Below are 106778 nucleotides of genomic sequence, written 5' to 3'. Positions count from 1 at the left end.
GGCCGCCGTTCCCCGGACTGACCCACACCGTTTCGATCTCTGGGCAGCGCTCAAGGGCCCAGCAGAGGGCCTGCTCCCTTCCGCCGCTGCCCACCACGAGCACCCGCTGGAGAGGTGGCAGGGTCTGGGGACGGGAGGGGGAGATGGCCATGGCAAACAAGCAGACGGGAGGAGCCCCTTAGGTTTGAACGGTTTCGCAGGGGCGTTCGCGCCACAGCGCGAATCCTTTCCATCTTTGTTGACGGCTGTCCCGATGGGGATCTCCTCCCTGCCCCTCACCCTGCTGCTGGCTGCCGCACCGCTCCCGGTGCAGCCTGCGGTCAAGCCCGCTCCCCAGCCGCCTGCAGAGCCGATGTCGGAGCTGGCTTATCAAAGGGCTCTGCTTCAGGGCGGATTGCCTGAACTGACCATCGCTTGTGTGGATGCGGCACGGTTCGGGCTGGATGGTCGCCTGCAGCAGCTCAGGGATCGTCTGATGTTGGTCAGGCCCGCACCGCAACCCTTCCCGGTGGTGATGGCCAATGCCCAGGCCCTGATCTTTTGCAAGGCGCCTGATAGTGCCCAGACGGTGCTCAATCGCTTCGGCCCTGGGCCCGGCCAGCAGCGACGTGAGTGGTTGTTGCTCTCCTGGCGGGCGGCCTCAGCAGCGCTCGATCACGAACGAGCAGCTCTGGCTCTGCGCCGCCTGGCGGCGGGGAATCTCGCCGCTCTTGATGCTGAACAGCTTGTGGTGGCGCAGCCGGAGGGGGGGGAGCCTCTCACCCGTTCCGCCTTGGATCTTCTGGCTGAATACGAGGCGAGCACCGGTCATCTCGACAGGGCCGCGGAGGTGCTTCTTGCCGGCAGGACCCCGGGGGTGGTGGCTGCCCAGCGCTATGGGCAGGTGGCGGTGTGGGTCCAGCGGCTAGGGCAGGAGCGCACCGACAGCCTGTTGGAGGCAGCCCTCGATCAGGCTGCCGCGGAGCAGGCCTGGTCGCTTGCTGAAGATCTGCTCAGGTTGCAGTTGCGCCTCAATCTGGAGGCCGGGGGTGATGGCCAGCGCGCCCGGCAGCGGCTGGAGCGCTTAGCCACCAGGGTCGATGACCGTTTCACCCTCTGGGAGTTGCTCCAGGACGATCCGGATTTGGCGCGGCAGCTCCGCTCTCCCCGTGCTCCAGGGGGGCATGCCGCCCTGGGAGAATCGGGACCGGTTTCACCGTCCGCCTCGCCCATCCGCCCATGAGCGTTATTCCCGGTCCGCTGCTTTACGAAGGCAAGGCCAAGCGTGTCTTCGCCTCAGATCGGGAGGACGTGGTGCTGGTGGAGTTCAAGAATGACGCGACCGCATTCAATGCGCTCAAGCGTGAACAGCTTGAGGACAAAGGACGCCTGAACTGTCAGATCTCTGCTCGTCTGTTTGAACTGCTGGAGCGGGAGGGGATTCCCACCCACTACCTGGGGCTCCTGGATGAAACCTGGATGGCCGTGCAGCGCGTTGAGGTCATCCCCCTGGAGGTGGTGCTGCGCAACGTGGCCACGGGGTCCCTTTGCAAGCAGACACCGATCCCTGCGGGAACCTCGCTGGAACCGGCTCTATTGGATCTCTATTACAAGGACGACAGCCTGGGGGACCCTCTGCTTACTGAGGCCAGGCTTGAGCTGCTGCAGCTGGTTAGTCGGGAGCGGCATCGGGAGATGGAGACACTGGCCAGGCGGGTCAATGCAGCCCTGATTCCTTTTTTCCAGGGGCTTGAGCTGCAGCTGGTGGATTTCAAGCTGGAGCTCGGCTGCAACGGCCAGGGTGAACTGCTGGTGGCGGATGAGATCAGTCCTGATACCTGCAGGCTCTGGGATCTGCGCACCCAGGATCCTCAGGCGAGGATTCTCGATAAGGACCGCTTCCGCCAGGACCTCGGTGGTGTCATCGAGGCCTACGGGGAGGTCGACAAACGGGTCCAAGGGGCCTGCCCGAAACCCCGCAAGTACAGGTAAGGTCTGCGGACGTTTGCGGCTGTATGCAGCCGACCGCTGCTCCTTCCATGGTGAACTTGTCCTCAGGCCGAACCACGGATGCCGTTCGGCGAGGAGCCCTCGGCATTGCGCTGGCCATGCCCCTGATTGCGACTGTGCCTGCCAGGGCTCAGGGAGATGCCCCAGCTGAGCAGTCGGCCCCCGCGCAGCAGCAGCCAGCACAGCAGCCCGAGGGGGCTGTTGAGGTGCAACAGCCCGCTCAGGAGCCGTCTGGTCTTGAGGAGCCTGCCCAGCCCCGAGTGCTGATCAGTGAGGTGGTGATCGAGGGAATTGCTGGCCACCCGGAACAGGAGCGGCTTGAACTTGCCGCCTACGACGCGATGACCGTGCGTCCGGGTAGCCGCGTTACCCGCGATCAACTCAAGACCGATCTCGATGCGATCTATGCCACCGGTTGGTTCTCCGATGTGCGCATTGAGCCGATCAACGGTCCCTTGGGCGTGCAGCTGGTCGTGCAGGTGGTGCCGAATCCTGTGCTGACCAAGGTGGAGCTGGAGCCTGCCGACGACAAGATCAAGCCTGAGGTCATTGAAGAGACCTTCAGCGCTGATTACGGGCGCACGTTGAATCTCAACGAACTGCAGCTGCGCATGAAGGAGCTGCAGGCGTGGTATGCCAAGCAGGGCTACTCCTTGGCCAGGGTCTCTGGCCCCAGTCGCGTCAGCCCAGAAGGGGTGGTGCAGCTGAAGTTAGTGATCGGCACCGTGGCTGGTGTTGAGGTGCAATTCCTGAATAAGGAAGGGGAGACCACCAACGACAAAGGCCAGCCAATTAAAGGCAAGACCAAGCCCTGGGTGGTCAGCCGAGAGATCTCGATCAAGCCTGGTGAGGCCTTTAACCGCAATCAGCTGGAGGGTGACATCAAGCGCCTGTACGGCACCTCTCTCTTCAGTGACGTCAAGGTCACCTTGAAGCCGGTGCCTGCGGAGCCAGGTCAGGTCACCATCATCCTCGGCATCGTCGAACAGTCCACTGGTTCTCTCTCCGGCGGTCTCGGCTACAGCCAGAGCCAGGGTGTGTTCGGCCAGGTGCAGCTGCAAGACAGCAACCTGTTTGGAAGGGCCTGGAACCTTGCGCTCAATCTTACTTATGGCCAGTACGGCGGCCTGGCGAACTTCACGTTCACCGATCCCTGGATTAAGGGCGATAAGTACCGCACATCCTTCCGAACCTCGATCTTCCTGAGTCGGGAAGTCCCCCAGGTGTTCCAGAGTCAGAATGATGGCTCAATTCTTACGGTTGATGATTACGTTAATAATAATTCGACTTATGCCTATGAGATTGGCTCCAGCGATAATCCTGCTGGCCGAAAGTTTGATAGCGTCGCCGATGCAGATAGTCAGTTTCCTGAGTACAGCTGGTTTGACTACGAGGGTGATTCTGTTGCGCTGCAGCGTGTTGGCGGCAATCTGATCTTCGCTCGGCCTTTGAATGGAGGAAATCCTTATAAGTCGGTTCCCTGGAACGTGCTTGTCGGCCTGAACGTCCAGAACGTTCGTCCTATTAACTTTGCTGGTGATACGAGGCCTTACGGCGTTCCCAATAACAATATCGAAAATGGTCGGATTCCAAACGATCAGGTCATCTGTATTGCCTACAGCAGCTCGAGTGAATGTGCGACGGAGAACAACCTGGCAGGTGTCCGCTTTGCTGCTACTTACAACAAGCTGAATGATCCTCGCAATCCCACATCGGGCAATTTCTTCAGCTTTGGTACCGAACAATTCATTTCCGTGGGTGAGAACTCACCCACCTTCAACCGCCTCAGAGCTAGCTACACCCAGTTCTTCCCAGTGAATTGGTTGAAAATCGCTAAGGGTTGCCGTCCAAAGCCTGGTGAGAAGGCTGATTGCCCGCAGGCAATCGGTGTGCAGCTCAAGGCCGGAACGGTGCTCGGCCAGTTGCCTCCCTACGAAGCCTTCTGTCTCGGCGGCTCCAACTCGGTGCGTGGTTGGTACGACTGCGATCTGGCCGTGGGTCGCAGCTTCGGTGAGGCCACGCTTGAGTATCGCTTCCCGATTATCAGCATCTTTGCTGGTGAACTGTTCGTGGATGCAGGAACCGACTTCGGTTCCCAGGCCAGCGTGCCTGGTCAGCCCGGCAATTTGCTCAACAAGGCCGGCTCGGGTTTCTCCGTCGGTACCGGTGTGATCGTCACCACTCCAGTGGGCCCACTACGTCTAGAGGTGGCCAGTCAAGACTTCACCGGCGACTGGCGTTTCAACCTTGGTGTGGGCTGGAAGTTCTGATGGGCCGATGGCCGGCTGATTACGACGGGGCCTGGACCCTCGCTGCTTCTGTTGCCCGCTCCGGGGTGGGTCTGCACAGCGGCGACATGGTGTCTGTGACCCTGTGCCCCTCCGAACAGGCCGGCATCCAGGTGTCCTGGGAGGAGGACGGTGCATCCGGAGAGCGACTCAGCCTCGCGCCCTCTCAGGTGCGAGACAGTCAGCTCTGCACGACCCTGGAGTTGGGGACGCGGCGCCTCGCTACGGTTGAGCACCTATTGGCGGCCCTGGGAGGCACAGGTCTCACCCACGTGCACCTGCGGGTGAGTGGTGCTGAAATCCCCTTGCTGGATGGATCGGCCCAAGGCTGGGTGGAGGCGATCGCCGAAGCGGGCATCGTTCCTGCGGAATCACCCCGTTTGGAGCGCCCCAGCTTGGAGCAGCCGATCGTTCGTCATCGGGGGGCCAGCGTGATCTCAGCCACCCCTGCAGAGGCTTTTCAGTTGGTTGGGGTGATCGATTTCCCCCAGGCCGCGATCGGCCGTCAGCAGCTGGCGCTGACCCTCACTCCGGAGCGGTTTGTGGACGAGATCGCGCCGGCTAGGACCTTCGGCTTCCGTGATCAGGTTGAGCAGCTGCGGGCGGCGGGCCTGATTCAGGGTGGGGCTCTCGACAATGCCCTGGTCTGCGACGGAGATCACTGGCTCAATCCCCCCCTGCGCTTCGCGGATGAACCGGTGCGCCATAAGCTCTTGGACCTGATCGGAGATCTGGCCCTGGTGGGTTTCCCTCGGGCTCAGGTTCTGGTTTACCGGGGCTCCCACGGCCTGCATACCGATCTGGCCGCTGCTCTCGCCAGCCCGTCCTCCACCCGCTGCTGATCTTTTGACCGTCACCCCCGCCACGGCTGCATCGTCTGATCCTGTGCTCACCAGTGAGCAGATCATGGGGCTGCTGCCCCATCGCTACCCCTTCGCTCTCGTGGATCGGGTGCTGGAGCATGAACCGGGAGTGCGGGCCGTTGCGATTAAGAACGTGACCCTCAATGAACCTCAGTTTCAGGGGCATTTCCCCGAGCGGCCGCTGATGCCAGGGGTGTTGATTGTCGAAGCGATGGCCCAGGTGGGTGGCCTGATCGTCACCCAGATGCCCGAGTTGCCCAAGGGGTTGTTTGTCTTTGCCGGGATCGATGGTGTCCGCTTCCGTCGGCCCGTTGTTCCGGGAGACCAGCTACGCATCAGCTGTGAGCTGCTCAGTCTCAAGCGTCAGCGTTTTGGCAAGGTGAAAGCGGAAGCCACGGTGGATGGCCAGCTCGTCTGTTCAGGTGAGCTGATGTTCTCCCTCATGGATTGATCGTGATGCCGGAGACCCCTTCCACTTCCTTGATCAGCGAAGATCGCCCTGTGCAGATCCATCCCCTGGCCGCTGTTGACCCCCGGGCCGAACTGGCCGAGGGCGTGGTGATTGGACCCGGTGCCGTTGTGGGCCCTGAGGTCACGATCGGAGCGCGCACCTGGGTCGGCCCCCATGCCGTGCTGGATGGTCGGCTCACCATCGGCGCTGACAACCGGATCTATCCCGGTGCTTGTCTGGGGCAAGAGCCTCAGGACCTCAAATACCGCGGTGCCCCGACCGAGGTGGTGATCGGTGATCAGAACACGATTCGGGAATGCGTGACGATCAACCGTGCCACCGATGAGGGTGAGATGACCCGGATCGGTGACAGGAACCTGTTGATGGCCTACTGCCATCTCGGCCACAATTGTTTGCTCGGCAATGACATCGTCATGTCGAACGGCATCCAGGTGGCCGGGCATGTGGAGATCGAGGATCGGGCTGTGATCGGCGGCTGTCTTGGCATCCATCAGTTCGTTCACATCGGTGGATTGGCCATGGTTGGCGGCATGACCCGAGTGGATCGCGATGTGCCTCCTTATTGCTTGGTGGAGGGTCACCCCGGTCGTGTGCGTGGATTGAACCGCGTCGGCCTGCGTCGCCGGGGCCTCGATCAGCGGCAGGGAGGGGAGGAGCTGCGGCAGCTCCAGGACATCTGGACGCTGATCTATCGCTCTGATCTTGTGATCGCTGAAAGCCTCAAGCAGGCCCGTGCTCAGAAGCTTCTTCCCGCTGCTGATCACCTCTGCAGCTTCCTGGAAGCGTCGATTCGCCAGGGTCGCCGCGGGCCTATGCCGGCTGCGATCGGTCGCTGATGGTGCGAGTGCTCATCAGCACCGGGGAGGTCTCCGGTGATCTGCAGGGGAGCCTGCTGATCGAAGCCCTGCATCGCCAGGCTCAGGCCCGTGGAATCTCCCTTGAGGTGCTCGCCCTTGGCGGAGAGCGCATGCAGGCGGCGGGCGCTGAGCTGCTGGCGGATACGGCGCCGATGGGGGCCATCGGCCTCTGGGAGGCCCTGCCGCTGGTCGTACCCACCTTGCGGCTGCAAGCTCGCGTCAATGAAGTTCTGGAAGCGCGCCCGCCTGACGCGGTGGTGTTGATCGATTACATGGGGGCCAATGTGCGCCTGGGCCTCAACCTGCGTCGGCGGCTTCCGACGGTGCCGATCAACTACTACATCGCCCCTCAGGAATGGGCCTGGCGACTTGGAGACGGGGGGACGACCCGACTGCTGCGCTTCACCGACCGGATCCTGGCGATCTTTCCAGCTGAGGCCGAGTTCTATGCCGCCCGAGGTGCCCAGGTGACCTGGGTCGGCCATCCACTGCTGGATCTTGCTGTCCGTCGTCCGGAACGTCAGCAGGCTCGTCAGGCTTTGGGGCTGTCCGGTGATGATGGGCGTCTGCTGCTGCTGCTGCCGGCCTCTCGCCCTCAGGAGCTGCGCTACTTGATGCCGGTGCTGGTGGAGGCTGCTGCGCGGCTTCAGGCGATCGATCCAGCCTTGGACGTGATGGTGCCGGCGGGGCTGCGCGCCTTTGAGGAGCCCTTGCGCAAGGCCTTGGCAGAGGCTGGTGTCCGAGGTCGGGTGGTGCCCGCTGCTGAGGCGGATGCCCTGAAGCCGAGCCTCTTTGCTGCGGCTGATCTGGCCCTCGGTAAGTCGGGCACGATCAACCTCGAACTCGCCTTGCAGGACGTTCCCCAGGTGGTCGGCTATCGGGTGAGTCGCCTCACCGCCTGGGTCGCTCAATATGTGCTTCGCTTTCAGGTGGACCACATCTCACCCGTCAATTTGTTGCTCAAAGAGCGGCTGGTTCCCGAGCTGCTGCAAGGTGAGTTCACCGCAGAAGCCTTTGTGGAGCAGGCGCTGCCTCTGCTGCAGCCATCGCCGGCCCGGGAGCGCATGCTCGATGGCTACAAGCGCTTGCGCAATACCCTTGGGGAGCCTGGGGTGACCGACCGGGCGGCGGCGGCGATTCTGGAGCCGCTGTTGAAATGAAGCGGTTGTCGTGGGCTGTTCAACGGAGAGGGTCCGCCTGGGGCAGGGCGGTGCTTCGGAGTGTTGTTCTGGTCTCGCTGTTGCTGGTGACCATCGGTGGCGCCGGTCGCCCTGCCCTGGCGGCGCCGGTTCAGGAGGCCGTCTTTGCCGGAGGTTGCTTCTGGTGCCTGGAGCATGATCTCGAGCACCTTCCCGGTGTGCTTTCCGCTGAGAGTGGTTACAGCGGTGGCCATGTGCAGAAACCGACCTACGAGCAGGTGAGTGGTGAGCGGACGGGCCACCAGGAGTCGGTGCGGGTGCGCTTTGATCCCGGCAAGATCTCCTACGCCACCTTGCTGCGCAGCTACTGGCGCAATGTGGATCCCCTCGATGGGGGTGGGCAGTTTTGCGACCGTGGTGATTCCTATCGGCCTGTGATCTTCACCCGCGGCAAAGAGCAGGAGGAGCAGGCCCGTCAGAGTGCTGCGTCAGCGGCCCGGGAGCTGAAACAACCGGTTGATCGTCTCAAGGTTCAGATTCGCCAGGCCGTGCGTTTCTGGCCAGCTGAGGGGTATCACCAGAACTATGCGGAGCGGAATCCGCTGCGTTACCGCTTTTATCGGACCGCCTGTGGTCGAGACCGACGCCTGGATGCCGTGTGGGGGGCGAGGGCTCGCACCGGCAAGCCGTGGAGTTGACAAGGAAATCGGTGGAAAATCTAAAGGCCGCTGTATCAAAAGGCTCAGCCACTTCTCAGTGAAGGTGCGGGTTTTCCCCCATTCCAACCCCCAGCCACTTTGATTACCATCTGTCAGAGAATTGAGGGAGGAGATGTATGTATCTGCTGACCATCAAGGACGGTCTTTTGACCCGACACATTGGTCCGTATCCGTCACCGAAGCAGGCATCCGATGATCTCGAGCGGGTGATGGCCTCGTTTTCGGAGCGGGCGCGCTGGCAGATCCATGCGCTCGAGTGCCCGACGAGTCTGAGGCTGGTGCACCCATCGCCTCAGGAGGATCGCTCCATGTCTGCGGCTGCTTCTTGAACAGCCTTGCTGCGGGGATACCCCCGCAGCAGACCGCTTTCGATCATTAAGCCCACTCCAGCGTTGATACAGACCAGGCTGAGGGTTCCGTACCAAAACCAGGGCCCACCATCCTTGCCGAGGCTCTGGAGAATGCGTCGGGTGAGCGCTTCTCCGAAGAGGCACAGCCCAGCCGGCAGCAGCAGGATTCCCAGCTGTGCCCTCAAATACCAGCGAAACGGGCGGGAGGCCATGAAGTCGTTGTCGGTCTCGCTGGGAATTTAGGCGTTAGCCCCAGCGCCACCGCCGCAGATCCAGTTCACCAGGGTGCGCACGCCATACCCCGTGGCACCTGCAGGGTCGAGACCCCGACCTTTGTCGCTCCAGACCGTGCCTGCGATATCCATGTGGGCCCAGGGAATCTCCCGGTCAACGAACTCGCGAAGGAACAGGGCCGCTGTGATCGAACCACCCGGACGAGGTCCGGTGTTCTTGAGATCCGCGAGCAGCGATTTCAGCCCCTCCCGGTAGCTGGACTGCATCGGCATCCGCCAGAGCCCCTCACCGGCCTGCTCGGCCGCTTGCCGCAGGCCATCGGCTAAATCGTCGTGGTCGCTCCAGAGGCCGGCGATCTCCTCGCCAAGAGCGATCACACAGGCGCCCGTCAGGGTGGCGAGATCCACGATGGCATCGGGCTTGAGCTCGCTGGCATACACAAGGGCATCGGCGAGGGTGAGGCGCCCCTCCGCATCGGTGTTGTTGATTTCGATCGTGGTGCCGTTGGAGGCGGTCACGATGTCACCGGGATGCACCGCTGAGCCATTGACCATGTTTTCGCAGGAGGCCACCAGCATGTGCACCTCCACCCCCTCGGGGCGCAGTTCGGCAATGGCGCGCATCGCTCCGATCACGGCGGCGCTGCCGCCCATGTCGTACTTCATCATGTCGATCTGGGCGGCGCCCACCTTGAGGTTGTAACCGCCTGAGTCGAAGGTGAGGCCTTTGCCCACCAACACCAGTCGCTTGCGGACCGCACCGTTCGGGCGGTAGGTGAGGTGGATGAATTTCGGATCGAGATCTGAGCCCTGGCTGACGGCCAGATAGGCCCCCATGCCCCGCTTGGCGCAGTCCGCACGTTCAAGCACCTTCAGCTCGAGGCCATGGGCCTGGGCGATGGTCGCGGCACTGTCTGCCAGGGCAGCAGGGGTGACGCTGTTCGGTGGTGCGGCCACAAGCTCACGGGCGAGTTCGACCCCCGCGCAGATCGCACCGACACGCTCCAGGGCACTGGCGGTGTCCGCCGGAAGCGTGCCGAGCAGCTCGAATCGCTCTGGCAGGGTGCGGGGGTCTGGTTTGCTGCGGAAGCGAACGTCGCTGTAAAGCGCAAGGCGGATCGCTTCAGCGACGGATAAGGCCTCGGCTGTTGCCTGGGCCGGTTGCTCGCTCCAGGGCAGTAGAACGCCGACACTGCCGGTTTCTGCGTTGCAGGCCTTGGCGGCGTTGGCGGCCGCCTGACGCAGGGCCGGGAGTTGTGGACTGGCCGCAGCGCCCAGTCCCACGAGGATCAGGCTGCTGATTTCAGGGCGCAGCAGCTGGACTTTGGCCAGTTCGCCTCCCTTGCCCTGAAAGCGCTGTCGCTCAAGCCAGGGAGCGATCGCGAGCCCTAGGCGCGTCTCCAGCTCTCCGATTAGACCCTGGGGATCCTGTTCATGGACGCCGACCACCAGGACGGATCCGCTCCAGGCCGAGAGGTTGGCCGGCGATAGCGAGAACTGCATGGCGTCAAGACGGTTGTCGCGATGCTACGGATCCGGCCTGATCTGCTGCTGCAGCAGCAGGGTTAGCCATCGGCATTGAACGGTGTGGCCCAGCGTTCACGGGTTTCCTTGTTGAACGGCGGTAGCCAGGTTTGGATCAGTTGTTGCTCCAGGCGCCGTCGGCTGCGGGTCTCGCTCGGAACATCCCCCCAGAAGCGGATGCTGGTTTGGCCGCGCAGACCCACGGCGCTGAGCGCCTCGCTGTAGCTCGCGAGATAGCTCTTGCAGTCGTGCTCTCCCTTCCAGCGGCGATCGGCCGCCACGGTTTCGCCGACATAGAGAAGGATTGGGGTGCTCAGATCCTCGGGGCGATCCATCACCAAGTAGATCGCCGGTCCCTGATGGGGGCTCTCCGGCCAGCGCCAGAAGCTGAGGGGAAGGGGCTGCAGGGTCAGGGGTGCGAACCGCTCGAGGGGCTCGGCGCTGGCGAACAACTGGGTTTGCTGCACAGAGCCTGGCCTGGCGGGGGCCGCGAAGAGGGGGGCCTGGTGGCGCTGGATCCGCCTCTGCCAGTCGCGCAGGATCGATGCGCTGAGGGCGAGCTGAGGTTCGTTGGTGACCGTTTCCTCAGGCGGACTCTGGGCGAAGAGATCACCCTGACGGGGTTCTGGTGGCATCGTTCAGCAGCCAGGGGGCAGGCTGGGGCCAGGTCGCCGCTCCCCGAAGCGGACCCGGCCAATCAGTTGCTCCACCACTTCCGGCGGCAGGCAGAGCCGTTCCTGCAGGTCGGCCAGGTTGTCGAAGGGGCGGCGGCGGCGTTCCTGGATCAGTCGCTGAAGGCGATCGGCAGGCCAGAGCAACGCCGCTGTGAGTCGCTCCGGAGCAGCAGCATTGAGATCGAGAGGGGGAGCTGGGGGCTGGGGGGGGGCATCCCCATACCAATGGATGACCAGGTGGGGGCGCCAGCGCTCCGCTAGCTCGGGAGGCAGATCGAGCAACTGAATCAGATCCTCAGCCTGGCTGAACTGCACGCCTCCCCGCTGAAGACGCAGCAGCAGATCCACCATGGCCTCACTGCAGCCAGGCAGTTGTCGCCACTGGGAGGCGCTGGCCCGGTTCACATCCACAACCCAGCTGGGTGGCTCGGGGGGGGCTGCTGGAGTTGGCCGTGCCGATGGTTCGGGCGGCAACTCACCCATGGCCTGCAACACCTTGCGGGCCAGCGGATCGAGCCAGTGGCCGCGGGCCATCGCTGCTGCCTCCCGGTTGCTTCCCGCAGGACCTTACCCAGACTCCCCCGGTCCCTGCCAGCGGGGCGGCCGGGCTGGCAGCTCCACCAGTCCATCGCGGAAGGCCATCACCACCGCATGGGTGCGGTCTTTGGCCGGTAGTTTGCGCAGCACGCTGCCGACGTGGGATTTCACCGTGTCGATGGACACCACAAGGGCATCCGCGATCTCCCGGTTGCTCATGCCCCGGCAGAGCCCCCGCAGCACGTCTTCCTCCCGCAGGCTGAGCTCCGCAAGGGGGCCTTGGTCTGAGCCTTTCCCCAGTCGACCGTGACGAAGAACGCCGCTGATCATCGGATCGATGTATTGCTCGTCGCTTTCGATCGCGTTGAGGGCGGCCAGCACGGTGCCTGAACCGGCGTTTTGGTGGGCGCAGAGCCCATCAGATCCGGCATCAATCGCCTCAAGAATCGTGCGCACGATCGGCCGCTGGATCAGCATCAGGATCTTCAGCTGCGGATACGCCGCCCTGGCTCGGCGCACCAGGCTGACGCCGCTGCCCGCTTCCAGGAGATCCGTGCAGAGCAGTAGGTCTGCCTCGCTGCTGCCGAGGCTTTGCAGGCATTCCTCCTCGCTGGTGGCTGCTGTGACCAGCGGGCCCAGACCTTCAAACAGGCTCACCCAACTGGTAAGCAACACTCGATCGGCGGTGGCGATCGCCGTTCGGCTGCGTCGGAGCAGGCGATGGCCTTCACGCACGCGATCCTGAAGGGTGGGAATCCTTTGGCTGAAATCCACGCAAGGCCGCGGCAATGCGCCGCAGGTGGCATTGCTCCCATGTTCACCCCGTTCAGGGGGCAGGGATCCGCACTGTTAAGAGACGGCGGAATTGTTCAGACTCGCTCTCAGTTGATCAGCGGGCCATGGCGTTCTTCGACTCCGAGATCGTGCAGGAGGAGGCCAAGCGACTGTTCGGCGACTATCAGCAACTGATGCAGCTCGGCTCCGACTACGGAAAGTTTGATCGGGAGGGCAAGAAGAAGTTCATCGACACGATGGAGGAGCTGATGGGGCGCTATCGGGTGTTTATGAAGCGCTTCGAGCTCTCGGAAGACTTCCAGGCCAAGCTCACCGTGGAGCAGCTCCGCACCCAGCTCGGTCAGTTCGGGATCACTCCTGAGCAGATGTTCGAGCAGATGAATCAAACCCTCGAGCGTATGAAGAGCCAGCTGGATCAGTCGCCCTCCTGAAGGAGCAGCGGGGGAAGTGGGCCGGCTGGCCCCGTACGATCCGCACGGATTCAGTGCTCCTCTGCCATGGCTGATGCCTCTTCTTCCCTGCCGCATTGGCTGGCGCGGGGCATGGCCGATCTCTTCCCGGCCGGAGACCCCTCCGACCCGGATCAAGCTCTGGACGCCCGACTTAAGGCAGCCGACAAGGCCGGCCGGCCCCTGCGCATCAAGCTGGGCATCGACCCCACCGGAAGCGACATCCACCTGGGACACAGCATTTTGTTCCGCAAGTTGCGGGCTTTCCAAGATGCGGGCCACACGGCGGTGTTGATCATTGGTGACTTCACAGCTCGCATCGGCGATCCCACCGGCAAGAGCGCCACGCGGGTGCAGCTCAGCAAGGAGCAGGTGGAAGCCAACGCCACCACCTACCTGCGTCAGCTCGGCCAAGGGCAGCCCAAGGAGCGGGCCCTGCTGGATTTCGAGACCCCGGGCCGACTTGAGGTGCGCCGCAACAGTGAGTGGTTGGAGGGCTTGGATCTGCCTCAGGTGATCGGCTTGCTGGGGACTGCCACCGTGGGCCAGATGCTGGCGAAGGACGACTTTTCCAAGCGCTATGGCAGCGGCACCCCCATCGCGTTGCATGAGTTCCTCTATCCACTGCTGCAGGGCTACGACTCGGTGGCGGTGGAGGCTGACGTGGAGCTCGGGGGCACGGATCAGAAATTCAATGTGGCGATGGGCCGTGACCTGCAGCGCCATTTCGGCAAAGGCACCCAGTTCGGGTTGCTGCTGCCGATCTTGGTGGGTCTTGATGGTGTCCAGAAGATGAGCAAGAGCCTGGGCAACACCGTTGGCCTCGAGGACGATCCCCTTTCGATGTATTCCAAGCTCGAGAAGGTGGGCGATGGGGCGATCGACGACTACGTGACCTTGCTCACCGATCTGGATTTGAACGCTTTGCCGGACAATCCCCGCGAGAAGCAGAAGGCGATGGCCCTGGCGGTGACCGCCAGCCGCCATGGGATCGAGGCGGCCACGAAGGCTCAGGCCGACGCGGCCACGTTGGTTGGGGGCGCCGGTGATGCGGCGGCGGAGGTGCCGGAGGCGTCTCTGGCGGAGGTGAACTTCCCTGCTAAGGCCTTTTATCTGCTCAGCGCCGTTGGCATCTGCGCCAGCAGCAGTGAAGCCCGCCGTCAGATCCAGGGTGGCGGCGTGAAGCTCGATGGCGAGAAGCTCAGCGATCCCAATCAGGAATTTGCAGGCCCCGATCAATTGGCCGGCAAAGTGCTGCAGCTGGGCAAGAAGACCTTCCGCCGTTTGGTGGCTTAATCAGAGCGTGCGGAGCACCTCCAGATCCTCCGCATCCAGAGGGGTGGGGATGCCCTTCCGCAGCAGGTCAGCAAAACCCTGATCGCGGCTCAGCACCGTGAGCAGATAGAGACGGTCGGGGCCGGGATTCTCCAGATCGTGCATGGTCTCGGAGGGCACCACCACGAAATCGCCACCGCTGGCGCTGATCCCCCTGTCGCCGAGATGAAAGGTCACCTGGCCGCGCAGGACAAAAAACAGTTCAGCTGCCAGGTGATGGGAGTGGAGAGGCACTCGGTCACAGGGGTCGTGAATCTCCAGGAAGAGTGAGGGTGAGGCGGCAGGGTCACAGCTTGCATCGCTGCCCTCGCAGGGGGCACTGAGCAGGGCCAGGCGGCAGTGGTCCCGATCGCTGAAGCGGTATCCCTGCAGCTGCTCTGGATGGACGATGCGGGGAAGCATGGTGCCGCAACCGGGGCCCCCTCAGGATGGGGGGAGTCTGCTGCTCTGTCTTGGCACCGTTGCTTTCCGCTCATCCGGCTGATCGGATCATCGTGGCCCTCGATGGCATGGCGCCTGATCAGGCCCTGGCGTTGGCTGGCCAGGTGGAGGGCTTGCGCTGGGTGAAGGTGGGCCTGGAGTTGTTTGTGCAGGCCGGGCCTGAGGTGGTGGCCCAGCTGCGCGAGAAGGGGTTGCGGGTGTTCCTCGATCTCAAATTCCACGACATCCCGGCGACGATGGCCGGGGCCTGCCGGCGGGCTGCGGCGTTGGGGGCCGAGCTGATCACCGTGCATGCCTGCGCCGGCAGCGAAGCACTTAAGGCAGCCCAGGCCGCGGCGGTGGAAGGGTCCCAAAGTGCAGGCCAACCCGCCCCAACGTTGCTGGCGGTGACGGTGCTCACCAGCTGGGAGGAGCAGCGTTTGCAACGGGAACTCGCCATTGGCCAGACCATCGCCGAAAGGGTGCCGGCATTGGCGCAGCTCTCGGCGACTGTCGGCATCGGTGGCTGTGTGTGCTCACCTTGGGAGGCCGCGGCATTGCGGGCCCAGCACCCTGAGCCGTTTGCCTTGGTGACGCCGGGGATTCGCCCCAAAGGGGCTGCTGTGGGTGATCAGGCCCGGGTGATGGGGCCGGCTGAGGCGATTGCCGCGGGGGCCAGTCAGCTGGTGATCGGCCGGCCGATCACCAAGGCTGAAGATCCCAGGGCTGCATTTGCGGCCTGCTGCGGGGAGCTCATCGGAAGCCCCCAGCAAAGCGAGTGATCAGAACTTGACGTTGAGACCGCCCCAGGCGGTCCCCAGATCATTGCCGTAGAACACCGTGCCCCCGCGCCAGAACACGCCCTCCGCGGCGCTCACGGCTTCTGTCCCACCTTTGGTTCGCTGCCGTCGATCAGGCGCTGCAGGTTGCTGCGGTGGCGCCAGAGCACCAGCAGCATGGCGATGAGGGCAATCAACACGTAGGGAGGGCTGCCACCGGGGTAGCTCACCATCAGCAGGGGCAGGCTCACGGCGGCGATCACGCTGGCCAGCGACACGATTCGACTCAGGCTGAACACGGCCATGAACACCCCGAAGCAGGCGAGGCCCACCGGCCAGGCCAGGCCGAGAAACATCCCAAAGCCAGTGGCCACGGCCTTGCCGCCTTTGAATCCCAGCCACACGGGCCAGATGTGACCGGCCAGGGCCGCCAGACCGGCCAGCACCTCAAGCCAGGCGCTCCAATCGGATCCATGGCCGAGGGCTCGGGCCAGCAGCACAGCCGCCGCCCCCTTGCTCACATCCACCAGAAACACCACCAGGGCTGGGCCCTTGCCCACGTTGCGCAGCACGTTGGTGGCGCCGGTGGAGCCTGAGCCGATCGTGCGCAGATCGATGCCTTTGCACCAGCGGCCCGCCAGGAAGCCGCTGGGGATGGAGCCGAGCAAATAGCCCAGGAGCAAGGAGAGGAAGCCCATCAGAGCAGGTCGTCGTCGTCGTAGGTCTCGCCTGGCCCGGCCGCGAAGGCCAGCCAGAGAGGGAACTGAAGCACGGGAATGTCGACCACCCGTTCGGCGGCATCAATCAGGATCAGCGGCACCTCGCCCCGCTCCTCCAGGCGGTCAGCTCGCTCCACCAGCGCATCCCCCCGCTCGAACAGCACGATGCCGCTATTGGGGCCGAAATCCTCCCGGCCTAGACCCAGCGCATCCTGGAGGCCGCGTCGCCACTCTCCGAGTCGTTCAGGCTGGCCTGCCAGCACCAGGGTCTGGAACTGGTCGCCATAGAGCTCGCCGATGATGGCGATCAGGGCTGCACTCAGCAACACATTGCGTGGCCGGCTGCCGCGGCTGGGCTGGGCCCCGCGCCCCCCCTGATTGAAGAACCAGTCCTGCAGCAGGGCTGTGTCGGGGGCTTCCAGGCTGCGGCGCAGTTTCCAGGGATCGGCGTAGAAATCGGGTTGCCCGAGGAAGCGCTCGAGGTTGTTGCGGATCAGCGTCTCGTCTGGGCGGAAGGTGTCGGCAACTGCGGCCGGGGCTGGGGCTTCAGTTGCCTCTGTACCGGCGGCAGCGGCCTGCTGATCGAGGGGCGAGGGCTGCACCACCACGGGCTGCACGACCAGTTCGAGGTTTTCCACCGACTGAACCAGGCCCTGGAGTGCGCCGCCCAGGTACTCCTGGAAGCCCTTCACGCGGCGGGCGATCGCATCGGACTGACCGGCAAAGCTGGTGTTGATCTCTTCCTCGAGCTGCTGTTTGCGCGCACTCAGTGTCTGGATCTCCTCTTCCAGCTCCGCGCGGCGCGCTTGCAGATCAGAGAGAGCCAGTTGGATGAACTGTTCTTTGGCTGCGGCGTCTGGTTCGCCCGTGGATGGCGCTGTCCCAGCGTCCTGGGCTTGCGCAGCGTCCTGCGCGTCCTGGGGATGCAGGTCGGTGGGATTCAGGTCGGTGTCGTCAGGCATGGCAGACCGGTCCTGGCTCCATTTCAGCGGATCACGGCAAGCCCGACTGGTGAGACACGTTCCCGTGGCTTTTCCGTTGCGTCTGCGATACGAGAGCGTGCCATTGGCTCAAGGCTTGCCTGTCTCCAGGGCGCCCACCCGCAGCTCCAGCTGGGCGCGCAGCTGTTGCGGATCAAACAGGATCGGCAGGAAATGAATGCTCTTGACTTCGCGGAAATACAGCAGCCCAGGGAGCCATGGGGCGAAGAGACGCCAGGCCTGCCAGTCGCTGTAGGGGAAGCGACGCAGCTCCTGTCCGCCGCGCCACACCACCAGGGTGTCGGGGCAGAACTCCAGGCGCAGGCTGTAGGTCTGCAGCAGTAGAAACAGGCTGAACAGAGCCACCGGCAGGGTCGGCCAGGGGCTGAGGGGCAGCGGCAACAAAGCCAGGCTGAACAGCAGCACCAGCAGCGGCAGGCGAGGGTTGGCGCTGAGGCTCACCGCCTCCAGGTTTGGGTTGGGATGGTCTTGATTCATCACGGTGGAGGGTTTAGCCGAACAGGAGTTCGGTGAGCAGCACATCCATCAGAGCCACGGTCACCAGAATCATGACCACCGAACCGGTGGTGCTGGTTCCTACCTCCTTCGGGCCTCCTTCGGTGGTGAGGCCCCAGCCACAAGAGAGCACGGCGATCTGAAGGCCAAACACCAGAGCCTTGATCAGCATGAACGGCAGGTCATCGGGCTGCAGCCAGGTGCGCACTGAGTTCCAGAACACCGCAGGCGGGATGTTGTAGAAGGCCGTGCTGGTCATCTGGCCTGCCCAGACGGCGACGCCAAAGAAGAGCAGGCATTGCACCGGTGCCATGACCACCATGGCGATCAGTCGAGGCACGACCAGGTATTCCACCGGGTCAGTGCGCAGCATCGTGATCGCATCGATCTGTTCGGTCACCTTCATGGTGCCCAGCTGGGCGGCGTAGGCCGTGGCGACCTTCCCGGTGAGCAGCGTGGCGGTGAGCAGGGGTGCGATCTCCCTGGCCAGGCCGATGGCCAGCACGCCACCCACGGTGGAGCCGGCTCCCATCCCACTCAGTTCGGCGGCCACTTGGATGTTGAACACGGAGCCTGCGGCCACACCGGTGATCAGCACAATCAGGAAGCTGCTTGGTCCCGCCTCCAGCAGCTGATCGAAGAGGTCAATGGTGTTGATCTTGCCGCGGGAGGCGGCGGTCACGGCCTGGCCTCCGATCAGCAGGCTGCTGCCGAGACGTCGTAACCAGCGGGGGGCTTGCATCAAAGGTCTCGTGTGGTCAGGTGTGCTGAAGATGGGCGCCGCGGTCGGGCCAGCGTCGCATTACCAACAGGCCGAATGCCACGAGTGTGGCGGGAATCAGACCCATGCACAGACGGATCGCGAGCAGAGCCGTGGCTGGTTGCTCGATGAAACTGAGGGCCCCGCTGCAGGCTTCGCTCGAGATGTAGCCGGTGAGCGAAAGGAGTGCGCCGAAGACCGACATGCTCAAGCCGATGATCAGCTTCTGCCCGAACACCATCCAGGCCGTGTAAAGGCCAGCGGGCCTGGCCGGATCGGCATCAATGGCGTCAGGCAGCAGCGACCAGGGGATCAGATAAGCGGTTGAGGCCCCGAGTCCTACGAGAAGGATGAGGCCGATCAGCGGGGCGAGCTGGGCAGCATTGGCGCCAGCGGGAAGCACCGGGAAGAGCATCGACAGCAGGCAGGCGGCAATCCAGAGGCCACCACCCCAGTGCAAGGCCTTGATGCGTCCGCGACGGTTGGACAGCAGGCTCCAGAGCTGGAGGCCCACAAGGGCGCTCAGTTGGAAGGGAAGCAGGATCCAGGTGGAGAGGCCTGGTGGCACATGGATCACCTGCACCAGCCAGATCAGAGCCACCACCTGCATCAGCTGCAGGGCGAACCAGAGCAGCAGATACAGGCCGAGAACCATCAGAAAGCGTGAATTGGCTCGAATCCGGCGCAGTTGCTGCAGGGGAGGCTCGGCGTGCCCGCCTGGTCGCTGGGCTTTCTTGGCGTAGGGGGCGAGACCCCAGCAGCAGGCGAGCGTTGCGAGAGCTGCAATCGTTCCGGTAATCCTGCCCATGCGCAGGTAGCCATCGGCGCCGTCGCTCAGCACCAACGAGGCAACGATCAGGCCGCTGAGGCCAGCGATGATCGACCCAGTGAATCGGGCGGCGTTGAGCCGGGTGCGGACGGCTGTGTCGCTGGTGAGCTCGGTGGAAAGGGCCGCATAGGGCAGGTTGACGCTCGTGTAGGCGGTCATCAGCAGGATCGCCATCACCACGTAATAGAGCGTGCGCTGCAGGGTGTCGCCCTCAGGCACCCACCACATCGCCGCCAGGCTGATCCCCAAGGGCAGGGCGGCGCCAAGCATCCAGGGCAAGCGTGGGCCCCAGCGGCTCTGGGTGTGATCGCTCATCCAGCCAATCAAGGGATCGTTGAGCGCATCCCAAACCTTGATCACCGTGAGCAGGGAGCCGGCGATGAAGGCAGGCAGTCCTGCGGCGCAAGTGAAGAAGGGAAAGAGGTAAAAGCCCAGTTGGGTGGCAGCCAGTCCGGTGCCGGCATCGCCGAGTCCGTAGGCCACCATCAGGCGGCGCCGGGAGCCCTCGGATGCAACGTTGGAGGTGGTCAAGCGAGGGGGTGTGGCAGGCGGACCGTCATAATGCTGGGGCACGCATCCAATGACCTCACCCGTTCAGGGTGACTGGTTCGGGTGTATTAGTGCGGGCGTAGTTTAGTGGTAAAACCTCAGCCTTCCAAGCTGATGATGCGGGTTCGATTCCCGCCGCCCGCTTGTCCTTCAGCTCTGATGGATCAGATCTGACCCTCAGGTCTGGTTGCCTCCGAGCATGTCCTCATAGCCCTCATAGGGGTCGTATTCAGCCCAGCCAGGACTGGCCTGATCTAAGAGGCCATATTCGCCATCGATCATTTGCATGCGGGTGTTCCCGTAAGGAACGGTGTTGCAGGTGATGCCTCCACCGGCCACGGGCTGGCAGTCATCGAAGCTCACTTGGGCCAGGGCGGCTCCGGTGCCGGTGGAACCCCAGAGGATGAGAAGGAGCAGCAGTCGTTGGGGGCAGGGGCGTGGCACGGCGGCAGAGCAACGATTGCTTGCCATGGTGGCGGTTTTTTGTCTTAGAGACCCTGGCAGTGGCGTTGAACGTCGCGGAGCGTGTCGAAGGCGTTGTCACCTCGACCGTTCTTGAGCTGCACCATAAGCACGTCGGCCTGGAGACCCAGCGTCATGCTCTGGCAGCTGTTGCGCTCGGCCCTTGCCGCCTTCCTTTGCAGGGATTCAGCCAGCACCAGCGCCTGGTGGCAGCTGGCTTCCCTGGCGGTCTGCAGGCAGTCCTGCGCCGATGGCAGCAGGTTTGTGGTCAGCCCCGCCAGTACGGCCGTTGGCTGCACCAGTCCCAGCCCCAGGAGCAGCCATGGGATTGAAAGGTGCGCTGTTGAACGACAGGGCTGGGTTTTGCCCCTAAACCAGGGAGAGAGCGACTGGCACCAGCGATGAAGGTGTGGATGGCGAGTGCTCGCCACTACGACATTGAGAGTTTTGTGCGTGCCCTGCAGGCGGGCTCCGACCATGTGTTCGTCTACAGCCGCGAGCGACTCACCCCGGAGACCGCGGTGCTTGCCGAGGGCTGTGATGCCGTTTGCAGCTTCGTGAATGACGATCTCTGTGACGCCACCCTGGAGCAATTGACGCAGTTCGGGGTGCGGGTGATCGCCCTGCGCTGCGCCGGTACCGACAGTGTTGATCTGGAGGCCGCCCGTCGGCTGGGGCTGCGCGTCGTCAATGTGCCCTCCTATGCCCCTGAGTCGGTGGCCGAATTCGCCCTGGCTCTGCTGCTCTGTTTGGGGCGTCGTCTGCATCGTTCCTACAACCGGGTTAGGGAGAACAACTTTGATCTCAGCGGTCTGGTGGGACTCCAGCTCCATGGCAAGACCGCAGGCGTGGTGGGTACCGGCAGGATCGGCGCCGCAACCGCGCTTTTGCTTCGGGCCTTTGGTATGAAGGTGATGGCCAGCGATCCTGTCCAGCAGGACCCGCGGCTCTCTGACGTGGGAATCCAATACGTGGGTCTTGAGGAGCTGCTCGCCAACAGTCAGGTGGTCAGCCTCCACTGTCCGCTCCTGCCAGCCACCCATCATCTGATCAACGCTGAGCGTTTGGCCATGATGCCCCGGGGGGCTCTACTGGTGAATACCAGTCGAGGCGGTCTGCTCGATACCAAGGCGGTGATTGCCGCACTCAAGGCCGGCCAGCTCGGAGGTCTCGCTCTGGATGTGTATGAACAGGAGGGAGGCCTGTTCTTTGCCGATCACAGCGGTGAAGTGATCGGGGATGACACCTTTGAACGTTTGCTCACCTTCCCCAATGTGCTGGTGAGCGCCCATCAGGCCTTCCTTACCGATGCGGCCCTGGAAGCGATCGCGACCACCACCCTCAGCAATCTTGATCAGGTGGCCGCAGGATTGCCGTGTGGGAACGATCTCCTGAGATGATGCAGCGGCTTTCTCCTTGACCGGATGTATACCGACTGGACTGCCGTCGCGCTGCTGCTGTTCACCACGGTGCCCCTGGTGGCGGTGGTCGCCACCGCCGCCTTCTTTATTTGGCAGCAGAAGCGGAAACAGCTGCGCTGAACGCTTCGGTCATCCCCAGTTCACCCGGAGGAAAGCGCAGGGACTCCTGGCCGACCTCCAGTCCTTGGCCATCGCCATGGCCTAGGCAGTCGAGACAGGTGCGGAACCGCTGATCGGAGACCCGCTGGATGCCGCTCCCCCCGCAACGCGAACAGATGGCCATGCCTGATCTGAAGTGAATTGACTTCAGTGTGGAGAGATTCCACCTCCGTGATCCCGAAGCCTTTGTGAAGAATTGGCGTTGAGGCGTGCCTTCAGCTTCGTTGGGTCGTGATTCACGTCCTGGAGCAGCTCCTTAGCGGAGAGAGCCGAGCCTGGCGCGATCAGGCCCAGGTCAGCGGCCAGCAGTCCAATCACCTGATCCGGCTGGATGCTGTGGGCCTTCAGCGGCGCAAGCCCTTCGCTGCCATCCCGTTTTGACAGCTTGGCTCCGCTGGCATCGCAAAGCAGCGGCCCGTGCCGGTAGCGCGGCGGTTCCAACGGCGTGAGGGCGGCGATGACCGCCTCTTGGGCTTCCCGCACTGCAGCAAGGTCAGCCCCGCGCACCACCTCGCTGATGCCCAGAGCGAGCTCATCCACGGCGGTGGCCAGGTGATAGGCAATGAAGCCATCAGCCCGGCGCAGCACCAGATCACCGCAGCGCTCCGAGAACGGCGCGGGAACCCTGAGCCTCCAGGCCGGCAGGCGAGCCTGTTGCCAGCCCCAGTCCAGCCTGCGGTTGCGGCAGGTGCCGGGATACAACGGCTGGGCTGCCAGTTGGCGTCGACTGCAGCGGCAGGGGTAGAGGTCTCCGCTTCGCCGCCAATGGGACAGCACAGAGTTGTAAAGCCCCCGGCGCTGGCTTTGCAGGATCGGAGGGCCATCCCAGTGCAATCCCAGCCAACACAGATCTGCACAGGCGCTGTCGATCGCTCCGGTGCGCAGACGCGGCGTATCGAGATCATCGAAGCGCAGCAGCCAGGTGCCGTTCTCATGGCGTGCCGCTAGCCAGGAGAGCAGGGCGGTGGCCAGGTTGCCGCGGTGCAGCGGTCCAGAAGGGGTAGGTGCGAAACGACCCCGATAGCCCTGAGTCCGCAGGCGCTGGCCTTCCGAGATCCATTGCTCTAGATGGTCAGGGGTCGGGCGCATGCCATCGGCCATCAAAAAAGCGGCCCCTTGGGGCCGCTTCGATCCTGAACGATGGATGGGATCAGCCCTGGACGCGATCCTTGAACATCTTGCCGGCGGTGAAGGCGGGAACGCGCTTGGCGGGAATTTTGATCTTTTCGCCGGTCTTGGGGTTCAGACCCTGACGGGCGGAACGCTCGCGGGGCTCGAAGGAGCCGAAACCGAGGATGGAGACCTTCTTGCCTTCAACAACGGAATCGATGATGGTTTCGATGGCGGCGTCGACCACGAGGGAGACGTCGGTCTTGGTCAGCTCGGTGCGAGCGGCAACGAGGTTGACGAGGTCAGCTTTGTTCATGTGAGGAGGCGTGGGATGCGGAAGCGGGTTGGCGATGCGGAAGGCAACATCCGCATGGGCTTGTCCAAGCGCGCCAATCGTATGGAGGCTGCGCCGGTGCGGCAACCGAAAGACCCCGCGCCGCAACGCTTTACGACGGTGGGTCTGCGAAACCTGCCGTCGGGCTTGAGGGCATCCAGCTCTCCCAGGGGCTGAGTCGCTCGCCGCGGAGGGCGCCAAGCCCAGCGCCAGATGCCAGTGCTGGCCTTTGATCTGGAGGAATCCAATCGCGCAGTCGCTCGAGGCTGCGCTGCTGACGCGGCCAGTGAAAGGTGCGGCGATGGCGCAATGGGGCCAGCTGACCCACTGCCACAGGGATGAGCAAACGGCCACAGAAGAGCAGGTCCCAAGGGGGTGGAGCATGCAGCACGCAGCTGCCGGGAGAGGGGCCAGGCGTCCAGAGCAGGCGCAGGCCTGCCGCGGTGGTGTGCGTGTCTGTGAAAGTCTCGAGCGGATCGACGCCTGGCAGCAGATAGGCCTCCTGTTCCTGCACCAGCACCGGCCAGCCCAGGTGTTCCTGCAGGCGTCGCACGCGCCCATGGCCCTCTCGACTGGTGAGAACGATTCGGGGTGTACGGCCTGCCGCCAGCTCGTGCAGGGCCTTGAGGCTGCTTTCGGTCAGGGGCGGGCAGTCGATCAAGACCGGCTCTGGATCGCTGTCAAGCCACCAGGCGGAGCCCCCGCGACAGTCGCGATTGGGGGGAAACAGCCATAGGAAGGGGCGGATCTGCTGCGGCGGACGTCCTGATTCCAGAACCGAGGGAAGGGGCATGGGCTGATGGGAACGGCCGCAAGCATTAGTTTGAGCGCAGTGAGGACCGCGCCCTGCGGTCGGGGATCCTTGAGCACGATCCAGCGCGGCAGACCCTGGCCCCTGGGCAGTTCGCTCACGTCTGGAGGGGTGAACTTTTCCCTGGCGGCACCGGCGGCCAACCGGGTGGAGCTGTTGCTGTTCGCCGATGGCGATGCCCCCCAGCCCGAGCGCATCATTGACCTCGGCCCCGAGCATCGCTCCGGTGATTACTGGCATGTGGAGGTAGAGGGCCTGAGGGCCGGTGCCTGTTATGGCTACCGGGTGTTCGGCCCGCTGGAGCCGGGGGGCCACGGCTTCCGTCCCGCCAAGGTGGTGTTGGACCCGTGCGCGCGGGCGATCAGCGGCTGGGGTGTCTATCGCCGGGCCGCGGCTACTGGCGCTTCCCCCAACACCGACTGCTGCTTGAAGGCGGTGGTGTGCGAGCGGGATGCGTTTGATTTCACTGCCCATCCCAGGCCACGCCACCCCTGGAATCGCACCGTCATCTACGAGCTGCATGTGGGTGGCTTTACCCGCCGCAGTGACAGCGGCGTCGCCCCTGAGCGTCGGGGCACGTTGAGAGGGGTCATCGACAAACTTCCTTATCTCAAGGATCTGGGGGTCACAGCGATCGAACTGCTACCGATCCAGGCCTTTGATCCCCAGGACGCTCCGATCGGTCGCGACAACATTTGGGGATACAGCCCCTTGAGCTGGTTCGCTCCTCACCACGGCTACATCGAAGGAGACGACCCGCTTCAAGCTCGACAGCAGGTGCGAGAGCTCGTGGCCGCTTGCCACGATGCCGGCCTCGAGGTGCTTCTGGATGTGGTCTACAACCACACCACGGAGGGCAATCACCATGGCCCCACGCTCAGCTGGCGGGGCGTGGGTGATCGTCTCTACTACCACCAGAACGCCAAAGGCGATTACCTCGATGTGAGCGGGTGCGGCAACAGCATTGCCGCCAATCGCCCCCTGGCTCGGCAGCTGATCCTCGAGTCGATGCGCTGCTGGGCAATCGAGCTGGGGATTGACGGCTTCCGCTTTGATCTCGGTATCGCTTTGAGTCGTGGGGAGGGGCTCAAGCCCCTCGACCATCCGCCCCTGTTTGAGGCGATCGAAGCCGATCCGCTCCTCAGTGATCTCAAGTTGGTGAGCGAACCCTGGGATTGTGGCGGCCTTTATCGGCTCAGCGACTTCCCGGCGGAGCGGATCGGAGCCTGGAACGGACGCTTCCGCGATGACGTACGCAGCTTCTGGAAGGGGGATGAAAACAGCACCTGGAAGATCGGTCAGCGAATGCGAGGTAGTCCGGATCTGAACGGTGGTCGGCCCCTGACCCTGGGGCGGTCGGTGAATTTCATCACCGCCCATGACGGCTTCACCCTGATGGATCTGGTGAGTTTCAACGGCAAGCACAACCTCGCCAATGGGGAGGACAACCGCGATGGCGAAAACCACAACAGCAGTTGGAATCACGGGGTGGAAGGCCCAAGCAGCGATCGGGCGGTGACCGCCCTGCGCCGCCGTCAACAGCGCAACCTGCTCACGTCTCTGCTGCTCAGTCGGGGTGTGCCGATGCTTCTGATGGGCGATGAAGTGGGGCGTAGTCAGGGGGGCAACAACAACACCTGGTGTCAGGACAGCCCCCTGAGCTGGATGATCTGGGGCGATGACCATTGCGATCGGGATCTGCAGACCTATGTGCGGCGTTTGCTGCGCCTGCGTCAGCAGATGGCGGATTTGATCAACCCAAGCCAGCCGATCGCTGAATCACCGTTGCCGCGGTCCGGTGATCCTGATCAGCTGTGGCGCCAGTGGCATGGGGTGGAACTGGGCAAGCCCGACTGGGCCAGTTGGTCCCATTGCCTGGCCGCCAGCCTGCAGCGCGGTACCCGTGGCGCGGTGCTCTGGATTGGCTTCAACAGTTACTTCAAGGCGATGCATTTCGATCTGCCTGAACCGGCCTCCCCCTGGCATCGCCTCATCGACACCGCCTTGCCAGCAGGCGATGACCTGCCCGAGCAACCGGAGAGCTGGAGTCCCTCCGGGGTGCCCCTGGAGGCGCGCAGCCTGGTGGTGATGGTGGCCAGGGAGATGCTCAGCCCGCTCAGCTGAAGGCGGCAGCGGCCTTGCGTTGGATGCTCAGTTCAAGCTGCCGGCGCTTGTCTTCCACGAGATGGAAGCTGCTGACCACCGTGCAGGCCTCGATTCCGTCCTGCCGCAGGCAGACCCTGATCGCCCCATCGTCGAGCTGTTGTGTTTCCAGTGGCATCACGAACCCTCGGATGATTCAGCCTGCCGCCGTTGGCAGAGAGCAGCCAGTGGTGCGCCCTAAAATCATTCCGATGAATGGCGGGCTGATGAACGGTTGTCTCCGGTTTGGGGCAGCGCTGCTGGTCACCGTTGCAGCTGTTGGAACTGCCAATGCAGCGATCGCTGGTGACTGTGATTTGCCATTGGGTCAGACCTGGGCGCCGTTGTTGCCTGCTCAGGCTTCCTTGCGGCTCGCCAACCATGGCTTGATTCCCTGCCGGGAGCGAGGGGACGCAGTGACCGCCCAGCCTGGTGCGGCCTTGGCCTTTCAGTGCGATCGCTTTCAGATCGATCTGACCGAACAGCCCTCTGGCACGGGGGTGTCCGCCGTGGCACTGAACCAGTTCATGGATCAGCGCTTCGTGTTTCAGAGCCCCAAGGTGCGGATCAAGAAGCAGTGCGATCCCGGTCGAAGCGTGAGACTCACCCGCTTGATCAAGCTCAGAGGTGAGGGGGTGAGAGTGGACTTCTCCCAGACCTGGCAATGGCGTCCCCAGGAGCAGCCATTTCCTTCGGATCTCTGATTCGGTTGCCGTTGCCACGCTCTCCAGAGGCGATGGCTGATTGACTGCGCTCAATCAAGGGAGAGCTTTTATGGAATTGCTAGTCATCGCTGCTCTGGCGATCCCTTTGTCGACCTTGGTGATGCAGGCGCTCTCCAATGAGCATGAGGACGATTACGATTTCCTTTGATGACTCAACACCCCCCTGCTGGAGTCGCATGACAGGGATGGCAGGGTGATGGAGTTCAAGCCCTTGGTGGTTGGAACTCCAGGAACTCCAGGCAGTTATCAAAGGGATCTTTCACAAAGAAGCGTTTGCGGTCCGAGAGCTTTTCTTCGCCAAAGGGCACATGCCCATGGGTTGTTAATAACTGATGAAGAGCCGTCAGGTTATCGATTTGAAAGCAGAGGTGACGGCCTGCGGGGATCGGAGTATGAGCCTCATCGAAAACGATGTGGATCATGGCATCATTAAAAACAAACCAGATGAGCCCTGTCTTCACTTGTCCTTGCAGATTGCCAAGGTGAGCAGGGATTGCCCCTTCTTTCATTTTCAGCAAGCCTGAGTAAAAGCTGCGAGCCTGGTCTTCCTGGCCCGGGGGAGCCGTCATCGCGGAGTGATTGATGCCCTTGATAAAGGGGTGGGTCAACTTGATGGTGACCAGCTCGCCGATGCTCATGGGGCTTCAGGGGAGGCGTGACTCAAAATCTAGCCATGACCCTCCGGACGGTTGCTGAAAAGGCATGGGCTCGACTTCACTGTTCGTCGAACGTCTTTTCGTTTGGCCAATTTCTCAACAGAATTTCTGCTTCAGCGGGGAATGCTTTCAGCAGTTGCACCCGACCAATGGCCTTCGACACTCAGATGATTATTGCGCTGCTGCAGGAACTGCTCCTAGCGCATCGTGCCAATGCCACTGATGACTTCAGGGCTTGGCTGTCTCTAGGAATCGAACGGCTGGGAGAGCCTGCTGTCATTGAGCTGATGCTTGATGGGCTGAACCCAATCCTCACGACAGACGAAGCAGAGAGGCTGGTTGGGTGGCATCTGGGGTCAGCCTCTAACCCAGACGAGGAAGACAAAAGGTTGCTCGCCCCTGAGTGTTTGAGTTGTTGATGCCGCTGCCGAGGATTGCTAAGACCCGGCTGTAGCTCCACATGTTCCAATGTCAGAAGAGCGACTGAAAGCTTTCTGGGAAGCCGTCCAAGCAGATCCGGGGCTTCAGGAGAAGCTGAAGGCAGCTGCAGATACTGATTCCGTAGTTTCGATTGCTAAGGCTGCGGGCTTTGTGATTTCTGTTGAGGAGCTTAAGAAGGCTCAGGTAGAGCTTTCAAGTTGGGAAGGCGTGGCTGGTGGTGTAGGGCTGTTTCAAAAACAGGTGGTGGAGGCTTCGTGGCTTGTCGTGTGTAGGGCCTTAACCCGATCGGGAGACTCCTTTAACCCAAAACTTAATCCCTAATCCCGTCAAGCCCCTGCAATCGCAGGGGCTTTTTATTTCTTCATCCACCCTCAACCAGCCCCAAACGGCTTCCGATACCTGGCACAATTTCTTTCAATTAAGTAACCGCAGTGCGACAACAGTGGCGGGGTTTTTTGTTGCTTGATAACACCTCATCAATCCACAGCGCTATAGCCGCCTTCGATCAGCTGACGGCAGCGACGCTGGGCAATCAGGTTCTCCTCAGGGGAGTGCAGCTTTGCCTTGTCGTTCAGTCCTGGATAGGCCCTGGGGTCTTCCGCTTCAGGTCTTTGCTTGGGTCAGTGCGTGTTCGGCACCGCTGCCCCTTCGCTATCAGCGCAACCTGCTCAGTAGTTGCTTGGCAAGCAGCGCCGCCGTCTGCAGCGGTAGCTCGACAAGGGTCTCTGCAGTAGCTGCCATTTGAAGCTGCCTTGAGGACAATGGCGCCATGTCAGACCTCACCCCTGAATCAGCCAACGCTGCGATTCAACGTCTGCTCCTGAGCAGCATCACTCCTGCCATGGCAGAGGAGACCGAAGACATCAACCGCATCAGCGAGCGGATCAGGTCCTGTGTCGAGCGCGTCAAGGTTGAAGCGTCAGAGGGTGCGGCACTCGTTGCTGAATGCGCCCCGCATGGGCGAACGATGGTGGCTCAGGCGCAGAAGACCTTGGCTGACCTTGAGGCTCTGGCGGTTCTGGAGAGGCTTGTGGGTGAGATATACGGCGCTGACTGCTCAGGGTGACTGCCTGACGGCGTGGCAGCTGCGGGCTGTGACGCGGACTTTGAGACGCCCCCTGTTGGATTCGAACCAACGACCGGCTGCTTAGAAGGCAGCTGCTCTATCCAGCTGAGCTAAGGGAGCACCGGCTCATCTTGGCAGCTGGCACGGACTGCAACGCCTAAGCTGATGAGCTTGCAGTCCATGGCAGATGGCGCCTAGCCGGCTCAGCGACAGGCAGAAACAGGAGCTGGTGGAGCGCTACCGCGCAGGCGAGAGCAGTGCTCAGCTTGCCGAGGCGTTCGGTTGCAGCCCCAACACCGTGAGCCGCACGGTTCGGAGCGCGCTCACTCCGGAGGAGTACGAAGCTCTCAAGAAGGGGCGGGCGGCCCGTCCCGCGGCCCTGGCTAACGGGGGCACCTCCTCGATGGTTTCAACGCCGACGCTGGCTCCACCTGCCGAAGACACGCCAAGTGCTGAGATCTCAGCAGAGGAGGATCCCGCCAGCCTGGCCCTCGATGATGCCGACGATTTCGCCGATGATCCCGATCCTGGCGACGATCTCGAGCCAGGCGACCCTGATTCCGGCAGCGAGCCCGAGCAGGAATTCCATACGGTGGCTGTCCTCACCGATCAGATCCCCGCGGATCCTGGTCTCCCGGCCGAGTGCCGTCCGATCGGCCCTGGCGTGCTTCCAGAGAGCGTCTACATGCTGGTGGACAAGCTGGTGGAGCTGGATCCCAGGCCCCTCAGTGATTTCCCCGAGCTCGGCGCGATCGCCAGTGAAGATCAGGAACGGCAGTCTCTGGCCCTGTTCGCCAGTCCCCGTACTGCCAAGCGGCAGTGCGGTCGCAATCAGCGCGTGATCAAAATTCCCGACAGCCAGGTGTTCGAACGCACCACCTCCTATCTCGTCGCTCGGGGCATCACCAGGCTTGTGCTGGATGGGTCACTGATCGCTCTCGACGCCTGAGTCGTCCGTTCAGGGTTCTCTGGGGGGCATCAGCACCGCCGCCAGGCTGCCGCCACTGAGCACACCGATGACCAGGCTCACGCCTACGAGAAATCCGGAGGGCAGTGGCGCCGTGCGGCCGAAGCCAAGATTCAGCGCATGGCGTTCGTTGAGGTTCTGGGCACCAAGGCAGAGCACCAGCAGCAAGAGTCCGGCAGCCCCGAGGCTCAGCAGTAGCAGGCGCAGCCGTAGCAGCATCAGTCCCGATCGCTCTGCGCACAGTCTGATCGCTCGGGGATGGCTGTCGAGCTTGAGTTGCCTGTCGAGCTTGGGGGCTCCTCTTGGTGCAGCAGGGCATAGAGCTCCCGCTTGGAGCGGTCACCGCCGCTGGCTAGTTGTTTGGCCGCGGCATTGGCGCTGAGACCGCTCTCAATCAACACCTGCAATTGGTCGCGCCAGTACTGGTCATCATGCGTCTCCTTGCGTGGCGCGGGAACGCCTCCCAGCACCAGGGTGAACTCCCCCTGGGGCGCCTGGGCATCAAAGTGCAGACGTGCTGCTTCCACGGTGGGGCCCACCTGCTGTTCATGGCGTTTGGTCAGTTCCCTTGCCACCTGCAGCGGCCGTTGCGGGCCGCAGAGTTCCTCGAGCTCATCCAAGAGCTGCAACAGGCGATGCGGTGCTTCGTAGAGAACGCTGGTGCACGGTTGCTCGCTGATCTGCTGCAGCCGCTCCCGTCGTTCCCGCCCCTTGGCGGGCAGGAAACCCTCAAAGCAGAACCTGGCGCTAGGCAGGCCGCTGCTTACAAGGGCGGTTGTTGCCGCGCAGGGGCCAGGGATGCAAATCACGTCATGCCCGGCGGCGCGGGTGGCGGCGACCAGCTCCTCGCCCGGGTCGCTGATGCCCGGTAAGCCCGCATCGCTGATCACCGCCACGCTTCGGCCCTGCTTCAGTTCTGCCAGCAGCTGGGGCAGGCGAGTGCGGGTGTTGTGTTGATGAAAGCTGCAGCGGCGAGCTGTCGAACCAAGACTGCTCAGCAGTTGGCCGCTGTGGCGGGTGTCTTCGCAGGCAATGGTGTCAACGGCCAGCAGCAGCGCTTTGGCTCGAGGCGAGAGATCCCCAAGATGTCCGATGGGTGTGCCCACCACGTAGAGCACTCCGGCATCCGGTTCGGCCCGCTGCTTCACAATGGCTCCGCCCAGAAATCTCCATGATGCCGAGCCCCCTGACCTTGCCCGCCGGGATCGATCAGGAGGCGCTATTGGAAGCCCTGCGTCGACTGAGTTGGGGCGCCTCCGACATCTTGCGGGCCTATGCCCGCGGCGAGCAGCCCCCGCATGGTTTTCCCAAGGCGTTGAGTGTGGATGACGGCGGGGAGGGCCCGGTGTCTGCGGCTGACCTGGCAGTGAACAAATGGTTGCTGGACGGTCTGTCCACCGCGTTCCCCGATGCCGACTGGACGCTGCTCAGTGAGGAGACCGCCAAAGAGCAGCTCACGGAGGGGCAACCTGTGCCGGCCGAATGGCTGTGGATTCTTGATCCCCTGGATGGCACCAAGGATTTTCTGCAGGGCACAGGCGAATACGCCGTTCATCTGGCTCTGGTGCGTGACAAGCGGCCTGTACTTGGTGTTGTGTTGCTGCCGGAAGCCGATGAGCTTTGGATCGGTCTCGTTGGTGAGGGTGCTTGGTGTGAAGACCGTCAGGGTGAGCGGTCACCGGTTCGTTTCAGCGACAGAACCACGGTTTCGGATCTGATCTTGGTGGCCAGCCGCAGCCACCGCGACGAGCGTCTGGTCAGGTTGATAGATGCCCTCGAGCTCGGCGGTTCCAAAGCAGTGGGCAGCGTTGGCTTCAAGGTGGCCACGATCCTGAGAGGCGAAACCGATCTCTACATCTCCCTCTCCGGTCGGAGTGCCCCCAAGGACTGGGACATGGCGGCTCCGGAAGCGGTGCTGCTCGCGGCTGGTGGTCGCTTCACCCACGCCGATCAGGCCAGCCTCACCTACAACACCGGCGATGTTCGTCAGGCCGGCTGTCTGATCGCCAGCCATGGAAAAGCCCACGCCGAGCTCGGAGAGCGTGCGACGCGGGCCATGGCCGAGATCGATCCCGGTTTTGCGGTCTAGAGATCGCTTGATGCTGCGCGATCAGAAGCGGAACACTTCGGGGGAACCAGTAATTTCAGTCTCGGCGCCAGTATTGACACTGTCGAGGTAAGCATCGAAATCGGTGGTGCCATCGGGAGCGAAGATGCCAAGGAATCCAGCAGGGACAATGATCTTCAGGTCTTTGTCGCCGGCAGCGGAGAAATCATTGCCTTCGATCTTGAACTTGAAGCTGTTGCTGGTGGACTTGCTCAGGCTCTCGTAGTTGAACGCATCGCCGGCTTCAGCGGCGCTGGTCACCGTGTTGTTGGTGATCGTGAAGGTGCCAGTGGTGATGGAGCCTTCCGCCTCCGCCTCCTCGCCGAAGGTGGCCTTGATCAGATCACGCGGATCCTTGTTGTCGGAACCAACAGGATTGTCGTTGGTTTGAACGATGCGGTTGTTGTTGATGGTGATGTCGGCATCGAAGACGACGCCCTCACCAGCTTTCTCATTCACCGCAAACTCGATCCCATCACCAATGCGGGTTTGGATGTCGTTGTTCTCAATCACAGCGGTCACCTTGGTGGTGCCGTTCTTGAGCCCTTCGTTGATGGTGAATTTGATGCCTTCTGCCTTTTCGCCGCTCTCGTTGGTGCCGGCTAGGTTGTCGGTGTCGGCTTCGATCGTGTTGCCGGTGATCGTGAAGTTGTAGACACCCGAGGCTATGAAGTCGGTGTCAGACACATTCTCCTGCAGGGTGATGGCGATGCCATCGGTGGAGCCATCTTCCCCAGGGGCTGCACCCTTGGCACCCGAGGTCTTCAGGGTGTTGTTCGTGATGGAGACGGTGGCCTGGGTGTTGGCACCGAAGGCATCAAGGGTGAAGCCTTCATCGCCGGCACCCGTCACGGTGTTCTGATCAACGGTGAGAATCAATCGACCGTTGTCGCCGATGTTGGCGTCGATGCCGTCAGCACCACCTTGGAGATTGCTCACGGTGTTCTGATCAATCACCGCGGTGAGGGTGGCGTTGCTAGCGCAGGCGCCGGCAACACCGTCGGTGAAGGCATCGGAGCCAAGGTTCTCCCCACCGCGGCAGATGTTCAGCTCGATGCCATCAGTGGCGTTGGTGCCGCGATCAGCAGGGAAGCCCACCCCGGAGGTGAGGTTGTTGTCTTTCACGGTGTTGCCGGTGATGGCGATGTAACCGTCTTTGTTGTTGCGAACGAAGATGCCGGCTTCCAGGTTGGAGTCTTCACTGGCCTTCATTCCCGACACGGTGTTGCCGGTGATGATGTTGTCGGTGCTTGTGCCGATGTTTTCGATGTAGATGCCTTCGCCTGTGGCACCAGTGATTACGTTATCTTCGATCGTTACCTTGTTGCTATTCCGCACATCGATGCCGCGACCGATGTAGCTCTCCACTGAAGAACCTTCGAGCAGGCTCAGCTCAGGGTTGGTGATGGTGTTGTCTTTGATGACCAGGTTGGTGACAGTATCGGCAAGAATCTGGTCGTTCACACGTGTGATCTTGACCTTTGAATCCTGAACCTGATTCTTGACAGTCACCTTGATTTCGGCGTTGGCATCGACACCATCGTTTTTGATGTCAACGGCGTCGCCGAGGGCGCCATTACCTTCCTTCTGAATGATCGTGTTGTTGTCGATCAGGATTGAGCCTGAGGTTTTCGCCGTTGATGCGGCAACGCCATCTTTATTGAATTCAAACTTGATGGCGTCATTGGCGTCGCCTGTATCAGCGACACCTGCTTGGAGTGCATCATTGGTTTGGGTGATGGTGTTGTTGGAGACTGTTGCATCCAGCTCAACTTGGATTCCATCAGCTTTCTCATTGATGGCAAATTCAATGCCATCACCGGAGCGTGTGGTGATGGTGTTGTTATCGATCACCGCCTTGAGCTTCATTTTGCCCTTCAGCTGCTCTTCAGCCACGGTGAACTTGATGCCTTCCGCTTTTTCGGGCTTTTCGTTGGTTCCTGCCAGGTTGTCGGTATCCACCACGATGGTGTTGCCGGTGATGGTGAAGTCGTAGTTACCATCAGGGGTGTAGTCGGTCGCTGGCAATTCCGTCAGAGTGATGGCGATGCCGTCGGTGGAACCGTCCTCGTCATAGGCGCCGTTCGCATCCGTACGAGCCCCCTTCGCGCCTGACGTCTTGAAGACGTTGTCGCTGATGACGGCGGTGACAGCGGTCTTGGCTCCAAACACATCAAGGGTGAAGGCTTCATCGCCAGCGCCGGTAACGGTATTGCCCTTAACCGTGAGGTTCAGGGTGCCGTTGTCGCCCACATTGGTGTCGATGCCATCGGCACTGCCTTGCAGGTTGGTGACAACGTTGTTGTTCACCACGGCGGTGAGGGTGGCGTTGCTGGTGCAGGCGCCAGCGAGATCATCGCTGAAGCGGTCATCGGTGCCGCCATCCTTGCTGGTTTGAATGTTGACACCACCGCGGCAGATGTTCAGCTCGATGCCGTCAGCTGCGTTTTGTCCGCTCAGGCCGCGTGAGGTGGGTGCACCTACTCCGCTTTCCTGGTTGTTGTCCTTCACCGTGTTGCCGGTAATGGCGATGTAGCCGTCTTTGTTGTTGCGAACGAAGATGCCGGCTTCGAGGTTGGTGTCGACATCCACCCGCATATCGCTCACGGTGTTGTTGCTCACCGTGTTGTTGCGGTTGGTGCCAATGTTTTCGACGTAAATACCTTCGCCGGTGGCACCCTTCACGGTGTTGCCGGTGATGCGGATGTTGTTGCCGTTCTTCACCGCGATACCGCGGCCAATCAGGCTGCCGTTGGCATCCCCTTCAAGAGCGCTAGTGGTGGGGTTGGTGATGGTGTTGCCAGCAATCACCACATCGTTGGCACCGTCGAACACGATCGCGCCTTCGCCATCCACCGAGCCGGTGAAGGTGTTGTTCCGGATGCTGACGTTGCTGGTGCTGCGGTTGGTGATCGAGGCGTTCGTGAAGCTGAAGCCTTCGATCGCACTGTCGCTGGCCACCGTCAGGGTGCCGTTGCTGATGGTCGGCGTGCGGTTGACGCTGCCGGCGCCATAGATCTCGCGCAGGCCTGCCGTGCCGTATTGGGTGTCCAGATCGGGTGCATTGCGGCCATTGCTCAGTACCGCGCTCTTGGGTATGGCCAGGCTGCTGCCGCCTAGGTCTGTGGCGTTGCCATCGGCCACCAAAATCACATCGCTGTTGCCGGCATTCACGGCGGCCGTGAGGCTGGTGTAATCGCAATCGTTGCCACTGGCGTTGCTGCCGACGCAACGGATCACCCAATCTTCATTGGTGTCAGGATTTTCAGCTTTTTGGGTGCCCTTGTTGATCCGCACTTGGCTGATGCGCACGTCAATTTCACGCTCCACAGGCAGGCCACGCTGGGCCAGAAGGGCCCGCTCAGCGCGGGAGATTTCCGCTCCAGCATCGCCGTTGAGCGGCTGGGTGCCGTAGCGGATGTAGCCGGTCGCTTTGCTTTCAAAAATGTCGTCGTAGCTGTAGGTGGCACCTACAGCGAAGTTGTCGGCGATGCGCGCTTCAGCCCGGGCGCTGAAGCCAGAGCTGTCTGGGCCGTCGGCCACTGTGGCGTCGAGGTAGTAGTAGCCGGCATAGAGCCACAGGCCACCCTGGTCCCATCTGGCCACGGGAGTGCCGACTTCCAGGTCCAGACCGCCGTAGCTGGTGATCCAGTCTTGGTAGGTGTTCTTGAGATACAGACTGTTATTGCTCAGATAGGCGCCTGAATACCCCCGACCCACCTCTTTATTGCTGTCGCTCAAGGGGATGTAGCCGTTGGCGCGCAGCTCAACGTTTTTGTTGAGCGCTTCAAGGCCCACGCCGGCCTGCCAGTTGTAATCACCTTCATAAGGGGTGGTGTCGGCACCGGCGTTGACACCAAACATCCAGTCCTTACCACTACTCATCCAGCGGTAGCCCAGGCGGGTGCTGGCACCGAAGTTGCTGTCGTTGAGATCTCCGCCGAAATTCCAGTTGGCAAAACCATCCACGAACAGCACATTGCCCTCCTCGCTCTGGGACAGCGGAGCAAAGATGTAGCCGCTCAGAGTGTTCGGGGTGCCAGCGCCCTCGCTTTGAAATCGCAGACCACCATTGGTGCGTACCTGAGGCACTTTGTACTCTGACGCCGGTTCGGCTGCATAGGCGGCAGAAGCGGAGAAGGTCAGGGCAAGGCCGGTCAGGGCGGTCCGGAATTTCATTTAGAGCAAATAAAACTGTGTTATTTCACCGGTTCGGGCCGCAGCATGGTTAATGAAGCTATTAAGGCTTGGTTGTCATTGCTTGGCCGATATGGCAAGTCTTTGTGTCGTCTTGACTTGAGATCGGTCTTGCTTTGGCGTGGGTGATGCGGCGGCAACTTTGACGCGACTCGGCATGTCCGGTTTGATGCTGCAAACCCGCGTGGAAGCCAACGTGCGTTGAGGCGGAGCCTGATCGCCAGCCATGGAAAAGCCCATGCCGCGCTATGTGAGCAGGCGACATGGGCGATGGCCTCGATTGATCCTGGCTTTCAGGTCTGAGGGAAGGCTGAGGTGTGCGCCCCTCAGGTCAGGGGCGCAACGGGGGTGGGAGCGGGTTCAGGCTCGGGCTCTTCCCCGTTCTGAGGAACACCGCGTAGCGTGAGGTTGATGCGGCCGCGATTGTCGATTTCGCGGACGCGCACGGTGACCTCGTCGCCCACTTTCACCACGTCTTCCACCTTCTCCACCCGAGCTTCGGAGAGCTGGGAGATATGGATCATGCCCTCCTTGCCGGGGAGGATCTCCACGAAGGCACCGATCGGAATGATCCGGGTGATGGCGCCGCTGAACACCTCGCCCTCGTTCACTTTGCGTGTAAGGCCCTCGATGATCTTCTGGGCTTCTTCAGCGGCAGCTCCGTCGTGGGAGGCGATGGTGACAATGCCGCTGTCTTCGATGTCGATCTTGGTGTTGGTGCGCTCGGTGATGCCCTTGATCGTGCGACCACCAGGTCCGATCACCGTGCCAATCAGCTCAGGATCGATGCGGAAGCTGAGCAGACGTGGCGCGTGGGGAGAGAGGCCCTCCCGTGGCGTGTCGATCGCCTCCATCATTTTTTCGAGGATGTGCAGACGGGCCGGGCGTGCCTGATTCACCGCTTCGGCGATGGTGTTCACGGCCAGACCGGTGATCTTCATGTCCATCTGCAGGGCGGTGATGCCCTTGTCGGTGCCGGCCACCTTGAAGTCCATGTCGCCGAGGAAATCCTCGATGCCCTGGATGTCGGTGAGGATGCGCACCTCATCGCCTTCCTTGATCAGACCCATGGCCGCGCCGCTCACCGGGGCCTTGAGCGGAACGCCGGCGTCCATTAGGGCGAGGGTGCTGCCGCAGACGGAGCCCATGGAGGTGGAGCCGTTGGAGCTCAGCACCTCGCTCACCACTCTCACCACATAAGGGAAGGTGTCCTTGGCGGGCAGCACGGGGATGATGGCCCGCTCCGCGAGAGCGCCGTGGCCGATCTCGCGGCGGCCTGGGGAGCGCATCGGCTTGGTCTCACCGACGGAATAGGGGGGGAAGTTGTAGTGATGCAGATAGGTTTTTTCGGTGCTCGGGTTGAGATCGTCCATCTCCTGGGCATCGCTGGGGGTGCCGAGGGTGGCGGTGGAGAGCACCTGGGTCAGCCCACGCTGGAAGAGCCCGGAACCATGCACGCGCTTGGGCAGCACTCCTGCAGCGGCGGTGATCGGACGCACCTGGTCGAGGCTGCGGCCGTCCACGCGCTTGCCATCCTTGAGGATCTGCTGGCGCATCAGCTTCTTGGTGAGGGCCTTGAAGCTGGTAGGCAGTGCCTTGCCGTTAGCGCTCACGGCCAGCCGCACCGGGTCATCGTCCTTGAGGCCTTGGATCGTTTCGGCTGTGGATGCCTTGATCGCATCGAGCTTCTCGTCCCGTTCGCCCTTGGTTTGCTCAAACTGCTTGAGCACTTCACCAATGGCCTTGCTGCACTGCTTCTCCAGATAAGTGGGAAGTGTGCTGTCCTGTTCGGGGGCCGGAGGGATGACCTGCTCGATCCCGGCCTGCTTGAGAATGTCCTGCTGGGCTTTGATCAGTTCACAGACAGCCTCGTAGCCGAAGTCGATGGCTTCGATCACATCCTGTTCAGGCAGCTGGTTGGCTCCCGCTTCCACCATCACCACACCTTCGGGCGTTCCGGCCACGACCAGATCGAGATCACCGCGCTCGATCTCCCGATAACTGGGGTTGAGCACGAAGTCATCGCCGAGCAGCCCCACGCGCACCGCTGCCATGGGTCCATGGAATGGGATTCCGGCCAGCAGGGTCGCCATCGAGGCCCCAGTCACCGCGAGCACATCAGCAGGTACCCGCTCATCCAGAGACATGCAGGTGGCAACGATCTGCAGGTCGTCACGGAGCCAGCCCGGGAAGAGGGGCCGCATCGGTCGGTCGATCAGCCGGGAGATCAGCGTGGCCCGCTCAGGAGGGCGGCCTTCACGACGCATGAAGCTTCCAGGGATGCGACCGGCGGCATAGAGCCTTTCCTCGTAATCGCAGATCAGCGGAAGGAAATCAATTCCTTCGCGGCCGGCAGAGCGCGTCGCCGTCACCAGCACTGAGGTGTCGCCGCACTCGATCATCACCGAGCCGCCGGCTTGGGGGGCAAAACGCCCTGTCGTCAGTCGAATCTCCCGTCCGTCAAAGGAGATCGACTGGGTTTGTCCTTGCACGTGTGTTTATGTCTTTCTGTCAACCGTCATTCTGTCATTTGACGTGAACGACTGGCCATAAAAAAGGAGGCAACACGTTGCCTCCTGTGCATCAGCAGTGAACAAAATCACCAGCTGGACTTGACCACGCCAGGAAGTTCACCCTTGTGGGCCCGTTCCCGCAGTTGGTTGCGGCACAGACCGAAATCGCGATAGACGCCCCTGGGCTTGCCGGTGGCCCAGCAGCGATTGCGCATGCGGGTGGGGGCACTGTTGCGTGGCAGGGCCTGGATCTTGCGATGGATTTCCAGACGCTCCATGGGGTCGGCTGCCTTGTCGAAGGCTTCCATCAGTGCCGCACGCTTCGCCGCATAGCGCTCGACCATTTTCTTCCGCTTCACATCGCGGGCGATCATCGACTTCTTAGCCATGCGGGCGAGATAAACGGGCGAACTAATCCACAACCTTACCTTGTGGCCGGTCGCGCATGGCTCAACGGCCGCTGAGCTGCTGCACAAGGGGCAGCTGGCTGGTGTCACGCACGATCAGCACCAGGCTCAGGCCCAGCAGCAGCAGCAGGCCTGATTGCATCACGGCCATCTGGAAACGCTCAGGCAGCGGGCGGCCTCGCACAGCTTCAAGCAGAAGGAACACCAGTTGACCTCCGTCGAGCAGGGGCAAGGGCAGGGCGTTCAGCACGGCCAGGTTCACAGAGATCAGGGCGGTGAACAGCACAAGCCCCCCCTGGCCCTGGCTGCTGAGCTGGGCTCCCATCTCAACGATCTTCACCGGGCCACTCACCTGCTGGGCGGTCTGACCAAAGTGGGTCACCAGTCCGCCGTAGCCCGCCACGGTGCTGCGAAGCAGGCCGGTGAATTCACCGCTGCCAAAGCGGATCGCCTCAAGCGGACTCCTCGCCGGGCGCAGGCTGCCCATGCGATTCACCTGCAGCTGAGCGCCGATCCGCCCCAGGCCATCACGATCCTCTGGGATCAGGACCAGGGTCTGCTCAGAGTCCGCATCGCGACGGGTCAGCAGTTTCAAGGACTGACCAGGTTCACTTTGGATCCGATCCACCAGAGTCTGGACAGCGTCCTGGCCGGGGCCGAGGGGCTGGTCATTCAGTCGCAGAATCCTGTCGCCAGCCTTGAGGCCTGACTTGGCGGCCGCTTCCCCTGGCTGCACTGCCACCACGAGGACCCCTGGATCCGGGTCGGCGGGAAGTCCGGCGAAGGCCGACTGGCCCACCAGCAGCAGCCAGGCCAGAGCCAGATTGGCCAGCACTCCAGCGCTGATCACCAGGACCCGTTGGGGAATCGGACGGTTGCGCAACAGATCCGGGTCATCCGCTGGGATTGGGCTGTCCTCCTCGTCGTCCGGGAAGGACACGAAACCGCCCAGAGGAAGCAAGCGCAGCGCGTAGGTCACGCCACGAATCTGTCGCTTGATCAGGGCCGGACCGAAGCCCACCGAAAAGCCATTGACGCGGATGCCTTGGCCCACGGCCGCCAAGAAATGGCCTGCTTCATGGATCACCACCAGGAGGCCCAGGGCGATCAGAGCTGCAAGAACGTTCACACCGCCTTGGTCAATCGGGTCATTCTGGCTGGAGATGCTCGCGACCGAAGTACGGCACGAGCGCGGCCGGTAGTTTCACGCTGCCGTCGCTCTGCTGGCCGTTCTCCAGAAGCGCCGCCATCGTGCGCCCGATTGCCAGGCCGCTGCCATTGAGCGTGTGCACCAGACGGGTGTTCTTGTCTTCTTTGGTGCGGATCGAGGAGCGCCGTGCCTGGAAATCGCTGCAGACGCTGCAACTGGAAATCTCTCGGTAGGCGCCTGCACCAGCAAGCCAAACCTCCAGGTCGTAGGTGCGTGCCGCTGAGAAACCGAGATCGCCGGTGCAGAGCTCCAGTACCCGGTAGGGAAGCTCAAGGGCCTGCAGGACCGCCTCGGCATCGGCGGTGATCTGGGCGTGGGCCTCCGCTGAATGGTCGGGGTGGGCGAACCAGTAGAGCTCCACCTTGTTGAACTGGTGCAGGCGGATCAGTCCCCGGGTATCCCGGCCGTAGCTGCCTGCCTCACGGCGGAAGCAGGGGCTGTAGGCCACATAACGCAGCGGCAGTTGGTCTGCCGGGATGATTTCGTCTCGATGCAGGGAGGTCACCGGCACCTCTGCGGTGGGCGTCAGCCAGAGGTCATCGTCAGCGCAGCGGAAGCTCTCCTCCGCAAACTTGGGGAGCTGTCCCGATCCCGTGAGGCTGGTGGTGTTGACCAGCACGGGTGGCAACACCTCCCGATACCCCTTGCTGGTGTGGAGATCCAGCATGAAGTTGATCAGGGCCCTTTCCAGGCGCGCCCCCTGGCCGAACAGGGTGACGAACCGGCTTTGGGCAATACGTACCGAGCGCTCCGTGTCGAGCAGTCCGAGCCGATCAGCAATCGCCCAATGCTCCTCCAGTCCGCTCTGCTCTCGCGGGGTGCCCCAGCGACGCACCTCGCGGTTGTCGTTCTCATCACGCCCATCTGGGCAGTCGGGTGAGGGCAGGTTGGGCAGGGTGAGCAGCTGATCCCGCAGGCGGGTATTCAGTTGCTTCTCCTCGTCTTCGAGCACCGCAACCTTTTGCTTGATCGCATTGCCCTGCTGACGCAGCTCCGCGACCTCCTCGCCTTTGGGGTCAGCCCCACCTTTGATCCGCAGGCCAACCTCTTTGCCGATGCGGTTGCCTTCAGCTTGAAGGGAACTGCGCTGCTCCTCGAGATCCCGCTGTTGCTGGGCGATCAACTGCAGACCGGTGAGGTCCACATCCATGCCCCGCCGACCGAGCTCCCGGGCGATCAGGTCGGGGTTGTCACGCACCAAGCGCTGATCGAGCACGGCGGTTGAGGAACTGGCGCCGGCAGCCTAGGTGCTGGTGCTCAGAGGACCTGGCCGACCATCACGGCTGCGACGGCGGAAAAGAGGGTGATTCCCAGGGCGGTGATCGGGTTTTGACCTTGGGCGACAGCCACAGTGGTGATTACGCCGGCTCCCAGGCAGGCCACAGCTAGCTGGCTGGTGAGATCGCTCGAACGGTTCAAGGCCCTTCTGTCGGTATTGCAGCGAACTTACGGAGCGTGTTGGAGGCTGTCCTGCCGCGTCTGAGGCTTCGTTACGCCGCGTCAGGCTTCTTCACCCTGCGCAACATGCAAAGAAGCTCCCTGGCTGGATGCGGCCCGGGCCCGGCCGCTGCTGGCCCAGCGCTGCAGGGCATCCAGCTGCTCCCGTGCCGTTCTTGAGAGAGGAACCAGCTGGTTTGCGGCACGAATTAGATCGCTTTCCGCCAGCTCCCGCCGTTCGGCGAAGGCAAGGTGCATCGCCTCGATCACCGTCTGTTCGAGTTCGGCTCCCGAATAGCCCTCCGTGCGATCGACCACGGTCTGGAGCGGCAGGGTCAGGCCAGGCCGGCGGCGCTCCACATGCAGGGTCAGGATGCTGCTCCGCTCTTCGACTCCGGGCAGATCCAGCAGGAAGATCTCATCGAAACGCCCCTTGCGCAGCAGCTCGGGCGGCAGACGATCGACCGCATTGGCCGTGGCGACCACGAACACCGCCGATCGTTTCTCCGCCATCCAGGTGAGCACCGTCGCCAGCACCCGCTGACTGGTGCCTCCATCGCTGCGGGCATCACCGCCGAAGCCCTTGTCGATTTCGTCAATCCAGAGCACGCACGGGGCCATGGCCTCCGCTCGCTGAATCGTTTCGCGTGTGCGTGCTTCGCTGGCGCCCACCAGGCCGGCGAAGAGCCGCCCGACATCAAGGCGCAGCAGCGGCATTGCCCAGCTGTGGGCAATGGCCCTGGCCGTGAGTGACTTGCCCGTTCCCTGAGGCCCCACCAGCAGCACGCCCCGGGGCAAGGGCAGGCCGAAGCGTCTGGCTTCATCGCTGAAGGCCTGATGGCGCTGCTCAAGCCAGTGCTTCAAGGCATCGTGCCCACCGATGTCGGCTGGATCGGCGTCCGTATGGCAAAACTCGAGCACTTCGCTGCGGGCCAGGCAGCGTCGCTTCTCCTCCAGCACATCGTCCAAGTCGAGACGGCTCAGTTGCCCCCGCTGGGCCAAGGCCCTTGCCGCCACATGGCGCACCCTGGCCTCTGTGAGGCCACTGCAGGCATGGGTGAGCTCTTCAAGCACCGCGTCATCCAGTCCCTGACCACCCGCCCTGGCGATCGACTGGAGCAGGGTCTTGATCTCCTCCTCCCGCGGGAGGGGGAGATCAAGAAGCGTGAGGCATTCCTCCAGCTCCGCCGGCGGCGACCAGGCTCCGCTGCAAAGCACCAGGGTGTGGGGGCGTTCCCTCAGGCCGACGGCCAGATTGCGAAGCATTCGGGCGATGCCGGGGTCGTCGCAGAAGCGATGAAAGTCTTTGAGCAGCAGCAGGGTTGGTCGACTTGCCTCCAGATCTTGCAGCCACTGGAGTACAGCCATCGGCTGCCGGGCTCCGGTGCCTTCCTGGTTGAGGGCTCCTTGCAGTCCGCTGATGAAATCCCAGCGGCTGAGCTGCCGCCCAGGGAGCCGTTGAACCACGCTGGCGAGTAGCGCCTGAACCCGCTCTTCTTCCGTGCTGCGGATCCAGATCAGGGGCGTACCTGCCCGGATCAGCAGGTCGAGCTGATCACTCCATTCAGGAAGCATCGTCGTCTCCGCCCGCCAGTTGCTTTAGGGCCTGCCATCGAGGATCGATCGCTCCCTGGCCGAGGGCCCCGCTGCTGGCGTCCGTGCTGCTGGGGTCTGTGCTCTGGGTGTTCGTTGACGCACCAGGCATGCCTGGACACTCTGCACCACAACGGTTGACCACCGGGAGCTGCAGGCTGAGCTGCTCAAACACCCAGCGCTCGGGTTCAAAATGGCTGCGGGGATCAAGGGATTCCACGAGTCCCTCTGGGGCATCCATGTCCAGACCGGCCTCGGTCATCGCGTCGGCACTTGGCTCGGCACCAAGCCAGATCAGTTCTTTGACCTCTGCGCTCAGGCGATGGTTGAACTGACCAAGGCAACGGTCACAACAGAGGGTCACAATCGTTTCGAGGGAGCCCTCCACCTCAAGAACGTTGCCGCGATGCTCGGCCTGAAGGTGCCCCCTCACGGGAGTCAGGCTGGGCAGATCGTCGAGACTGCCCTCCACAGTCCATTCCTTCGCGACTCCAAGGGCCTGAAGTTCACGCAGGGGGATGGGCTCGAGCCCTGGGATCATTTGCTCCTGGGCTCGAAGGGAAGACGACCCGCCTGACCGGCAGAGCCAGAGGCCCCCGCAGTGGCGGTCGATGCCTGCTGACGCAGCTGATCATCGAGGATCGTCTGCAGGTTCTCGGGCAGGGTTTCGCGGGTGAGCAGAAAGGTCTGCGCCGCTTGGAAGATATTGGCGATGACCATGTAAAGCAGGACGCCCGCCGGCAAGGGGAAGAACAGGAACATGCCAGTGATCATCACCGGTGTGATCTTGTTGGCGGTGGCCTGCTGGGGGTTGGCGGGCATGCCCATGCCTGAGAGCAGCTGGGATGCAAACAGGCTGAGGCCGAAGGCTCCAACAAGGATTGCGATATCCCAGTTGATTGCGCCATCGGTGTAGAAGCCCACCTGGCCTAACGCTTTGATGAAGAGGAAACCGCTCCGGGCTGCCAGGCCAGGAATCTTTCCTTCAACCGTGGCATCACCCGCGGCAAGGGCTGTGATCGTTCCATCCTGAGACACCGAAACGATCGAATCGCCCTTGGTCACCGACCAGGTTGGAAGGAACGTCTGTCCGTTCTCAACGCCGCTGAGAACTTTGCTGAAGCTTTCTCCGCTCTTTGTTTGCAGCTGGATCGTGGCTGACTCACCCTCACCGAGCTTCGTGCCTCCAGGCAGGCTGGCGATCACCGGCACGTGGTCGGTTTCGCTGATGAAGATCGAGTGGCTGGCGCTGTTGAAGGGCTTCGGTTCCACAGCAGCGATCTGCTCTGCCGGCAGCACCTTCAGATTCAGGGTGTAGGGCACATCCGCGAACGGTGATCCCCGCAGGGTCGCGAACAGGGCGAACAGAATCGGCATCTGCACCAGCAGGGGCAGGCACCCCGCAAGCGGGCTGCCGAACTCCTTCATCAGTTTTCCAAGTTCTTCCTGCTGCTTCTGGGGGTTGTTGGCGAAGCGCGACTTGATTTCGGCTTGTCGCTTCTGCATCACCGGTTGGGCAATGCGCATGCGCCGGGCGCTGCGGATTGAACCGGCGCTCAGTGGGAAGAGGGCCAGGCGGATCACCACCGTGAGCGCCACGATCGCCAGGCCGTAGCTCGGAACCAATCCATAGAAGAAATCCAGGATCGGGATCAGCAGGTTGTCGGAGATGTACCCGATCACGTTGGTTCAGTCCTTGGGGAGGGGCAAAACGTGCTGCCAGTGTGCAACAGCGGCAGCGGATTGTTGGAGCTCAGGCAGCGAAGCCCTTGGCATCCTCGCTCTTGTCAGCGGTGCTGCGCGTTTGGATGCGCTGCAGCACATAGGCCTCTGCCTCGCGGAACCGCGGTACGGAACGCATCTCGAGGCGGGAGCCATCGTTGAGCACCAGCACCATGTCGCCCCAGGCTCCAAATCCGCGGGGCACGCTGCGCACCTCCCGAATCTGGCTGTAGACCACCTGACTGCGGTCGCGGCCCATCCAGCCACCGCTGACGGAGATTCTGCGACTGGTGATCGTGAAGCGCAGCCAGAGGGCCCGCACCACAGCCCCAACGGCAAAGGGCAGGCCGATCAGGGTGAGGCCGAATAGGAGATTGATGAGGAGATCTCCCCGGGCGGGACCACCCTCGTAGAAGGTCTCTTCGGACAGGGAGGCGGTCATGGCAGCAGGCCGGCGTTCTTGAGCAATCTGTCGCATTCTTCTAGCAGCGGGGCTTCGAGGAGCTGGACTCCCGGTCGCAGACTGATCAGCAGCCATTGGTCACCCTGCTCAGCGGCCTGTTCAAGCCGTCTACGCAGGTGCTCGTGGAGGCGGCGTCTCAGCTTGTTTCGCACCACGGAACGCTTGCTGACCTTGTTGCTGATCACGACGGCACAGCGGCATCGACACGACTCAGGTGCCTGCCGTTCCCAGCGTTGGAGCACTGGATTCAGCAATCTGGGTTCGGCTTGCACGACGCGGAGCACCATGTGCTCGCCATCAAGACGTCGACCGCGTCGGTGCAGACGGTTGAAGCAGCGGTGGCCCCGCAGGCGCATGGGTGCCGGCAGAACCATCGCTCAGCGGTTCCTCAGACCGAGACCCGCGCCCGACCACGCTTGCGGCGGCTGCGGATCACGCGGCGGCCGGTGTGGGTACGCATGCGAACACGGAAGCCGGAGACGCGCTTGCGCTTACGGCTGGTGCCGCCGAGTGTTCTCTTGGTCATGGATTTTTGGCGCCCGGCCTGTCGTCAATTCGATAATTTATCAGCCGGGATGCCTGGGTCAGTCGATATCGATGACCCAGCTGCCCAGGTAGCCAGCCACGGGGACGTCTCCCGGAGCCTGGGCGAGGGCATTGAACTGGAACATGCCACTGCGGTTCGGATTGAAGATGTTCATCACCACCGCGTAGGTCCCGCCAGTCGGGATGGGGGTGTCAGGGAACACCTCGATGGCCGTCTGCTTCTCATTCACCTCGAACACCGCTGGCAGCTTCTCCTTGCAGCGGCTTCGCGAAAGCATGCCGCCAAGTTCCATGCGACAGAGAACCAGGTCGTCAGGTGTGATTTTTGAGTTGAAGTAGTCGGGCACCGAGATGCTGAGCTTGAGGATCGCTGTCTTGCGGTCCTTCGGACGGAGCATCATGAAGTACTCCGCTCTCTCCAGCTGCCTCGTGGAGCTCTGGAAGTAATAGAGCTTTCTGAAGTCACGGCTGTCGTCCCAGCGAAATTCAAGCAGGGCCGGCGTTCCTTGAGCTTGAACCTGTCGTGAAGCTGTGGCGTCCAGGAGCGAAGCTCCCCCGAGAAGCCCTGCGGCTGCAACACCGCTGGCGAGGCCGAAGCCCCCAAGGGCCTGTCGAAGGGGAGTCATGAATCGGTTGTGCATCGGGAAGCGGATGGCGACGGCCATCGGCGGAGGTCATGAAATCGATTGTCCTGAGCTTGACCGCGGGAACGACGATCCCTGGGCCGGCCCTGGAGCTGTCAGTTGTGACCGGATCGGTCTGGTCGCAGCCGACTGGCCTCGCCGAGATAGGCATGGCAAGGCGTCTGCTCGGCTGGTAGCCACACGTGAGCCAGAAGGCGAATGCAGCGGGCTAGATCCCCCTGAACCGCCATCTGCTGGCAGTCGAGCAGAGCAACGCTGTCCCAGCCGGCATGGCGCCGGGCGATGGCTGCGGGAAAACAGGCGTCGAGATCGGCGGTCACCGAGAAGGTGACCGACACGATCTGGTCAGGGGAGAGCCGGTTGCGTTCCACCATCGCCGACACCAACTCCTGCACCGAGGCCTCGATGGCCGCAACGGTGTTGGCCGGGCAGGTGGTCGCTCCACGCAGCCCTTGCAATCGCAGTGATTCGCTCATGGGCGATACAGCCAGAGGGCCTGGCCGCAGAGCAGAAGTTCGCTTTCCAGCGCCGACCCCAGGCGGCTGAGCAATTCGGATCCTGGGAGCAGCCCCGTCAGTTGCTTGCGCGGTTTGCCGAGGGTCACTGGTCGACAGTCCTCATCCAGGTCGGCCAGTTCCGCTGCGATTCTTCGGGCCGCCTCCTCATCACCCAAGGCATCCACCAGACCGAGTGCCTTCGCTTGGGCGCCGCTGAACACCCGTCCATCAGCGAAGCTGCGCACCACTGACGGCTCGAGATTTCGACCCTGTGCCACGGCCTCCACGAACTGGTCGTAGCTGCTGTCAATCAGCTCCTGCAGTAGCTGTCGTTCCTCACTGCTGAGAGCGCGATCAGGGGACAGGATGTCTTTGAAGGCACCACTTTTGACCGTCTCGAAGCGGATTCCGATCCGTTCCAGGAGCTTGGAGAGATTGTTGCCTCGAAGAATTACGCCGATGGAGCCGGTGATCGTGCCTGGATTGCTCACGATCGTTTCCGCGGCCACTCCGACATAGACCCCACCGGAGGCGGAGATGTTGCCAAAGCTGGCCACCACACGGCAGCCCTTTTCCCGCAGACGCAGCAGCGCCGCATGGATCTCCTGGCTGTCGCCCACCGTGCCTCCAGGGCTGTCGATCCGCAGCAGCAGGGCGGGAAATTCCCTCTTCTCCACCTCGCGAAGAGCCTTCAGCACACGCCGTCGCGTGGTGGCCGCAATGGGGCCCTCGATGGCAATCCGCGCCATCCGTCGGCGGGATTTGCGGCGCCAAGGCCAGACCATATGCGTCATCCGTTGTCGTTCGGATCTTAAAAAGGAGCCTGCTGGATGGCCCCATGGTTTCCCTCCGCCTCGGGCTATTGCTGGTCTTGCCCTTTGCTCTTTGGGGCACGGCGATGGCCGCGATGGCGCCCCTCCTCGATTCAGGAGGGCCATTGTTGGTGGCGGCGCTGCGTTTGCTGCCGGCTGGGGTCGCCCTGTTGCTGAGTCTCCCCTTCCTCGGGGCCTCCCTTCGGGTGGCGCCCGCCGATCTGGGCTGGTTTCTGCTTTTCACATTGGTGGATGCCACCGTCTTTCAGTTCTGCCTGGCCCGTGGACTCGCAGGCACCGGTGCCGGTCTCGGCTCCGTGCTGATCGATTCCCAGCCTCTGATGGTTGCCCTTCTGGCCAGGGCTCTCTTTGCCGAGGCGATCAATCCCGTCGGCTGGATCGGATTGCTGCTGGGTCTCGCAGGGATCCTCTGTTTGGGTGTCCCGGCTGAGCTTCTCCACCATTGGTGGTTGCTCGGTGCCTCGGTTCCCGCCTCCGGACTGCTGGATGGCGGGGCGCTCTGGATGCTGGCGGCGGCCGTGGCCATGGCCCTGGGCACCGTTCTGAGTCGTTTCGCTTGCCGCGACAGTCACCCCGTCACCGTGACCGGTTGGCACATGATTCTTGGGGGGATCCCTCTGCTGCTCTTTCATGCTGCCGATGCCGGCCGCCCCTTTCTCCCGCCTTGGACTCTTCCCCAGTGGGGGCTGATGGCTTACGCAAGTCTTCTGGGTAGTGCCCTGGCCTACGGGCTCTTTTTCTGGTTTGCCACCCGCCGAGAGCTCACAGGTTTCACCACCCTCGGCTTCCTCACCCCCGTGTTTGCTCTCATCTCCGGTGGACTCTGGCTCCAGGAGCGGCTCGAACCGCTTCAGTGGGTGGGTGTGATGCTCGTGCTGCTCTCCGTTGTGTTGGTCAGTCAGCGCCGTCGTCTTTGGGAGCCTCTTAGCCCCGCGCCCCTCGTTTCAACCGGAGAGTCCGGCTGATGGCCAGCGTTCCCCGCGATCTCGTGCTCGTCAGCACCCCGATCGGTTATCTCGGCAGTGGGCGGGGCGGAGGCGTGGAGCTCACCCTGGCCTCCTTGACCCAGGGCCTGCAGGCGCGTGGCCATCGCCTCACGCTGGTCGCACCTGAGGGTTCGTCTCTCCCAGCGGGTTGTGACGGCGTGGCTCTGCATACCGTTGCCGGCGGAGACCAGCCCAGCTGGCAGCACGCTGATGCCGACGGCCCCGTGCTGATTCCCCCCGATGCCGTGCTGCCCCGTCTCTGGGAGAGGGCCCTCGCGCTCGGGGAGGAGGCCGATGCCGTGCTCAATTTCAGCTACGACTGGTTGCCGTTGTGGCTCACTCCCCGAGTTCAGCCAAGGATTTTTCATCTGATCAGCATGGGGTCCGTGGCCCGGGTCATGGACCAGTTGGTCGCAGACCTGGCTTGCTGGGATCAACGACGGCTTGCCTTCCACACCCATCGCCAGGCGGCCGATTTCAGCTTGCCGGCAGTGGCGCAGGTGGTCGGCAATGGCTTTGATCTCAGCCGTTATCAGTTCCAGCCCGAAGCCGGGGGGGCCTTGGGCTGGGCAGGGCGGGTCGCGCCTGAAAAAGGACTGGAGGATGCTGCTGCAGTGGCTGCTGCCCTGCAGGAGCCACTGCAGGTGTGGGGTGTGGTCGAGGATCCCGCCTATGCCGCCCGTGTGGAACGTGCTGTGCCGCCCGGCACGATCGTTTGGCGTGGTTTCCTGCCGACGGCAGAACTCCAGAAGGAGCTGGGGCGTTGCCGGGCCCTGATCAACACGCCCAAATGGAATGAGGCCTACGGCAACGTGGTGGTTGAGGCACTCGCCTGCGGAGTGCCAGTGGTGGCCTATGACCGCGGGGGGCCAGGAGAACTTCTGCAGAACGGAGTGACGGGCTGGTTGGTGCCTCCCGACGATCGCGACGCGTTGTTGGCCGCGACTCGAAAGGTCGATGCAATCGATCGCCAGGCTTGCCGACGCTGGGTTGAGGCCCATGCCAGTCAGGCCGTGTTCGCCGAGCGGGTGGAGCAATGGCTGGATCTCACCCTTGCGGCAGGGGATGGCAGCATCTCTCGATGCCCATGACCCCTTCGGCAGTGTCGCCAACCCCCACGCCGCGGCTCTCGCCTCGTCAATGCCGTCGCGGCCTGCTGCTGGTTCTGGCCCTCGGGCTGCTCCTCTGCGTCTGGCAGCTTGGTGGCACTGGCCTTGTGGATGAAACGCCGCCTTTATTCGCCGCCTCTGGGCGGGCCATGGCCCGCACCGGCGACTGGTTGACGCCCCGGGTGAATGGCTTGCCGCGCTTCGACAAGCCTCCTCTTGTGTACTGGCTGATGGGTCTTGGTTATGCCCTTCCAGGGCAGGCTCAGTGGGACTCTCTCGGTACCTGGGCCGCGCGCTTGCCTTCGGCACTGGCGACCATCGCGGCCATGCTCATGCTCGCCGATACGGTGATGGGGCATCCACAGGCTGGGGATGCGCAGCCGCGTCGTACCGCTGTTGCGGTTGCTTTGGCCTTCGCGCTCTCGCCCCTGGTGCTCCTCTGGAGCCGCACGGCCGTCAGTGATGCCCTGCTCAGCGGCACCCTCGCTGTCAGCCTGCTTTGTCAGTGGCGCTGTCATGTCACTGGCGGTCGTCGCTGGTGGCTTGCCTGGGTGGTGCTGGGCTTCGCGGTTCTGACCAAAGGCCCGGTTGCCGTGGTGCTGAGCGGACTCACCCTCGGACTGTTTGCGTTTTTGCGTCGCGATCTCCCCTCCCTCTGGAGACAGCTGCGCCCCCTACCCGGTCTCTTGATCACCGCCCTGATCAGCGTGCCCTGGTACGTCGCGGAACTGGTGGTGGAGGGGCAGCCCTTTTGGGACAGTTTTTTCGGCTATCACAATCTCCAGCGTTTCACCTCCGTGGTGAATGACCACCTCCAGCCCTGGTGGTTTTTTGGTCCGGTGATGTTGATTGCCGCCCTCCCCTTCACACCGCTTCTGCTTCTCGGGCTATGGCAGGTCATTCCCCGCCAGGTTCTGCGTCGTTCTGACGCCCGCCCCGACCAGACGCTCCAGGCTTTTGCTGCCTGCTGGCTGCTGTCGGTGCTGCTGTTGTTTACGTCGGCCGCCACCAAGCTGCCCAGCTACTGGTTGCCAGCGACCCCCGCAGCTGCCTTGCTCATCGTTCTCTCTCTGCGGGCCGCCCCCACGCGCTCCCGGTCCGCTCAGTGGTGGGCCTGGATCGCTGCTGTCGGACTCACCCTGGTGTTGGCGGCGGGTCTCTGGGCATCGCCCCTCTGGGTTCCGCTGATCCAGGATCCGGAGATGCCCACCCTGCCTGCAGAGTTGCTGGCCAGCGGTCTCGTGTTACGGGCAGCGGTCTGTTTCAGCGTCGCCGCCCTTCTCGGGCTTTGGTTGGCCCGCCGTACGCCTGTTTCTGAGGGATTGCTGGCGATGCAGGGTCCCCTGGTGGTGTTTCAGCTGGTGGCCCTGTTGCCGATGATTTTCCTCGGGGACCGGGTGCGTCAGCTTCCCGTTCGCGAGGCTGCGGCGGAGATGCTCAGGCAGCAGCGTCAGCAGCCCCAGGAGCCGTTGGCGATGGTGGGAGCCATGAAGCCATCCCTGCACTTTTACACCGGTCAGGTGGTTGTCTATGAGGGCCGATCAATAGGTGCCCTGGTGAACCTGGCGGACCGGTTGCGATTCGAGCAGCGGCGAGGCTGGAGCGGCACGCCGGTCGAGCGCCCGACGGATCAACCCCCCGCCACCGTGCTAGTGCTGATCGATCAGGGCACCACCGAGCGGGAGCACTGGAGGGGCCTGGAGCCACAGATTTTGGGACGCTATGGAATCTTCCAGCTCTGGCGGGTCGAACGGCGCCGTCTGGAGCAGCGGGCCCGTCGCCTCGCGGCCGACGGCAACACCCCTGACTGGCGTCGCCCCAGGCCGGAGCGCTACTGATCGGTTGACGCGATCACTGGAGCGGCCAGTTCCAGACGTCGACAGAAGCCGCAATGCCCCCAGAGGGCCATCTCCCCGGCCGGAGCAGGGCTCTGGCAGCGGGGGCAGCGGGCCAGTCCATGCACATCGATGCGGCTGGGATGGCGTTGCCAGATCGCGTCCTCGCTTTCCAATTCGGCTCTTTGGGCCGGATGGTGCTGCTGGATGCGCAGGTCCTTGATGCTGTGCCCGGCACTACGCAGGGCTGCCATGAGCTGGGGCCGGCTGTACTGCAGGGCCTGTCGCCACTGGGGTTGGCTGGCTCCGATCGTCAGCAGACCGTTGTGTAGGGAGAGCGGCCTGCAATGCGGAGCCAACTGGGAACCTGCCAACCGGGGCCAGTCTTCCCAGATGGCAGCAAGGGATCCCTCCATCCGCCAGTGCCGCTGCAAGTCCTCCAGGCAGTTGGCGAGGGCTTGGGCCGGTGCTGGTGCAGGCGGCTGGAGCAGTTCGCCGCGGCCGAAACGGCGGCGCTGGGATTGGGGTGCTCTTGCCATGGGGTCATGCTAGTCAGCTCCCTCGCCTCCTCTCGCTAGCCTCCGGGGGCCGCCTCACTCGCTGCTCGTCCCAACCATGGGTTTATTTGACCGGCTCAGTCGTCTGCTGCGCGCCAACCTCAACGATCTGGTGAGCAAGGCGGAGGATCCGGTGAAGATCCTCGATCAGTCCGTGGCCGACATGCAGGCCGACCTGGTCAAGTTGCGCCAGGCGGTGGCGATGGCGATTGCGAGTCAGAAACGACTTCGCAACCAAGCAGAACAGGCTGAGTCTCAGGCCGTGACTTGGTACGAGCGGGCCGAGCTGGCCCTCAAGAAGGGCGAGGACGGTCTGGCTCGGGAGGCCCTCGCTCGACGCAAGACCTATCAAGAGACTGCGACGTCCCTCTCGGGCCAGCTGCAAGGCCAGGATGCCCAGGTGGAGACCCTCAAGAAGAGCCTGGTGGCACTCGAGGGCAAGATCGCCGAGGCGCGCACCAAAAAGGACATGCTCAAGGCCCGAGCCCAGGCGGCCCAGGCCCAGCAGCAGCTCCAAAGTGCCGTGGGCAATCTCGGCAGCAATTCCGCCATGGCTGCTTTCGAGCGCATGGAGGACAAGGTGCAGGCGATGGAGGCCAGCAGCCAGGCGGCTGCCGAGCTCGCCGGGGCCGATCTCGAGAGTCAGTTCGCCGCCTTGGAGGGCGGAAACGATGTTGACGACGAGCTTGCGGCTTTGCGGCAGCGGCTGGAGGGAGGTCCGGAGGCGGTGGCTCTGCCATCAGCCGAAGCGGCTCCTGCTGGTGTGGAGCCCGTGAAAGTTGAAGAGGTGGATGCAGAGCTCGAGGAGCTGCGTCGCTCGATCGACAAGCTCTGAGTCCCCATAGGATCAGAGCTATTCGTGCCTCCGCCGTGGCTCAAGCCGTCTCCGATTTCACCGATGCCGTCTTTGCTCAGGAGGTGCTTCAGGCACCCACCACTGTGCTGGTGGATTTCTGGGCTCCCTGGTGTGGTCCCTGTCGCCTGATGGCACCCCTGATGGACTGGGCGGCTGAGACCTATTCAGGCCGGCTTCTGGTCGGCAAGCTCGAGGTGGACGGTAATCCTGCAACCCGGGACGCCTATCAAGTTCAGGGCATCCCCACCCTGATCCTCTTTCGGGATGGTGAGGTGCTGGCACGCCATGAGGGCGCCATCGCCAAGCCACAGCTGCAGGCCTTCCTGGATGCTCACCTCTAAACGCCTTCATCGCCTCGGCAGCGGCGTCTTTGATCGCAACGATCAGCGCAAGCAGCGCTACCGCGAGAGTGCTGCTGCCAGCAGGCTGCCCCTGGTGGATCTTTCGCTTGGATCCACCGATTTGGATCCTCCGCCTCAGGCGGTAGCGTCCATGGCCGCCGCTCTGCAGCGTCCAGGCAGTGCCACCTATTGCCTTCATGCCGGTACACGTCCCCTGAGAGAGGCGGTGCGTGCTTGGTGCTGGTCGCGGTTTGAGGTTGAAGTGGATCCCGATCGGGAGGTGCTGCTGTTGGTGGGTTCCCAGGAGGGCACCGCCCATCTGCCCCTGGCCGTGCTCAACCCGGGTGATGCCGGTCTGATTCTCGATCCCTCCTACCCCTCGCATCAGGGAGGACTGCTTCTAGCCGATGCTCGGATCGAGCGGCTCGCCCTTGAGGCCGTCCAGGGCTGGCGTCCTCGCTGGGATCAGTTGAGTCCTTCCGTCTGGGATGAGCTTCGGCTGATGGTGATGGGATTTCCCCACAACCCCACCGCTCAGGTTGGCGAGCAGATCTGGCTGGATGAGGCGATGGACCGTGCCCACCGCCATGATCTGGTGCTGGCCCATGACAATCCCTACCTCGATCTCGCCCTGGATGGAGAGGCTCCAGCCCTGCTGCGAACAGCAGGCTGGAGGGAGCGCGGTATTGAATTCTTCTCCCTGTCGAAGGGATGGTGCCTGGGGGGCTTTCGATTGGCGTTCGCCGTCGGGGCAGAGCCACTGATCACCGCCTTGCGTCAGCTCAAGGGGGTGGTCGACTTCAACCAGTCTCTCGCTCTCCAGCAGGGGGCGATCACGGCCCTTACCGAGGTGCCGGATTGGCCGCGGCGGATTGTGCCGGTTTACCGCGAACGGCGGGACCGCACTCTGACGGCCCTGCAGCGCCTTGGATGGCAGGCGCCGGTCCCCTCGATGGCGCTTTACCTCTGGTTGCCGGTGCCGCCCTGGGCCAGGGAGCGTGGCTGGAGTGATGAGGATCTAGCCGCAGCCCTCCTGGATCACGGTGGCCTGGCGCTCACTCCGGGATCCGGGTTCGGTTCCGCAGGTGCCGGCTGGCTGCGGCTGGCCTTGGTTCAGCCGGCGGAGGAGCTTGAAGCTGCTGTGGCTCGACTCGAGCCCTGGTGGCGTCAGCAGTGCTGAGCCCCTGCGGGTCGGCGTCTCTGGCGCGGCGACGGCACCAGGCCGGTCTGACTCCCTGGCGCCTGCGGGTCCTGCCGGTGTGCGCGAGCACCGAGATCGAATTGAGTCGTTGGCTGGCGCGGACCCCCTGGCAGGGGGGCGTGCCACGGGCCGTGGTCGCCCGTCGGCAGACCCATGGTCAGGGGCAATGGGGTCGTCGATGGCAGTCGCCTGCGGGGGGGGTCTGGCTCAGTGCTGCCTTGCCCTGGTCTGCTGATCATGGGGCCCCGGGGCTTCTGGGACTGGCCGTCGCTCTGGCCCTGGCGGAACGTCTGGAGCGTATGGGTTTGCCGGTGGCGATCAAGTGGCCCAACGATCTACTCATCGGCGAGGACAAATTGGCGGGGGTGTTGCCACGGATGGTGCACCGCGGAGGCAGGCTGCGCCTGGCCCGGGTGGGTGTGGGGCTCAATGTTTGCAATCCCGTTCCGGATGGTGCGGTAGCGCTGCGGCAATGGTTGCCGCTCGGCCGTTGTGATCCCGAGGCCTGGACGGCGGAGTTGCTGTTGGCCCTCGATCGGAGTGTTGCGTTGGCGGCTTCACCCCAGGCGGTGTGTCAGGGGGTGGAGGGGCGGATCTGGACCAGGACGGTCCGCGATCCCAGTGGTTCGGGGGTCTGGGAGGTGGAGGGGCTGTCGGCTGATGGTTCCTTGCGCCTGCGTCAGGGAACCCGGACCAGCAGCTGGACCCGATGGCCAGCTGAGCCGGCCGCCGATCTCTAGAGTCTCGCCGTCTGAGATTCCTGCGTGCTCCCTCGCTGGCTTGCTGCTGCCTGGCTGCTGACCCTGCCGGCGGCGCCTGAGACCGCTGGTGACCTGCCTTCGGTGCAGGCTCCGCTGCGGCCTCCGGCTCAGTTGGAGGTGCAGGAACCACTCCGGTTTGATCGCTCCCTTGAGAGTCTGGAGCGCAATCGGGTGATTACTCCTTTGGAGAGGCGTCAGCTCGAGACTGAGGCCATTGGCCAGCCGATTGATGTGCCGGCACTGCAGCAGGCTTGCCGCAGCGGAGCCCTTTCCAAGCAGGAGTGTTCGGCTGGGGTCGCTTTCCGCGGCCGCGTGCGACGCCCGGAGAATGGCCGTGTGGCTTGGCGTGCTCGGGGGGGTGGTCAGCCATTGCCACCGATCACGGTGCCCGTGTCGGCGTTGCTGGCTGGTGGAGGTGGCGGCTTCCGACTGGAATCGGTTTTCGCCGTGTCGCCCCGCCCTCTGCCGCTGCCCGGCAACGGCGATCGGAATCTGTTGTTCCCGATCATTGGCTCGGCGATCACGACCAGTGAATTCGGCATGCGTCTTCACCCGGTGATCGGCAATTGGTTAATGCATGCCGGTAAGGATCTGGCGGCCCCTGAGGGCACCCCCGTGGTGGCGGCACTCTCCGGAACCGTCACCAGCAGTGGACTGGCAGGTGGTTACGGCATCGCCGTGGAATTGGAGCACCGTCAACCGCTGCGGCGCACCCTGTACGGCCATCTCTCCGAGATTTATGTGAAGGCGGGTCAGACCGTGCGCCAGGGGGAGGTGATCGGCAGGGTGGGAAGCACGGGCCTGAGTACTGGCCCTCACTTGCATTTCGAGCTGCGCCGACCGGAGGCGGGCGGCTGGGTGGCGATCGATCCCGGCGAGCTTGATCTGCGTCCGCTGACGGCTGGTGGGGTCGATGCCGTGTCTTTGCTGATGGCCCAGCTCATGGAAGGCTTAGAGCGGAAACGCAGCTGAATCATTGCGTTCTGGTTTCATCCCGCAGGATGAAACCGACGCCGCGCACGGTATGGATGAGGCTCGGTCGATCATCCGCTTCGATCTTTTGGCGCAGATACCGGATGTAGACGTCGAGAAGGTTGTCGTCGCCGTAGAAGTTCTCCCCCCAGACGCCGCGCATGATCTCAGCCCTCTCGAGCACACGGCCTTGGCCGCGCATCAAAAATTGCAGCAGGTCGTATTCCTTCACCGAGAGCTGGATGGAGCGTTCGCCCCGGCTCACATCGCGAGTGCCGGTATGCATGCGTAGGTCGGCGACCTCCAGCACCAGGGGCTGATCGCCGGCCGTTGGTGCGGAAAAGGATTCGGCGCGACGTTGCATCGCGCGCAGCCGTGCCATGAGCTCTTCGATGGAGAAGGGCTTGACCAGGTAGTCATCGACTCCAGCATCGAGTGCCTTGACGCGATCGGCGATGTCGTCGTGGCCGGTGAGCATCAGGATCGGCGTCGTGACACCACTGCTGCGCATGCGCTGGCAGATGTCGACCCCAGAGAAATCGGGAAGATTCCAGTCGAGAACGATCAGATTCGGTGTCGGCTCCTGCCGGGCCTTGAACAGGCCGCTGGCTCCGTCTCCGGCGACCTGCACCGAATAGCCCTCCAGTCCGAGCTCAAGTCGAAGCAGATCTGTCAGCCGCGTTTCATCGTCGACCAGCAGAACCCTGGTGCTGGAGGCTGCAGCGTCTGGCATGCAGAAGGCATCATCCTTCCCGAACCTTAGACAGCCTCAGGATCAGGATCTTGAACAACCTTCAGTTGGATTGCCGTTCCAGGCGCTCCACCCGACCATCCCGGAAATGAGCCACCGTCTCAGCCCTGGCGGCCACCTCGTCCTCGTGGGTCACCATCACCAGGGTGATTCCCTGGCGATGCAGATCATCAAAAAGATTGAGCACATCGTCCGTGGTGCGTGAATCCAGGGCGCCTGTCGGTTCATCCGCAAGCAACAGGGCTGGTTGGTTGATGATCGCCCGGGCGATAGCCACGCGCTGCTGTTGCCCGCCAGAGAGTTGATTCGGACGGTTCTGCATGCGATCGGAGAGACCAACGCGCTCCAGGGCCTCAGCAGCCCGTCTGCGGCGTTCCGTTGCGGGAACCCCCGCATAGATCATTGGAAGCATCACATTGTCGAGGGCGGTGGCGTGGGGCAACAGATGGAACTGTTGGAAGACGAACCCCAGCTCCTGATTGCGCAGATCGGCCAGGGCATCGTCATCGAGGGATTCCACGGCGACCCCGTTCAGGCTGTAGCTGCCGCTGCTGGGTCGATCTAGGCAGCCAATGATGTTCATCGCCGTGCTTTTGCCGGATCCACTGGCGCCCATCACAGCCAGATAATCGCCCTGGTGAACGGTGAGATCGAGATGGTCGAGCGCCCGAACTGTTGCCTCTCCACTGCCGTAGAGCTTGCTGACGTCACTGAGACGTGCGACCTCCCGATGAGCTGTTGGATCAGCCAATGCTGTGAAGGCCTGCCCTGGCGATGGCCTGTTGCAGCAGGGGAGTGCCGGCTACGGCACTGTTCGCCCACTGGAAGAGAGGGTTGGAGAGGATGCCACCCACTGCTGTGACCAGGACACAGGCGATCAGAGCGAAGCGGAGCGGAGGCAGTCCGAGGGTGGACCACTGGATGGGTGGGTAATCGCGGACCACTTCAGAAGCTTCCTGAGGTTCCTTGACCACCATCATCTTGATGACACCGATGTAGTAGTAAATCGAGACCACTGAAGTGATCAAGCCCACCACAACCAGCAGGTATTGGTGATCAGCCCAGCCGGCGAAAAAGAGGTAGATCTTGCCGAAAAAGCCCAGCATCGGAGGAATGCCCCCGAGGGAGAGAAGGCAAAGACTCAGGCCCAAGGTGATCAGTGGGTCCTTCTGATAGAGGCCGGCGTAGTCGCTGATCCGATCGCTGCCGGTGCGGATTGAGAAAAGAATGATGCAGGCAAATGCCCCCAGATTCATGAACAGGTAGGCCGCCATGTACAGCACCATCGCTGCGAAGCCATCCTCGGTGCCGCAGACGAGTCCGATCATCACAAAGCCGGCCTGGCCGATCGAGCTGTAGGCCAGCATTCGCTTCATCGATGTTTGAGCCAGGGCGACCACGTTGCCCAGGGTCATGCTGAGGAGAGCCAGCACCGTGAACAGCAGCTTCCACTGGGTGTCAAAGGAGCCGAAGCAGCCCACAAGGATCCTGAGTGCCAAGGCGAAACCGGCTGCTTTGGATCCCACAGACAGGAAGGCCACCACAGGGGTTGGTGAGCCCTCATAGACATCGGGAGTCCACTGGTGGAAGGGCACCGCTGCAATCTTGAAGGCCACTGTGGCGAGCACAAACACCAGGGCCAGAGCTGCTAGGGGCGTCGGGCTGGTGAGCAGGGCATTGCCGATCACCTCAAGGCTGGTGGATCCGCTGAGTCCGTAGAGCAGAGAGGAGCCGTAGAGGAACACGGCTGCGGCCGCGGACCCCACCAGCAGGTACTTGAGAGCTGCCTCGGAACTGCGGGCATCCCGCTTCATGTAGCCCGACAGCAGATAACTGGCGACGGAAAGGGTCTCGAGGGAGACGAAGACACTGACCAAATCAGTGGCTCCGCAGAGCAGCATCCCGCCAAGGGTTGCGGCCAGAAGGATGGCGGCGTATTCACCCACCGGAGTGCCGCTCTTCTCGGCGTAACGCCAGCTGATCAGAAGCGAGAGCAGGGTGGAGGTGGCCACAACCGCACGGAAGGCGATCGCCAGACGGTCCGAAAGGAATGCGCCCAAAAATGAGGGCTCCAGAGGGGCGTTCCACTGGAGGGCCAACAGCACAAGGGCGCCGCCGAGACCGAGGTAACAGATCGGCGGAACCCAGCGCACAGCAACGCGTTCTCCGGCCAGATCCACCAGGAGAGTGGCCAACATGGCCAGTAAGACAGCACCCTCTGGGGCTACGGCCCCGGCATTCAGAGCGAGATTGAGCAGCTCTCCCGGAGCGGCCATCGCCTGGGTGGTTAGAAGCAGTGCACCCAACTCGGGCATGGTGCGCGTGGGATCCGTCCTGTGCGGCGACTGTAGCTGCGCTGCCGGGAGGCGAACGGGACCACGGGATTTCGACTGTTTCGCTGCCGAGGGAGCCACGGTGCGATAAAGAAGGGGACGGTTACCTGCCGCCTGTGGCGAACACCCTGGTCATTGTCGAGAGCCCTACGAAGGCCCGCACCATCCGTGGTTTCCTCCCCAAGGGCTACCGGGTGGAAGCGTCGATGGGCCATGTCCGTGATCTCCCCAACAACGCCAGCGAGATTCCAGCGGCCCAAAAAGGGCAGAAATGGGCCAATCTCGGCGTGAACACCGAAGCCGACTTCGAGCCCCTCTACGTGGTGCCGAAGGACAAGAAGAAGGTGGTGCGCGAGCTCAAAGATGCTCTGAAGGGTGCGGATCAGCTCCTGCTGGCGACGGACGAAGACCGAGAGGGGGAGAGCATCAGCTGGCACCTGCTGCAACTTCTCGCGCCGAAGGTGCCCGTCAAGCGGATGGTCTTTCACGAGATCACCAAGGAGGCCATCTCCAGGGCGCTTGATGAGACCCGAGAGCTCGATATGGAGCTGGTGCATGCCCAAGAAACCCGTCGGATTCTCGATCGCCTCGTCGGTTACACCCTCTCCCCCCTGCTCTGGAAGAAGGTGGCCTGGGGCCTGTCCGCCGGTCGCGTGCAGTCGGTGGCGGTGCGACTGCTGGTGCAGCGCGAGCGGGCCCGCCGGGCGTTCCGCAGTGGCAGCTACTGGGATCTGAAGGCTCGCTTAGAGCAGGCAGGGGGCGGGTTTGACGCCAAGCTCACCCATCTCGCCGGTCAGCGAATCGCCACTGGCAACGACTTCGACGAGAGCACCGGTGGCCTCAAGCAGGGCAGCAGCGTGCGCCTGCTTAGCGAGCAGGAGGCCCGCACCCTGGTGGAGACCGTGCGCGCCTCCCCCTGGCTGGTGGAGGCGGTGGAAGAGAAGCCCACCGTGCGCAAGCCCGTCCCGCCCTTCACCACCAGCACCCTCCAGCAGGAAGCCAATCGCAAGCTGCGCCTTTCGGCTCGCGAGACGATGCGCTGCGCTCAGGGCCTCTACGAACGCGGTTTCATCACCTACATGCGCACCGATTCGGTGCATCTCTCCGACCAGGCGATCAGCGCGGCGCGAAGCTGCGTCGAGAGTCGCTACGGCAAGGACTATCTGAGCAAGGCGACGCGGCAGTTCAGCACCAAGTCCCGCAATGCCCAGGAGGCCCATGAGGCCATTCGCCCCTCGGGTGAGAGCTTTCGCGCTCCTGCCGAAACCGGTCTCGATGGCAGGGATCTGGCCCTCTACGAGTTGATTTGGAAGCGCACCGTCGCTAGCCAAATGGCTGAGGCCCGGCTGACGATGCTGGCGGTGGATCTGACCGTGGCGGACGCCCGTTTCAGAGCCAGTGGCAAGCGGATCGATTTCGCCGGTTTCTTCCGCGCCTATGTGGAGGGAAGCGATGACCCGGATGCCGCGCTCGAGGGGCAGGAGGTGCTGCTTCCGGATCTGAAGACCGGAGATTCCCCCACGCCGAAGGAGGTGGAGGCCCTCGGTCACCAGACTCAGCCGCCAGCTCGCTACAGCGAGGCCTCTTTGGTGAAGATGCTTGAGAAGGAGGGAATCGGGCGCCCCTCCACCTACGCCAGCATCATCGGCACGATCGTGGATCGAGGCTACGCCTCGCTCCAAAACAATTCTCTGACCCCCAGCTTCACCGCTTTTGCCGTGACCGCCCTGCTGGAGGAGCACTTTCCAGACCTGGTCGATACCAGCTTTACGGCCCGGATGGAATCCACCCTGGATGAGATCTCGACCGGCAAGGTGCAGTGGCTTCCCTACCTGGAGGGCTTCTTCAAAGGGGAGGAGGGGTTGGAATCTCTCGTGCAGAAGCGCGAGGGAGACATCGATGCTGGCGCCTCCCGCACGATCGACCTGGAGGGCTTGCCCTGCGTGGTGCGCATCGGTCGTTTCGGGGCGTATCTCGAGGCCAAACGGGTCGCTGATGACGGTGAAGAGGAGCTGATCAAGGCCACGCTTCCTCAGGAAATCACCCCTGCAGATCTGGATGCAGAGAGAGCTGAGCTGATCCTCAAGCAGAAGGCAGATGGCCCTGAAGCGCTTGGCGAGGACCCGGAAACTGGTGATCTCGTTTATCTGCTCTTCGGGCAGTACGGCCCCTACGTTCAGCGCGGTCAGGTCAGTGATGAGAACCCCAAGCCGAAGCGGGCCTCTCTGCCGAAGGGGGTGAAACCGGAGGAGCTGTCCCTCGAGGATGCGCTTGGTCTGCTGCGCTTGCCCCGTTTGCTCGGGGAGCATCCCGATGGCGGACGGATCCAGGCAGGTCTCGGTCGCTTCGGGCCCTATGTGGTTTGGGATAAGAGCAAGGGTGAGAAGGACTATCGCTCCCTCAAGGCTGAGGATGACGTGCTGATGGTGGGTCTCTCCCGTGCTCTGGAGCTGTTGGCCATGCCCAAACGCGGTCGCGGTGGCCGCACCGCTCTGAAGGATCTCGGGGTGCCTGAAGGCTCTGAGGAGACCGTGCAGGTCTTTGATGGTCCCTATGGCCTCTATGTGAAGCAGGGCAAGGTCAACGCGTCCCTTCCGGAGGGCAAGGGAGCCGATGACATCACCCTGGCCGAGGCCATGGAGCTGCTGGCGGCCAAGGCTTCCAGCAAGAAGACGAGCAAGCGCTCCACCAAGAGCAGCACCACCAAGAGCACAACCGGCCGCAAGGCAGCCGCCGCCAAACCGGCAGCCAAGAAGCCCCCTGCCACCACGAAGACGGGGCGTCTGCGGGCCAGCGCCGTGCGGGTGATCAAACCTGGAGACACTTGATGGCTCTGCGGCGCCTGGGTTGGTTGCTTCTGCCCCTGGTACTGCTGCAGGCCTGCAGCAGTACCCCCTTCGGTCGCCAGCTTGCGGACAGCTTTGACTCCCCCGCTGCTGCCCCCGCATCAGCTCCGGCAGCGAATGGTGCGGGCAGGCCCAAGCCACCGTCTTCGCCCAAGACTGGGGCTGCGGCCAAGACTGGCCAGGAGGATCCTGCGCCGACGTCTGCCCCGATCGCTGAGAAGCCTGCTGCACCGTTGCAGTCGCAGCCCAAGCCCGTGCCGCAATCGGCTGCTCCCCAGCCCTACCGCATCATCCTGCGGCTCTCCTCGGCGGATCCAGCCGCTCCTGCCGAGCAGGTCACGCGGTCCCTGCGCGAGGCGGGCATTGCCTTTGAGGTGGAGACGATTGAACGGATCCAGCCCCCAGAACGGCTGTCGGTGACCCCGGAGCGGAAGGGGGCCACGCCGTGACGCCGCCCTCGCGGTCATCCGCTTCCCCAGCGCCGACAAGCCGTCGACAGGCTTTGCGCATGATGGAAACCTCCTATCTGGCTGCTGCTGCTGCCCTGATCTGGCTGGCGCTGTATTACTTGCCGGTGGGGGGTGCCCTGTTCCGTCTGGCCCTGCCCCTGCCCCTTGCTCTGCTGCTCATTCGACGTGGCTGGAGGGCCGGCCTCGAGGGGGTGGCGGTGTCGTTGTTGTTGTTGACCGCTCTGATGGGACCGGTGCGGGGACCGCTCATGCTGTTCCCCTACGGCCTGCTGTCGCTCTGGCTGGGTTGGTGCTGGAGTCAGCAGCGGAGCTGGTGGCTGAGCTGGGGCATCGGTCTCGTGCTGGGTGCGGTGGGTTTTCTCATGCGAGTGCTGGCGCTTTCCCTGCTTCTGGGTGAAAACCTCTGGATCGTGATCACCCGAGCTGGGGCCGGATTGCTGGATCGTCTGGTGGATCTCCTGAGGCTTCCTCTGTCTCCCGATCTCGCGGAGGTCCAGCTGATGGCCCTGGCACTGGTGTTGTTTCAGCAGCTGGTTTATGTGCTGGCTCTGCATGCGCTCGCCTATTGGATCTTTCCGCGTCTACAGGCTCCGGTGCCCGCTCCCCCTCCTCAGCTCAAGGGGTTGGTGGCATTGGATCCCCTCTGAGACCCAACCCTCCAGGAGGTGTCGCCATGGCAGCGTCCGTCCCGTCACCGCCTCTGCCCGTCGGCTGCCAATGGCTCAGCCCACTGCCGCTGCCAGCCTCCTGGCCTCAGCGGATCGAGTCGGCACTCGCTCCCTGGCGCGATTCCAGCCAACAGCCTGATCTGTTGTTGCTGTTGGCGGCGACGGCCACTGCGGAGGTGGAGGGCATTTCGGCGGCCGGCTCGTCGGCCGCCTCACGCCGTTACACCGCACTCGCCGATGCCGAGTTGCTTCTGTACGGACCGGACCACCGTCCCCAGTGGCCCCTACCGCCTCTGCCAGCAGGCGTATCACCGGCGTTGATCAGCTGGGTGGCCAGCCAGAGGCTTGGTCTGCAGCCCCTGGTGGCGGCCCTCGGGTTGGCGGAGCCGCCTCCTTTTGTTCACTTGCGCCTGGAACCCCTCAGCGAGGGGCCGGCGGCCTGCCTGAGTAGTGGCCAGGCCATGACATCAACACGCGTGCAGCGTCTCTGGAGTCGGGGGATGCAGATTGGCCGCGGCTTGCGGCGTCCATTGCTGCTGGCGGAATGCGTGCCGGGGGGCACCACCACGGCGCAGGCGGTGCTCCAGGGTTTGGGCTTGTCCGTTGCCGGTTTGGTGGGAGGCAGCGCCTTGCATCCCCCCATGGTGTTGAAGCAGCGGCTGGTGGCGGAGGGGTTGAGGCGGGCTGATCTGGGGGCAGCTCCGACCCCGGGCTTGCTTCTTGCGGCTGTGGGGGATCCCTTTCAAGCTGTAGCAGCGGGGCTGCTGGTCGGGGCCTTGGAGAGCGGTCAGCCCCTGTTGCTGGGTGGGGGCAGCCAGATGGTGGCTGTGTTGGCGCTTGCCTTGGCGGCCCTGCCCCCTAGCGGACGCGCGGCTTTGGCTGCTCAGGTGGTGCTTGGCACCACCGCCTGGCTGGGGAGCGAGCAGCTTGAGGGCCTGCAGCCTGGGAGCCCGCCCGCGCTTTCCCGACTGCTGACCTGTCTGGAGGGGGCCATGGGGGTGGAGCTCCTGGCCCTGACCAGTGGCCTGCGATTCGTGGCCAGTCGGCACCAAGCCCTGGAGGATTACGAGCATGGCCATGTGAAGGAGGGTGTTGGCGCCGGTGCGCTTGCTTTGCTGGCTCAGTTGCGCGGCGTCAGTCCTGCTGAGCTTCAGGAGAGCTGTGAAGAGGGTTTGGATCGACTGCAGCGCCAGTAGGGTCGGGCCATGACCAGGTTGCGCGTTCCTTCGACCCCAGGGCTCCGGCGTCGCCAAGTGCTGCAGCTTGGAGGCGTTTTGGGGCTCACAGCCCTTGCCGGTTGTACGCGTGGTGCATCGGCTCCCCTGCTTCAGGCTGCTCCGGAGATCCTTCCGGCCCTGTGGCGTCGCCGATTGCCCAGGCCCTGGCGCTTCGACCCTTTGGAGCTGGCTGGGGGCTCGGGAATGGCCCCCTGGCGTCTGGACCGCTCCGCCGATCTGCTCGCTCTGAGCGATGGCTGGTTGCCGACCATCACGGATGCAGACTTCCAACCGATTGCAGCAGCGCCCCTTCAGGCTCGACTGGCCGGGCAGGCCAGGCGCTACCTGGAGTTGCTGGGGGCCGAGCGCGCCTCCCGTGTGCTTCCAGTGGCTGTGACTCCCTGGGTGATGCTCTTCCGGGGCTTGGATGGCCTGGATGGTGCCTCGGAGCGCGGCTGGCAGCTCCTGCTTGACCCGGACTTCAAGGGGCAGGTGGTGCTTCCCGCCAGTCCACGGTTGGTGATGGAGCTTGCCGATCAGATCCCTGGTACGGAAAGTCTTGCCCGGCTGCGCTCCGCGGCGCTCACCCTTGATGATCAGCAGGGCCTGAACTGGTTGCTTCAAGGAAAGGCGAGGGTGGCGGTGCTTCCTCTTCAGCGCTGCATTCAGGCTCTCCGCCGGGACCCTCGCTTGCGCGCCGTCTTGCCTGACTCCGGTGCACCGTTGCACTGGACCTTGCTCATGCGTCCCGCATCCAGCCGTGAGCCTCTGCCCCAGGCCTGGGTCGAGGATGCCTGGGGGACACCCTTGCTTCGACCGCTTCTTGGGCGCGGTTGGCGTCCGCCGCTTGCGGAGGAGCTTCTGGATGCACAGCGAGATGCCGTTCCGGCCAGTTTTCGTGCGCTCGTGCTGCCGAAAGCGTCGGTGTGGGCTCGTTGCTGGAGCCTTCCCCCCTTGAAGACGGCGGCCGCCGAGCAGCTCAGTCAGCGCTGGCGGGATGCCGCTCCCTGAATCAGCCCCAGAGGCGCCGTCTTGGTGCTGCTGCAAGCAACTGGTGGGTCTCCGCCAATAACTCGGGAATCGGGAGCTGGTGAGGGCAGCGGGGCAGGCAGTCGCCGCAGCGGTTGCAGAGGCTGGCATCCACTTCCTCCCACCAGTGGCCTGCACGGCCGATCAGGTTGTAACGCTCCTCGCAGAAGGCTTGCATGTCATGCCCCAGCCTCAGATTGCGCAGCCGAAGCAGCTCGGGGATCGGCACCTCCCTGGGGCAGGGCAGGCAGGCGCGGCACTGTTCACAGTGCTGGCTGCCGAGCCGCTCCCGCCTCCGTATCCCAAGCCGATCAAGCACCGCCTGTTCCGTGCTGGTGAGTGCGCCGTCGGCATGGGCTAGCCGTTTGGCAAGAGCCAGCTCCCCTGGACGGCTGGCACCCACGGTCAGGGTGGAGATCCCCTCCGCCAGCAGGAAGCGGTAGGCCAGTTCAAGGGGAGAGATGGGCGCGCAGTCCTCCACCATGGTGGGGCTCGGATCCCAGAGCCGACCGCCTTTGTCAGCCGGTGAGATCGCCAGCACTCCCATCCCGTGAGCGAGAGCTCCGCGGGCCAGATCCAGGCGGCTGGGGTCGAGCAGATGCAGATGCAGGTTGCAGAAGCCGAAGACGCCGCTGTCGATCGCTCTGGCGATTAGGTCGTGGGATCCATGGCTGCTGAAACCCACCTGCCCCACCAGTCCTTCCGCCTCGGCCCAGATCAGCAGCTCCCGTCCGTCCCCCTCAAGGACCCATTGCAGGTGCTCCTCCCGGTTGATGCCGTGCACCGCCAGGTTGTCGAGTCGGGTCTGCCCCAGTCGTTTCAGGCTGGCGAGTAGCTGACGGCGGCCCTCCGCCAAGCCCGCGCCCGGCAGGATCTTGCTGGTGATCAGCCAGCCTCCCTCCGGTGCCAGTCCTTCGCGCATCAGACGGGAGAGAGCAGCGCCGAGAAAGGTTTCTGCAGGGCCGTAGGCGGGTGCCGTTTCAAGGTGATTGATGCCAGCGTCGATCGCGGCTCGCACGATCGCTTCCATCTGATCCGGAGCGGCGAGCGCCCGCATCGTTCCAAGTGTGAACAGGCTGACGGCGGGCCCTCTTCCGAAGGGGCGTCGCACCGCCGTGGTCATCCTTCGGGGGCAGGGTCCGCCCCAGAGCCTTCCTCTGGCTGGCGGGATTCGAGGTGGCGGACCAGAGCGGCGGGACTCACCTGGTCGAGGAAGCGGCGGAAAGCGTCTTGCTCCTCGCTATCGGCTTCGGCATCCACTGGGATGGAGGCTTCCGCAACGACTTCCTCCAGCATCCAGATGCCGCTGCCGGTGCGGATTGCTAAGGCAATGGCGTCGCTGGGACGCGCATCCACCTCCTGGATATTGGCAGTGTTCTGGACGCTTTCGTCAGCCGGGCGGGATGGAGCCTCTGCCTGGTCAGCGTCCTTCACGACGCTCTCGCCTTCGCCTTCGGTGGCGTCGCCGGACGGTTCGCTCCCACCGAGTTTCAGCACCGCCCGGAAGGTGTTCTCCTCAATCGCATGGATGATCACCCGCTCCAGGGAGAGGCCACCGGCCTCCAGCAGCGCCACCATCAGGTCGTGGCTCAGGGGGCGCGGGGGGGGCTCGTCTTGGATGCCGGCCATGATGTTGTGGGCCTGAGCCTGGTCGATCCAGATCGGCACCTGGCGCCTGCCGGAGGGATCGCGCAGCAGCACGATCGGGCTGCGGCTGGCCGCATCCAGGGCAATTCCAGCGACGTGCATCTCAACCACTGTCACTCCTGCCCTGATTCGATTATGACCAGGCGAGGGGCCGCAGGTTGGTGCGATGTTCACGGGTCTGGTGCAGGCAGTGGGCCAAGTGGAGCGGCGGGGTGCAGGTCTGCTGGTGACCGGCTGCAAACCCTTTGCTCCTTTGCAGCTTGGAGACAGCGTTGCGGTGGATGGGGTCTGCTTGACGGTGGCGGCTCTGGTTGCCGACGGTTTTCTGGCGGATGTCAGTGAGGAGACCCTTCAGCGCACCACGCTTGGCGCGAAGGCGTCCCGCGGTGGATCAGTGAATCTGGAGCCGGCGCTGCGTCTGGCCGATCGGCTGGGGGGGCACTTGGTGACTGGCCATGTGGATGGGGCTGGCGAGGTGATGGCGGTGGAGGCTCTTCCCCAGTCATGGCGTGTGGAGTTGCGCTGGCGTGATCCCGGCCATGAGCGTTACATCTGTGAAAAGGGCAGCATCACGGTGGATGGCATCAGCCTCACGGTGGCGGGCACTGCCGAGGAGGGGCGGCGTTTCTGGATCGCGGTGATTCCCCATACCTGGGCATCAACTGCTCTGCGGAACCTGAAACCTGGTGATGCGGTCAATCTGGAGGTGGATGTGATTGCCCGCTACACCGAACGCCTGCTCGCAGGGCGGTCCCATGCTGGGGAGGAGCTCACGGCTGCCTGGCTGGCAGGCCATGGCTGGCACTGAGAAACGATCACAGTTCCTGGTCGATTGCTGAAATCGTCAATACCTTGCAGTGGTTGTTCATTCCGAACGTTTCATGACTGCCGACGGGCGCCCTGATTCTCTGGGCAGCTTCAAAGCTTTCGCCATCGCCGAAGGCATTCTTCTGATTGTGCTGGGGATCCTGGCGCTGATCTTCCCTGTGATCGCTTCGTTCTGGACCACCGGCGTCATCGCCGTGCTCTTCCTCATTGGTGGACTGGTCGGCTGGATCAGCAACCTGGCCCGCTCAGGACGCATGGGCCGCTGGGTGTGCTTCTGGCGCCTTGTGGTGTCGACCCTGTTCATCGTGGCCGGTGGCTCGATGATCAGCAATTTCCGCGATCCCGTGGAGGCAGCGGAGCAGGTGGCTGCTTTTGCTCTGGCGATCGGCATCGTCTTCTTGGTGGAAGGCGTGGTCGCCTTCTTCAGCGGTCTGGCCAGCAGCAACCGTCCTGGCGCAGGCTGGGCGATCGCGAATGGCGTGATCACCTTCATCCTGGGCCTGCTGATCGTCACCCTCAAGTTCTGGGGGCTGCTCTGGGTGCTGGGGACCCTCGTGGGTATCAGCTTCCTGTTCAGTGGCATCGAACTGATTGCCTTCAGTTCGGTGATTCACGATGACCAGGACCCTCCGGCCCTGGCCTGATCAGCACTGCGGCCAGGCCTCAGGCGTTGTCCTGATCCTGGCCGCCCAGTGTTTCTGCTGCCGGTTCATCGAGCGGCAGCAGCCAGATCGAACCGGAGTCGCGGTGCAGCTCGATCCGGAACTCCTGCCCGGGCTCCAAGCCCAATCGTCGCGTGTAGGCATGGCCGATGAGCAGATTGCCATTGCCATGCACCCGCGTGCGGAATTCAGCCTGGCGTCCGCGGGTGCCACCGCCGCCACTGCCTGAATTGGACGGCAGTTTGTAGCCCTTGGCTTCGACAAGGGCGCGATAGAAACTCTTGCGAAGCACCCTGCCGCTTGGGCCGACGTATCCGCAACCCCGAGCAATTTCATCCTCAGGACGGTTACTGAGGGCCCTTGCCTTATCGAGCAGTTCCTGACCGACCAGCATCTGAGCGATGGAATTTGTATGAATTGTGGCTGGAGATCGCAACCCAGGCAAGCGATTCAGCCCTTCCTGAGCTCCTTGGGGCTCAGAGCAGGTAGAGAATCACAAACAGAATCACCCAGATGCCATCAACGAAATGCCAGTAGAGCTCGGCCGCTTCGAGGGGGAAGTGGTTCTGCGCTGTGATTCGGCCTGACGGTGTGCGGCACTGCCACCAAACAATCAGAATCATCAGGGCTCCAAGTGTCACGTGAAGGCCGTGAAACCCTGTGAGAGCATAGAAGGTGCTCGCGTAGAGATTGTCTGTTAGCCCGAAGGGCAATGTGAAGTATTCGACCATCTGGCTGACCAGAAATGCGAAGCCCAGGGCCGCTGAGATCAGGAGCCACAGACGGCAGCGCTGATGCATGCTGCGACGGAGATTGGCGCCGGCCCGGTGAAACGTGAAGCTGCTCACAAGCAGCAGCACGGTGTTGAGAATCGGTAAAGGCAGTTCCAGCTCGTAAATCGCGCCAGCCGGCAGTGGATTCACCGCCTTGAAGGTGAGATAGGCGGCGAAGAAACCCGCGAAGGTCATGGCATCCGCCACCAGGAAGGTGGCTAGCCCGAACATGCGGTGATCGGCGTGTGTCTCGCCGGCATGGTCGAGGTTCAGGTCGGTTTCGGATGGGGTGAGTGTCGTCATCGACCGTTGCTCCAGAGGTCACGGCCGCTGGCGGCCTGAAGATCAAGTTGTTCTGCCGGAACGCCGTAGCCATAGGGCTCGGTTACCAGAGGGGCCTCCCCTTTCCAGTTCTCGACTGGAGGTGGGGAGCTGGTGAGCCATTCCGGAGTGAGGGCCCGCCAGGGATTGTCTCCAGCGATTTCCCCGTTGAAGGCACTCATGATTACGTTCCAGAGGAAGGGAAGGGTGCTGATCGCCATCAGCAAGGCTCCGACACTGCTCAATTGATTGATGAAGGCGAACTGCGGGTCGTATTCGGCTACGCGTCTGGGCATACCGTTGAGACCGAGCCAGTGCTGGGGGGCGAAACAGAGGTTGAAGCCGACGAATGTGAGCAAAAAGTGCAGGCGTCCGATCGACTCATTCAGCAGCCGGCCCGTGACCTTGGGATACCAGTGGTAGATCGAAGCGAAGATCACAAACACCGAGCCTCCGTAGACGATGTAGTGGAAGTGCGCAACAACGAAGTAGGTGTCATGCACATGCACGTCGAATGGCACCTGGGCGAGTGCAACGCCTGTGATGCCTCCAAGCACGAAATTGATGATGAAGCCGCAGGAAAAGAGCACGGCACTGTTGAGTGAGATGCGTCCGCCCCAGAGAGTTGCAAGCCAATTGAAGAATTTGATTCCCGTCGGGACGGCGATGAAGGCTGTTGCGATCGTGAAGAACAGACGCATCCACGGTGGTGTGCCACTCGTGAACATGTGATGGGCCCAGACCACCAGCCCCAGCACAACAATCGCCATGATTGATACCACCATGGTGGCGTAGCCGAACAGAGGTTTGCGGCAGTGCACCGGCAGTATTTCACTCACCAGCCCGAAGGCAGGCAGCACCATGATGTAAACCGCTGGATGAGAATAGAACCAGAAGAGATGTTGATAGACCACGACATTGCCCCCAAGCCCCGGATTGAAAAAACCGGTATGAGCGACGATGTCAAAGCTCAAGAGAATCAGTGTGCCAGCCAACACTGGGGTGGAGAGCACGACGAGAATGCTGGTTCCCAGCATTGCCCAGCAATACATGGGCAATTGCATCATCTTGAGGCCTGGGCGCCTGAGCTTCAGGATCGTCGCGATGAAATTGATCCCGCCAAAGATGGAACTTCCCCCCAGTAAAAGGACGCTCAGGATCCAGATGATCTGACCACTGGCTGGGGTTGTGATGCTCAGAGGTGGATAGGCGGTCCATCCTGACTGGGCGGCACCGGTGATGAAATAACTGCTGATCAGCAGCAGCCCTGCTGGAGGGATCAGCCAAAAGGCCACGGCATTCAGCCTTGGAAAGGCCATGTCGCGTGCGCCCACGTAGAAGGGAATCAGATAGTTCCCGAAAGCACCGTTCACCACGGGAACGATCCAGAGAAAGATCATCACCGTTCCGTGCAGGGTGAGCACCTGGTTGTAGACCTCTCTGGGCATGAAGTCGGAGAGAGGGCTGACCAACTCGGTGCGAATCGCTCCCGCCAAGGCGCCACCAATGAGGTAAAACGCAAAGCCGCACACCAGGTACTGGAGGCCGATCACTTTGTGATCAACACTGAAACTGAAATATCGCAGCCAGCCCTGCGGTTGCAGGGAAGGTGATGGATGCTCGCTTTGAGCTGGAAGAGTGGCGGTCATGTGTCAGTGGCTGTGATCTTGTTGTTCTGAGCAAACCAGTTGTCGAAAGCGTCCTGTTCCTCCACGACCACCGTGGATCGCATGCCGCCGTGATAAGGGCCGCAGAGTTCGGCGCAAACGATTGGATAACGCCCCGACCTAGTAGGCGTGAAGTTCAACACGGTGGGCTGTCCTGGAATCACGTCTTGCTTCAGCCTGAATTCAGGAACCCAGAAGGCATGAATCACATCCTTGGCTTCCATGCTGAGGCTGACGGGTTGGCCGACGGGTACATGCAATTCGCCTGAGATGAAGTCACCTTTTGGGTAGCGAAAGAGGAACGCGAACTGCATGGCGGTCACCTCCACTGGGAGAGGTGATACGGGTGTGCCCTGCTCGGATGCGGTGAGTACCGGTGTGCCGATTCCACCCCACACCCGTTGTTCAGAACCGCTTCCTTGGTTCGAGGAGGCGTGATCCATAGCGGCATGGTCCATTGCGGCATGGTCCATTGCGGCATGGTCCAAGGGCGCCATTCCACCCATGCGTTCATAGATGTCGTAACTGAACAGTCCGATGAACAGCACGACAACAGCAGGAACAGCAGTCCAGAAGATCTCGAGCGGAAGATTGCCTTCGATCGCCAGACCATCAGACAACTCGCCAGAGCGTCTGCGGAAGCGGATCAGGCTGAAGACCACCAAGCCAACGATCCCAAGGAACAAGATCGTGCCGATGCTGAAGAGAACACGGAAAAGTTCGTCGTAAATCGGCGCATTCGCGCTTGCATCTACAGGCAGAAGGTTGACGTTCTGTCCGATCCACAGGCCTCCGAGCACCAGGATCATCCCCAGCACAAGCGTGATGATCGATGGAGGGATCGGCACGGCTCATCCGTGAGTTGTTTCAGGCTATGGAGGCTGCCGGGTGATCACCACGCGTGGATTCTTAAGACGGTTGGAAATTCCCAGGCAACCCTTTGTGTGGCTTCGGTTTTGAGCCCTTGCCCCCGATTGTTCATTGAAACAAGCGACGGTCTCTTGTCAGGGAAGAGAGACGTTTGTGTGGTCTTGGTGTTGCAGTAGGCCACACAACGTGCACGCAGGACGGCAATCGCTACGTTCCGGAAACACACCACTCCCTACCAGGAGGGATCGATCCTTGATCAGCTCATCCCTGGTTCCGATCCGTCGCCGGTTGGCACTGCTCGCCTGTCATCTCGTCGTTGCCCTGGTTGCACTTGTGGTCATCGGTGGTGCCACTCGCGTCATGGAGGCAGGCCTTGCCTGCCCTGACTGGCCCCTTTGCTACGGCTCTTTCTTGCCGGGGCGGCAGATGAATGTGCAGGTGTTTCTGGAATGGTTTCACCGGCTCGATGCCTTCGTGGTGGGCATGGCTCTTGTGGTGCAGCTCGCTGTTGCCTGGTGGTGGCGCCGGCAGTTGCCGGGATGGTTCCTTCCCCTGAGTGCCCTGTTGCTGGTTTTGGTGCTTGCCCAGGGAGGCCTGGGTGCACTCACGGTGCTTCAGCTTCTGCCTTCTGGTGTTGTGACCGCTCATCTGGCCCTGGCTCTGACCCTCCTGGCCTTGGTCAGTGGCAGCAGTCAGCTCTTGCTTGCTCCCATCGAGCCCAAGGCATCGAGCGATCAGGTCTCCCACGGTTCACGTTTCGAGGCTGCCCCCCTGTGGTGGCGTTGTCTCGCCGCGCTCAGTCTTCTGGCCGTCGTCAGCCAGTGCTTGCTCGGAGGCCGTATGGCTACCTCCTGGGCTGCCCAACGCTGCCTCGAGGCCGGGCAGTCCTGTCAATGGCTGCACTGGCATCGCAGTGCAGCCACTCCCGTGGCGATCTGTGTGCTGGGTTTTGTGGCCATCGCTCTGCTGGCAGGGGGCTGGGCCCGGCGTCAGTGGCCGCTGCTGCTGGGGCTGGCTGCTCTTGTCACCACCCAGATCACCCTCGGGGTCCTCACACTCCGCCTGGGGCTCTCCCAGCCGGCCGTGACTGTGGCCCATCAACTGGTCGCCTCCCTTCTGGTGGCCCTGCTGGCGGCCTTGCTTTGCCGCCGGCAGACCTGCCTGTCCCCGGGGCCGCTCCCCGTTGTCCTTGATCCCTCCACCCTGGAGCCCGCGCATGGCTAGTTCCACCGCACCTGCATCCGCTGCCATCACGCGCGAGGACGTCGTGCCCTCACGCCGGCGGGTCAAGTTGCCCGTTTGGCTGGAAGTGGCAAAACCCCGTTTGATCCCTCTCTTGCTGGCCACCACCTTGGGCGGGATGGCCCTCACGGAGGGGTGGCCTCTCTCCTCCCCCCGTTTGGCCTGCACCCTGGGAGGCGGTGCGCTTGCCGCTGCAGCAGCCGGAGTTCTCAATTGCCTATGGGAACAGGAGCTCGATGGACGCATGCAACGGACCAGCGGGCGAGCTCTCCCCTCCGGACGTCTGTCTCCCACCGCCGCTTTCTTCGGTGCTGTGTCCTGCACGCTGGCCGCAGCTCTGCTGCTGGTCAGTGGCGTGAATTGTCTCGCCGCCGGCCTCTCCCTGCTCGGCCTTTGCAGCTACGTGCTTCTCTACACCGCCCTGCTGAAACCGAGAACCTCCCAGAACATCGTCATCGGCGGGGTGGCCGGGGCGATTCCTCCCCTCGTGGGTGCTGCTGCCGCCACCGGTCATGTGGGTCTTGGAGGTTGGTGGCTGTTCGCGCTTGTCATGGTCTGGACTCCCGCGCATTTCTGGGCCCTGGCGCTGCTGCTCCGCGAGGACTACCGGGCGGTTGGAATCCCGATGCTGCCGGTGGTGAAGGGGCCTGTGGTCACAGCCAGGGCGATTCGCCGCTACGGCCTCGCCACGGTCTTGCTGAGCACCCTTGGCGTTCTCGCCCTACCGGAAGGGGGGCTGCTCTACGGGCTGCTGTTGCTTCCATTTAATGGACGACTGCTGCAGATGGTGGAGAACCTGGCGGCTGCTCCCGACAGCATCGAGCGGGCCAAGGGCCTGTTCCGCTGGTCGATTCTTTATCTCTTTGGGATCTGTTTGCTGCTGGTGATCAGCCGTCTGCCTGCTGCGGCTCACTTCGATGCCCAGCTCCAGGCTGCGATCGGTCATTGGCTTGTGAGCCTCTCGCCCACCTCTGCCTAGATTCCACCCAATTCGCTGCAGGCAAAGGCCCGATGCCCGTGTTGGAGCTCACTCAGCTTGAGAAGGCCTACGGGGCGGTCAAGGCTCTCGATGGCTTGAGCCTGACGGTTCCTGAGGGCTGTCTTTACGGGTTGCTCGGACCCAATGGAGCCGGCAAGACCACCACCCTGCGGATCCTGGCCACTCTGCTGGCCCCCGACGCAGGCAGTGTGACCGTTGCAGGGGTTGATGCCCTTAAGGATCCCCGAGGGGTTAGGCGTTTGCTGGGTTACGTGGCCCAGGAGGTGGCGATCGACAAGATCCTCACCGGCCGTGAACTCCTTCAGCTGCAGGGCGACTTGTATCACCTGCAACGCGGTGTGCGTGATGCACGGATCGCAGAGCTCGTGCAGCGGCTGTCCATGGCGGAGTGGATTGACCGTCGTTGCGGGACCTATTCCGGTGGCATGCGTCGCCGCCTCGATCTCGCAGCGGGACTGCTCCATCAGCCTCGGGTGCTGGTTCTTGATGAGCCGACGGTCGGTCTGGATATCGAAAGCCGCGCTGCGATCTGGCAGGTGTTGCGGGAGCTACGCCAGCAAGGCACCACCGTGTTGCTGAGCAGTCACTACCTGGAGGAGGTCGAGGCCTTGGCCGATGCAATGGCCATCATTGATGCCGGCCGGGTGATTGCGGAGGGCACCCCTGAGGCGCTCAAGCAGCAGCTTGGTGGTGATCGGGTCACCCTGCGTGTCAGGGAGTTCAGTGATCAGAAGGAGGCTGATCAGCTGTGCGCGCTGCTCGAACCGGTGGAGGGGGTGCGGCAGATCGTCGTGAACCGTTCCCAGGGTTATTCGCTCAACCTTGTTGTTGAGGGTGAGTCGGTTCTGCAAGGCCTGCGGGCCAAGCTCGAGGGTGCGGGCCTGCCCGTCTTTGCTCTCGCCCAGAGCCGGCCGAGCCTGGATGACGTTTACCTGCAGGCGACCGGGAGGACTCTGATGGATGCGGAGCTTGCCGTCGCTGGTCAACGCGACCCCAAGCAGGAGCGCAAGCAGTCCATGCGTTGAGTTCATTCGTTCTTGATCTGTTCCCCGCCTGCTTCCACTGATGACCCGACCCGAACCATCCGCGCTCGCTGAACTGCTGCAGGAAACCATGGCCCTGACCCGGCGCCTATTCCTGCAGTTGCAACGCCGTCCCTCCACGCTGGTCGCTGGCGTGCTGCAGCCCTTGATCTGGCTGGTGTTATTCGGTGCACTTTTCTCAAGGGCGCCAGAGGGACTCCTCCCTGGCGGGATGAGCTATGGGCGCTTCCTTGGCGCCGGTGTGATTGTGTTCACCGCTTTCAGTGGGGCGCTCAACGCCGGTTTGCCGGTCATGTTTGACAGGGAATTCGGCTTTCTGAATCGTCTGCTGGTCGCCCCCCTGCGCAGTCGCAGCTCGATCGTGCTCGCTTCGGTTCTGTACATCACCACCTTGAGCCTTGTTCAGAGCCTGGCGATCATGGTCACTGCCTTCTTCTTGGGCTATGGCTGGCCCGGGACAGCAGGCCTGGCTCTGGTGTTACTCACTCTGTTGCTACTGGTGTTTGCTGTCACGGCCCTCAGTCTTGGGCTTGCCTTCGCGTTGCCAGGGCACATCGAGCTGATCGCCGTGATCTTTGTGGCCAATCTGCCGCTCCTGTTTGCCAGCACCGCCCTGGCCCCGCTCTCCTTCATGCCGCCCTGGATGGGCTGGCTTGCGGCGCTGAATCCACTTACCTTCGCGATTGAGCCCATTCGGGCGGCCTATGCAGGCCCCCTCGACCTCTCAGCAGTTCTGCTGGAGGCTCCTTATGGGTCGGTCAGCGGCACAACCTGCCTGCTGGTGCTCACCGCTCTGACCGCGGGTCTGTTTCTCCTGATCCGTCCCCTGTTGAATCGCAAACTTGCCTGACCCCGTGACCGATCTCTCCTTCCGTCAGCCCCATCAACGTCAGGAGTCCCTGCGTCGGCGTCTTCTTGCTGCTCGCGACCAGGGCGATCAACGCGTGATCGCTCTTCTGGAGATGCAATGGGTGCATCGCTTTGGAGTCGCCAGCCTGCAAGGGGCTGAGGCCGCTCCCGCTCCCGCTCCCGCCACCAAGCTATGGGGCCCTCAGACGGAGCAATCGTCTTCCGTGGAGCCCCCTGCACGTGAGACTCCAGGGCTGGTCAGTCCTTCGTTGGCCCTGAGCGAGGAGAACGCTCTTGAGAAGGCGCCGAACGAACAAGAATCGCTTCAGCAAGAACCGCTTCATGCTGAAGCGGTTGGTCAGATGGATCTGGAGGAGGTTCCTGACCAGGCCCCCATGGATTCAGCGCTGAATCGCTTCCGCTCGCTCCTGCGTGACGGCTTTGATTCAGTCAGCGCCACGGTCCAACCCCTTCCCCGCAACGCTGATCCCATCAGCACCACAAACGTCACGTCGAAGACGGAGATGGAGCGATCCGAATTGCCTCCTCCCCCGCCGCCGAGCCTGAAGCGCCTGCGTCGTTGGTTGCCATCCGACGGCCGCGATCTGCCCAAGGCCTCCTGAACCATGGCTTTTCCTGATCCGGCAACCCTGCGCGGCGGCCTCATCGTGTCGGTGCAAGCGCCGGAAGGTTCGCCCATGCGCCATCCGGATGTGATTGCAGCAATGGCTGAAGCGAGTCTCGATAACGGCGCTGTAGGCGTTCGCCTTGAGAGTCCGGAGCACATCGGTGCCGTCCGTCGCCGCTGCCCTGAAGCGCTGATTATTGGCCTCTGGAAACGCACCTTTGCGGGCAGCAGCGTTTACATCACCCCTCGCTGGGAGGAAATCCGTGCCGTCTGGGCGGCTGGTGCCGATGTGATTGCCCTCGACGCGACCGAGCGACAGCGACCCGATGGGGAGGAGCTGGCTGATCTCGTGCAGAGGGCCCGATCTGAGCTGGATGCCCCTCTGATGGCCGATGTCGACAGTGTGGACAACGGTTTGAGGGCTGCAGCCATGGGATTTCACTGGGTCGGAACCACGTTGTATGGCTACACGGAAGCGACCCAGAGCTGTCGACCGCCTGGATTCAATCTGCTTGCGCCCTTGCGAGAGAAGCTGCCTGAGACTGTTTCCTTGATTTGTGAAGGTGGTATCGCGTCAGCCGATGCTGCCGTGCAGGCCCTTGACGCTGGAGCCGACTTGGTGGTCGTGGGCACGGCGATCACGGGTGTTGATCTTCAGGTGCGTGGGTACTGCAACGCCCTAGGCAAGCGAAGACCGACATAAAAGCGACCTGCCCATCCTGTCGCGTGCTCAGAATGGGTCAAGACGCGTGAGATGGGCGATGGGTCATCGTTTCTTTGCGCCACTCCTGCTTGGAGGGGTGCTTTTGGGGATGCCGATTGCAGGTCTACCCATGGGAGAACTGCAAGCGCTCAATGCAGAGCTCGGAAGACTGTGCAAGCGCCCCCCTCGGGAAGCGCTCACGGTCTGCCGTTTGCATGCTCGGCTGGTGCATTACCTCTGAGATCGACTTTGGCGCCGATGGCTCAGAGGGTGCACCACCCGTCTGAATCACATCATTCCGGGCATGCCCATGCCGCCCATGCCTCCCATGCCGCCCATGCCGCCCATGGGATCGCCGCCGCCAGCCGGGGGTGCCGGAGGTTCTGGTTTGTCGGCGATCACCACCTCGGTGGTGATCAGGAGGGAGGCGATGGAGACCGCATCCTGGAGGGCGAGGCGAATGACTTTGGCCGCATCGAGAATGCCTGCCTGAAGCAGGTCTTCGAAGGCTCCAGTGATGGCGTTGAAGCCAAGGTTGTTGCGGAGCACCTCTTCAACCACCACATCACCGTTTGCGCCGGCATTGATGGCGATCTGACGCAGGGGAGCAGACAGGGCCCTCTGCACGATCTCCACGCCGGTGCGCTGATCACCCAGGAGTTGATCCGCTAGGGCATTCAGTTCCCTGGAGAGCTGGAGCAGTGTGCAACCGCCTCCAGCGACGATGCCTTCTTCCACGGCAGCCCGGGTGGCATTGAGGGCATCCTCGATCCGCAGTTTCTTGTTCTTGAGCTCCGTTTCCGTTGGGGCTCCCACCTTGATCACCGCCACGCCACCGGCCAGCTTGGCGATCCGCTCATTCAGCTTTTCGCGGTCGTACTCAGACTCTGTGTTCTCCAGTTCACGGCGGATGGATGCCACCCGTGCTGCCACGGCGTCCCGGTGGTCATCGTTGGCCACAATCGTGGTGCTCTCCTTGGTGATCGTGATCCGACGGGCTCGGCCCAAGTCTGCGATGGTCACCTTGTCGAGGGTCATGGCCCGGTCTTCACTAATGACCGTGCCGCCCGTGAGCACTGCGATATCCGCAAGGGCTGCTTTGCGGCGCTCGCCAAAGGAGGGGGCCCTGACTGCCGCAACTTGGAGCACACCGCGGTTCTTATTGACCACCAGAGTGGCGAGGGCTTCTCCATCGACTTCCTCGGCCAGGATCACCAGCGGGGAGCCGGTCTTCTGCACGGTCTCAAGCACCGGCACGAGGTCGGCGACGGCGCTCACTTTGCGGTCGGTGAGCAACAGGAGTGCATTCTCGAATTCGCACACCTGACGGTCGCCATCGGTGACGAAGTAGGGGGAGGAATAGCCGCGATCGAAGGCCATGCCTTCAGTCACTTCCAGCTCGGTGGCCAGGGACTTCGATTCTTCGACAGTGATCACACCGTCGACGCTCACTTTCTCCATGGCTTCAGCCACCATGCGGCCGACTTCCTCATCACCACCGGAACTGACGGTGGCGACCTGCTGGATGGCAGAACCGGAGACGCTCTGGCTGCGCTGCTTGAGGCCGGCCACCACCTGAGCGACGGCCTTCTCCATGCCACGACGTAGCTCGATTGGGCTGGCGCCAGCTGCCGTATTGCGCAGCCCCTCCTCGACCATGGCTTGGGCCAACACGGTCGCCGTGGTGGTTCCGTCACCGGCTTTGTCTTTGGTTTTCGCCGCCACCTGTTGGATCAGCTTGGCTCCGAGGTTCTCAAACGGATCCTCGAGGGTGATCTCTTTGGCGATCGTGTCGCCGTCGTTGACGATGTCGGGTGCGCCGAAGCTTTTCTCGAGCACCACATTGCGCCCACGCGGGCCGATCGTCACGCGCACCGCATCGGCGAGAGCATTCATGCCCCGCTCGAGGGCGGCACGGGAGTCATCCGAAAAACGTAGAAGTTTGGCCATGGTGGTCTGATACCCGCAGGTCAATGTCCCACAGGGAGGTGACCATTCGAATCCGCGGATTGGTGGGGAAAGCCGAATCGAGGCCGTTTCAATCGTGCTCGCTTGGTTGTCGCTCGTTATGGTCCGGGAATGAATGAATCAGGGACCCTCTTCTTCGTGTTGATGGCGGGTCTGGCTGGCGCCATGGCCCTCGTTTACGTGCCGCTGAGGATTTTTCTGACCGCCACTGCCCGCAGCCGCAGGTTGCGACTGCTGCAGCGGATCCGTCGCCTGCGGGATGAACTTGGCCAGCCCTTGGAGTCTTGAGCTCCCGTCACTCAGCGATCGATGCTTCAGCCCATCACCATGCCGCCATCGACCTGAAGCACCTGGCCGGTGATGTAAGAAGCGGCAGGATCGGCCGCTAGGAAACGCACGGCACCGGCCACCTGCTCAGGGGTACCGAACTGGCCGAGGGGAATTGCGGCAAGGATGCCCTCGGCATTCAGATCCTTCGTCATGTCGGTGGCGATGAAACCGGGGGCCACGGCATTCACGGTGATTCCCCGGCTGGCCATCTCTTTGGCGGCACTGCGGGTCAGTCCGACCACACCAGCCTTCGCAGCGGCGTAGTTGGCCTGGCCGGCATTCCCCATCAGCCCAACAACGGAGGTGATGTTGATGATCCGGCCGCTCTTCTGTTTCAGCATTGGTCGGGTGACGGCGCGGGTGCAAAGGAAGACGCCGGTGAGGTTGAGATTGATCACGGCCTGCCAGTCCTCTGTCTTCATGCGCATCAGCAGTCCATCGCGGGTGATGCCCGCGTTGTTCACCAGCACATCAATACGGCCGCTGCGTTCCAGCACGGTTTTGATCAGCCCCTCAACAGCCTCCTCGTCCGCCACGTTGGCCTGCAGTGCATAGGCCTTGCCTCCTGCCGCAGTGATCTCAGCCACCACAGCCTCTGCGGCATCAGGAGAGCTGGCGTAATTCACCACCACTTCCGCTCCGGCTTCAGCGAGAGTCAGGGCCACAGCCCGGCCAATGCCACGGCTGGCACCGGTCACGATCGCTGTCTGGCCGGTCATGGGAGCGGGCGAACTCATGGGCGAGGCCTCGATGGAGGGAAGAACCGGGGCTGATCGTAGGCAGCACCCGGATCCAGCCCCCTGAGCTGCGGTGTCTAACGCCCCATCGTCTCGACCATGTCCACGGCTTCGCCCAGGAGGTCACGCAATTCGCAGAGCTGCTGTTTGCTGCCGAGCACCACCAGAAGTTGGCCAGGTTGAAGCGTCACATCACCGCCCGGATTGGCGATCAGTCGTCCACCATCACGGATTGCAATCACCATCGCGCCGGTGCGCCGTCCGAGTTCCAGTTCTGCCAGGCTCCTCCCTGGCAGGTTGTGAAGCAGAAGTGGATCACGGCTGAGTCGAAATTCCTCGATCTCGCAATCGGATCCGGCCAGCAGCTCCATGAAATCCACCGCCAGTGGCCGCAGGGCTGTGGCCGCCATCATCCGGCCGCCAGCGACGTAAGGACTGACCACAACGCTGGCGCCCGCAAGCCGGAGTTTGGCGGCCGATTCCTCGCTGTCGGCCCTTGCAATCAGGCGGCAATTGGGCTCCAGTCCGCGGGCACTGAGCACCACATAGAGATTCGCGGCATTGCTGGGCAGGGCCGCGACCAGGCTGCGGCAGCGTTCCAGGCCTGCTTCCAGGAGGGTCTCATCGAGGGTGGCATCCGCCTGAAGCACCCGAAGGCCACTGTCCTCAGCGGCTTGCCGGCGTTCCGGATCCATTTCCACCACCAGCACCGGAACATTCTCGAGCTGGAGCTGCGCTCCGATCTCCCGGCCGATGCGGCCGTAGCCGCAGAGGATCACGTGATCATGCATGCGACGCAGAACCCGGCGGAAACGAAGTTCGCGAACCTGTCGGAAGTAGCCCGATTCTGTCAGTCCGAGCACCCGTTGGATCGAGAGCTGCACGACCACCACACCGCCGGCGATGATCAGCACCGTCACCAGCCGCCCAGCCTGCGAGAGGGGTTCAACCTCCCCATAACCGATGGTGCTGATCGTGATCAGCACCATCCAGAGGCAGTCACCCCAGTCCCAGCCCTCGGTGATGCGATAACCAACGGCACCCGCCAAGATCACCGCCGAAAGCGCCAGCACCGGCAGGCGCCAAGGTCGGGCCAGCATCCGCAGCCTCGGTTGGAGCGGGCTCCGATGCCGTCGCGATGGATGACCTGGTCCGCGGCGTTGGCTGGGCATCAGAAGCCCAGGGCGTTCAGCACATCCTGCGGGGTGAGGTTGCTCAGCCCTCCAGCTGGGGCTTGAACCACCCGCAGACCTTCTCGGCTGGGCAGTTGGTCTGCGTCCGCTCCCAGGGCGACGAGCGGCACTCCGCTGTAGACGGCAAGGAGTTGGGTGATCGGGCAGCTGCTGAGCACGACATCGGCGCTGGCAACCTGAGCGGCCCTCGACGTCACGGATCCACCAGGTGGAAGCACGACGGTGCGCAGACTGGCCAGTTTTGAGCGGATCGTTTCCGGCAGCTGCTGCCATTGCTCGGGGGGCCAGTCACTGCTGATTCCGCTTGCCGCCAACAGCAGCAGCGGACCATCTCCGGCTGGCTGGCGGCTGCGCGCTTCCTCAAGGGCTTTGGCTGGCAGTGACAGGCGGAAGCGTTCTGCATTGAGGCTCAGGCCGATGGCCTGAAGGAAGCCCTCCTGACGCTGGGCCAGCCAGCCTTCGCCAGGTCGAGCGGTGGTCGTAGCGGAGAAGCCGCTCGTGGCCACCCGCGTGGGGATGTGGCTCATGGAGAGCATCAGGTTCACCTGACGGCCTTCGGCGAAGTTGAGGCTGAGTTGGAAATCCGGTTCGCGCACGGATCCGAGAAGGTTGGCCCAGTCGGCCAGGGTCGAGCCCGCCTCAAATTCGAAGGGGATCACCTTGTCCACCGCCGGCAGCAGGCTCCAGACCTGGCGGGACCTGGCAGGGCAGGCCACCTGAAGCGTCGCATCGAGTTGCTCGGCAAGGCTCGCCAAGGCCGGCAGCCGTTCGAGTTGCTGCTGAACGGTCCCTGGACTGAGGGCGAGAACGCGCATGAACCAGCGTCACAGGTCGTTGCGTGCTGATTGTATGGAGGACGTTTCACCCTGCCTGTTGCAGGAGTCGCTTGTGCATCTGTTGATCGCCGCCGCCGGGAGTGGTCGTCGCATGGGCGCAGACCGCAACAAATTGCTCCTGCCCCTTGCCGGTCGACCGGTGCTTGCTTGGACCTTGGAGGCTGCATTGGCAGCCAAGGCGATTGCCTGGATCGGTCTTGTCGGTCAGCCGGTGGATCGTGCTGAGATCGCCCCTTTGATGGCAGGTGTCGCTAAGCCGGTGGTCTGGATCGAGGGGGGCAGCACCCGACAGGAGTCGGTTCAGCGAGGGTTGGCGGCCCTGCCGGCAGCAGCCACCCATGTCTTGATTCACGACGGAGCTCGCTGTCTTGCGGAGCCCTCTTTGTTCGATCGCTGTGCGGCTGCAGTGGAGTCGGGTGATGCGGTGATTGCGGCCACCCCCGTGACCGACACGATCAAACGGGTCAACACAGAAGGCTTGATCCTTGACACACCTGATCGCGCGGAGCTCTGGGCCGCCCAGACCCCCCAAGGGTTTGCGGTTGAGCAGCTCCGGGAGGGACACCGCCAGGCCCTGGCGAGGGGATGGAGCGTGACGGATGACGCGTCCCTCTTTGAGCGCTTGGGATGGCACGTGCAAGTGCTTGATGCTGGACCCGCCAACATCAAAGTCACCACTCCCTTCGATCTCACCGTCGCGGAGGCGGTTCTGGCTCTTAGAGCAGTCTGAGACAGCCCTGGGCGGGATCGAGTTCAGCGAGCCGCCCCATCGGCAAGGCCGCATTCCCCCCTGGGCCATGTCCGACGGGCAGTCCGCTGAGCACAGGAATGCCTAAGTCGCTGCAGCGCTCCCGCAGGACCTGCTCGAGGCTGAAGCCGCCGCGCTCGGGATCTTGGTCGTTGCAATCGCTAAAGCGGCCAAAGCAAAGACCGCCGAGCTTCTGCAGCAACCCCAGCAAGCGCCATTGGGTGAGCATGCGATCGAGGCGGTAGGGGGCCTCGGCCACATCTTCCAGCACGAGGATCGCCCCCTGCAGGGCAGGAACGTGTGGGCTGCCAAGCAGGTGAGTGGCCACGGTCAAATTGGCCGCCACGAGCGGTCCTCGGACTGCACCCGTGCCCACAGATGCTGCGCTCCAGGTTTCCCCCCGGAGATCGGGCAGCGCACGCCCGAACAGAAGATCCTGTAGACGTTGCTGACTCCAGAGAGGTTCTCCCGCGAGGGTGGTGAGCAATGGGCCATGGATTCCTCCATCGATGCCTGCTGCCAAGCGCGCCCAAAGCAGGGCTGTCACGTCGGAGAACCCAAGCAGCCAGCCCGGTTGCCATCGGATGGGCTCTTCCAGCAACCTGGCAGCGCCCCAGCCGCCGCGGGCGCAGGCCAGCAGTGGGGCTGTCGGGCTGGGGTTCAGATCCGTCCGGCGCTGATCATCCGTGCCGGCCAGGTAGCCCCAGCGTCGCTTGCTGGCATCCCAAGGCAAAGGCTGAAGGCCCCAGGAGCTGAGGAGCTCCAGCCCCTCCTGCAGTCGGCTCGCATCGTCGATGGCTGAGCTGGCCGCCACCACAGCCACAGCATCACCGGCTTGAAGGGGTGGGGTGAGCTGACTGGATCCGCGAGTCGGCACCAGGGATCTCCGCAACGCTCAACCGATCCTGCCGAGGATCACCCCCAGCAGCAGCAAGGAGCCGAGCCACACCTGATGGCGGAAGTGGGTGCCGTAGATGGCCATTGGCTGGGGTTGGGTGCTGCGCAGGCCTTTGGTGGATCGTTCCATGCCAATGGCTGCCACAAACCAGCAGAGCCAGAAACCAGCAGCGAGTCCAGCGCCCCAGGCCGCGAAGGCCAGACTGAGTGCCGCCAGGGCGTAGCAGCAGCGCACTGCGACGACACAGTGCGGCCCAAGACTGAGAGCACTGCTGCGCAGGCCGAGCCGGGCGTCATCCGTCCGATCCGCCATGGCGTACACCGTGTCGAAGCCAAAGGTCCAGAGCAGCGTGGCCAGCCAGCAGCCCACGAGGGTGATCGATCCGACAAGCGGAGCGCCGGTGGCTGCCCAGGGAATCAGCACTGCAAAGCCCCAACAAAGGGCCAGCACCATCTGGGGATAGGCGAACCAGCGTTTGGCTGAGGGGTACAGAAGAATGGGCGGCAGGGCCAACAGCGCCAGCCCCAGGCAGGTGAGGCGATGCCGGTCAGGGAGAGCCAGCACCACCAGCAGGCTCAGAAGCAGCAGCAGCACGAGGGCGACGAAGGCGGCTTGCAGCGGGATCATTCCCTGGGCCAGGGGGCGTTCTCGGGTCCGGGCTACCTCCCTGTCGAAGCGTCGATCCCAGAGGTCATTGGCGATGCAGCCTGCAGCGCTCACGCTCAGACCTCCCAGCAGGATCAACAGCACAAGCGATGCAGGAGGTGGTCCCGCAGGAGACAACCAAAGGCTCCAGCCCGCTGGGATCAGCAGAATCAGCCTTCCGCTCGGTTTGTTCCAGCGAAGCAGTTGAACCCAGGGGGTGAGAGCCGGGCGTGAGGTCGAGCCGGTCACAGCGCTGAGCAGCTGCAAAACCTTAGGCGGTGGCAAAGTGGTGCGGTTTGCTCTCCCGGTGCTTCATGGCGGCTGCCGAGCCCACCGCGCTGCACGAGTTGGAGCCCCCAGGAGTGGAGATGACGGAAAGCGCTCAGGGGCTGCAGGGTCATGGCCGTCGGATTCGCCGGGTGGCGGCTATCGACATCGGGACCAACTCCACCCACTTGCTAGTGGCGGCGGTGGATCCGAGCCTGCGCACGTTCAGCGTTGAGCTTGCGGAGAAATCAACGACCCGTCTCGGTGAGCGGGACCCTGACAGCGGTCACCTCACTGATGGGGCCATGACCCGCGCCCTCGAGACCCTCCGACGCTTCCGGGAGTTGGCTTCCAGCCATCAAGTGGAGCAGATCGTTACAGCGGCCACCAGTGCCGTTCGCGAGGCGCCTAACGGGCGGGACTTTCTTCAGCAAATTAAGGATGAGCTGGACCTGGATGTGGATCTGGTCAGCGGGCCGGAGGAGGCTCGACTGATTTATTTGGGGGTGCTCTCCGGCATGCCCTTCGGCGATCGCCCCCACTTACTTCTTGATATCGGGGGGGGGTCTACCGAGCTGATCTTGGCGGATGGGCGTGATGCCCGGGCCCTCACCAGTACCCGCGTCGGTGCAGTTCGCCTGCAGCGCGATTTCGTCAAGGATGATCCGATCCCGGCCCAGCGCCGGGCCTTTCTGCAGGCCTTCATTCAGGGCTCCCTTGAGCCTGCAGTCGACAAGGTGAGGCGGCGGATTAAGCCAGGGGAGACCCCCGTGATGGTGGCCACCAGCGGCACGGCGATGGCGATCGGTGCCTTGGCGGCCAATGAAGAGGAGCGTCCTCCCCTCAAGCTGCATGGCTACCGGATTTCACGCCAGCGGCTGGACCGGGTTGTGGAAAAGCTGGTCTCGATGACTCCGGAACAGCGTCGCGCTTTGGCCCCGATCAATGACCGTCGCGCGGAAATCATTGTTCCCGGGGCCTTGATTCTCCAGACCACCATGCAGATGCTGGCCGTTGACGAGATGGTGCTCAGTGAGCGGGCCCTGCGCGAGGGTCTGATTGTGGATTGGATGCTCAGGCATGGATTGCTTGAGGACCGGTTCAGCTTCCAGAGCAGCATCCGTCAGCGCACTGTGATCCATCAGGTGCAGCGTTTTGCTGTCAATCAGCTGCGGGCGGAGCGGGTGGCTTCCCATGCTCTGAGCCTCTATGACTCGACGGGCGGTCAGCTGCATCAAGACGGTGGTGCTGGGCGCGACCTTCTCTGGGCTGCGGCGATGCTGCACACCTGCGGCCAACACATCAACCTGAGTGCTTATCACAAGCACTCTTGGTATCTGATTCGCCATGGGGAGCTGCTCGGGTACTCAGAAGCCGAGCATCTGATGGTGGCTGCGATCGCTCGTTACCACCGCCGCAGCTTGCCGAAGAAACGCCACGAGGCTTGGCAAGCTCTGCAGTCGAGGGCCAATCGAACCACCGTGTCGGAGATGGCACTGCTGCTGCGTCTTGCGGCTGCCCTTGATCGTCGTCCTGAACCGGTGGTGGCTTCAATTCGGGCGGACGTGTCCGGGCGTGTTTTGAGCCTGGAGCTGGTCCCGGAGCGGCTGAATCAAAACATCAGCCTGGAGCAATGGAGCCTGGAAAGCTGTGAGCCAGTGCTCCGTGAGGTCACAGGGCTTACTCTGAACGTGATGGTGCGGCAGTAACCCGGTACCAACGGACTTGATCAATGGTCCCGAGCGGCGTTCCGGACTGGCTGACGCCCTCCTGGCTTGTTGATACAAGATCAGGCCGGCCTGCGTAGATCTCAAGCCCCTGCTCCCCATTGAAGGTTTTGCTGGTGTTCAGGGTCCCCTCGAACAGGACAGCACCTTCACCATCACGGATCATCACCCAACTGGGCTCCTGTGAGCGCACAACGATGGATTGGCTTGCTGTCGAGGTTGGGGATGATGGCTCAGCGGCGACTTCCTCCATTCCGGAGATGGTCTGCGGTTGCGCTTTGGGTTCCGGGGCGCTGGGCATCGCGGCGAACTTTCTGGTGATCGGCCCCAGCTGATCAAGATGAAAGGCGGCCAGCAGGCCAGCCGCCAGCGCTGCCAGCCCAGAGAGGGGCAGCAGCAGATTCGGGCTGGCTGTTGCTTCTTTGGTTTCCTGGGTGTCCCAACGGTTTGCTGAGCAGGTTTGCAGCCTCGGGCTGCCATTGAGTCCCTGTACCAAGGGGTTCGGGTCGACCCCCAGCTTGCTAGCCACCCGACGCACCATCGCCTTGATGAAGACCGGCTCGGGCAGATTGTCCAGCTGAGCTGCCTCTAAGGCTTCGAGTTGCTCGTCTCCCATATGGAGAGAGGCGGCAAGCTGATGGATGGTCAGCCCTTTGGCTTCACGTGCACGCCGCAGGACTTGTCCTGCTAGCTCCAAAGGAGAGATCGATTGCTCGGAGCCGTGGCTCGGCTTCAGAGAGATTGGCTCACTCTGCTCCGGTCCCATCTGGGTGAAACAATCATTGGATTGGACATTAGTCCGAATGCCAGCACTTGTCAGTCCATTAAGACAAGCCTTCAGATGGGCGATACTGGATTCGAACCAGTGACCCCTTCCGTGTGAAGGAAGTGCGCTACCACTGTGCTAATCGCCCGCACAAAGGAATCTTAAACCACCACCGGCAGGTGATTCTCGGCTTCAACGCCCCGGGCGGAAGAGGTGATCGTGGTCTGGCGAATAGAGCTTGGATCGCTGCCCCTGGGCCTTGAGGGCAGGGCTGATCACGTAGAGCGTGGTGCGGATGAGGTCCCGTTGTTTCGAGACGTTTGCCATCTCTTGGAGTGGGACTACCTGAAGCCACTGATCGGGCCAGCTGACGCGGTAGCCAATGGCGACCGGGGTGTCGGCGGGGTAGTGCTCCATCAGCGTGGCCTGCACCTCATCAACGTGACGGGCGCTCAGATAAAGACAAAGGGATGCTTGCAGGCGGGCCAGGTTGGCGAGTTGCTCCCGCTCTGGAACACCAGTGCGTCCACCGGCTCTGCTGAGCACGATGGTCTGCACTAACCCGGGGATGGTCAGCTCAGCACTTAGCGCTGAAGCGGTGGCTTGATAGGCGCTGAGACCCGGTACCACGTCCACGTCAATGCCTGCATCAGCAAGGCCGCAGACTTGTTCAGCGAGGGCTCCATAAAGACAGGGATCACCATCGTGCAGGCGCACGACCCGCAGGCCTGCCTGGGCCCGCTCGATCATCAGTGGCAGCACCTCTTCAAGCGTGAGAGTGCTGGTGCGAATTCGTTCGCATCTCTCTGGAGCCAGGGCTGCAATCTGCGGTGAGACCAAGGAGTCGGTCCAGATCAGCACCTCTGCAGCCCGCAGACGATCCTCTGCTCTTCGGGTCAGAAGATCGGGGGCACCCGGTCCGGCACCCACGATTGAAACTTGCGCAGGGTTGGGTGTGACGGAGCTGTTCATGCCGGATCTCCCCGTCGAGCGGAGCCAAGATCGGGCAAGGCCCGTTTGCGTCCATACAGCCACCAGAGCCCAACAGCGGCAAGTCCCATGAGAGCAAGGCTCATCAGTTGGGCAATGCGCAAGCCTCCATCGCAGAAGGGTGGTTGGCCGCCGAGGCAAAGCGGATCAATGCGTAGTCCTTCAATCCAGACCCGGCCAAGGCTGTAGGCCAGCAGGTAGACGCAGCTGAGGGCTCCCGCCGGCAGATTGATGCGCCGCTTTCGTCCTTGCAGGAACAAGGTCATCAGCAGGGCGAACACCAGCAGGTTCCAGATTGATTCGTACAGAAACGTTGGATGGAAGTAATCGGCATCAGCGAAGACGGCCGGGCGTTGCGGATAGGCGATGAACAGTTTCCAGGGAAGATCCGTGGGTACGCCAAAGGCCTCCGAGTTGAAAAAGTTGCCCCAGCGGCCGATCGCTTGGCCCAGGGCAACGGATGGCACCAGCACATCGAGCACATCCCAGAACGACTGCCGCCGCCATCGACAGAACAGGATCACGGCAATGGTGCCCGCTAGCAGAGCACCATGGATGGCAATACCTCCACGCCAGATGGCGAACGCTTCCCACCAGGCGCCTTGATAGTTGCGCCATTCAAAGGCCACGTAATAAATCCTGGCGCCAATGACGGCCGCCAACACCAGGATCGGCAGTAGGTCGCTGATCAGTCCTTGTTCCAGGTCTCGCTGACGGGCTAACCAGCTGGAGAGGTTGAGACCGATCAGCACGGCGAGCGCAATCAGCAGGCCATACCAGCGCAAGGCAAAAGGCCCGAGCTGGAACAGCTCGGGCCCGGGTGATGTGAACATCGCGAGGAGTGACACGGAAATCAGACGCCCTCAGCGGCCTGAACTTTCTCCACCTGTTTCTTCTTGAGGACCAGCATGATCTGGGCCAGTGCAACCGCGGCGAAGAAGGCAAGCAGGCCGTAGATGCGAACAGGGTTCTGAAGAACGATTTCACCGTCCATCTGGCCGAAGCCGCCCACGTTGGGATCGTTGGTCAGAGCTTCACCTGCTTCGATCTGGTCACCCACGGCAACGATGAGCTCTGGGCCGACAGGGATGGTTTCGTCGGTTGTGCTGCCATCAGCTGCTTGGATCGTGACGATGCTGGCGCCGTTTTCGCCAGGGGCAATGGCGCTAATGGTGCCTGCTGCAGGAGCGGTGAAAATGGTGTTGTTGCTCTTTTCACCGGTGGGATACACCTGACCGCGTCCGCGGTTGCCACCCACGAAAACCTGGTATTTGCCGAAGTGAATGTTGCTGTCGGCAGCAGGGTCAGGGGAGAGGATCGGGAAGACGATCTCCTGGTGCTGGTCACCGGGGATAGGACCAACGAGAAGAATGTTGGGCTGGTCGTCGCTGTACTGCGTGAAATAGACGCCTTCTGTCTCTTCTTTGATTTCGTCGGTCCAGCGATCCTGGGGAGCCAGGGTGAAACCGTCCGGGAGTTGCACAACGGCACCAACCTGCAGAGGAACTTGGCTGCCATCGGCGCCGATTTCCTGCAGGCCCTGCTCGTAGGGAATCTTCACGGCTGCGGTGAAGACCGTGTCAGGCAGCACGGACTGGGGGAGCTCCACCTGGGTGAGCTTCTTGGCCAAATGGCAGTTGGCGCAAACGATTTTGCCGGTAGCTTCCCGTGGGCTGGCGTAGTTCTGCTGAGCCCAGAAGGGGTAGGCCCAGCTGGCGGCCGGAGCGGTAAAGACAGAAACGCCGACGATCAGAGCGGCGAGGAGAGGGGAGAGGAGGCGACGCATCAGAGCAAGGAGACGGGTGAGAGGGAGGAAGCGCTGAACGAATCAGACCCACCAGGGCTTCTCGCCCGTGCGGAAGTCGGTGTCGGTCCACTGGCTCACGAACACGTTGTCGTTATCGACGCTGACGTTGGCGAGGGCCAGGGACAGGGGAGCGGGACCACGCACCACCTTGCCGGTGGCGTCGTACTGGCTGCCGTGGCAGGGGCACATGAACTTGTTGGCGCCACTGTTCCAGGGCACAACGCAGCCCAGGTGGGTGCAGATGGCATTGATTCCGTAGCTGCCGATGGCGTCGTCGCCTTCAACAATCAGATAAGTGGGGTCGCCTTTGAGGCCCTGCACCAGGCTGCGGTCACCGCTGGGGTGGCTGCTCAGCCAGCCAGTCGCGGTGATCGGGTTACCGAGCTCATCTTTGGCCGTGGTGCCGCCGCCACCACCTGCCGCCCGGGGCGGGATGAAGTAGTTCACCACTGGGTAGAGCGCGCCAAGCGCAACACCGGTCACAGATCCAAAGGTCAGCAGATTCATGAACTGCCGACGACCCATTCCGGGCACATCGCTCGAGGAGGCTTGGGTCATGGCGGAGGCAACCGTCACTGAATGGCGACCATTATGGACGTTGAAGTGCCCATCACGCTTTGCAACGACTGGGCTTTAACGTGTGTTGACGGCCTGTTTCCGTGCTTGAAGCAACTCCCTCCAGTCCCCCTGAGCCTCTGACGGTCGAGGAGGTGATCGGCTGTTTGCGCCAGCGTTGGCAAGCGAGTTACGACCTTCAGCTGGTCGTTCGCCAGGGTCGGCTCTATGTCCAGGTGATGTGGGCTTACCTGGAACAGCAATCGTTCCCCCTCGATGAAGCGGCCTATCGGGAGCACCTTGCTGAGGTGATCGAGGTGGTCAATCGCTTGGCCCAAGCCAATGCTGTGCGCACCTGGCTTGAGAACACCAGGGATCGTCCCCGGCTTGGCAAGGCACTCAGCCTTCAGCTGCAGGGGGCTGAGCGTCTGGAAGAGTTTCTGCTTTGAAGCCCTGGGTGACGGCCACCAGTCCAACGCCGACAAGGAACAGGGCGGTGATCGCTCCTCCCAGCAGCAACATCGTGATCGGGTCTGTGGACGGGGTGAGCACGGCGCCGGCGAGGGCTGCTGCCAGCACGACCCATCGCCAGGCCGCCAGCATTCGCTTCCAGGTGATCAGGCCGAAGAGACCGAGCAGCAGCTGGAGCACAGGCAGCTGAAAGGCCAGACCGGTCGCCAGCATCAGCAGAAGCACGAAATCGAGATAGCGCTCAATCGACCACAGAGGTTCGACCACATCAGCGCCGTAGCTCACAAGGAAGCGAAGGGCTGCCGGCACCAGGGCCCACCAGGCAAAGGCAAGACCGGCCAAGAACAGCACAGCTGATCCCGCCACTGCCGGCGCGATCAGTCGTCGCTCCTTCCTTGTGAGCCCTGGAAGTACGAAGGCCAGGACCTGATACAGCACGAAGGGCAGCGCCAGGGTGAGACCGGTGTAACCAGCCACCTTGAACGACACGAACAGAAATTCACCGGGAGCTAGCTGCAGAAAGTGAATCGACCCCGCCGGCGCTTCGAGAAGGCGGACCAGAGGCTTGACCGCCACCAGGCATCCCAGGGCTGCGATGACCACGGCCAGCAGGCTTTTCAGCACCCGCTGGCGCAGCTCCTCCAGGTGATCCGTCAGCGGCATCTCCACATCGCCGGGCAGCTCAGCCGCAGGCCTGCTGATCCGAATGGGCGGAGGGGGAGCCTGGGGGGAGGCTGCCGCGGCTTTGGGCTCGTTCGGGTCGACGGGGCTCAGGAGGGCAGGTTCTGGCTGGGGTCAGGCTAGAAGTTCTCCGGCGCTCAGTCGCTGTTCCGCCCGTTCCGGCTCCGCCCAGCGCACGGCTCCGCCTCGGTGACGCACCGTGCCGGGGCCGGCGCCAGCGATCCTCTGCAGCTGCTCTACTGGCACCATCACCACTGGCACCCTGCGGTTCCGGCGGGCACGGCTGAACAGGGCGGCCAGATCGGCGGCCAGCTCCAGGTCCGCTTCGCCGGCGAGGCCTGTGGATGCTTTGAGCACCACATGACTGCCTGGGCATTCCTGGGCGTGAAACCAGAGGTCCCCTGGCCGTGCCTGGCGCAGGCTGATCCAGTCGTTCTGGCGGTGATTGCGGCCGACCTGAATGGTGAGGCCAGCGGGACTGCGCAGTTCCAGCGGCTCCGGGCTGCCGTCCCGACGCTGGGGGGAGCCCGTGCGCTTGCTGCGTTGGCGTGGCTGAAGCAGCTCCTCCAGCTCTTGTTTCAGTTCCTTCAGGCGTCCCACCCGCTCGAGGGCTTCGTCCCAGCTGGCTGTGAGGAGATCCTCGAGAAAGCCATCACTCCCTTCAATCAGCTGCAATCGCTGCTGATGGTGTCGTTCACGCTCTTCAAGTTGGGGAACCGCACGGCGGAGCTTGCGCGCGCGCCGATAGAGCTTCTGGGCTTCATCGATTTGTGTGCGCTTCGGTTCCGACAGGCAGAGCAGAGCATCAGCCTGATGCTGCAGGGCGGTGGCCTGCTCGGTTTCTTTCAGCTTCAGCAACTGCTCTGCGAGCTGCCGCTCCTCCCGCTCCCGCCAATGGTCGAGGCTTTGTCGCAGCTCTCGGGCGATCTGCTCCAACTGTCGGCGTTCCAGTTGGTCCCGGTAGTGCCGTCCCAGGCGGAGGCTGAGCGGCTCCTCAGCCTCCGGATTGGCTCCCTCTTCCCCTGACCAGACCTGGTAACGGCCCGCACGATCGATCCGTAACTGGAAGTGCTCATCCTCCAGTTGCCTCAGCCAGCTGTGCCAGCGGCTGTGCAGAGCACGCCATTCAGGCTCGCTGAGCTCCTGCACCGATTGGTTGAGGCGCTGCTTCGACACTTCTGGATCGTCATGCGCCAGTTGCCTTGCCAGGGCGGGGCTGATGCCCTGGTAGCTCTGGCGTAAAGCATCCCCGAGGGGAACCGGCAGCAGCATCAGACGCTCTTGCCAGCGTTCGAAACTCTCCTGCGTCGATGGATGGATTCCTTGCAGCGGTGGGGGCGGTAGGTAGGGATCACCGGTGCTGATCGGTCTGACCCTGGATTGGTGATCACGAACCTGTCGCCCCAGGGCAATCACTCGCTCCTGTTCGTCGAGAAGCATCAGATTGCTGTGGCGGCCCATGAGCTCCAACACAAGCCAGCGTTGGATCTCAGCTCCAGGACGTGGCGCGAATCCGAAGCGCACCACCCGTTCGAATCCGTCCTGCATGAGGCTGACGAGAGCCAGCTGCTTCAGGCTGTGCTGGATCTGTTGCGCCAGGGTGCTGCCACTGCCTTCGCGCCGAGGGGGGGGGATCTGCACCAGCCTGGCCAGCTCGGCCTGCCAGCTCAGCTCGAGCCACACCATGCCTTTCAGCGTGCGAAAGCCCAGCTGGAGACCATGGGCGTCTGGCTGCTGGGCCTTCTCAAAGCGGCTGGGCAGGATGCGTCCGCGTAGGTCGCTCAGAACAGCCCGTAGAGCTGTGAGGTCCATCACCTGGGGCGAGGCACTGAGCGGAAAGGGCTTGACCATGGCGGCGGCCGAGTTCTGCCGAGCGGATGCCTTCCTACCCTGCGGATCGATCGGAAGCAATCCATGGTCCCCCCTGACACATCCGCCAGGCTCACGGTGCTCACCGGGCCCAGTGGTGTCGGTAAGGGCACATTGGTGGCCCGTCTGAGGGAGCGTCATCCCCATCTCTGGCTCTCCGTCTCCGCCACCACCCGATCGCCGCGGTCGGGGGAAGAGGAGGGGGTTCATTACTTCTTCCACAGTCGGGCCGCGTTTGATGCCCTGGTGCAAGCCGACGGCTTACTCGAGTGGGCGGAGTTTGCAGGACATTGCTATGGAACTCCCCGGCAGCCGGTGCAGGAGCGTCTAGCTGAGGGAGTGCCAGTGCTGCTGGAAATTGAGCTTGAGGGCGCCCGCCAGGTGCGACGCAGCCTTCCAGATGCGCTTCAGATTTTCCTTGCCCCTCCCAGCCTGGAGGAGCTGGAGCGGCGGATTCGTGGCCGAGGAACAGAGGCCGAGGAGGCGATTCAGCGCCGACTAGCGCGGGCCCGTGAGGAACTGGACGCTCAGTCGGAATTTGATGCCGTGGTGGTGAATGCTGATCTGGACAAGGCTCTGTCCGAGCTTGAGCGGCTGATGGGGATGCACAGCCATTGAGGATGCACAGCCATCGAGTGAGCCATAAAAAAAGGAGGGTCTTCACCCTCCTTTCATCGTGATGGGATTGGCTCCATGCCTCGGAGGGCGATCAACCCATCGGGTGGAAGAGAAGATCGGGGAAGAATCGGTTCCACTCGATCAGGATGCCGGCGGTCAGGGTGAACCAGATCGCGGCAACGACGGGAGCGGTGGTGAGGAATTTCTGCATCGGATCAGGGCGCTTGGATGGAATAAAAACGGAGATCTCAGCGGGGCGAGATGGTGACCTTGTTGTCGCTTTCCAGCAGCTTGCCGCTGGTGAATTCGCCGAAGGCAGCCAGGGGCCAGGTGGCCGCGGCGATGCAGCTCTTCAGAGCAAGGGGGAGATCAATCTGGATCTCTTTGGTGTACTGCTCCTTGGTCCCGCGGGTGGCTTTCAGGTATTCGCGACCGGCCCAGCCGATGCAACCTGCGATGTAGAGGAACATCAGGCCGGGATACACGAAATCACCGGCGTGGCTCCAGCGACCATCAACGATCAGGTGAGGCAGGCCATCGTCACCGCACACAGCCTCGCTGTACATCTCGAAACGAGCCTTGGCTTGGGGGGTGGTGGCTGCCGCAGCACGCTGCTGGAAGCGGGCGCTTTCAGCGCAGGGGGTGAGACCTGCCACATCAGCCTTGGCAACGGGGGCGAAGCCGAAAACGAGCAGGGCCGAAAGCGCAAGGGCAAAGAGACGACGCATCGGATCGATTCCTGGTTGGGCCTGCCCCAGACGGCAGGATGTCACTAGCGGACAGTAGTGGAGGCTGACCAACCGGATGACAACACTGCTGGCCCTCGAAACAAGTTGTGACGAGTCGGCCGCCGCCATCGTGCGGCAGACAGACGTAGGAATCGAGGTTCTGGCCCACGGCATCAGCTCCCAGGTGGAGGAGCATGCCCAGTGGGGTGGGGTGGTGCCCGAGATCGCTTCGCGAAGGCATGTGGAGGCGTTGCCTTTTCTTGTCGAGCAAGCGCTGGCGTCCTCGGGGCTCTCCATGGATGCGCTGGATGCTGTGGCCTCGACCGTTGCTCCCGGGCTCGTGGGGGCGCTGATGGTCGGTTCGATCACGGCGCGCACCCTGGCGGCTCTCCACGGATTGCCATTTCTAGGCATTCACCATCTGGAGGCTCATCTCGCATCCGCTGCCCTTGGGGAGGCTCCGCCGGAGCCTCCCTACCTGGTGTTGCTTGTCAGTGGTGGTCATACGGAGCTGATCCGGGTGGATCTAGAGGGGCGCATGCATCGGCTTGGCCGAAGCCACGATGACGCTGCTGGCGAGGCTTTCGACAAGGTGGCCCGCCTTCTGGGTCTCTCCTATCCAGGTGGGCCAGCCATCCAGGCCTTGGCAGTGGCCGGGGATTCCTCCCGCTTTCAGCTGCCCAAGGGTCGGGTGTCGAAACCCGGTGGTGGCTATTACCCCTATGACTTCTCCTTCAGCGGTTTGAAGACGGCGATGTTGCGGCAGGTGGAGGCCTGCCGCGCCGATGGCGCCGAGCCTCCCTGGGTTGATCTCGCGGCCAGCTTCGAACAGGTGGTAGCCGATGTTTTGGTGGAACGGAGCCTGCGCTGTTGCCGCGACCAGGGGCTTCATCGCCTTGTGATGGTCGGTGGGGTTGCCGCCAACCGTCGTCTGCGTGCACTCATGGCCGACCGGGGCCAGGCCTTGGGGGTATCGGTGCAGATCGCCCCGCTCGCTTACTGCACCGATAACGCCGCCATGGTGGGAGCGGCAGCGCTCCAGCGCCTGCAACGCTCCACTGCGGCCAGTCGCCTTGGCCTCGGCGTGGCAGCTCGCTGGCCGCTTGAGGATGCGGATGCCCTCATGGCTTCGCCACCACCGTTCTGACCCGTCGTCCTTAGAATTTCTTCCACCGCAGCGGAGTCATGGCATCAGCACCTAGACCTGATTCCGCTGCTTCTGAGCAGGATCATTCCTCCACTGACGCTGGCGGACCTGGGCCCAGCACGGTGGCTGGTGGTGAGCTCAACGCTTGGCGTCGTGGCTTTACGCCCCAGGCGGAAATTTGGAACGGACGTTTGGCGATGCTTGGCCTGTCCGTGGGCATTGCCCTGTTGTTGATCCTGCGTGTGGTCGGCGGCTCCCACTCCTGATCGAGGACCTGCCTTTCAGCTACGGCCTCTGAGCGCCTGCGCCAGTTCGTTCGGTCGAAGACTCACCGCCACCGCCTCGGGTTCCCCTACACGACCCGAATCGACCAGGGCCTGAAGCGATTGATTGATGGTGACCATCCCATCGAAGCCGCTCCTGGCCATGATTTCCTCCACCTCGTCGAGGGCCCCCCGCTGGATGTAATCGCGACAGGCATCGGTGTTGATGAGGATGTCGTGATAGGCGGCCCGCTTGCCATCGGTGGTGCGGATCAGCCCTTGGGCGATGACCCCCAGCAATGCTTCCGAGAGGGCGCGACGCACGCTCTCCTGTTCTTCCGGGGGGTGCATGCCGAGCACGCGTTCAACGGTTTTGACCGCTGAATTGGTGTGCAGGGTCCCAAACACCAGGTGGCCCGTCTGAGAGGCCTCCAGAGCGGTGCTGAGGGTCTCTCGGTCACGAATCTCGCCGACAAGAATGACGTCCGGGTCCTCCCGGAGGGAGGCGCGTAGAGCGTTCTGAAACGTGAGCGTGTGTTGCCCCACTTCGCGATGGCGGATCAGCGACTGGCGGCTTTCATGCACGAACTCGACTGGATCTTCGATCGTGAGGATGTGGCGGGTCTGGTGGCGATTGATCCAGTCGATCATTGCGGCCAGGGTCGTGCTTTTGCCCGACCCTGTGGGGCCGGTGACCAGCACCAGTCCCTTCGGTTTCGAGGCGAGTTCCCGAAGCACGGCCGGGAGCTGCAGCTCGTCAAGGCTCAAGATCCTCTGGGGGATCAGACGCAGCACCATCGCTGGCCCGCGCAGGGAATCGAGAAGGTTGATGCGCACCCGCACAAAGGGAAAGGCATGGGAACCATCGAATTCCTTGCTGCGTTGAAAGGCATCGATCTGATGCGGCGTGAGGACCTCCTGCAGCCAGCCCTGGAAGTGCTTGTGGTCTGTAATCGGCCAGTCGGTCGAGATCATTTCACCCCTTGACCGGTAGCGGGGCACCTCGCCAACCCCGAGGTGCACATCAGAGTGCCCCCGTTCATTGGCGATGCGCACGAGCACCTCAAGCGTGGGCATGGTGCCGGGATCGCTGGATGAGGGTGGGGCCGCCATGGGCGCTCCTGGTGCCGTGCGGGCCGCGGGGATCGCTGTTGGGGCAGCTGGTGAGGCAGCGGGGAAACCAGGCGGCAGGACCGAATCACCCACAGGGAGCAGCGCGAGGACCTCCCTTCAGCTTCGCCAGCACAGCGCATCTGGCAAGTCGTTGCTGCTGAGGAGGGCTGAAATCACCGATAGGATCCGGCTTGTTTCATCGGCTTTAACGCTGTATGGCAGGTCTGCCGCGGGTGACGATCGTCCTGGGAACCCGGCCGGAAGCGATCAAGCTCGCCCCGGTGATCCAGGAGTTTCAGGCCTGCGATCGCCTGGAGACCCGTTTGGTGCTCACCGGGCAGCACCGGGAGATGGTGACTCAGGTCATGGACCTGTTCGGTCTGAAGGCCGACCGCGATCTCGATCTGATGGCGCCGCGTCAGACCCTCACCCATGTGACCTGCGCAGCACTGCAGGGCCTCCGCGACGACTTCCAGGCGTTCCCCCCGGCACTGGTGCTCGTGCAGGGGGACACCACCACGGCCTTCGCTGCTGCTCTTGCTGCGTTTTACGAGCAGATCCCCGTTGGCCATGTGGAGGCTGGTTTGCGGACCGACAACCTGCTGGATCCCTTTCCAGAGGAGGCCAATCGACGCTTGATCTCCCAGGTTGCCCAGCTGCACTTCGCCCCGACCACGCGCTCCGAAGCCAATCTCAAAGCTTCCGGTGTGGTGGGCCAGGTGATGGTGACCGGTAACACCGTGATCGATGCCCTGCTGCGGATGGCGGAGCGGGCTCCCCTCCTGTCTGATCTGCCCATCGATTGGGAGCGGCAGCGGGTGATCCTCGCCACGGTCCACCGTCGTGAGAACTGGGGGGATCGCCTGGCTTCGATCGCTGCCGGGATGTTGCAGGTGCTGGAGGACCATCCCGATGCGGCCCTGCTTCTGCCTTTGCATCGCAATCCCACCGTGCGTGAACCTCTGCAGGCACTGCTGGGGGCGCATCCGCGCGTGGTGCTCACTGAACCGCTCGACTACGACCGGTTGGTGGCCGCGATGAAGGGCTGCACGCTGCTGCTCACCGACTCAGGCGGCCTGCAGGAAGAAGCCCCTGCCCTGGGCAAGCCCGTGCTCGTGCTGCGACGCACCACCGAGCGACCGGAAGCTGTGGATGCTGGCACCGCTCGCCTGGTTGGCACTGACGCGGCCACGATTGCCGCTGAAGCCTCCCGGCTGCTGAGTGATTCCCAGGCCTATGAGGCCATGGCCCGGGCTGTGAATCCCTTCGGCGATGGTCAGGCCAGCCGCCGGATTCTGGAGGCATCACTTGCCCTGCTCGAGCGCTGAGAGTGGGACGGCTGTCAGTGGAACTGTCTTCAGTGCCTGCAGGCGCTACCGCTGGATCCTGAGCCGCAGTCTTGGTGGCGGCCAGGCCCCCAGCCTGATCTTCATCGGCCTTAACCCCTCCCGTGCGGATGGCGAGAGGGATGACCCAACCTTGCGGCGACTGCAAGGCTTCGCTCGGTCCTGGGGCTACGGACGGCTCGTGGTGCTCAATCTTTTTGCCCTGGTGACCCCTTCACCAGCGGTGCTGCGCCGCAGCGCAGAACCGGTAGGGCGGGCCAATGATGCCGTGCTCAAGGCCTGGTTACGTCGCTGGTCTCTGGCGCCGCAGCAGTGGGATCTCTGGCTGGGCTGGGGGGCTGCCGGTGGACTCCATGACCGGGATCAGAGGCTGCTCGCGCTCCTCCGTGCCGTGCTTCCCCAGCGTCTGGCATGCGGTGGGGCCCCCCCTGGTGTGCTCGGTCTCACACGCGGGGGCTATCCCCGCCATCCCCTCTACCTCCCTGCTGGCCAGCTGCTGCAACCTTGGATCCAGGCAGAGGAGCCGCAGGTTCGTCATCCTGTGCCAAGGGCTCAGGGAGGTACGGTTCGCAGATGACTCGCCAACCCCGTCGTTATGCGGTGTCCCTCCATCTGATGGGGGGACAGACCGAGATGGTCCATTTCCCAAGCCTGGAGCAGTTCCAGCAGTGGTACCAGGGGCTGGTGAATGCTTCCCCCAACGGGGGATTCGTGAACGTGCCGCTCGGAGATTTGGAGGGGGAGTATCTGGTGGTGCGTCCCGACGCAGTCATAGGCCTTCGGGTGGAACCTCAGTTCACCTCGATCGATGACGCCTGAGCGGCTGGGACTGCTCTGGGGCGTCACCGTGTTTGCGGGGGCCGCTGCAAGGCTCCTGTCAGCACTTTCAGGGTTGCCGGGAGTCGTCCTACTGCTCCTCTCTGGACTGCTCATTGGCCGCTCCGGCCTAGGCCTGGTGGAACCGCTCGATCTCGGCCAGGGGCTCGAGACGGTGGTGGGGCTGTTGGTCAGCTTGGTGCTTTTCGACGGTGGGCTGAACTTGAGGCTGCCGGGAGACACGATCAAAGCGACCGTGTTGCGGATCTCTCTGATCCGTCTGCTGCTTTCGCTTGCTGCGGGCCTGTTGGCAGCCCACTGGCTTGCTGGGCTCGGTTGGTCGGTGGCAGCGGTTTACAGCGCGATCGTGCTGGCGACAGGGCCCACTGTTGTGACGCCGTTGGTGCAGCAGATTCGGCTCGCCCCTCCTCTGGGAGATGTCTTGGAGGCGGAGGGGCTGGTGCTTGAGCCGGTTGGGGCGGTGCTGGCCCTGCTGCTGCTGGAGTTGTTGCTGGGTGATTTGCATGGATGGCGGGAGTTGGCCATTGGCTTGCTCTCCCGACTGGGTGGTGGTGTGTTGATTGGTGTGGCCTGCGGCTGGCTGCTGTCAGAGGCGCTGCAACGGCTCAAACCGGATCCGGCGGTGGGGTTGCGCCTGCAGCTGACCCTGGGGGTTCTCTTTCTGATGTTTGGGGCCTGCGAGTGGCTGCTGCCCGAATCCGGGCTCCCCGCTTCTGTGGCTGCTGGCGTGGTCGTGGGCCGCAGGCCCTCCACCGATGCGGCCCAGCTCGATGCTCTGATCCGTGAGCTGGCAAGGCTGGCGATCACGATGTTGTTCCCACTCCTCGCCGCAGATGTCTCCTGGGCGGAGCTAAGCCCGCTGGGCTGGGGAGGCATCAGCTGTGTGCTGGTGCTCATGGTGCTCGTGCGGCCCGTGGCGGTCAGCGTGGCCACGGTTGGCCTTCCACTCGACTGGCGACAGCGATTCTTCCTGAGCTGGTTGGCACCCCGTGGCATCGTCACCGCGGCGGTGGCGTCTTTGTTTGCGATTCGCCTGGAGCAGGCCGGTGTGCTTGGTGCCGGACGACTCCAGGGCCTTGTTTTTCTGACGATCCTGATGACCGTTGGCCTCCAGGGACTGACCGCTCAACCGTTGGCTCGGATGCTTGGTCTGATTGCTGCTGACGAGGACGAAACGGTGGATGCGACTGCCGATTCCGCAGCTGCCGATTCAGAGGCAGCGCTGAAGGCGTTGCCTGTCGTGCCCGATCCTGGCCAGTAGCCCCCAGGTGGTCATCAGGTCAGGGCCTTGAAGCCGTCCCAGCAGGGCGGCGCGCAGACTCTTCATGAGCACCCCTTTCTTCACCCCGGCCTGGTCAACCGCCTCTTTCAGCAGTGCTTGCCCGCGCTCGCTGTCGCAACCATCCCAGGGGGCTGACTCCAGCAATGCGTTGAGGGCTGCCAGGGCCGGTCGAGCTCCCTCCTGGTCCAGTTGAGACAGGGCATCGGCCTCCAGGTCGGGTTCGATGAAGAAGGGCCGCGCCTGCTCGATGCCGTCGTTCAGAAGGGTGAGAGACGGTCCGAGCAGCTCAGCCAGGGCCTCCTGCCAGGCCTGATCCGCAGGCAAAGTCCATCCCTGCGCTTGCCAGAGGGGGGAGAGGGCCATAAGCAGCTGCGGCGCCTGCCATCCATGCAGCACCTGGGCATTGAGCCAGTTGAGCTTGTCCCAGTCAAAGCGGGCCCCGGCCTTGTTAACCCGCTCAAAACTGAAGACGGAGGCCGCATCTGCGAGGCTGAAGCGCTCCTCCATCCCTTCGGGAACGGACCAGCCGAGGAGGGTCATGTAATTGGCCAGGGCTTCTGCGGTGTAGCCCATGGCACGAAAGTCGCTGATGGAGGTCACCCCATCACGTTTGGAGAGCTTGCGCCCCTCGGCATTGAGGATCAGCGGGGTGTGGGCGAACTGGGGGGCTTCGAGGCCCAGGGCTTCATAGAGAAGCAGTTGCTTGGCGGTGTTGGCGATGTGATCTTCGCCGCGGATCACGTGGGTGATCGCCATGGCGGCATCATCCACCACCACCACAAGGTTGTAGAGGGGATCGCCGATTGCATCGGCGGGGGCCCGTCGGGCGATCACCATGTCGCCGCCGAGATCAGCACCGCTCCAGCGCATGGCGCCGCGGATCATGTCTGTCCAAGTGATCGATGCATCATCGTCGATGCGGAAACGGATGACAGCAGTTCGGCCCTCGGCCTGGAATGCGGCCTCCTGTTCAGGGCTGAGATTGCGATGGCGGTTGTCGTAACGCGGGGCCTGGCCTGCCGCACGCTGACGGTCCCTCAGGGCATTGAGCTCCTCCTCCGTTGTGTAGCAGCGGTAGGCGAGACCACGGTCGAGCAGGGTCTGGATCGCCTGCCGGTGCTCCTCGATCCTGGTGCTCTGCACCACGGGCTCATCATCCCAATCGAGACCGAGCCATTGCAGGCCGTCGAGGATGTTGGCGGTGAATTCTGGCTTGGAGCGCTCGCGATCGGTGTCTTCGATGCGGATCAGGAAAGAGCCGCCCATTCGCCGAGCGAATAACCAGTTGAACACCGCCGTGCGAGCCGTGCCGATGTGAAGGGTTCCCGTGGGGCTGGGGGCCAGACGAACGCGAACGGACACTGCTGGCAGAAGGTTTGGAACGGGACCGACGGGGCTCGAACCCGCAACTTCCGCCGTGACAGGGCGGTGCTCTAACCAATTGAACTACGGTCCCAGGCTGACCATCGACAGGACTTCATGCCCTGAGCGGTTGACCTGTGTCGCCTGCGCGACCAAGAAAGTATCGACCTCCGCCCTGCCCTCCGTCAACTCATCGGTCTCGAGGGCAATCGAGAACTGGTTTTATGCAGATCTCGAATGAATCGGCAAATTCGCCTTCATCGATTCAGATGAAGGGGGGTATCGGTGACATAAAGGAACCGCTACAGGTTGCTCGGCTTTCCTTTGCTCTCGGTTGATGCCTTAAGGATGCTGGATTACCAGCTCTGGCTGCGTTCCGGCGAGCAGGCGGCCGCCCGCCTGCACTGTTCTCAGAGCACGGTGTCGCGCAACAATAGTCAGACCCTGGCGCTCTTCGGGCTGTCGTGCCACCGGCGGGCTGGGGAGTGGCAGCTCCAGGGCGACCAGGGCCTGCTGCTGATGGAGCGTCGCGTCCATCAGCTGGCGCGACTGCGCTGCGGCATGGCTCCTGCGCGGATTGAGGCCAATTTCTGGGCAGTCCCAGCCTTCCTCGATCCTCTCCCCGAAGGCTGGGAGGGGGGAGTCGCAACCCATGTGGGTATGGCTCGCCCGCTGCAACTCCTGAGGGAGCGGGTGATCGACGCCTGGATCGGTAGTTATCAACCCGATCTGCCTGTGGATGATCCAGACCTTGCGGTCTTCGATCTCTGTGCCACAGCAGTGCATTTGGTTGCTGCTGTAGATCACCCCTTGGCGCATCAGGCTGAACTGAGCGAGGAGGATCTGAGCGCGTTCCCGAGCCTTGCCCTGCCGCCAGGGATGTTCCCTCGTACTGAGGCGATTCTTCGCCGTCAGGGTCTCTGGCGGACCCGTGTGCGCATGAAGCGCTACAGGCCAGAGTTCTGGCAAGGGCGCACGGAAGATCAGGTGACGTTGACCTACGCCAACTGTCTGGCACTGAATGTGATGCCGGGGTTGGTGCGGCTGGATTACGACCTAGGGCTGACCAGCGGTGAAGCTCTGGTGGTCCGGCGTGATCTGAAGGATGAAGCCCTCATCCAAAAGCTGCTGGCTTCTCTGCGGCAACGCTGCCTTCAGCTGGCTGAGCGTCATCCTGACCTCTGGCCGACGTTGACGACCCTGCCAGTCGCTGAAGAGTTGAGCGTTCAGCAGCCGGAACAACCCCTGGAGACCAAAGGCATGACGGCATGAACCAGGCATAAAAAAAGGTCCTGCCGGGCGGCAGAACCTCGTGAGATTTGAATTCCGATCCGTCAGGGTCGGAAGCCGGCAGGTTCAATCAGGCGCACCTGGTTACCGCGGGCAGTGAATTCACGACCCTGGTCACTTTGAACAACCACGCGACCACCGGATTTGACACGGATCACACGGGCACGAACCCAGCCGAGAGCGGCTGACTCAAGCACCTTGACGACATCACCAGGTTGTAGATCCAACTCCATGCTCAAAACCGGGAAACTGCATGAGGGGTCATCGGACGCGCCGTGGAGGACTTGAACCCCCGACATCAGGTTTTGGAGACCTGCGTTCTACCAACTGAACTAACGGCGCAAGGCGATGGACCCCTCGACCACCGCCGGAGCGATGGCATTGGATTGAACGAGGCCGGAGCCTCAGCGATCGAAGCGCTGCTTCACACGAGTGGCCTTGCCCACCCGGTCTCGCAGATAGAAAAGCTTCGCCCTGCGTACCTTACCGCGGCGTTCCACCTTGATGGAGGCCACCTGGGGGCTGTGAAGCATGAACACACGTTCAACGCCGATGCCCTGGAAGATCCGACGCACGGTGATGGTGGCATTGAGGCCGCCATGGCGCTTGGCGATCACAACACCTTCATAGGGCTGAACGCGTTCTTTGTTGCCCTCACTGATGCGAACGCCCACGCGAACGGTGTCGCCCACGTAGATGTCAGGAAGCTCGGATTTCAGTTGTGCGGCTTCAAATTCCCGGATCAGAGCTTCTGCTCCGAGCTTGGCCACTGCTTTTGCTGCAGGAGTCTCAGGCTTGCCTGCAACGGCTGCAGGCTCTTCCACTGCGGTGGCAGTGACCTCGCTCTCGGTTGTCACCACCTCAGTGGCTTCCTCCTTCGGGGAGGTCTCTTTCGGATCCGCTGCCATCCCAGCTCCGGGTAAACACGCCAAACAACCAGCTTACCCTTTCGCCTCCCCTTGCTCCCTTGATGGCGTTCCGAACGGTCGTTTCCACTGCTGCACGAGCATCGTCGCGCCGGTGATCAGCATCCAGAGGAGCCCAAGGCCATTCAGGAGCACCAGCACGGGTTCCAGCTCGGGGCCCAGCCACTCGCCTTCATGCAGCACCATCAGCCAGTGCACCTGGTCTCGACTGAAACCTGCCCAGTCCCTTGCCAACCGGTAGCCCACCCCTGAACCAACGGTGAGCAGCAGCGGCATCAAAACGAAGGGCGCCAGCCAGCGATGGCATTGGCGGATGCTGCGCAGCCAGACCAATCAACCTCCTCCTCGCGTTCAACATTGATAGCGTGACGGAATCGACTATCTGTCGCGGGTTACCGCCAACGTTTGATGAATCTGTTTGCTGACCTGCTGGCAGCCTCTGGCGGTGCCAAGGCCACCGCGACTGGACCTCGGATCCAGCAGCGCCGTGGTGTGGAAGTGAAATCAGCCCGCGAGCTGAAGATCATGGCCCGGGCCAGCAACATCGTGGCGTCCGTGTTGCGCGAGATCATGGCGTCGGTGGAACCTGGTCAGACCACCGCTGATCTCGATGCCCTCGCCGAACGACGGATCCGCGAGCTCGGTGCCACCCCCAGTTTCAAGGGCTATCACGGGTTCCCAGCCAGTATCTGCGCAAGCATCAACAACGAGGTGGTGCATGGCATTCCCAGTGCCAAACGGGTGATCCGCAAGGGGGATCTCCTCAAGGTCGACACGGGTGCGTATTTCGAGGGCTATCACGGTGATAGCTGCGTCACCATCTGCGTCGGCGAGGTGCCTGAGCAAGCCCGCACTCTCAGTCGTGTTGCCCAGGAGTCGCTGATGGCTGGGCTGGCTCAGATCAAGGCCGGCAACACGCTGCTTGACATTGCTGGTGCCGTGGAAGACCACGTGAAGGCGAATGGATTCAGCGT

General features: G+C 62.9%; 122 protein-coding genes and 5 tRNA genes (2 of these 127 running past the window's edge). 56 read left to right on the top strand and 71 right to left on the bottom strand.

Going from position 1 to position 106778, the window contains the following annotated elements; genetic code table 11:
• A protein-coding gene (gene purD, locus CWE17_RS02135; RefSeq protein ID WP_131454688.1) for a phosphoribosylamine--glycine ligase crosses the window boundary here: on the bottom strand, positions 1 to 151 show its start. 1154 nt of this gene lie to the left of the window's left edge; 151 of the gene's 1305 nt are visible here — the first part of the coding sequence; it begins with the start codon at positions 149 to 151; its stop codon lies off the left edge, out of view.
• 102 nt (positions 152 to 253) lie between these two features.
• Here purD and CWE17_RS02130 point away from each other — a divergent pair, with 102 nt between their 5' ends.
• The 9 genes from CWE17_RS02130 (at position 254) to CWE17_RS12350 (ending at position 8656) form a co-directional block, all read left to right on the top strand.
• Positions 254 to 1222, top strand: coding sequence for a hypothetical protein (locus tag CWE17_RS02130; RefSeq protein WP_131454687.1), 969 nt, complete (start codon positions 254 to 256; stop codon positions 1220 to 1222).
• Positions 1219 to 1971 (top strand): phosphoribosylaminoimidazolesuccinocarboxamide synthase, encoded by a 753-nt coding sequence (gene purC, locus CWE17_RS02125; protein ID WP_131454686.1) that lies wholly within the window; start codon positions 1219 to 1221, stop codon positions 1969 to 1971. Before CWE17_RS02130 ends, purC begins: the two co-directional genes overlap by 4 nt.
• A gap of 47 nt (positions 1972 to 2018) precedes the next feature.
• Positions 2019 to 4259: a BamA/TamA family outer membrane protein gene (locus CWE17_RS02120; protein WP_131454685.1), complete on the top strand. Its 2241-nt coding sequence runs from the start codon at positions 2019 to 2021 to the stop codon at positions 4257 to 4259.
• Complete coding sequence (gene lpxC / locus CWE17_RS02115; protein ID WP_131454684.1) at positions 4259 to 5119, top strand: UDP-3-O-acyl-N-acetylglucosamine deacetylase; 861 nt, start codon at positions 4259 to 4261, stop codon at positions 5117 to 5119. Before CWE17_RS02120 ends, lpxC begins: the two co-directional genes overlap by 1 nt.
• Positions 5085 to 5591 carry a 3-hydroxyacyl-ACP dehydratase FabZ gene (fabZ, locus tag CWE17_RS02110; protein ID WP_370318263.1) on the top strand — a complete coding sequence of 169 codons (507 nt, stop codon included), beginning with the start codon at positions 5085 to 5087 and terminating at the stop codon, positions 5589 to 5591. The genes lpxC and fabZ overlap by 35 nt, the downstream gene beginning before the upstream one ends.
• A 5-nt stretch (positions 5592 to 5596) precedes the next feature.
• Positions 5597 to 6448 (top strand): acyl-ACP--UDP-N-acetylglucosamine O-acyltransferase, encoded by an 852-nt coding sequence (gene lpxA, locus CWE17_RS02105; protein WP_131454683.1) that lies wholly within the window; start codon positions 5597 to 5599, stop codon positions 6446 to 6448.
• Positions 6448 to 7629: a lipid-A-disaccharide synthase gene (gene lpxB, locus CWE17_RS02100; protein ID WP_131454682.1), complete on the top strand. Its 1182-nt coding sequence runs from the start codon at positions 6448 to 6450 to the stop codon at positions 7627 to 7629. The genes lpxA and lpxB overlap by 1 nt, the downstream gene beginning before the upstream one ends.
• Positions 7626 to 8306, top strand: a complete 681-nt coding sequence (gene msrA / locus CWE17_RS02095; RefSeq protein ID WP_131454681.1) for a peptide-methionine (S)-S-oxide reductase MsrA — start codon at positions 7626 to 7628, stop codon at positions 8304 to 8306. Before lpxB ends, msrA begins: the two co-directional genes overlap by 4 nt.
• Before the next feature lie 137 nt (positions 8307 to 8443).
• On the top strand, positions 8444 to 8656 hold the full coding sequence (locus tag CWE17_RS12350; protein WP_131454680.1) for a hypothetical protein: 213 nt from the start codon (positions 8444 to 8446) through the stop codon (positions 8654 to 8656).
• Here the strand turns inward: CWE17_RS12350 and CWE17_RS02085 are convergent.
• From CWE17_RS02085 to CWE17_RS02065, 5 genes are all read right to left on the bottom strand, one after another.
• A complete protein-coding gene (locus CWE17_RS02085) occupies positions 8620 to 8889 on the bottom strand; it encodes a hypothetical protein (RefSeq protein ID WP_131454679.1) in 270 nt (89 codons plus the stop codon). The two genes, CWE17_RS12350 and CWE17_RS02085, sit on opposite strands and share 37 nt — an antisense overlap.
• A gap of 27 nt (positions 8890 to 8916) precedes the next feature.
• Positions 8917 to 10413 (bottom strand): leucyl aminopeptidase, encoded by a 1497-nt coding sequence (locus tag CWE17_RS02080; protein WP_131454678.1) that lies wholly within the window; start codon positions 10411 to 10413, stop codon positions 8917 to 8919.
• Between the two features lie 62 nt (positions 10414 to 10475).
• Positions 10476 to 11069: a GIY-YIG nuclease family protein gene (locus CWE17_RS02075; protein WP_131454677.1), complete on the bottom strand. Its 594-nt coding sequence runs from the start codon at positions 11067 to 11069 to the stop codon at positions 10476 to 10478.
• Between the two features lie 3 nt (positions 11070 to 11072).
• The gene (locus CWE17_RS02070; protein ID WP_131454676.1) at positions 11073 to 11642 is read right to left on the bottom strand and encodes a general secretion pathway protein GspK; all 570 of its coding nucleotides are present in this window, start codon (positions 11640 to 11642) and stop codon (positions 11073 to 11075) included.
• Positions 11643 to 11675: 33 nt separating this feature from the next.
• Positions 11676 to 12419, bottom strand: a complete 744-nt coding sequence (locus tag CWE17_RS02065; RefSeq protein WP_131454675.1) for a response regulator transcription factor — start codon at positions 12417 to 12419, stop codon at positions 11676 to 11678.
• A gap of 125 nt (positions 12420 to 12544) precedes the next feature.
• On the opposite strand from CWE17_RS02065, the gene CWE17_RS02060 reads away from it, so the two are divergent.
• Together CWE17_RS02060 and tyrS are read left to right on the top strand one after the other, a co-directional pair.
• Entirely contained in the window at positions 12545 to 12871 is a 327-nt protein-coding gene (locus CWE17_RS02060; RefSeq protein ID WP_131454674.1) for a DUF1825 family protein, read from the top strand.
• 66 nt (positions 12872 to 12937) lie between these two features.
• A complete protein-coding gene (tyrS, locus tag CWE17_RS02055; protein WP_131454673.1) occupies positions 12938 to 14185 on the top strand; it encodes a tyrosine--tRNA ligase in 1248 nt (415 codons plus the stop codon).
• On the opposite strand, the gene CWE17_RS02050 is transcribed toward tyrS, so the two are convergent.
• The gene (locus CWE17_RS02050; RefSeq protein WP_131454672.1) at positions 14186 to 14626 is read right to left on the bottom strand and encodes a cupin domain-containing protein; all 441 of its coding nucleotides are present in this window, start codon (positions 14624 to 14626) and stop codon (positions 14186 to 14188) included.
• A 50-nt stretch (positions 14627 to 14676) separates the two neighbouring features.
• On the opposite strand from CWE17_RS02050, the gene pyrF reads away from it, so the two are divergent.
• Positions 14677 to 15426 (top strand): orotidine-5'-phosphate decarboxylase, encoded by a 750-nt coding sequence (gene pyrF, locus CWE17_RS02045; protein ID WP_131454671.1) that lies wholly within the window; start codon positions 14677 to 14679, stop codon positions 15424 to 15426.
• Between the two features lie 92 nt (positions 15427 to 15518).
• Here the strand turns inward: pyrF and plsY are convergent, their stop codons facing one another.
• From plsY to CWE17_RS02020, 5 genes are all read right to left on the bottom strand, one after another.
• A complete protein-coding gene (plsY, locus tag CWE17_RS02040; protein WP_131454670.1) occupies positions 15519 to 16121 on the bottom strand; it encodes a glycerol-3-phosphate 1-O-acyltransferase PlsY in 603 nt (200 codons plus the stop codon).
• Positions 16121 to 17104, bottom strand: coding sequence for a DUF3086 domain-containing protein (locus CWE17_RS02035; protein ID WP_131454669.1), 984 nt, complete (start codon positions 17102 to 17104; stop codon positions 16121 to 16123). Before CWE17_RS02035 ends, plsY begins: the two co-directional genes overlap by 1 nt.
• Positions 17105 to 17212: 108 nt before the next feature.
• Positions 17213 to 17620: a DUF3119 family protein gene (locus tag CWE17_RS02030; RefSeq protein WP_131454668.1), complete on the bottom strand. Its 408-nt coding sequence runs from the start codon at positions 17618 to 17620 to the stop codon at positions 17213 to 17215.
• A gap of 13 nt (positions 17621 to 17633) precedes the next feature.
• A complete protein-coding gene (locus CWE17_RS02025) occupies positions 17634 to 18380 on the bottom strand; it encodes an ABC transporter permease (RefSeq protein ID WP_131454667.1) in 747 nt (248 codons plus the stop codon).
• 16 nt (positions 18381 to 18396) lie between these two features.
• The gene (locus tag CWE17_RS02020; RefSeq protein ID WP_131454827.1) at positions 18397 to 19713 is read right to left on the bottom strand and encodes an MFS transporter; all 1317 of its coding nucleotides are present in this window, start codon (positions 19711 to 19713) and stop codon (positions 18397 to 18399) included.
• 136 nt (positions 19714 to 19849) lie between these two features.
• On the opposite strand from CWE17_RS02020, the gene CWE17_RS02015 reads away from it, so the two are divergent.
• A tRNA-Gly gene (locus CWE17_RS02015) sits at positions 19850 to 19920 on the top strand.
• A 33-nt stretch (positions 19921 to 19953) separates the two neighbouring features.
• Here the strand turns inward: CWE17_RS02015 and CWE17_RS02010 are convergent.
• Both CWE17_RS02010 and CWE17_RS02005 read right to left on the bottom strand, forming a co-directional pair.
• Positions 19954 to 20247, bottom strand: a complete 294-nt coding sequence (locus tag CWE17_RS02010; protein ID WP_240789200.1) for a lactate dehydrogenase — start codon at positions 20245 to 20247, stop codon at positions 19954 to 19956.
• Positions 20248 to 20264: 17 nt separating this feature from the next.
• Positions 20265 to 20537, bottom strand: coding sequence for a hypothetical protein (locus CWE17_RS02005; RefSeq protein WP_131454666.1), 273 nt, complete (start codon positions 20535 to 20537; stop codon positions 20265 to 20267).
• Between the two features lie 114 nt (positions 20538 to 20651).
• On the opposite strand from CWE17_RS02005, the gene CWE17_RS02000 reads away from it, so the two are divergent.
• The gene (locus tag CWE17_RS02000; protein WP_370318261.1) at positions 20652 to 21638 is read left to right on the top strand and encodes a 2-hydroxyacid dehydrogenase; all 987 of its coding nucleotides are present in this window, start codon (positions 20652 to 20654) and stop codon (positions 21636 to 21638) included.
• 106 nt (positions 21639 to 21744) lie between these two features.
• On the opposite strand, the gene CWE17_RS01995 is transcribed toward CWE17_RS02000, so the two are convergent.
• From CWE17_RS01995 to CWE17_RS01980, 4 genes are all read right to left on the bottom strand, one after another.
• Positions 21745 to 21942 (bottom strand): hypothetical protein, encoded by a 198-nt coding sequence (locus CWE17_RS01995; protein ID WP_131454664.1) that lies wholly within the window; start codon positions 21940 to 21942, stop codon positions 21745 to 21747.
• A gap of 23 nt (positions 21943 to 21965) precedes the next feature.
• Complete coding sequence (gluQRS, locus tag CWE17_RS01990) at positions 21966 to 22919, bottom strand: tRNA glutamyl-Q(34) synthetase GluQRS (protein ID WP_131454663.1); 954 nt, start codon at positions 22917 to 22919, stop codon at positions 21966 to 21968.
• 49 nt (positions 22920 to 22968) lie between these two features.
• Positions 22969 to 23244, bottom strand: a complete 276-nt coding sequence (locus CWE17_RS01985) for an HU family DNA-binding protein (RefSeq protein WP_006043393.1) — start codon at positions 23242 to 23244, stop codon at positions 22969 to 22971.
• 130 nt (positions 23245 to 23374) lie between these two features.
• A complete protein-coding gene (locus CWE17_RS01980) occupies positions 23375 to 24055 on the bottom strand; it encodes an MBL fold metallo-hydrolase (protein ID WP_131454662.1) in 681 nt (226 codons plus the stop codon).
• 69 nt (positions 24056 to 24124) lie between these two features.
• Here CWE17_RS01980 and CWE17_RS01975 point away from each other — a divergent pair, with 69 nt between their 5' ends.
• Entirely contained in the window at positions 24125 to 26197 is a 2073-nt protein-coding gene (locus CWE17_RS01975) for a glycogen-debranching protein (protein WP_131454661.1), read from the top strand.
• Here the strand turns inward: CWE17_RS01975 and CWE17_RS12060 are convergent.
• Complete coding sequence (locus CWE17_RS12060; RefSeq protein WP_161567574.1) at positions 26190 to 26354, bottom strand: hypothetical protein; 165 nt, start codon at positions 26352 to 26354, stop codon at positions 26190 to 26192. The genes CWE17_RS01975 and CWE17_RS12060 overlap by 8 nt on opposite strands.
• 88 nt (positions 26355 to 26442) lie before the next feature.
• Between CWE17_RS12060 and CWE17_RS01970 the strand changes: the two genes are divergently transcribed.
• Positions 26443 to 26919: a hypothetical protein gene (locus tag CWE17_RS01970; RefSeq protein WP_131454660.1), complete on the top strand. Its 477-nt coding sequence runs from the start codon at positions 26443 to 26445 to the stop codon at positions 26917 to 26919.
• 224 nt (positions 26920 to 27143) lie between these two features.
• Here the strand turns inward: CWE17_RS01970 and CWE17_RS01965 are convergent, their stop codons facing one another.
• A complete protein-coding gene (locus CWE17_RS01965; protein WP_131454659.1) occupies positions 27144 to 27578 on the bottom strand; it encodes a glyoxalase in 435 nt (144 codons plus the stop codon).
• 35 nt (positions 27579 to 27613) lie between these two features.
• Between CWE17_RS01965 and CWE17_RS12300 the strand changes: the two genes are divergently transcribed.
• From CWE17_RS12300 to CWE17_RS01950, 3 genes are all read left to right on the top strand, one after another.
• Complete coding sequence (locus tag CWE17_RS12300) at positions 27614 to 28015, top strand: hypothetical protein (protein ID WP_240789199.1); 402 nt, start codon at positions 27614 to 27616, stop codon at positions 28013 to 28015.
• A 49-nt stretch (positions 28016 to 28064) separates the two neighbouring features.
• Positions 28065 to 28358, top strand: coding sequence for a Nif11-like leader peptide family natural product precursor (locus tag CWE17_RS12345; RefSeq protein WP_131454658.1), 294 nt, complete (start codon positions 28065 to 28067; stop codon positions 28356 to 28358).
• 448 nt (positions 28359 to 28806) lie between these two features.
• The gene (locus CWE17_RS01950; RefSeq protein WP_131454657.1) at positions 28807 to 29103 is read left to right on the top strand and encodes a hypothetical protein; all 297 of its coding nucleotides are present in this window, start codon (positions 28807 to 28809) and stop codon (positions 29101 to 29103) included.
• A 46-nt stretch (positions 29104 to 29149) separates the two neighbouring features.
• On the opposite strand, the gene CWE17_RS01945 is transcribed toward CWE17_RS01950, so the two are convergent.
• Positions 29150 to 29223 (bottom strand) — tRNA-Arg (locus tag CWE17_RS01945).
• 67 nt (positions 29224 to 29290) lie between these two features.
• On the opposite strand from CWE17_RS01945, the gene CWE17_RS01940 reads away from it, so the two are divergent.
• Positions 29291 to 30052, top strand: coding sequence for a helix-turn-helix domain-containing protein (locus CWE17_RS01940; protein WP_131454656.1), 762 nt, complete (start codon positions 29291 to 29293; stop codon positions 30050 to 30052).
• Positions 30053 to 30061: 9 nt separating this feature from the next.
• On the opposite strand, the gene CWE17_RS01935 is transcribed toward CWE17_RS01940, so the two are convergent.
• The gene (locus CWE17_RS01935; protein WP_131454655.1) at positions 30062 to 30289 is read right to left on the bottom strand and encodes a hypothetical protein; all 228 of its coding nucleotides are present in this window, start codon (positions 30287 to 30289) and stop codon (positions 30062 to 30064) included.
• Positions 30289 to 31218: a 16S rRNA (cytidine(1402)-2'-O)-methyltransferase gene (gene rsmI, locus CWE17_RS01930; RefSeq protein ID WP_131454654.1), complete on the bottom strand. Its 930-nt coding sequence runs from the start codon at positions 31216 to 31218 to the stop codon at positions 30289 to 30291. Before rsmI ends, CWE17_RS01935 begins: the two co-directional genes overlap by 1 nt.
• A gap of 23 nt (positions 31219 to 31241) precedes the next feature.
• Between rsmI and CWE17_RS01925 the strand changes: the two genes are divergently transcribed.
• On the top strand, positions 31242 to 32159 hold the full coding sequence (locus tag CWE17_RS01925) for a 3'(2'),5'-bisphosphate nucleotidase CysQ (RefSeq protein ID WP_131454653.1): 918 nt from the start codon (positions 31242 to 31244) through the stop codon (positions 32157 to 32159).
• Between the two features lie 21 nt (positions 32160 to 32180).
• On the opposite strand, the gene CWE17_RS01920 is transcribed toward CWE17_RS01925, so the two are convergent.
• The 15 genes from CWE17_RS01920 to sppA all read right to left on the bottom strand — a co-directional run bounded on the left by CWE17_RS01920 (position 32181) and on the right by sppA (position 48191).
• Positions 32181 to 36356 (bottom strand): right-handed parallel beta-helix repeat-containing protein, encoded by a 4176-nt coding sequence (locus tag CWE17_RS01920; protein ID WP_131454652.1) that lies wholly within the window; start codon positions 36354 to 36356, stop codon positions 32181 to 32183.
• Between the two features lie 344 nt (positions 36357 to 36700).
• Positions 36701 to 38866, bottom strand: a complete 2166-nt coding sequence (locus CWE17_RS01915; protein WP_131454651.1) for a polyribonucleotide nucleotidyltransferase — start codon at positions 38864 to 38866, stop codon at positions 36701 to 36703.
• 107 nt (positions 38867 to 38973) lie between these two features.
• A complete protein-coding gene (gene rpsN / locus CWE17_RS01910; RefSeq protein WP_131454650.1) occupies positions 38974 to 39276 on the bottom strand; it encodes a 30S ribosomal protein S14 in 303 nt (100 codons plus the stop codon).
• 61 nt (positions 39277 to 39337) lie between these two features.
• Entirely contained in the window at positions 39338 to 40423 is a 1086-nt protein-coding gene (rseP, locus tag CWE17_RS01905) for an RIP metalloprotease RseP (protein WP_131454649.1), read from the bottom strand.
• Between the two features lie 19 nt (positions 40424 to 40442).
• The gene (serS, locus tag CWE17_RS01900; protein ID WP_131454648.1) at positions 40443 to 41720 is read right to left on the bottom strand and encodes a serine--tRNA ligase; all 1278 of its coding nucleotides are present in this window, start codon (positions 41718 to 41720) and stop codon (positions 40443 to 40445) included.
• Positions 41721 to 41761: 41 nt separating this feature from the next.
• On the bottom strand, positions 41762 to 41923 hold the full coding sequence (locus CWE17_RS12190) for a hypothetical protein (protein WP_164498732.1): 162 nt from the start codon (positions 41921 to 41923) through the stop codon (positions 41762 to 41764).
• 81 nt (positions 41924 to 42004) lie between these two features.
• Positions 42005 to 43516: an AAA family ATPase gene (locus CWE17_RS01895; protein WP_131454647.1), complete on the bottom strand. Its 1512-nt coding sequence runs from the start codon at positions 43514 to 43516 to the stop codon at positions 42005 to 42007.
• Positions 43506 to 44075, bottom strand: a complete 570-nt coding sequence (locus CWE17_RS01890) for a DUF177 domain-containing protein (RefSeq protein ID WP_131454646.1) — start codon at positions 44073 to 44075, stop codon at positions 43506 to 43508. Before CWE17_RS01890 ends, CWE17_RS01895 begins: the two co-directional genes overlap by 11 nt.
• Entirely contained in the window at positions 44072 to 45217 is a 1146-nt protein-coding gene (gene yidC, locus CWE17_RS01885; RefSeq protein WP_131454645.1) for a membrane protein insertase YidC, read from the bottom strand. The genes CWE17_RS01890 and yidC overlap by 4 nt, the downstream gene beginning before the upstream one ends.
• A 70-nt stretch (positions 45218 to 45287) precedes the next feature.
• Complete coding sequence (locus CWE17_RS01880) at positions 45288 to 45698, bottom strand: PH domain-containing protein (RefSeq protein ID WP_131454644.1); 411 nt, start codon at positions 45696 to 45698, stop codon at positions 45288 to 45290.
• The gene (locus tag CWE17_RS01875) at positions 45695 to 46093 is read right to left on the bottom strand and encodes a ribonuclease P protein component (RefSeq protein ID WP_131454643.1); all 399 of its coding nucleotides are present in this window, start codon (positions 46091 to 46093) and stop codon (positions 45695 to 45697) included. The genes CWE17_RS01880 and CWE17_RS01875 overlap by 4 nt, the downstream gene beginning before the upstream one ends.
• 14 nt (positions 46094 to 46107) lie before the next feature.
• Entirely contained in the window at positions 46108 to 46245 is a 138-nt protein-coding gene (gene rpmH / locus CWE17_RS01870) for a 50S ribosomal protein L34 (RefSeq protein WP_131454642.1), read from the bottom strand.
• A gap of 58 nt (positions 46246 to 46303) precedes the next feature.
• Entirely contained in the window at positions 46304 to 46891 is a 588-nt protein-coding gene (locus tag CWE17_RS01865; protein ID WP_131454824.1) for a DUF2808 domain-containing protein, read from the bottom strand.
• 113 nt (positions 46892 to 47004) lie between these two features.
• Positions 47005 to 47385: a chorismate mutase gene (aroH, locus tag CWE17_RS01860; protein ID WP_131454641.1), complete on the bottom strand. Its 381-nt coding sequence runs from the start codon at positions 47383 to 47385 to the stop codon at positions 47005 to 47007.
• Complete coding sequence (gene sppA, locus CWE17_RS01855) at positions 47382 to 48191, bottom strand: signal peptide peptidase SppA (protein WP_131454823.1); 810 nt, start codon at positions 48189 to 48191, stop codon at positions 47382 to 47384. The genes aroH and sppA overlap by 4 nt, the downstream gene beginning before the upstream one ends.
• 53 nt (positions 48192 to 48244) lie before the next feature.
• Here sppA and CWE17_RS01850 point away from each other — a divergent pair, with 53 nt between their 5' ends.
• Genes CWE17_RS01850 through CWE17_RS01840 form a run of 3 tightly spaced genes read left to right on the top strand, consistent with a single transcriptional unit; the run spans position 48245 to position 52172 of the window.
• A complete protein-coding gene (locus tag CWE17_RS01850; RefSeq protein ID WP_131454640.1) occupies positions 48245 to 49204 on the top strand; it encodes a DMT family transporter in 960 nt (319 codons plus the stop codon).
• Positions 49204 to 50316, top strand: coding sequence for a glycosyltransferase family 4 protein (locus CWE17_RS01845; RefSeq protein ID WP_131454639.1), 1113 nt, complete (start codon positions 49204 to 49206; stop codon positions 50314 to 50316). The genes CWE17_RS01850 and CWE17_RS01845 overlap by 1 nt, the downstream gene beginning before the upstream one ends.
• Positions 50307 to 52172 carry a glycosyltransferase family 39 protein gene (locus tag CWE17_RS01840; RefSeq protein ID WP_131454638.1) on the top strand — a complete coding sequence of 622 codons (1866 nt, stop codon included), beginning with the start codon at positions 50307 to 50309 and terminating at the stop codon, positions 52170 to 52172. The genes CWE17_RS01845 and CWE17_RS01840 overlap by 10 nt, the downstream gene beginning before the upstream one ends.
• On the opposite strand, the gene CWE17_RS01835 is transcribed toward CWE17_RS01840, so the two are convergent.
• Complete coding sequence (locus CWE17_RS01835) at positions 52166 to 52708, bottom strand: DUF721 domain-containing protein (RefSeq protein WP_131454637.1); 543 nt, start codon at positions 52706 to 52708, stop codon at positions 52166 to 52168. The genes CWE17_RS01840 and CWE17_RS01835 overlap by 7 nt on opposite strands.
• 76 nt (positions 52709 to 52784) lie before the next feature.
• Here CWE17_RS01835 and CWE17_RS01830 point away from each other — a divergent pair, with 76 nt between their 5' ends.
• The 5 genes from CWE17_RS01830 to CWE17_RS01810 are packed head-to-tail and all read left to right on the top strand — an operon-like array spanning position 52785 to position 56857.
• Positions 52785 to 53561 carry a PspA/IM30 family protein gene (locus CWE17_RS01830; RefSeq protein ID WP_131454636.1) on the top strand — a complete coding sequence of 259 codons (777 nt, stop codon included), beginning with the start codon at positions 52785 to 52787 and terminating at the stop codon, positions 53559 to 53561.
• A 35-nt stretch (positions 53562 to 53596) separates the two neighbouring features.
• Positions 53597 to 53923 (top strand): thioredoxin, encoded by a 327-nt coding sequence (trxA, locus tag CWE17_RS01825; RefSeq protein ID WP_131454635.1) that lies wholly within the window; start codon positions 53597 to 53599, stop codon positions 53921 to 53923.
• Positions 53910 to 55103: an aminotransferase class I/II-fold pyridoxal phosphate-dependent enzyme gene (locus tag CWE17_RS01820; RefSeq protein WP_131454634.1), complete on the top strand. Its 1194-nt coding sequence runs from the start codon at positions 53910 to 53912 to the stop codon at positions 55101 to 55103. Before trxA ends, CWE17_RS01820 begins: the two co-directional genes overlap by 14 nt.
• Positions 55085 to 55864, top strand: coding sequence for a biotin--[acetyl-CoA-carboxylase] ligase (locus CWE17_RS01815; protein WP_240789198.1), 780 nt, complete (start codon positions 55085 to 55087; stop codon positions 55862 to 55864). The genes CWE17_RS01820 and CWE17_RS01815 overlap by 19 nt, the downstream gene beginning before the upstream one ends.
• Positions 55865 to 55888: 24 nt before the next feature.
• On the top strand, positions 55889 to 56857 hold the full coding sequence (locus CWE17_RS01810) for a M23 family metallopeptidase (RefSeq protein WP_131454633.1): 969 nt from the start codon (positions 55889 to 55891) through the stop codon (positions 56855 to 56857).
• 1 nt (position 56858) lies between these two features.
• On the opposite strand, the gene CWE17_RS01805 is transcribed toward CWE17_RS01810, so the two are convergent.
• From CWE17_RS01805 to CWE17_RS01795, 3 genes are all read right to left on the bottom strand, one after another.
• Complete coding sequence (locus CWE17_RS01805; RefSeq protein WP_131454632.1) at positions 56859 to 57590, bottom strand: response regulator transcription factor; 732 nt, start codon at positions 57588 to 57590, stop codon at positions 56859 to 56861.
• A gap of 61 nt (positions 57591 to 57651) precedes the next feature.
• The gene (locus tag CWE17_RS01800) at positions 57652 to 58359 is read right to left on the bottom strand and encodes an ABC transporter ATP-binding protein (RefSeq protein ID WP_131454631.1); all 708 of its coding nucleotides are present in this window, start codon (positions 58357 to 58359) and stop codon (positions 57652 to 57654) included.
• Entirely contained in the window at positions 58352 to 59923 is a 1572-nt protein-coding gene (locus tag CWE17_RS01795) for an NAD(P)H-quinone oxidoreductase subunit N (protein ID WP_131454630.1), read from the bottom strand. Before CWE17_RS01795 ends, CWE17_RS01800 begins: the two co-directional genes overlap by 8 nt.
• A 134-nt stretch (positions 59924 to 60057) precedes the next feature.
• Between CWE17_RS01795 and topA the strand changes: the two genes are divergently transcribed.
• The 5 genes from topA (at position 60058) to CWE17_RS01770 (ending at position 66153) form a co-directional block, all read left to right on the top strand.
• The gene (gene topA, locus CWE17_RS01790; RefSeq protein ID WP_131454629.1) at positions 60058 to 62769 is read left to right on the top strand and encodes a type I DNA topoisomerase; all 2712 of its coding nucleotides are present in this window, start codon (positions 60058 to 60060) and stop codon (positions 62767 to 62769) included.
• Positions 62769 to 63236, top strand: a complete 468-nt coding sequence (locus CWE17_RS01785) for a hypothetical protein (protein ID WP_131454628.1) — start codon at positions 62769 to 62771, stop codon at positions 63234 to 63236. The genes topA and CWE17_RS01785 overlap by 1 nt, the downstream gene beginning before the upstream one ends.
• A 62-nt stretch (positions 63237 to 63298) precedes the next feature.
• Positions 63299 to 63904 (top strand): DUF2232 domain-containing protein, encoded by a 606-nt coding sequence (locus tag CWE17_RS01780; RefSeq protein ID WP_240789197.1) that lies wholly within the window; start codon positions 63299 to 63301, stop codon positions 63902 to 63904.
• Between the two features lie 26 nt (positions 63905 to 63930).
• The gene (locus CWE17_RS01775; RefSeq protein ID WP_131454626.1) at positions 63931 to 65121 is read left to right on the top strand and encodes a nicotinate-nucleotide--dimethylbenzimidazole phosphoribosyltransferase; all 1191 of its coding nucleotides are present in this window, start codon (positions 63931 to 63933) and stop codon (positions 65119 to 65121) included.
• 9 nt (positions 65122 to 65130) lie between these two features.
• Positions 65131 to 66153 carry an ABC transporter substrate-binding protein gene (locus CWE17_RS01770; RefSeq protein WP_131454625.1) on the top strand — a complete coding sequence of 341 codons (1023 nt, stop codon included), beginning with the start codon at positions 65131 to 65133 and terminating at the stop codon, positions 66151 to 66153.
• A gap of 1 nt (position 66154) precedes the next feature.
• Here CWE17_RS01770 and CWE17_RS01765 read toward each other — a convergent pair whose 3' ends face one another.
• Positions 66155 to 67294 carry an aldo/keto reductase gene (locus tag CWE17_RS01765; RefSeq protein WP_131454624.1) on the bottom strand — a complete coding sequence of 380 codons (1140 nt, stop codon included), beginning with the start codon at positions 67292 to 67294 and terminating at the stop codon, positions 66155 to 66157.
• Entirely contained in the window at positions 67291 to 67920 is a 630-nt protein-coding gene (locus CWE17_RS01760; protein WP_206338341.1) for a bifunctional nuclease family protein, read from the bottom strand. The genes CWE17_RS01765 and CWE17_RS01760 overlap by 4 nt, the downstream gene beginning before the upstream one ends.
• Before the next feature lie 64 nt (positions 67921 to 67984).
• On the opposite strand from CWE17_RS01760, the gene CWE17_RS01755 reads away from it, so the two are divergent.
• Positions 67985 to 68626, top strand: coding sequence for a riboflavin synthase (locus CWE17_RS01755; protein ID WP_131454622.1), 642 nt, complete (start codon positions 67985 to 67987; stop codon positions 68624 to 68626).
• 73 nt (positions 68627 to 68699) lie between these two features.
• Positions 68700 to 69290: an HdeD family acid-resistance protein gene (locus CWE17_RS01750; protein ID WP_131454621.1), complete on the top strand. Its 591-nt coding sequence runs from the start codon at positions 68700 to 68702 to the stop codon at positions 69288 to 69290.
• Between the two features lie 19 nt (positions 69291 to 69309).
• On the opposite strand, the gene CWE17_RS01745 is transcribed toward CWE17_RS01750, so the two are convergent.
• The 4 genes from CWE17_RS01745 to CWE17_RS01730 form a co-directional block, all read right to left on the bottom strand.
• The gene (locus CWE17_RS01745) at positions 69310 to 69702 is read right to left on the bottom strand and encodes an AbrB family transcriptional regulator (RefSeq protein WP_131454620.1); all 393 of its coding nucleotides are present in this window, start codon (positions 69700 to 69702) and stop codon (positions 69310 to 69312) included.
• Positions 69703 to 69784: 82 nt separating this feature from the next.
• A complete protein-coding gene (locus CWE17_RS01740) occupies positions 69785 to 70384 on the bottom strand; it encodes a cytochrome c oxidase subunit 3 (RefSeq protein WP_131454619.1) in 600 nt (199 codons plus the stop codon).
• On the bottom strand, positions 70381 to 72051 hold the full coding sequence (ctaD, locus tag CWE17_RS01735) for a cytochrome c oxidase subunit I (protein WP_131454618.1): 1671 nt from the start codon (positions 72049 to 72051) through the stop codon (positions 70381 to 70383). Before ctaD ends, CWE17_RS01740 begins: the two co-directional genes overlap by 4 nt.
• Positions 72048 to 72917, bottom strand: coding sequence for a cytochrome c oxidase subunit II (locus CWE17_RS01730; RefSeq protein WP_131454617.1), 870 nt, complete (start codon positions 72915 to 72917; stop codon positions 72048 to 72050). The genes ctaD and CWE17_RS01730 overlap by 4 nt, the downstream gene beginning before the upstream one ends.
• Before the next feature lie 274 nt (positions 72918 to 73191).
• Between CWE17_RS01730 and CWE17_RS01725 the strand changes: the two genes are divergently transcribed.
• Genes CWE17_RS01725 through CWE17_RS01695 form a run of 7 tightly spaced genes read left to right on the top strand, consistent with a single transcriptional unit; the run spans position 73192 to position 78645 of the window.
• Positions 73192 to 74163 (top strand): heme A synthase, encoded by a 972-nt coding sequence (locus tag CWE17_RS01725; protein WP_131454616.1) that lies wholly within the window; start codon positions 73192 to 73194, stop codon positions 74161 to 74163.
• A complete protein-coding gene (locus CWE17_RS01720) occupies positions 74156 to 75160 on the top strand; it encodes a heme o synthase (RefSeq protein ID WP_131454615.1) in 1005 nt (334 codons plus the stop codon). Before CWE17_RS01725 ends, CWE17_RS01720 begins: the two co-directional genes overlap by 8 nt.
• Before the next feature lie 32 nt (positions 75161 to 75192).
• Positions 75193 to 76206: an ATP-binding cassette domain-containing protein gene (locus tag CWE17_RS01715; protein ID WP_131454614.1), complete on the top strand. Its 1014-nt coding sequence runs from the start codon at positions 75193 to 75195 to the stop codon at positions 76204 to 76206.
• Positions 76207 to 76246: 40 nt separating this feature from the next.
• Positions 76247 to 77074, top strand: a complete 828-nt coding sequence (locus CWE17_RS01710; protein ID WP_131454613.1) for an ABC transporter permease — start codon at positions 76247 to 76249, stop codon at positions 77072 to 77074.
• Positions 77067 to 77696 carry a hypothetical protein gene (locus CWE17_RS01705; protein ID WP_206338340.1) on the top strand — a complete coding sequence of 210 codons (630 nt, stop codon included), beginning with the start codon at positions 77067 to 77069 and terminating at the stop codon, positions 77694 to 77696. The genes CWE17_RS01710 and CWE17_RS01705 overlap by 8 nt, the downstream gene beginning before the upstream one ends.
• 3 nt (positions 77697 to 77699) lie before the next feature.
• Positions 77700 to 78404, top strand: coding sequence for an N-acetylmannosamine-6-phosphate 2-epimerase (locus CWE17_RS01700; RefSeq protein ID WP_131454611.1), 705 nt, complete (start codon positions 77700 to 77702; stop codon positions 78402 to 78404).
• A 58-nt stretch (positions 78405 to 78462) separates the two neighbouring features.
• Positions 78463 to 78645 carry a hypothetical protein gene (locus tag CWE17_RS01695; RefSeq protein ID WP_131454610.1) on the top strand — a complete coding sequence of 61 codons (183 nt, stop codon included), beginning with the start codon at positions 78463 to 78465 and terminating at the stop codon, positions 78643 to 78645.
• Between the two features lie 47 nt (positions 78646 to 78692).
• Here the strand turns inward: CWE17_RS01695 and groL are convergent, their stop codons facing one another.
• Complete coding sequence (gene groL, locus CWE17_RS01690) at positions 78693 to 80354, bottom strand: chaperonin GroEL (RefSeq protein ID WP_131454609.1); 1662 nt, start codon at positions 80352 to 80354, stop codon at positions 78693 to 78695.
• Between the two features lie 129 nt (positions 80355 to 80483).
• On the opposite strand from groL, the gene CWE17_RS12185 reads away from it, so the two are divergent.
• Positions 80484 to 80660 carry a hypothetical protein gene (locus tag CWE17_RS12185; protein WP_131454608.1) on the top strand — a complete coding sequence of 59 codons (177 nt, stop codon included), beginning with the start codon at positions 80484 to 80486 and terminating at the stop codon, positions 80658 to 80660.
• A 26-nt stretch (positions 80661 to 80686) separates the two neighbouring features.
• On the opposite strand, the gene fabG is transcribed toward CWE17_RS12185, so the two are convergent.
• The 3 genes from fabG to CWE17_RS01670 all read right to left on the bottom strand — a co-directional run bounded on the left by fabG (position 80687) and on the right by CWE17_RS01670 (position 83447).
• The gene (gene fabG / locus CWE17_RS01680) at positions 80687 to 81439 is read right to left on the bottom strand and encodes a 3-oxoacyl-[acyl-carrier-protein] reductase (protein ID WP_131454607.1); all 753 of its coding nucleotides are present in this window, start codon (positions 81437 to 81439) and stop codon (positions 80687 to 80689) included.
• A 77-nt stretch (positions 81440 to 81516) separates the two neighbouring features.
• Positions 81517 to 82539: a TrkA family potassium uptake protein gene (locus CWE17_RS01675; protein WP_240789216.1), complete on the bottom strand. Its 1023-nt coding sequence runs from the start codon at positions 82537 to 82539 to the stop codon at positions 81517 to 81519.
• Positions 82540 to 82610: 71 nt separating this feature from the next.
• Entirely contained in the window at positions 82611 to 83447 is an 837-nt protein-coding gene (locus CWE17_RS01670; RefSeq protein WP_131454605.1) for a glycosyltransferase family 9 protein, read from the bottom strand.
• A 73-nt stretch (positions 83448 to 83520) separates the two neighbouring features.
• Between CWE17_RS01670 and ispD the strand changes: the two genes are divergently transcribed.
• Positions 83521 to 84198, top strand: a complete 678-nt coding sequence (gene ispD, locus CWE17_RS01665; RefSeq protein WP_131454820.1) for a 2-C-methyl-D-erythritol 4-phosphate cytidylyltransferase — start codon at positions 83521 to 83523, stop codon at positions 84196 to 84198.
• Here ispD and CWE17_RS01660 read toward each other — a convergent pair.
• Together CWE17_RS01660 and CWE17_RS01655 are read right to left on the bottom strand one after the other, a co-directional pair.
• On the bottom strand, positions 84185 to 85096 hold the full coding sequence (locus tag CWE17_RS01660; protein WP_131454821.1) for an LD-carboxypeptidase: 912 nt from the start codon (positions 85094 to 85096) through the stop codon (positions 84185 to 84187). The two genes, ispD and CWE17_RS01660, sit on opposite strands and share 14 nt — an antisense overlap.
• A 15-nt stretch (positions 85097 to 85111) precedes the next feature.
• Entirely contained in the window at positions 85112 to 86008 is an 897-nt protein-coding gene (locus CWE17_RS01655) for a 4-hydroxybenzoate polyprenyltransferase (RefSeq protein ID WP_131454604.1), read from the bottom strand.
• A 119-nt stretch (positions 86009 to 86127) separates the two neighbouring features.
• On the opposite strand from CWE17_RS01655, the gene CWE17_RS01650 reads away from it, so the two are divergent.
• On the top strand, positions 86128 to 87735 hold the full coding sequence (locus CWE17_RS01650) for a Ppx/GppA family phosphatase (RefSeq protein WP_240789215.1): 1608 nt from the start codon (positions 86128 to 86130) through the stop codon (positions 87733 to 87735).
• Here the strand turns inward: CWE17_RS01650 and CWE17_RS01645 are convergent.
• The 6 genes from CWE17_RS01645 to petC all read right to left on the bottom strand — a co-directional run bounded on the left by CWE17_RS01645 (position 87707) and on the right by petC (position 91874).
• Positions 87707 to 88519, bottom strand: a complete 813-nt coding sequence (locus CWE17_RS01645; protein WP_131454602.1) for a helix-turn-helix domain-containing protein — start codon at positions 88517 to 88519, stop codon at positions 87707 to 87709. The genes CWE17_RS01650 and CWE17_RS01645 overlap by 29 nt on opposite strands.
• A 76-nt stretch (positions 88520 to 88595) precedes the next feature.
• Positions 88596 to 88667: transfer RNA gene (locus CWE17_RS01640), tRNA-Val, on the bottom strand.
• A 44-nt stretch (positions 88668 to 88711) separates the two neighbouring features.
• Entirely contained in the window at positions 88712 to 89491 is a 780-nt protein-coding gene (gene cobM / locus CWE17_RS01635) for a precorrin-4 C(11)-methyltransferase (RefSeq protein ID WP_131454601.1), read from the bottom strand.
• Positions 89488 to 90342 (bottom strand): prolipoprotein diacylglyceryl transferase, encoded by an 855-nt coding sequence (lgt, locus tag CWE17_RS01630; protein WP_131454819.1) that lies wholly within the window; start codon positions 90340 to 90342, stop codon positions 89488 to 89490. The genes cobM and lgt overlap by 4 nt, the downstream gene beginning before the upstream one ends.
• A gap of 20 nt (positions 90343 to 90362) precedes the next feature.
• Positions 90363 to 91295, bottom strand: coding sequence for a cytochrome f (gene petA, locus CWE17_RS01625; RefSeq protein WP_131454600.1), 933 nt, complete (start codon positions 91293 to 91295; stop codon positions 90363 to 90365).
• A 42-nt stretch (positions 91296 to 91337) separates the two neighbouring features.
• Entirely contained in the window at positions 91338 to 91874 is a 537-nt protein-coding gene (gene petC / locus CWE17_RS01620) for a cytochrome b6-f complex iron-sulfur subunit (protein ID WP_131454599.1), read from the bottom strand.
• 101 nt (positions 91875 to 91975) lie between these two features.
• Here petC and CWE17_RS01615 point away from each other — a divergent pair, with 101 nt between their 5' ends.
• Positions 91976 to 92320 carry a DUF3067 family protein gene (locus CWE17_RS01615; RefSeq protein ID WP_131454598.1) on the top strand — a complete coding sequence of 115 codons (345 nt, stop codon included), beginning with the start codon at positions 91976 to 91978 and terminating at the stop codon, positions 92318 to 92320.
• Here the strand turns inward: CWE17_RS01615 and tatC are convergent.
• Both tatC and CWE17_RS01605 read right to left on the bottom strand, forming a co-directional pair.
• Complete coding sequence (tatC, locus tag CWE17_RS01610; protein ID WP_131454818.1) at positions 92271 to 93005, bottom strand: twin-arginine translocase subunit TatC; 735 nt, start codon at positions 93003 to 93005, stop codon at positions 92271 to 92273. The genes CWE17_RS01615 and tatC overlap by 50 nt on opposite strands.
• A 132-nt stretch (positions 93006 to 93137) precedes the next feature.
• Positions 93138 to 94874, bottom strand: coding sequence for an NFACT family protein (locus tag CWE17_RS01605; RefSeq protein WP_131454597.1), 1737 nt, complete (start codon positions 94872 to 94874; stop codon positions 93138 to 93140).
• A 63-nt stretch (positions 94875 to 94937) separates the two neighbouring features.
• Here CWE17_RS01605 and gmk point away from each other — a divergent pair, with 63 nt between their 5' ends.
• Positions 94938 to 95510 (top strand): guanylate kinase, encoded by a 573-nt coding sequence (gmk, locus tag CWE17_RS01600; protein WP_131454596.1) that lies wholly within the window; start codon positions 94938 to 94940, stop codon positions 95508 to 95510.
• Between the two features lie 91 nt (positions 95511 to 95601).
• On the opposite strand, the gene psaJ is transcribed toward gmk, so the two are convergent.
• Both psaJ and CWE17_RS01590 read right to left on the bottom strand, forming a co-directional pair.
• Positions 95602 to 95721 (bottom strand): photosystem I reaction center subunit IX, encoded by a 120-nt coding sequence (psaJ, locus tag CWE17_RS01595; protein ID WP_007101790.1) that lies wholly within the window; start codon positions 95719 to 95721, stop codon positions 95602 to 95604.
• A gap of 37 nt (positions 95722 to 95758) precedes the next feature.
• Positions 95759 to 96238, bottom strand: coding sequence for a Photosystem I reaction center subunit III (locus tag CWE17_RS01590; RefSeq protein WP_131454817.1), 480 nt, complete (start codon positions 96236 to 96238; stop codon positions 95759 to 95761).
• A 76-nt stretch (positions 96239 to 96314) separates the two neighbouring features.
• Between CWE17_RS01590 and tsaD the strand changes: the two genes are divergently transcribed.
• Entirely contained in the window at positions 96315 to 97385 is a 1071-nt protein-coding gene (tsaD, locus tag CWE17_RS01585; protein WP_131454595.1) for a tRNA (adenosine(37)-N6)-threonylcarbamoyltransferase complex transferase subunit TsaD, read from the top strand.
• A gap of 38 nt (positions 97386 to 97423) precedes the next feature.
• The gene (locus tag CWE17_RS12340) at positions 97424 to 97651 is read left to right on the top strand and encodes a high light inducible protein (protein WP_240789195.1); all 228 of its coding nucleotides are present in this window, start codon (positions 97424 to 97426) and stop codon (positions 97649 to 97651) included.
• Positions 97652 to 97666: 15 nt separating this feature from the next.
• Here CWE17_RS12340 and CWE17_RS01575 read toward each other — a convergent pair whose 3' ends face one another.
• Positions 97667 to 98761, bottom strand: coding sequence for a type IV pilus twitching motility protein PilT (locus CWE17_RS01575; protein WP_206338339.1), 1095 nt, complete (start codon positions 98759 to 98761; stop codon positions 97667 to 97669).
• 215 nt (positions 98762 to 98976) lie between these two features.
• On the opposite strand from CWE17_RS01575, the gene wecB reads away from it, so the two are divergent.
• The 4 genes from wecB to CWE17_RS01555 are packed head-to-tail and all read left to right on the top strand — an operon-like array spanning position 98977 to position 102205.
• Positions 98977 to 100089 carry a non-hydrolyzing UDP-N-acetylglucosamine 2-epimerase gene (gene wecB, locus CWE17_RS01570; protein WP_131454593.1) on the top strand — a complete coding sequence of 371 codons (1113 nt, stop codon included), beginning with the start codon at positions 98977 to 98979 and terminating at the stop codon, positions 100087 to 100089.
• The gene (locus CWE17_RS01565; RefSeq protein WP_240789194.1) at positions 100070 to 100684 is read left to right on the top strand and encodes a DUF1643 domain-containing protein; all 615 of its coding nucleotides are present in this window, start codon (positions 100070 to 100072) and stop codon (positions 100682 to 100684) included. Before wecB ends, CWE17_RS01565 begins: the two co-directional genes overlap by 20 nt.
• A complete protein-coding gene (locus CWE17_RS01560) occupies positions 100681 to 100926 on the top strand; it encodes a hypothetical protein (protein ID WP_131454591.1) in 246 nt (81 codons plus the stop codon). Before CWE17_RS01565 ends, CWE17_RS01560 begins: the two co-directional genes overlap by 4 nt.
• Positions 100916 to 102205, top strand: a complete 1290-nt coding sequence (locus tag CWE17_RS01555; protein WP_131454590.1) for a sodium:proton antiporter — start codon at positions 100916 to 100918, stop codon at positions 102203 to 102205. The genes CWE17_RS01560 and CWE17_RS01555 overlap by 11 nt, the downstream gene beginning before the upstream one ends.
• On the opposite strand, the gene gltX is transcribed toward CWE17_RS01555, so the two are convergent.
• Complete coding sequence (gltX, locus tag CWE17_RS01550; protein WP_131454589.1) at positions 102155 to 103588, bottom strand: glutamate--tRNA ligase; 1434 nt, start codon at positions 103586 to 103588, stop codon at positions 102155 to 102157. The genes CWE17_RS01555 and gltX overlap by 51 nt on opposite strands.
• Before the next feature lie 20 nt (positions 103589 to 103608).
• Positions 103609 to 103682 (bottom strand) — tRNA-Asp (locus CWE17_RS01545).
• Positions 103683 to 103936: 254 nt separating this feature from the next.
• Between CWE17_RS01545 and CWE17_RS01540 the strand changes: the two genes are divergently transcribed.
• A complete protein-coding gene (locus CWE17_RS01540) occupies positions 103937 to 104860 on the top strand; it encodes a LysR substrate-binding domain-containing protein (protein WP_131454588.1) in 924 nt (307 codons plus the stop codon).
• 62 nt (positions 104861 to 104922) lie between these two features.
• Here CWE17_RS01540 and CWE17_RS01535 read toward each other — a convergent pair whose 3' ends face one another.
• The 4 genes from CWE17_RS01535 to CWE17_RS01520 form a co-directional block, all read right to left on the bottom strand.
• Positions 104923 to 105111, bottom strand: coding sequence for a hyperconserved protein Hcp (locus CWE17_RS01535; RefSeq protein ID WP_006043540.1), 189 nt, complete (start codon positions 105109 to 105111; stop codon positions 104923 to 104925).
• Between the two features lie 36 nt (positions 105112 to 105147).
• A tRNA-Trp gene (locus CWE17_RS01530) sits at positions 105148 to 105220 on the bottom strand.
• Positions 105221 to 105282: 62 nt separating this feature from the next.
• On the bottom strand, positions 105283 to 105786 hold the full coding sequence (gene rplS, locus CWE17_RS01525; RefSeq protein WP_131454587.1) for a 50S ribosomal protein L19: 504 nt from the start codon (positions 105784 to 105786) through the stop codon (positions 105283 to 105285).
• 33 nt (positions 105787 to 105819) lie between these two features.
• The gene (locus CWE17_RS01520; protein ID WP_131454815.1) at positions 105820 to 106080 is read right to left on the bottom strand and encodes a PepSY domain-containing protein; all 261 of its coding nucleotides are present in this window, start codon (positions 106078 to 106080) and stop codon (positions 105820 to 105822) included.
• 132 nt (positions 106081 to 106212) lie between these two features.
• Between CWE17_RS01520 and map the strand changes: the two genes are divergently transcribed.
• Positions 106213 to 106778 carry the 5' portion of a type I methionyl aminopeptidase gene (gene map / locus CWE17_RS01515; protein WP_131454586.1) on the top strand. Its footprint extends 277 nt past the window's final position, so only the first 566 of its 843 coding nucleotides appear in the window; the start codon lies at positions 106213 to 106215; the stop codon falls past the right edge of the window.

It is taken from the genome of Synechococcus sp. BS56D, from assembly GCF_004332405.1.
Lineage (GTDB): Bacteria > Cyanobacteriota > Cyanobacteriia > PCC-6307 > Cyanobiaceae > Synechococcus_C.
This window is presented reverse-complemented; position numbering and strand designations above follow the sequence as displayed.

What these genes read in the sequence shown, in the direction of transcription:
- rpsN (WP_131454650.1), bottom strand. Translation starts at nt 39,276, where the DNA reads ATGGCTAAGAAGTCGATGATCGCCCGCGATGTGAAGCGGAAGAAAATG.
- tyrS (WP_131454673.1), top strand. Translation starts at nt 12,938, where the DNA reads ATGGCTGATGCCTCTTCTTCCCTGCCGCATTGGCTGGCGCGGGGCATG.
- CWE17_RS01520 (WP_131454815.1), bottom strand. Translation starts at nt 106,080, where the DNA reads ATGCCGCTGCTGCTCACCGTTGGTTCAGGGGTGGGCTACCGGTTGGCA.
- CWE17_RS01755 (WP_131454622.1), top strand. Translation starts at nt 67,985, where the DNA reads ATGTTCACGGGTCTGGTGCAGGCAGTGGGCCAAGTGGAGCGGCGGGGT.
- CWE17_RS01925 (WP_131454653.1), top strand. Translation starts at nt 31,242, where the DNA reads ATGATGCCGAGCCCCCTGACCTTGCCCGCCGGGATCGATCAGGAGGCG.
- cobM (WP_131454601.1), bottom strand. Translation starts at nt 89,491, where the DNA reads ATGAACAGCTCCGTCACACCCAACCCTGCGCAAGTTTCAATCGTGGGT.
- wecB (WP_131454593.1), top strand. Translation starts at nt 98,977, where the DNA reads ATGGCAGGTCTGCCGCGGGTGACGATCGTCCTGGGAACCCGGCCGGAA.
- CWE17_RS02080 (WP_131454678.1), bottom strand. Translation starts at nt 10,413, where the DNA reads ATGCAGTTCTCGCTATCGCCGGCCAACCTCTCGGCCTGGAGCGGATCC.
- CWE17_RS01970 (WP_131454660.1), top strand. Translation starts at nt 26,443, where the DNA reads ATGAACGGTTGTCTCCGGTTTGGGGCAGCGCTGCTGGTCACCGTTGCA.
- aroH (WP_131454641.1), bottom strand. Translation starts at nt 47,385, where the DNA reads ATGAGCGAATCACTGCGATTGCAAGGGCTGCGTGGAGCGACCACCTGC.
- CWE17_RS01920 (WP_131454652.1), bottom strand. Translation starts at nt 36,356, where the DNA reads ATGAAATTCCGGACCGCCCTGACCGGCCTTGCCCTGACCTTCTCCGCT.
- CWE17_RS01645 (WP_131454602.1), bottom strand. Translation starts at nt 88,519, where the DNA reads ATGGGACCGGAGCAGAGTGAGCCAATCTCTCTGAAGCCGAGCCACGGC.
- groL (WP_131454609.1), bottom strand. Translation starts at nt 80,354, where the DNA reads ATGGCCAAACTTCTACGTTTTTCGGATGACTCCCGTGCCGCCCTCGAG.
- CWE17_RS01775 (WP_131454626.1), top strand. Translation starts at nt 63,931, where the DNA reads ATGGCAGCGTCCGTCCCGTCACCGCCTCTGCCCGTCGGCTGCCAATGG.
- CWE17_RS01985 (WP_006043393.1), bottom strand. Translation starts at nt 23,244, where the DNA reads ATGAACAAAGCTGACCTCGTCAACCTCGTTGCCGCTCGCACCGAGCTG.
- CWE17_RS01650 (WP_240789215.1), top strand. Translation starts at nt 86,128, where the DNA reads ATGACGGAAAGCGCTCAGGGGCTGCAGGGTCATGGCCGTCGGATTCGC.
- CWE17_RS01720 (WP_131454615.1), top strand. Translation starts at nt 74,156, where the DNA reads ATGGCTAGTTCCACCGCACCTGCATCCGCTGCCATCACGCGCGAGGAC.
- CWE17_RS12340 (WP_240789195.1), top strand. Translation starts at nt 97,424, where the DNA reads ATGGCATCAGCACCTAGACCTGATTCCGCTGCTTCTGAGCAGGATCAT.
- CWE17_RS01940 (WP_131454656.1), top strand. Translation starts at nt 29,291, where the DNA reads ATGGCGCCTAGCCGGCTCAGCGACAGGCAGAAACAGGAGCTGGTGGAG.
- CWE17_RS02025 (WP_131454667.1), bottom strand. Translation starts at nt 18,380, where the DNA reads ATGCAAGCCCCCCGCTGGTTACGACGTCTCGGCAGCAGCCTGCTGATC.
- rplS (WP_131454587.1), bottom strand. Translation starts at nt 105,786, where the DNA reads ATGGCAGCGGATCCGAAAGAGACCTCCCCGAAGGAGGAAGCCACTGAG.
- fabG (WP_131454607.1), bottom strand. Translation starts at nt 81,439, where the DNA reads ATGAGTTCGCCCGCTCCCATGACCGGCCAGACAGCGATCGTGACCGGT.
- CWE17_RS01840 (WP_131454638.1), top strand. Translation starts at nt 50,307, where the DNA reads ATGCCCATGACCCCTTCGGCAGTGTCGCCAACCCCCACGCCGCGGCTC.
- petC (WP_131454599.1), bottom strand. Translation starts at nt 91,874, where the DNA reads ATGACCCAAGCCTCCTCGAGCGATGTGCCCGGAATGGGTCGTCGGCAG.
- CWE17_RS01760 (WP_206338341.1), bottom strand. Translation starts at nt 67,920, where the DNA reads ATGCACGTCGCTGGAATTGCCCTGGATGCGGCCAGCCGCAGCCCGATC.
- CWE17_RS12300 (WP_240789199.1), top strand. Translation starts at nt 27,614, where the DNA reads ATGACCCTCCGGACGGTTGCTGAAAAGGCATGGGCTCGACTTCACTGT.
- CWE17_RS01540 (WP_131454588.1), top strand. Translation starts at nt 103,937, where the DNA reads ATGCTGGATTACCAGCTCTGGCTGCGTTCCGGCGAGCAGGCGGCCGCC.
- CWE17_RS01835 (WP_131454637.1), bottom strand. Translation starts at nt 52,708, where the DNA reads ATGGCAAGAGCACCCCAATCCCAGCGCCGCCGTTTCGGCCGCGGCGAA.
- CWE17_RS01770 (WP_131454625.1), top strand. Translation starts at nt 65,131, where the DNA reads ATGACCAGGTTGCGCGTTCCTTCGACCCCAGGGCTCCGGCGTCGCCAA.
- CWE17_RS01950 (WP_131454657.1), top strand. Translation starts at nt 28,807, where the DNA reads ATGTCAGACCTCACCCCTGAATCAGCCAACGCTGCGATTCAACGTCTG.
- CWE17_RS01880 (WP_131454644.1), bottom strand. Translation starts at nt 45,698, where the DNA reads ATGACCGCCTCCCTGTCCGAAGAGACCTTCTACGAGGGTGGTCCCGCC.
- CWE17_RS01865 (WP_131454824.1), bottom strand. Translation starts at nt 46,891, where the DNA reads ATGACTCCCCTTCGACAGGCCCTTGGGGGCTTCGGCCTCGCCAGCGGT.
- CWE17_RS01710 (WP_131454613.1), top strand. Translation starts at nt 76,247, where the DNA reads ATGACCCGACCCGAACCATCCGCGCTCGCTGAACTGCTGCAGGAAACC.
- CWE17_RS02085 (WP_131454679.1), bottom strand. Translation starts at nt 8,889, where the DNA reads ATGGCCTCCCGCCCGTTTCGCTGGTATTTGAGGGCACAGCTGGGAATC.
- CWE17_RS02030 (WP_131454668.1), bottom strand. Translation starts at nt 17,620, where the DNA reads ATGAATCAAGACCATCCCAACCCAAACCTGGAGGCGGTGAGCCTCAGC.
- CWE17_RS01590 (WP_131454817.1), bottom strand. Translation starts at nt 96,238, where the DNA reads ATGCGTCGTCTCTTTGCCCTTGCGCTTTCGGCCCTGCTCGTTTTCGGC.
- CWE17_RS01780 (WP_240789197.1), top strand. Translation starts at nt 63,299, where the DNA reads ATGGAAACCTCCTATCTGGCTGCTGCTGCTGCCCTGATCTGGCTGGCG.
- CWE17_RS12350 (WP_131454680.1), top strand. Translation starts at nt 8,444, where the DNA reads ATGTATCTGCTGACCATCAAGGACGGTCTTTTGACCCGACACATTGGT.
- petA (WP_131454600.1), bottom strand. Translation starts at nt 91,295, where the DNA reads ATGCGTCGCCTCCTCTCCCCTCTCCTCGCCGCTCTGATCGTCGGCGTT.
- CWE17_RS01805 (WP_131454632.1), bottom strand. Translation starts at nt 57,590, where the DNA reads ATGCCAGACGCTGCAGCCTCCAGCACCAGGGTTCTGCTGGTCGACGAT.
- gluQRS (WP_131454663.1), bottom strand. Translation starts at nt 22,919, where the DNA reads ATGGCCGATGGCATGCGCCCGACCCCTGACCATCTAGAGCAATGGATC.
- CWE17_RS02120 (WP_131454685.1), top strand. Translation starts at nt 2,019, where the DNA reads ATGGTGAACTTGTCCTCAGGCCGAACCACGGATGCCGTTCGGCGAGGA.
- CWE17_RS01795 (WP_131454630.1), bottom strand. Translation starts at nt 59,923, where the DNA reads ATGCCCGAGTTGGGTGCACTGCTTCTAACCACCCAGGCGATGGCCGCT.
- lpxC (WP_131454684.1), top strand. Translation starts at nt 4,259, where the DNA reads ATGGGCCGATGGCCGGCTGATTACGACGGGGCCTGGACCCTCGCTGCT.
- lpxB (WP_131454682.1), top strand. Translation starts at nt 6,448, where the DNA reads ATGGTGCGAGTGCTCATCAGCACCGGGGAGGTCTCCGGTGATCTGCAG.
- gmk (WP_131454596.1), top strand. Translation starts at nt 94,938, where the DNA reads ATGGTCCCCCCTGACACATCCGCCAGGCTCACGGTGCTCACCGGGCCC.
- CWE17_RS01830 (WP_131454636.1), top strand. Translation starts at nt 52,785, where the DNA reads ATGGGTTTATTTGACCGGCTCAGTCGTCTGCTGCGCGCCAACCTCAAC.
- CWE17_RS02000 (WP_370318261.1), top strand. Translation starts at nt 20,652, where the DNA reads ATGGCGAGTGCTCGCCACTACGACATTGAGAGTTTTGTGCGTGCCCTG.
- CWE17_RS01560 (WP_131454591.1), top strand. Translation starts at nt 100,681, where the DNA reads ATGACTCGCCAACCCCGTCGTTATGCGGTGTCCCTCCATCTGATGGGG.
- tsaD (WP_131454595.1), top strand. Translation starts at nt 96,315, where the DNA reads ATGACAACACTGCTGGCCCTCGAAACAAGTTGTGACGAGTCGGCCGCC.
- CWE17_RS02070 (WP_131454676.1), bottom strand. Translation starts at nt 11,642, where the DNA reads ATGGCCCGCGGCCACTGGCTCGATCCGCTGGCCCGCAAGGTGTTGCAG.
- CWE17_RS01670 (WP_131454605.1), bottom strand. Translation starts at nt 83,447, where the DNA reads ATGCGCGTTCTCGCCCTCAGTCCAGGGACCGTTCAGCAGCAACTCGAA.
- CWE17_RS01715 (WP_131454614.1), top strand. Translation starts at nt 75,193, where the DNA reads ATGCCCGTGTTGGAGCTCACTCAGCTTGAGAAGGCCTACGGGGCGGTC.
- CWE17_RS02130 (WP_131454687.1), top strand. Translation starts at nt 254, where the DNA reads ATGGGGATCTCCTCCCTGCCCCTCACCCTGCTGCTGGCTGCCGCACCG.
- CWE17_RS01965 (WP_131454659.1), bottom strand. Translation starts at nt 27,578, where the DNA reads ATGAGCATCGGCGAGCTGGTCACCATCAAGTTGACCCACCCCTTTATC.
- CWE17_RS01750 (WP_131454621.1), top strand. Translation starts at nt 68,700, where the DNA reads ATGACTGCCGACGGGCGCCCTGATTCTCTGGGCAGCTTCAAAGCTTTC.
- CWE17_RS02050 (WP_131454672.1), bottom strand. Translation starts at nt 14,626, where the DNA reads ATGCTTCCCCGCATCGTCCATCCAGAGCAGCTGCAGGGATACCGCTTC.
- psaJ (WP_007101790.1), bottom strand. Translation starts at nt 95,721, where the DNA reads ATGCAGAAATTCCTCACCACCGCTCCCGTCGTTGCCGCGATCTGGTTC.
- rpmH (WP_131454642.1), bottom strand. Translation starts at nt 46,245, where the DNA reads ATGACCAAGAGAACACTCGGCGGCACCAGCCGTAAGCGCAAGCGCGTC.
- CWE17_RS01995 (WP_131454664.1), bottom strand. Translation starts at nt 21,942, where the DNA reads ATGGCCATCTGTTCGCGTTGCGGGGGGAGCGGCATCCAGCGGGTCTCC.
- CWE17_RS01785 (WP_131454628.1), top strand. Translation starts at nt 62,769, where the DNA reads ATGGCTCTGCGGCGCCTGGGTTGGTTGCTTCTGCCCCTGGTACTGCTG.
- lgt (WP_131454819.1), bottom strand. Translation starts at nt 90,342, where the DNA reads ATGTTCACATCACCCGGGCCCGAGCTGTTCCAGCTCGGGCCTTTTGCC.
- CWE17_RS02020 (WP_131454827.1), bottom strand. Translation starts at nt 19,713, where the DNA reads ATGGTGGCCTACGGACTCGGCGATGCCGGCACCGGACTGGCTGCCACC.
- CWE17_RS02060 (WP_131454674.1), top strand. Translation starts at nt 12,545, where the DNA reads ATGGCGTTCTTCGACTCCGAGATCGTGCAGGAGGAGGCCAAGCGACTG.
- CWE17_RS01875 (WP_131454643.1), bottom strand. Translation starts at nt 46,093, where the DNA reads ATGGTTCTGCCGGCACCCATGCGCCTGCGGGGCCACCGCTGCTTCAAC.
- CWE17_RS01935 (WP_131454655.1), bottom strand. Translation starts at nt 30,289, where the DNA reads ATGCTGCTACGGCTGCGCCTGCTACTGCTGAGCCTCGGGGCTGCCGGA.
- CWE17_RS02075 (WP_131454677.1), bottom strand. Translation starts at nt 11,069, where the DNA reads ATGCCACCAGAACCCCGTCAGGGTGATCTCTTCGCCCAGAGTCCGCCT.
- CWE17_RS01605 (WP_131454597.1), bottom strand. Translation starts at nt 94,874, where the DNA reads ATGGTCAAGCCCTTTCCGCTCAGTGCCTCGCCCCAGGTGATGGACCTC.
- CWE17_RS02010 (WP_240789200.1), bottom strand. Translation starts at nt 20,247, where the DNA reads ATGGCAAGCAATCGTTGCTCTGCCGCCGTGCCACGCCCCTGCCCCCAA.
- CWE17_RS01850 (WP_131454640.1), top strand. Translation starts at nt 48,245, where the DNA reads ATGGTTTCCCTCCGCCTCGGGCTATTGCTGGTCTTGCCCTTTGCTCTT.
- purC (WP_131454686.1), top strand. Translation starts at nt 1,219, where the DNA reads ATGAGCGTTATTCCCGGTCCGCTGCTTTACGAAGGCAAGGCCAAGCGT.
- CWE17_RS01535 (WP_006043540.1), bottom strand. Translation starts at nt 105,111, where the DNA reads ATGGAGTTGGATCTACAACCTGGTGATGTCGTCAAGGTGCTTGAGTCA.
- tatC (WP_131454818.1), bottom strand. Translation starts at nt 93,005, where the DNA reads ATGCCGCTGACGGATCACCTGGAGGAGCTGCGCCAGCGGGTGCTGAAA.
- CWE17_RS01895 (WP_131454647.1), bottom strand. Translation starts at nt 43,516, where the DNA reads ATGCTTCCTGAATGGAGTGATCAGCTCGACCTGCTGATCCGGGCAGGT.
- ctaD (WP_131454618.1), bottom strand. Translation starts at nt 72,051, where the DNA reads ATGACCGCCACTCTTCCAGCTCAAAGCGAGCATCCATCACCTTCCCTG.
- CWE17_RS01820 (WP_131454634.1), top strand. Translation starts at nt 53,910, where the DNA reads ATGCTCACCTCTAAACGCCTTCATCGCCTCGGCAGCGGCGTCTTTGAT.
- lpxA (WP_131454683.1), top strand. Translation starts at nt 5,597, where the DNA reads ATGCCGGAGACCCCTTCCACTTCCTTGATCAGCGAAGATCGCCCTGTG.
- CWE17_RS01765 (WP_131454624.1), bottom strand. Translation starts at nt 67,294, where the DNA reads ATGACCACGGCGGTGCGACGCCCCTTCGGAAGAGGGCCCGCCGTCAGC.
- plsY (WP_131454670.1), bottom strand. Translation starts at nt 16,121, where the DNA reads ATGGGCTTCCTCTCCTTGCTCCTGGGCTATTTGCTCGGCTCCATCCCC.
- CWE17_RS01980 (WP_131454662.1), bottom strand. Translation starts at nt 24,055, where the DNA reads ATGCCCCTTCCCTCGGTTCTGGAATCAGGACGTCCGCCGCAGCAGATC.
- CWE17_RS12345 (WP_131454658.1), top strand. Translation starts at nt 28,065, where the DNA reads ATGTCAGAAGAGCGACTGAAAGCTTTCTGGGAAGCCGTCCAAGCAGAT.
- CWE17_RS12060 (WP_161567574.1), bottom strand. Translation starts at nt 26,354, where the DNA reads ATGCCACTGGAAACACAACAGCTCGACGATGGGGCGATCAGGGTCTGC.
- CWE17_RS01845 (WP_131454639.1), top strand. Translation starts at nt 49,204, where the DNA reads ATGGCCAGCGTTCCCCGCGATCTCGTGCTCGTCAGCACCCCGATCGGT.
- CWE17_RS01675 (WP_240789216.1), bottom strand. Translation starts at nt 82,539, where the DNA reads ATGCTGGCCCGACCTTGGCGCCTGCCGGTGCTGGCGCTTTCGGCGGTG.
- CWE17_RS01745 (WP_131454620.1), bottom strand. Translation starts at nt 69,702, where the DNA reads ATGCTGGTCGGTCAGGAACTGCTCGATAAGGCAAGGGCCCTCAGTAAC.
- CWE17_RS01740 (WP_131454619.1), bottom strand. Translation starts at nt 70,384, where the DNA reads ATGACGACACTCACCCCATCCGAAACCGACCTGAACCTCGACCATGCC.
- CWE17_RS01575 (WP_206338339.1), bottom strand. Translation starts at nt 98,761, where the DNA reads ATGGCGGCCCCACCCTCATCCAGCGATCCCGGCACCATGCCCACGCTT.
- CWE17_RS12185 (WP_131454608.1), top strand. Translation starts at nt 80,484, where the DNA reads ATGAATGAATCAGGGACCCTCTTCTTCGTGTTGATGGCGGGTCTGGCT.
- CWE17_RS01890 (WP_131454646.1), bottom strand. Translation starts at nt 44,075, where the DNA reads ATGATCCCAGGGCTCGAGCCCATCCCCCTGCGTGAACTTCAGGCCCTT.
- CWE17_RS01700 (WP_131454611.1), top strand. Translation starts at nt 77,700, where the DNA reads ATGGCTTTTCCTGATCCGGCAACCCTGCGCGGCGGCCTCATCGTGTCG.
- CWE17_RS02035 (WP_131454669.1), bottom strand. Translation starts at nt 17,104, where the DNA reads ATGCCTGACGACACCGACCTGAATCCCACCGACCTGCATCCCCAGGAC.
- CWE17_RS01695 (WP_131454610.1), top strand. Translation starts at nt 78,463, where the DNA reads ATGGGTCATCGTTTCTTTGCGCCACTCCTGCTTGGAGGGGTGCTTTTG.
- CWE17_RS01555 (WP_131454590.1), top strand. Translation starts at nt 100,916, where the DNA reads ATGACGCCTGAGCGGCTGGGACTGCTCTGGGGCGTCACCGTGTTTGCG.
- msrA (WP_131454681.1), top strand. Translation starts at nt 7,626, where the DNA reads ATGAAGCGGTTGTCGTGGGCTGTTCAACGGAGAGGGTCCGCCTGGGGC.
- sppA (WP_131454823.1), bottom strand. Translation starts at nt 48,191, where the DNA reads ATGGTCTGGCCTTGGCGCCGCAAATCCCGCCGACGGATGGCGCGGATT.